Source organism: Lysobacter defluvii IMMIB APB-9 = DSM 18482 (assembly GCF_000423325.1).
In the GTDB taxonomy this organism is placed as follows: domain Bacteria; phylum Pseudomonadota; class Gammaproteobacteria; order Xanthomonadales; family Xanthomonadaceae; genus Novilysobacter; species Novilysobacter defluvii.
In genome coordinates this window covers 53,850-165,867 of sequence record NZ_AUHT01000012.1, presented here as the reverse complement: position 1 = coordinate 165,867, position 112,018 = coordinate 53,850, and the positions used below count along the sequence as shown (strand labels likewise).

The following is a 112,018-nucleotide window of genomic DNA, read 5'->3' as shown; positions in this document are numbered from 1 at the left end:
TCCACCACCCAGATCGTGCTCATGCGTCGTCCCCGTCGGTGATCGGCAACAGCAGGGTGAATACCGTGTGCCCCGCGCGCGAGCGCCACCCCAGCGAGCCGCGGTGCTCGCGTGCAACCTGTTGCGCCAGTGGCAGGCCCAGGCCGTTGCCCTCGGCCTGGCCGGTGACCAGCGGCAGGAACAGGGTGTCCGCCAGCTCGGCCGGCACGCCGCGGCCGTCGTCGACCACCTCCAGCCGCAGCACCAGCGGCCAGACCCGGTCGCCCAGGTGCAGCCCGTGCTCGGCGCGCGTGCGCAGGGTGACCGTGCCCGCGCCGGCCTGGATCGCGTTGCGCACCAGGTTCCAGAGCGCCTGCACCAGACGGTCGGCATCGCCCAGCAATTCCGGGAGGCTCGGGTCGTAGTCGCGGACCAGCCGCACGGCCCAGCCGGCGTCGCTCTCTGCCAGGCGCAGCACCCGCTCGAGCACCGCATGGATGTTGACCGGCTCCCTGGGACCCTGGGCTTGCGGCTGCATCAGCCCGTCCACCAGCGAGGCCAGGCGCGCGACCTCGTCCTGGATCAGGCCGGTCAACTCGCGGTCGCGCTCGTCCACCCGCCGTCCCAGCAACTGCGCGGCGCCCTTGAGCCCGGCCAGCGGGTTGCGCAACTCGTGCGCCAGACCCTTGAGCGTGGCCGAGAGCGCGGACGGCAGCATCAGGGCCGGGTCGTCGCCGGGAAACTCGTCGACCGGATGGGCCTCCACCAGGACGCCCCCCGCTTCCGCGGCGGACAGCCAAAGGTCGGCGAAGCGTTCGGCGCCCTCCGGATGGCGCAGGTGCATCCGCCGCAGGCGCAGCGGTGTGCCGTCATCCTCGAGCCGGGCAAGGGCAGATTCCAGTCGCCCCGGTTCCTCGACCTCGAGCGCGAGCAGGGGTCGCCCGAGCAGGCGCCGCGCCCCTACGCCCAGCCAGCTCGCGAACGCGGGATTGCACCAGGCCAGCGCCCCGTCGGCGCCGATCCACGCCAGTGGCGTCACCAGGGCTTCGGCATCGGGAGCGTGGGGGGCGGAGGACATCGGCACGATGGTAGTGGCTAACGCGACGCCGCCGGACTGCGCGGTGCGTCAACCGCGCGGCAGCCGGCCCGTGCCATTGACCGCCAGCACCCGCACGGCGCCGTCGCCGATCTCGACGGTGCTCACCGAGCCCATCTCCACCTCGAGCCGCAGCATCAGGTCCAGCGGCATGCCAAGGCAGTGGGCGAGCGCGGCGCGGATCATGTCGCCGTGGCTGACGACGACCACGGACTGGCCGGGGTGGCTGCAGCGCACGGCCTCCAGGCCCGCGACCATGCGCGCCTGGGCCTGCAGCATCAGCTCCCCGCCTGGCGCACCCGAGCAGCTGCGCAGCGAGTTGAATCGGTGGAAGGCTGCGTCGTCTTCAAGCGAGTCGAAGCGCCGGCCGGTCCAGTCGCCGGTGTCCAGCTCGAGGAATTCTTCACGGCTGGTGACCGGGAGCCCCAGTAGGGTCGCGATGGGTTCCGCGGTCTGCATCGCCCGCTCGAGCGGGCTGCTGTAGACCGCCGCCACCGGCACGCCGCCGAACCGCGATGCCAACCCGCGCGCCTGCTCCCAACCGGCGGCATTGAGGTCGATGCCCGGCGTGCGCCCGGCGAAGCCATGGCCGGAGTGGTCGTTGGCGGCGTGGCGGATCAGGAAAAAACGGGTCATCGGCATCGTCCCTGGCGGCGCCGGTCATTGTCGTCCGGCAACGGGTGACCGCGAAGGCTACATCCCGGCAAGGAGCATCCACCACGTGCGGATCGGCGTACTGACGTTCCATCGCTGCATCAACTACGGCAGCTACTGGCAGGCCCGTTGCCTGGTCGAGGGCCTGCGGGCCCGCGGACACGACCCGGTGGTGATCGACCATGTGTCGCGCCGGGTGGACATCGCCGAGTGGAGGTGCGCCTTCCGACCCACCCTGCCCGAGGTGCCGCCCCCGTCCGACCGCCCCCGCTACCGCGCCAAGATCCACCGCTTCCACGAGGCCGTCCAGGGCCTGCCGCTGTCGCCGCCGATCCCGCTGGAAGGCGGAGCCGCGCTCGAGTGCGACCTGGTGTTGGTGGGCAGCGACGAGGTCTGGAACCTCGCCCACCCGTGGTACGGCGACTGCCCGCTGTTCTACGGCCAGGGGCTGGCGGCCCCGCGGCTGGTCTCCTACGCGGCGAGCTTCGGCAACCACGACGCCGACTGGCGGCTGGACCGGGAGCATGCCGACTGGCTCGCGGCCTTCGACCACCTCTCGGTCCGCGACGGCAACTCGGCGCGGATCGTGGAAGACGCACTGGGCGAGGCGCCGCCGCTGGTACTGGACCCGTGCCTGCAGTTCCCACCGGACGCGGCCGCAGCCGGACCCGTGGAGCCTGGAGAGCCGGCCGGAGAGCCGTACCTTGCCGTGTACGGGCACGGCTTCTCGGAGACGTTCGCCAACCAGGTGCGGGAGTGGGCAGCGGCCCGAGGGCTCGGGATCGTCAGCATCGGCTACCGCAACGACTGGGCCGACCGACAATGGCTGGACGCCGGCCCGCATGCCTTCGCCCGCTTCATGGCCGGTGCCGCGGCGGTGGTCACCAACTTCTTCCATGGCTGCGTGTTCGCGCTGCTCAACGCGCGGCCATTCGCCTGCGAGCCGTCCTGGTACCGCAGCAACAAGGTGAGGGGGTTGATGGACACCGTGGGCGGCAACCGGCACATGGTGGAACCGGGCGCACCCGCCGACCTCGACGCCCTGCTCGGCGGCCCGCTGGAGCCCGCCATCGCGGCGTCGATCGACGCGGCGCGGCAACGCTCCGGCCACTACCTCGACCGGGCGCTGGCGGCATGAGGAACGACCTGCAACGCGCGCCCGGACCGGGGGACATCGTCCGCGCCGGCCTCTGCATCGGCTGCGGCGCCTGCGCCGGACTGGCAGCGCCGGGGCAGGCGGAAATGGGGTTCGACGAAGACGGCCTGCTGCGGCCACGCGCCGACCCGGACTGGATGGCGTCGGGCCCGCCCGGCTTTACTTCCATCTGCCCCTTCTCGCCACGTGCGGCCGACGAGGACCGGATCGCCGCACGCGAGTTCCCGAGGGCGCCCCGGCATGCGGCGAGCGTGGGCCGCTACGAATCGGCGTGGGTCGGCCATGCCGCCGAGGGCGACTTCCGCCTGCGCGGCAGTTCCGGGGGCCTGGTGAGCTGGGTCGCCTGCGAACTGCTCGACAAGGGCCTGGTCGACGCCGTGGTGCACGTCGTGCCTTGCGAGCAGCCACGGCAGGAGGGGCGCTTCTTCGCCTACCGGATCTCGCGCAGCGTCGGCGAGGTCCGCGAAGGCGCGCAGTCGCGCTACCACCCGATCGAGCTGTCGGAGGTGCTGCGCGTGATCGCACGCGAGCCGGGCGGCTACGCCGTGGTCGGCATCCCGTGCTTCATCAAGGCGGTGCAGCTGCTGCGGCGGAACGATCCCGTCTACCGCGAGCGCATCGTGCACACGCTCGGCCTGTTCTGCGGGCACATGAAGAGCGCGGCGTTCACCGAGAGCCTGGCGGTGCAGATCGGCGTCCCGATCGACCAGGTCCAGGCCGTGGAGTACCGGCACAAGGCGGAGGGTCGCCCCGCCAACTGGTACAGCACCCGCATGAGGCTCCAGGACGGCTCGCCGCGGACCGGCGACTGGTGGCACATGGCCGACGGCGACTGGGGCGCGGGCTTCTTCATGGCTCCGGCATGCAACTTCTGCGACGACGTGGTGGCCGAGACCGCGGACGTCTCCTTCGGCGATGCCTGGGTGGAGCCGCACTCGTCGGACTGGCGCGGCACCAACGTCATGCTGGTGCGCTCACCGGTGATCGGCGGCCTGGTCGAGCGCGCGCTGGCCGAGGGCCGTCTCGCCCTGGAGGAAGTGGACGACCGCTACGTCGCCGACACCCAGGCGGCGGGCCTGCGGCAGCGGCGCGAGGGACTCGCGTGGCGGCTCGCCCGGCGCCGCGGGCTGGTGCCGCGCAAGCGGGTGCCGCCCGATGCCGCCGCCCCGGATCCGGCGCGGCGGCGGATCTACGCCATGCGCCAGGCGATCTCGCGCTGGAGCCACCGCATGTTCCGGATTGCGCGCGCCAGTGGCCGTCCCTGGATCTACCTGCGCTGGGCCCGCGCATCGGCCGCGCTGTACCACGCGCTCGCCTACCACCGCGGCCGGCTGGGGCGGCTGGTCGCCTGGATCGAATCGCGCTGAGCCTCCAGGGCGCCGGCCACCCGCGCGACCACGCTGTCCCAGTCACCCGGTTCCTGCTGCCGGAACAGCCGCATGTCCGGGTACCACGGGCTGTCCTCCCGGCCTTCCATCCACCGCCAGTCCGGGTCGTGGTGCAGCAGCAGCCAGGTGGGGATGCCCATCGCACCGGCCAGGTGGGCCGGCATGGAGTCGATCGTCACCAGCAGGTCGAGCGACGCCAGCAGGCGGGCGAAGGCCGGGATGTCGAACTCGCCAGGGTACTCACCGGTGCGGCCATCCCAGCCCGCTTCTGCTGCGAGCGGCTGCACGATCAGCGGGCGGATGCCGGGGATCGCGGCAAGCGGCGCGATCGCCCCGAAGGCCATCGACCGCTCGGGGTTCCAGTCCCCACCCTGCCAGACCAGGCCGATGCGCGGCCGCGGGTCGGAACCACTCCCTGTCAGGGCGAGTGGCTCCGCCCGGAGGTACGGCACCGCGGTCGGCAGCTCGGTGGGGCGGAGGCGGAGCACGCGGGGCAGCTCCATCAACTCGACGTCGACCTCGTACTCCGCGTCCGGCGTGCCGTCGTGCAGCGGCAGCAGCACGTCGATGCCAGGCACTTGCCCCAGCATCGGCAGCAGGGCCGCCTGTGCCCAGACCACTACGCCACGTGCCACCCGTGCCAACGCGGGGATGTAACGGATGAACTGCAGCGTGTCGCCCAGGCCGTGGTAACAGCGCACCAGCACCCGCCTGCCTTCGACCGGGGCCCCGGTCCACACGTACTGCAGGTGCCGCGGCACGTGGCGGAAGTCGCACCCGGCGAGCTCGCGCATCGCGGTATCCCCTAGCGCCCACGCACGCTCCCACTCGCCCCGGCGCATGTACCGCACCCAGGGATCAGCGGCCAAGGCCTCTCCTTTGCCGCTCAGGCGTAGCGCCGCATCATCTCCACGCAGAAGTCGGCGAAACGCTGCGGCTCGCGTGGGGCGCTGGTGTGGTGGGGCTGGATCCCCTCGCACTCGGGGGTGAAGCAGAACGTCGCGGTCACCTCGAACTCGTCCAGCGCGGAGACCATGCGGTCGAACCAGCGCTCCGAATCCGGGCGCAGCCAGTCGGCCCAGCTCAGTCCCGTGCGCACCTTGCGCACGCCCAGCCGGCGCAGCCAGCCGACCGCGTCGTCGAGCCGGTGGTCCTCGAAGTGGAACCACTGGCAGATGCCCATTTCCGGCGTGTACTCATGGAACTGGCGCGCCGCCATCTTCGGCGTGCCGTCCTCGCGCAGCAGGCCCATGTGGAAATGGCGGTAGTAGGACGAGCCCTCGGCTTCCTTGTGCCGGGTCGTCGCCTCCCACGCCTGCGGAAGGTCGTACAGGCTGTACCAGTGGATGCGTGGCACCCGGCCCAGCAGCAGCGAGGCGGTGCGGCGCAGGCCGAAGTCCTGGACCTCCTCGGCGCCGAAGCTTGAGACACCGACCTCCGGAACCCACACCGGCAACGGGGTCACTGCTTCGATCTCGGCGATCCTCTCGGGCCAGGAGTCCAGCGGCCACAGGTTCCAGTCCAGCGGGAAGCCGTGCACGCCCACCGCGTCGAGGTCGTCGAGCGCGCCGAACTCGTGCATGCGGCGGATGAAGGCGGGATCGATGGGCGAGATGCCGCCGAGCACCCGGGTGACATGCGGTGCCTGCGCCCTGACCGCCTGCGCCGCCACTTTCACCATGTCCGCATAGAGCCGCCACTCCGGGTCGACCTCCATGTCCCAATGCGATTTGTTGTTGGCTTCGTTCCAGAAGGTGACGGCTTCGATCATGTTGTTCCGGGGTACTCCGAGGGAAGGGCTGGACCAGCGGATCAGTGGGTCGCGGCGGCGGCAAGCGCGGCCGCCGGCGCCTCGTTCCCGGCCTCGTCGGCGGGTTCAAGCGCGCCGATCCGGCGAAGGGTTTCGTGCAGCTTCGCCAGCTGGCGGAACACGTCGTGCTCGGGGCGCGCGCCGCCTTCCACCTGCGGCGACTTGAAGTAGAACGACAGCCATTCCTGCACGCCCGACATGCCGGCGCGCGAGGCCAGGTCCGACAGCAACGCGAGGTCCAGCGCGATGGGCGCGGCCAGGATCGAGTCGCGGCAGAGGAAGTTGATCTTGATCTGCATGCGGTAGCCGAGCCAGCCGAAGATGTCGATGTTGTCCCAGCTTTCCTTGTTGTCCCCGTGCGGCGGGTAGTAGTTGATCCGCACCTGGTGGTGCATGTCGCCGTACAGGTCCGGGTTGAGGTCCGGGCGCAGGATGTCCTCGAGCACCCCGAGCTTGGAGACCTCCTTGGTGCGGAAGTTGTCCGGGTTGTCGAGCACGTAGCCGTCGCGGTTGCCGAGGATGTTCGACGAGAACCAGCCGTTGATGCCCAGCGCGCGCGCCTGCAGCCCCGGCGCGAGGATCGTCTTCATCAGCGTCTGGCCGGTCTTGAAGTCCTTGCCGGCGATCGGCACGCCGCAGCGCTTCGCCAGCTGCACCAGCGCGGGCACGTCGCAGGCCAGGTTGGGCGCGCCGTTGGCAAACGGCACCCCGCAGCGGATCGCTGCGTAGGCGTAGATCATCGAAGGCGCGATCGCCGGGTCGTCGTTCTCCAGCCCCTCCTCGAAGGCGTCGAGGTCCTGATGGACCATTGAGGGCTGCGTGTACACCTCGGTCGAGGCACACCAGACCATGACCGCCCGCTCGCAGCCATTGGCCTGCATGAACCCGCGGATGTCGTCCATCAGCGCGCGCGCCTGCGCGGCCTTGCCGCGCACGTCCTTGACGTGGCTGCCGTGCAGGTTGGGGACGTAGGCCGGATCGAACACCGCCTCCATCGGGCGGATGCGCTCCAGTTCCGGGCGCAGCGCCTGCAGCTGCGCCGGCTCCAGCACCGCGGCCTTGCGCGCGGCCTCGTACACGTTGTCGGGATAAACGTCCCAGCCGCCGAACACCAGCTCGTCCAGGGTCGCCAGCGGCACCACGTCCGCGATCCGCACCGGCGACCCGTCCTCACCGGGCATGCGCCCCATCTGGGTCAGCGAGCCGACCGGCTCGGCCAGTTGCCGGCGCACCGCGGCGACACCTGCGATGAGGGTGGTGGCGACGGCGCCCAGGCCGGGCATCAGGACCGCGAGGCGGCCCCGCGGCGGTCGGATCGTCTGCTCCATATGGGTTCGCCTCCTGCGCGGGAAGGAACAAAGCATGAATGCGCGGGGGCGTGGAGGAGGTGAAGGCGCGGTGGGGAGGGTGTCCGGGCTTCGGGGGGAGCGTCGCCGTGGTGGGGTGCTTGCCGGCCGGTTCGGTCGGCCCATCCATGGGCCGACTCACCGGGCGTGGGCCATCCATGGCCCACTCCGGCAACACCCCACCCCGACGCCGCACCGGCGTTTCAATGACGCGGCACTCTCAACAAGGGGCACCTTCCCCTGCAACTTGGGTGAGATGAGTGGGCGAATACTCAGCACATCAAACACGCTCCCACTTCAGGCGAGACTCCATCGACTGATGTGCCGCTTCGCCTAGGCGCACGGCGGAGCACCGGGCACCCGCTGTTTGCTTCTTCTTGTGCCAACACAAACCAACCGCGGGGGCGGGATGAGGGGCGGGTGTTGCCGAAGCAGGCCATGGGTGAGGCCGGGCTGCTTGCGCGGCACTGCCGCGCGCCCGGCCGAACGCCCGGCGCGCTGCGCCGGGCCGGACCCGCGTAGCGGGGCCTGCGGCCGGTGAGTCGCGCCATGGATGGCGCGACCGAACCGGGCGGCAAGCACCCGCCCCTCAGCCCGCTCCCCCCGGAGCCGACGCCCTAGATCGCGTAGTACATCTGGTACTCGAGCGGATGCGTCGCCGCACGGAAGGCGGTGACCTCCTTCATCTTCAGCCCGATGTAGGCATCGATGAAGTCGTCGGTGAACACCCCGCCGGCCTTGAGGAACTCGCGGTCGCCGTCGAGGGCCTCCAGCGCCTGGTCGAGGGAGGCGCAGACGGTGGGAATGCCCTTCTCTTCCTCCGGCGGCAGGTCGTAGAGGTCCTTGTCGCTCGGGGCGCCGGGGTCGATCTGGTTGCGGATGCCGTCCAGGCCGGCCATCAGCAGCGCGGCGAAGGTCAGGTAGCCGGACTGGATCGGGTCCGGGAAGCGCATCTCGACGCGGCGTGCCTTGGGGTTGGTGACGTACGGGATGCGGCAGGAGGCGGAGCGGTTGGACGCCGAGTAGGCCAGCATCACCGGCGCCTCGAAGCCGGGGACCAGGCGCTTGTAGCTGTTGGTGCCGGCGTTGGCGAAGGCGTTGATGGCGCGGGCGTGCTTGAAGATGCCGCCGATGTACCACAGCGCGGTCTGGCTCAGCCCGCCGTAACCGTCGCCGGTGAACAGGTTCTGCCCGCCCTTGGCCAGGCTCTGGTGCACGTGCATGCCGCTGCCGTTGTCGCCGACGATCGGCTTGGGCATGAAGGTCGCGGTCTTGCCGTTGCGGTGGGCGACGTTCTTGACCACGTACTTGAGCATCTGCAGCTCGTCGGCCTTGCGCACCAGCGTGTTGAAGCGGGCGCCGATCTCGCACTGGCCGGCGTTGGCAACCTCGTGGTGGTGGACCTCGACCTCGATGCCGAGCGAGGTCAGCACCTTGCACATCTCGGCGCGGATGTCGTGGAGCTGGTCGAACGGCGCGACCGGGAAGTAACCGCCCTTCACCCCGGGCCGGTAGCCGGTGTTGCCGCCCTCGTACTCGCGGCCGGAGTTCCAGGCCGCCTCCTCGGAGTCCACGTGGAAGAAGGTGTGCCCCATGTCGTTGGCGTAGCGCACCGAATCGAAGATGAAGAACTCCGGCTCCGGGCCGAAGAAGGCCTGGTCGGCGATGCCGCTGGACTTGAGGAAGGCCTCGGCGCGCCGGGCGATGCCGCGCGGGTCGCGGGTGTAGGCCTGCATGGTCTGCGGATCCAGGATGTCGCAGGACACCACCAGCGTCGGGTCGGCGGTGAACGGGTCGACGAAGGCGCTCTCCGGGTCGGGCAGCAGGACCATGTCGGAGTTCTGGATGCCCTTCCACCCGGCGATCGACGAGCCGTCGAACATGCGCCCGTCCTCCAGCAGCGCGTCGTCGGCGATCGAGGCCGGGAAGGTGACGTGGTGCCATACCCCGCGCATGTCGGTGAAGCGCAGGTCGATGAACTCGATGCGGTGGTCGTTGATCAGGCGGGTGATGTTTTCGATGGACATGTGCGTTGGGCCGTGGCTTGGGCGGGGTTCCCGTAAGGGCATTGCATGCAGTGTGCCAGCGGGGGTGCAGGCGGGACGTGTCCGCGGCCTAGGGCGCGAAGTGGCCGTGGGGCAACGCCTGCGCCCGCACCGGCCCGCCGCTGGCGCCCTCCGCGCCTGGGCTGCCCCGGCTCCTGCTTGCGCCATGTCGGTGCAGCCGCAGCCACCCTGCACCGGTATGGCGCACGGGCGCGCTGCTATCCTGCGCAGCGATCCGGCGGCCGGCCGCGGCCCGGCGCCACCCCTTCTTCCTGGTTCCCTGACCCATGCCCGATTTCCTGGCCGCGCTGCTGCTCGGCATCCTCGAGGGCCTGACCGAATTCCTCCCGGTCTCCAGCACCGGCCACCTGCTGATCGCGCAGCACTGGCTGGGCGCGCGCTCGGACCTGTTCAACATCGTCATCCAGGCCGGGGCGATCCTGGCGATCACGCTGGTGTTCCGGCAGCGGCTGTGGTCGCTGGCGACCGGGCTGGACCAGCGCGACAACCGCGACTACCTGGCCAAGCTGGCGGTGGCGTTCCTGGTCACTGCGGCGGTGGGGCTGCCGGTCCGACTGGCGGGATGGGAGCTGCCGGAGACCGTGTCGCCGATCGCCTGGGCGCTGATCCTGGGCGGGGTGTGGATGATCCTCGCCGAGCGCATCGCGCGCCGGCGGCCCGGCTCGGCGCACATCACCTGGACGATCGCGGTGCTGGTCGGCCTGGCGCAGGTGGTCGCCGGCGTGTTCCCCGGCACCTCGCGCTCGGCCTCGGCGATCTTCCTGGCGATGATCCTCGGCAGCAACCGCTCTGCATCGACCGAGTTCGTGTTCCTGGTCGGCATCCCGACCATGTTCGCCGCCAGCGGCTTCGCGCTGGTCGAGCACCTGCTGGCCTCCGGCACCGGCGGCGAGGCCTGGGGCGAGCTGGCGCTGGCCTTCGCCGCCGCCAGCGCCACCGGCTTCATCGCCGTGCGCTGGCTGCTGGGCTACATCAAGAAGCACGACTACACGCCGTTCGCGATCTACCGCATCGTGCTCGGCGTGGTCCTGCTGGCTTGGCTGCCGATCGGCGAGTGAGCCCCCTCTCCCGCGCGCGGGAGGGGGTGGGGGTGGGGGGCGCTTCCGCCGCGCCCGGTCAGGGCAGCGGCGCGGCCTCAGGATTGAGCGTGTAGGTGCCGTGCACCATGGCCTCGGCGAGGACATGGCCGTGCATCGCGCGCAGCAGGTCGGCGCCGGTGAAGCGATCGGGCAGCTCCAGCGCGTCGGTGTCCAGCGCGAACACCCGGAAGAAGTAGCGGTGCACCAGCAGGTCGTTGGGCGGCGGGAACGGGCCGTCGTATCCCCACCAGTCGCCGGCCAGATCCGGGTCGCCTGCGAACCAGCCAGTGAAGTCGTTGAGGCCCTGGCGGCTCCCGCCCGGACCCTCCGCGCGCGGCTTGCCGCCGGGAGTGACCCCGTCGCTGAAGGCGCCCTCGGCGATCTCCTGCACGCCGACCGGAATACCGGCCACGGCCCAGTGGCAGAAGTGGGTACGCGGCAGGTCGGTCGGGATCTGCACGCCTTCCTTGCCGGCCAGCTCGGGCCGGGTCGGCGCATCCGGGTCCAGGCACAGCAGGGCGAAGGAACGCGTGCCCTGCGGTGCGCCGCTCCAGGCGAGGTGCGGGTTGCGGTTGGGCCCGAAGCCGACCTGCCCGTCGCTGCGCTGCCCTGCGCAGAAATGGGCCGGGATCGGGCTGCCGTTGCTGAAACTGTCGCTGCGGATCTGCATGGCTGCTCCCAGGATTGGTACCGGCCCGAGTCTGCCAGAGCCGGCACCCGGAGGTGCCGGTCAGGCTTCCGGGTACCCGAGGCGCTGCGCGACCGGGCCGAGGACGGCGAAGGCAGGCGCCAGTGCCCGGGAATAGTTGCGCCAATGCCCGGAGGCGAGGCGGCGCCCGCCCAGGCGCTCCGGCGGCACCGCGCCGACGCGGACATCCAGCGCCTGGGAGAGCAGCGAGGCGATCGCCTCCGGGTCATCCTCGATCCCGTCCAGGCGCAGCAGGCGGTGCGGGTACAGATCGCCTTCGTGCAACTCGGCCACCTGTTCGAGCAGCCCCGAGAGCCACTGCGCGGCCTGCTCCGCGTCCGGCAGCGCGTAGGGAGCCGCCGTCCCCCAGGCGAGCCAGTCGAGGAGCATGTCGCGCGGGTCGCGCAGTGCGACCAGCAACACGCCCTCCGGCACGTGCGGGCGCAGCACGTGCAACATCGAGTTGTCCCACCACAGCAACAGGTCGATCAGGGGTCCGCCCGGACGGACACCCCGCGCCGGCAGCGCCTCGCGCCACTCCTGCGCCGCGGCGGCGGGCGCCACCTGCCCCGACTCCAGGTCCTCCGGGGTCCGGAAGCGCTGGAACAGGTCGGCCGGCGGCGTCGCACCGAAGCGATCCGCCTTCAGCGGCGCGCCCACCAGGGCGAGCGTGGTGGCGAAACGCTCATACAGACTGCCCGGCGCTCCCCACAGGAACGCCGTGAGCGGGGCGCCCGCGGGGCGGGGTGCCAGGGCCGGCAGCTCGGCCCCGCCCTTGCCCCGCGGCGGAAGCGGGAACCTCGTGCCCGCGACGTCCGCGTGCAGGCCCGCCCACGTCGTGGCGGCGGCGCCGTAGTCGCCCACCAGGTCGAACGTGCGACCGAGCATGCGGCGGCGATCGCGTTTGTCCTGGTCGTTGGCCGCAGCCTCGACCAGGGATTCCGCGTGGGCCACGGCGGCGGCCGGGTCGGTATCGAGCAGGGCTTCCAGCGTCCGCGTCTGCGCGGGCATGAAATTGGGGTCGAGCTCGTTCACCTGGCGCGCCAGGGCCGCAGCGTCCTCGCGCTCGCCATGCGCGTCGTGGATCGTGATCGCGGCCATGAGTGCCGGCACGGACTCCGGATCGGCCTCGCGCCAGCGCTGGACGATTTCGCGCGCTTCCGGCCCGGCGAAGGCTTCGATCGCCAGTCGCGCCTGCCACAGGTCAAGCTGCCGGGGGTGCCCGGCGAGCAGGTCGTCGAGGGTCTTCCGGGCCTCGTCGGAGGCGTCCAGGCGCCGCCACGCCTCCAGCATCGCCGACAACGTGCGCCGGTCGCCGGGCTCCGCGTGAAGCGCGCGGAGGAGGAGCTCGCGCGCTTCCGCGTTGCGCCCCGCGCCCAGGGCCAGCTCCCCGGCCAGCCGCTGCAGGGCCGGGCCGGAACCCGGTCGCTCGAGCATCGGCCCAAGCTCGTCGAGCGCATCGCCCGGGCGCCCCTGCCGGGCCATGAGCTGGGCCAGCAGGATGCGGATCGACAGCGAGTCGGCCTGCGTTTCGCGCAGTTGCCGGAACGCCTGCTCCGCGAAGGCGAAGTGGCCCGCGGTGAAGTAGGCGAAGCCGAGCGCGTGCTGCAACACCGGCTCACCCGGGTAGCGGCGGTTCGCCTCGCTGAGGATCCCCATCGCGCGCTCGGCATCGCCCCGGCGCAGCGCCAGCGTCCCTTCCAGCGCCGCCACGTGCGGGTGGTCGGGATGGATGCGCCCGGCGGTACGCGTCAGCCGCTGTGCTTCCTCGAAGTCGCCACGACCGAGGGCCAGCTGCGCCTGCAGGGTGTAGGCAGGAAAGAGGTTCGGATCCAGGCCGGAGCTCTGGGCCAGGGCCTGCTCGGCCTGGTCGAGCCTGCGGGTGCGCAGCAGCGCCCCGGCGCGCTCCAGGTGCAGGTCGGCGTTCTCCGGGTCCAGCTCGATCGCCCTGTCGATCGTCTCCAGCGATGCGTCCACCTCGCCGGCGAGGCGTTGCGCGGCGGCCAGCATGCGGTATGCCTGGGCATCCTCCGGCTGTTGCGCGACCGCTTCCCGGGCGAGCGCCATTGCCTCGTCTGCGGCGCCACGGCGCAGGGCATCGGTGATGTTGTCGTACATGGGTTCCCCTGGATCACGGCTGGCCGGCGATTGTAGCCGTCAGCCCCGGCCCGGCGCTGGCCGGGAAAGCCTCTCCGCCAGCCAGCGCTCCCCGAAGCCGTTGAGCGCCGCGTCCTCCACGAAGCCGCAGTGCCCGCCCCACCGGGAGATCTCCAGGCAGGCCGACGCCGGCAGGCGCGCCTCGAGGAAATCCTCGACCGGGATCACCGGGTCGTCGGCGGCGGTCAGGATGCTGGCCGGCACCTGCAGCGCCGCCAGCCGGTCGCCGGCCACCGAGTAGCCGTCGAAGTAGCGCTCGAGGGTGCCGAAGTCCGTGTTGCGCTCGACCATCCACTGCGTGAGCGGGCGCATCCGAAGGGCGAGCACGTCGTCGCCGAAGTCGTACAGCTCCGGATACAGCTCGCGCTTGCGCCGCAGCGAAGCCCGCCAGCGGGCCTCGAAGTGCCGCAGGTAGGCGGGGAAGCCCTGCTCCATGGCCAGCATGGTCCGCGCCGGATCCAGCAGCGGGCACACGACCGCGACCTGCGATAGCGCCAGCCCTACCGCCGGTGCGCGCAGTGCCAGCCGGAGGGCGAAGTTGCCGCCCAGCGAATAGCCACCCACCGCCAGCGGACCGGTGCCGAGCCTCGCGGCCAGGTCCACGGCGGCGTGCACGACCTCGTCGATCAGGTTGGAATGGAACAGGCCCTCGTTGAGGTGGTGGGTCTGCCCGTGGTCGCGGAAGTTCAGGCGCACCACCTCGAAACCATCGTCCAGCAGCCGGGCCGCGGCCAGGCGCATGTAGGTGGAGTCCGCGCTGCCCTCCCAGCCGTGTAGCAGGAGGACCACGCCGCGCGCGCCGCGGCCCGCCGGGACGCTGTGCAGGCCCAGCAGCCGGACCCCGTCGCCACCGTCCAGGAGCAGTTCCCGGGTGTGCGCCGCGGCGGCGGCCAGCAGCCTGGCGCCACGGCGGCCGCGGACGGCGGCACTGCCGAGCACGGTCTGCAGGTGCCGGTTCCGCAGCCAGCGCGGCGGATGGAAGTCGGAGGCCCTCAGCACCCGGCGCCCTCAGTTCTCCATCACCTCGACGATGCGGCTGCGCGCCAGTTCGGCGATGCGCCGCCGCCCTTCCGCCGCACCCGGTGCGATCGGCTCGAGGAAGTGCACCTCGACCTCGCGCCCCGGCTCACCGAGCAGCCGCAGGAAGTTGGACAGGAAGTTCTCGCGCCTGCCGAAGGCGACGCGCTGCTGGTCGCGGCCCCCGGCGCCATAGCGCAGCGCCACCGGCTGGACCGCGGCACCCGCCTCGACGGCTGCCAGGAAGATGCGCGCGTGGAACGGGCCGACCCGGTCGCCGGCGCGGGTGCCGCCCTCCGGGAACACGCCCACGGCACGGCCGCTGCGCAGCCGCGCCAGCATCTCGCGCAGCACGCCCCCCAGCGACTCGGTGTCGCCGCGGGCATGGAAAATGGTCTGGCCGCGCTCGGCCATCCAGCCCACGAGTGGCCAGCCGCGGATCTCGCGCTTGGCGACGAAACCCATCATGCGCTGGCTGTGCAGGGCGATGATGTCCAGCCAGCTCACGTGGTTGGCCACGAACATCACCCCGCCGGGAAGCGGCTCGCCCACCCGCAGTCCGCGCATGCCGAACACCCGCAGCAGGCCCGCGGCCCAGGCGCGCACCATGCGGTCGTGGAAGGGTTCCCCGTTCCAGCGCAGGTGGCGCGTGGGCGGGGTGATCAGCAGCAGCACGACCGGCAGGTCGACCAGCAGGTGCCACAGCAGCATCGGCACCCGGTAGAGGTAGCGGACGGTACGCGCCAGCGGCGACGGGCGCGCCGTGGCGCCAGCGTGGGTCGGCGCGTTCATGTACTGCGAAGAGTACCAGCGCGGCCGGTCGCCGGAACGCTCAGCCGGCGTCGGCGGCGACGACCGCGAGGGTCAGGCGCGACACGCAGCACAGCCGACCGCGCTCGTCCTCTATGTGGATCTCCCACACCTGGGTGCGGCCACCGACGTGGAGCGGCCGGGTCGTCCCGGTCACCCGTCCGCTGCGCACGGCGCGCAGGTGGTTGGCGTTGATCTCCACGCCTACGCAGACCTGCCCTTCGGCCACGCACAGGTTGCCTGCGCTGCTGCCCAGGGTCTCAGCGAGCAGCACCGAGGCGCCGCCATGCAGGAGGCCGTAGGGCTGCCGGGTGCGTGCATCGACCGGCATGGTCGCCTGCAGCCAGTCGTCGCCGGCGGCGGTGAAGACGATGCCGAGGGCCTCGATCGCGGTGCCCCGCGAGAGGAGGTTGAGCTGTTCAAGGTCGGGCGGCGTGGGGAACCCGCGCGACGTAGCGGTTGCGATGGCCATGCCGGCCACCTTAGCGCGGGTCAACGGACCCGGAAACGCGGCGCCCGGTGCGCGCCCGGCATGCCCGCGCCTGCTGCGTAGCCACGCAGGTAGCCCTGTCCCAGGGTGCGGCGGCGGGTCCCCTGCACCGTCGCGCCATGGTCGCGGACGGCAAGCCCCTGGTGCGGAGCGGAGGGGTGGGACGGGGTGGACGGGACGCGCTGGAAAACCTGGCTTTCGATTTTGACTTCTCCTTTCATGCAAGTTGTTGAAAACACGAGCATTATTGTACCTGAATAGGGGGCGGGAGGCTCACCGGACCCTGAACAGGGACCCGCTGCCGGACTGGCTCGCGTACGGGCGCGGGGCGGCGTAGCCAACGCTGCGGCCGTAGCCACGGCCCTGCTCGCGCTCGCCGGCGCGGTAGGTGCCGGTATCAACGTTCATGTGGCGGGCGGCGGCCGCGCTCTGGAAGTTGCGGGTGGCGGCGGTGGTGTACTGGACGTTCATCGTAGTGCTCCTGGTTCCGACCGTGTCGGTGCTGTGGTGTGTTGGTAGACTACAACACCTAATCGCAGGCACCATAGGCCGGAAGTCACGCGTTCAGCGCGACCTCAGGAATGTGATTTACGTCACAGGATCGGAGCCAGCCCTGCCCCGAAGGCGGTGAACAGCCGCGTCGGCAGCCCCTTGAGGGCCGGATTGACCTCCGGGAAGTCCCCGACCGAGCGGTAGCACTCGCGGAAGCGCGGGTGGTCCGGGGGCAGCGGCCCGGTGCACTCCGGGCCCGGCACGAACTCGTAGCTGGTGGCGTAGCGCGTGGGCCACAGGTCGAACACCGGCAGGTGCTCGGACACCTTGGACAGCGAGTACTCCAGCCCCGAGAGGATGGGCGGGTTGCGCGGGGCGATCACCCAGGAGTTCTCCGGGGCGATGTCGCGGCCGATGCTGGCGGCCAGGGCGGCGGCGAAGTCGTCATCGACGATGACCACCATGCTCTCGGTGTTGTAGTTGTCGCCGCGCGGGTCGAAGTTGTGGGTTCCGATCACCCCGATCCGGTCGTCGATCACCAGCGACTTGGCATGCAGTCCGACCCGCACGCCCGCGCGCCGCAGGGGTACCGGCTCGTTGGCGGCCCGCGTGGCGAAGCGGGTCGCACCGTACTCGGCGGCCAGCGGCCGGCGGTAGAAGGGCCTGCGCACCACGCTCCCGTGCTGCTCGCGCCGGGCCTTGCGCCGCTGCGCCCGCAGTTCCTCCACCGACGGCGCGGAAACCGGGACCTCGTTGGCGGGCGGCTCGTCGCCCCCCGGCGGCAGCCTGGCCCCGGTGGCGGCCAGGTCCACCGGAGCGTCTGCCGGAAACGGCTTGTACTCGTAGATGTGGAACCCGAATTCGCGCAGGAAACGCCGCTTGTACTTGAACGACAGCGCGTAGGCGATGAACGCGTCGGTCGCGGCCAGGGAGTTCGTGGAAATGATGATCCGCGGCCCGTCGCCGGAGTGGTGCAGCCGCCGGAACAGTTCCTGTGCCGGGTCGGACAGCACCAGGTATGGCGTCTGGATCATCACCCGGTGGTCGGCCGACTGGATCAGCCGCCCGAGCGAGCGCGACGCCACCGCGCCGGCAGGCTCCTCGGCGCGGTGCTTGTCCGGGCCGTCGGAGACGTAGTGGACCTCGTCGACCTCCATCGACGGCTCGACCAGGCGCACGCGGACCTGTTCCGGGTCGCCGGCGAGCTCGCGCATCGCCTGTGCGCGCTCCGGCCACTGTAAATCGTGCGGCACCAGCTCCGGGACGCCACGGTCGAGCAGCACCCGGCCGACATCGGTCAGCCGCTCCGGCGCGACCGCCCGCGGGTTGTCCCAGAACGCCTGGAAGTCGGCCGACATCTCCCGCACCACCGGGCCGGCCAGCAGCACGTCGCGGTCGCGGAAGTTGTACTCCGGATCCCAGTCGTAATACGCGTCCTGGTAGTTGCGGCCGCCGGTGATCGCGATCGCGCCGTCGACCAGGAACAGCTTGTTGTGCATGCGCTGGTTGAGCCTGCGCCAGCAGCAGGCGGCGGCAAGCACGTACTGCGGGTAACTGATGCGCGCGCGATCGAGCATCGGGTTGTAGATGCGCAGCTGCAGGTTGGCATGCAGCCCGGCGAGCGCGGCCAGCGTTTCGGCGCGGCGCAGCGCGGACAGCTGGTCCATGAGCAGCCGTACGCGTACCCCGCGCCGCGCCGCGGCGATCAGCTCGTCGAGCACCAGCCGGCCGGCGTCGTCCTCGTCGAAGATGTAGGTCTGCACGTCCAAGCTGGTGGTCGCGCTGCGGATCAGGTTGATCCGGGCCATCAGCGCGTCCGTGCCCTCGTCGAGGATCAGCGCGCGGTGGCGCGGCGCGGCGGGGGTCGAAGCGGCCAGCACCTCCGCGGCCATCCGGCGCAACGGCGAGGGCGCCGCGCAGGCATCCTGGCGGTCGCAGTCCACGTCGGTGTCGCGCGCGGCCGCGGCAATCGAGGCGCTGCGCTCCAGCTGCTGCGGCGCCAGTGTCGCGCATCCGGCGAGGCCCAGCAGCAACAGCGGCACCAGGCGCAACAGCCACGCCCGCATCACGGCATTGGCTCCAGCCACAGGCGCAGGTCGAAGTGGACGCTGCCGGTGAGCGCCACGCGCATCGCGTCCATTCCGTAGTCACCGCGGTCGACGCTGCCGTGCGCGATGACCGGGCATGCGGTCCCCGGCTCGGGACAGGACGCGGGCTCCAGCGTGAAGCTTTCCGGGCGGCGTACGCCGCGCATCTCCAGCCAGCCATGGACCTGGCCTCCGTGCTCGACCACGGAGGCGGGATAGGGATCGGACAGGAACACGATCTGCGGGTGCGCATCGGCGTCGAAGAAGCGGTCGCTGCGCGCGATCTCCTCCAGCCGTCCCGCGCCCCCGAGTTCGACCCCCGCCGCGTCCAGCGCGATCCGGACCTGGTGCCGGCCGTCGGCCAGGATCCGGCGTTCACCGCCAAGCGCCGGCAGGCGCCCGGCGATCCGCTGCCCCCAGCGGGTGCGCACGTGGAACACGGCGCGGCTGGCTTCTGCGTCCAGGGCGACCACCTCCGGTTCCAGCGGCCCGCCGCCGGCGGTGGCGGGCGCGCTCCCGCCCGCGAGGTGCAGGACGAGCACCGCCAGCACCGTCGCCGGACCGGTGCGTTGCCTGCGCCGGGCGGCGCGCGAGGGGGACGACGGGGAGTCCGGGCCCGCGGCCGTCACGGCCACCAGAAGGCGCTCAGGCGCGCGATGCCCGGTTCCAGCGCGCGCCCGGACGGCAGCGCCAGCACCGCCACTCCGCCGGGCGGCATGCCGCGGTACTCGCCGGTCTGCCCGCTGTGCAGCAGCGCCGCCAGCTGCTCCAACCCCGGGTTGTGCCCCACCAGCATCAGGCGCTCGCTTTCGGGCATGGCGTCGGCGAGCGCGATCAGCGCACCCGGCGTGGCTTCGTAGATGGCGTCCTCCACGCGCTGCTCCACGTAGCCCACGACGCCAAGCACCGCTTCCAGCGTCTCGCGGGTCCTGCGTGCCGGCGAACACAGCACGCAGTCGGGGACGAGGTTCTGCGACTTCAGCCAGCTCCCGGCGGCCTCCGCCTCGGCCAGGCCCTGGGCCGACAGCGGACGGTCGAGATCGGCCTGCCCCATGGAGGCGATCTCGGCATGGGCATGTCGCAGCAGGATCAGTTCACGCATGGCGGGGTACCTGGCTCGGCGCGGTGCGGGTCAGCGGCCCAGCCACCTGAGCAGTGGCATCCAGTCCGCCTGGTGTTCGCGCACGTTGCTGGAATGGTAGTCGAACAGAGTCCGGCCGAGGCCACACAGCAGCACGTACGCCTGGCTGTCGCGGATCTGGCCGGCGAGCGGGTAGGGCCACTGCTCCAGCAACTCGACGGTGGATTGCGAGTTCACCGTCCAGGGCCGCAGGCGGTTGGCGACCAGCCCGACCCGCAGCTCGCCGCGGCGCACCCGGGGATGCTCCGCGACCGAATCCAGGAACGGGACGGTCGCCTCCACGTCCAGCGCGGACGGCGTGACCGGCACCACCATTGCGTCGGCACGCTCCAGGAACGGCTCCAGGTGGCGTGCCATCGCTCCGGCGGGCGCGTCGATGAAGAGCGCACCGGTGTCCGCGGGGATCCGCTGCTGCCAACGTCCGCGGCTGCCGTCCACCGGCAGCACCGCGCTGTCCATGTCGGCCCGCTTGCGCGCCCACTGGGTGGACGAGCCCTGCGGGTCGGCGTCGAGCAGGACCGTATCGTGCCCCTGCAGCGCCGAATGCGCCGCGAGATGGGTGGCGATCGTGGTCTTGCCCACGCCTCCCTTGGAACTGGCCACCAGCACCGTCTTCATCGCACCTCCGAGGCTGGCCCGGCGCCGCCCGGGCATCCACTCCGGAGGGTACACTCGCCGGGTCCCTCAGGCCGTGGTCAGGGCCACTCCGGCGGATCCTGCTGCCAGGCCTGCTGGACCTCGCCGAGGATCGCGATCTCGCCCGGGCGCCACTCCGGCAGCAGTTCGGCATGGCGCTCCGTGGTGGTCCACAGGGCCGGCTCGCTGCGCACGGCGGCTGCATACCACTGGACCGCCTCCTCGCGGCGGTCCAGCGTCCACATCACCAGGGCGAACGTGGGCGGCATCCAGACTGCAGTGACGCCCCGGTCGGCCACGAGTGCCTGCCACTGCTCCAGCGCGCCGCCTGCATCCCCGGTCCGGTACAGGTCCCAGCCGTAGTTCCAGCGCAGCGGGCGGTACAGCGCGTGGCTCGAGCCCACCAGTCCCAGGGCGCGCCCATACAGCTCGCGCCCCAGCTCCGGGCGGCCGGCCTCCATCGCGATGTGGGCCAGGTGCGCGACCGCCTCGGCATTGCGGGGACTGCGTGCGATCGTCTTGCCCAGCCGTTCGATCACGGCATCACCGCTGCCCCGCTCGGCGGTGATCGGCCGCGTGGTGCCCGCATCGGCCTCGAAGAAGAACTCGGAGCGCGGCACCAGGCGCTCCTGGCCAGCGGCGGGCAACGCCGCCACCAGACCGGCCGCCAGGACGGCGGCGTGGACGAAACTGCGCATATCGGACCCCCTGTCACAACGCCCCAATGGTACCGCCGGGACGCGCTAAAGCCCTGACCGGTGTTGCCGTTAACGACAGCGGAACAGTTCTTGCGTCCCCGGAGCACATGGCCGATCCAGCCCACCCGCACTGCCAAGCCCGCCTGTCGGCCATCCCGCCGCGGCGCGGGAGCGTGCGCCGGTGAACGGCTTCACGCACGAGTGCCGAAGCGTCGCGCCCGGCATGCACTGGCGCCAGAGGCTGCTGGAAGCCGCGGACGCGCCCGCCCTGCTGACGGCACTGGGCGAGATCACCGCCGAGTGCCCCGGGGTTTCCCGCGCCTGGGTTGTGTGGGAGTTCGGCCACGCCGTCCTCGGCCAGGCGGGCAACACCATGCCCTCGCCGGAGGCGATCGCCGTCGCCGATCGCGCGGCGCTGGCGCGTGGCCCGGTGAGCGACGCCGATACGGGACTGGTCTCGGTGCCGATGCCCGCCAGCACGGCCACCGTGGTGCTGGAGCCGGAGTCGGCAGAAGCGACCCCCGCCATCCTCGGACAACTGCGTGAACCCTGGGCCGCGGCCGACCGCCTGCTGGCGCGCGAGCTGCAGCTGGCCGAACTGCACCAGGAGGTGTCGCGCCTGCAGTACTCCGAGCAGCTCCAGCGCGCGCTGTTCGACATCTCCGAACTGTCGTTCTCCGACCTGGACATGGCCGACGTGCTGCGCGGGGTGCACTCGATCGTCGGCAGCCTGATGTACGCCGAGAACCTGTTCATCGTCATGCGGGACCTCGCCGCCGACACCTTCGAGATGCTGTACTTCGCCGACGCGGTCGACGATCCGCCGTTCACCGGGGCGCTGCCCCTGGAGGACATCCAGTACTCGGCCACCTGGCACGTGATGCGCGGTGGCCGGGCGCTGCGGGGCACCCCGGAGCAGCTGGAGGCGCAGGTCAACGGACCGATGCGCACCTACGGCACCGACTGCCACCAGTGGATGGGCGTGCCGATCATGCGCGACGGCCAGTCCCTGGGCGCGATCGTGGTGCAGAGCTACACCGAGGAGGCCGGCTTCAGCAGCGAGGACCAGGGCCTGCTGGAGTTCGTCGCCAGCCACATCCTGACCGCGCTGGACCGCAAGCGCAGCACCGAGCTGCTCGAGCGCAGCGTGGAGATGCGCACCCAGCAGCTGGCCGCGGTGAACCGCGCGCTGCAGCAGCAGGTGGTCGAGCGCGAGCGCGCCGAGCGCCTGCAGGCGGCACTGTTCGAGATCGCGCGGCTGGCCACCGAGGACATCGACTCCGGCGAGTTCCACGCCCGGGTCCACCGCGTCGTCGGCCGGCTGCTCAATGCCGACAACTTCTACATCGGCCTGCTCTCCGATGACGGGGACCGGCTGGAATTCCCCTATTACGTCGATACCTGCCACCCGCGGCTCACCGCCAGCCGGCCGCTGGCCCGCGGGCTCAGCGAGCTGGTGCTGCGCTCGCGCGAGCCGTTGCTGGGCACCCCGGCGCGCATCGCGGAACTGGAGGCGGCGGGCGAGATCGAGTACCGGCAGGAGCAGGGCGCGCCGAGTGCCTGCTGGCTCGGGGCACCGCTGCTGTCCGGCGAGCAGGTCATCGGCCTGGTGGCGGTGCAGAGCTATACCAACGAGGACGAGTTCGGCGCGATCGACATGGAGCTGCTGACCTTCGTCGCCTCCCAGATCGCCTATGCGGTCCAGCGCCGCCGCGCGACCGAGTTCCAGCAGCAGGCCTACACCCGGCTGGAGGAGCGGGTTGCCGAGCGGACCGCCGAGTTGCGCCGGGAGATCCGCGAGCGCGAGCGGATCCAGGACCGGCTGCGCCACCAGGTCATGCACGACGCGCTCACCGGCCTTCCCAACCGCGACCAGCTGCGGCTGCGCCTGGGCCAGGCCATGGAGCGCACCCGGGAGACGCCGGCGCGGCACAGCGCGCTGCTGTACCTGGACGTGGACCGGTTCAAGGTGATCAACGACAGCCTCGGCCACCTCGCCGGCGACGACTTCCTGTGCGAGGTGGCGCGCCGGCTGCAGTCGTGCGTGCGCCAGCCGGACCTGGTCGCGCGCCTGGCCGGGGACGAGTTCGCGATCCTGATCGAGGACGTCGCGCTGGACGCCGAGGGCCGCCCGGCCGCGGCCATCGCCGTGGCGGAGCGGGCGCTGGAGGCGCTGACCGAGCCGATGGAGATGGCCGGCTGCACGCTGGAGCCCTCGGCGAGCATCGGCATCGCGGTCACCCGGCCGCACCAGCAGCACATCGACGACCTGGTGCGCGATGCGGACACCGCGCTGTACCGGGCGAAGGCACTGGGGCGCAAGCGCTGGCAGCTCTATGACGATTCGCTGCAGCACACCGCGGTGGACCAGCTGACCGTGGAGGGCGAGCTGAGGCTGGCCCTCAAGCGCGACGAGATCGAGCCCTGGTTCCAGCCGATCGTGCGGCTGGGCGACGGCGCCATCGTCGGCCACGAAGCGCTGATGCGCTGGCGCCACCCCGAGCGCGGCGTGCTCGCCCCGGCCGACTTCCTGCGCGTGGCCGAGGACAGCGGCCTGGTCGAATCGATGGACTGGCGGCTGTTCAAGCGCGCGTTCCTGGCGGCCGCCGCCCGCGAGGACGGCACCTACCTGTCGATCAACGTCGCACCCCGGCACCTGCAGCGCAGCGACTTCACCAGCCGCCTGCTGGGCCTGCTCGAGCGCACCGGCCTGGCACCGGACCGGCTGCGCATCGAGGTCACCGAAGGCAGCCTGCTGGAGAACCCGGAACGGGTGCGCGGCGTGCTGCAGCGGCTGCTCGATGCCGGCGTGGGCGTCGCGCTCGACGACTTCGGCACCGGCTACTCGTCGCTGAGTTACCTGCACAGCTTCCCGCTGCGGATCCTCAAGATGGACCGCACCTTCCTGGCCGACCTGCACCGCCAGGGCAACAGCGGTCCGGTGATCCAGGCCGTGGTCGGGCTGGCGCACGCGCTCGGCATGGACGTGGTCGCCGAGGGCGTCGAGATCGAGGAGCAGCGCGCCGCGCTGCTCGAGCTTGGCTGCGGGTTCGGGCAGGGATTCCTGTTCGGCCGCCCGGCGGAGTTCGCGGAACAGGCCGAGCCCGCCCTCCCGGCCTGAGCCCCCGCCCTAAAGGGTCCTGAGCACCTCGCCCGAAGCCGACTCCAGCAGCTCCGCCACGCGGGCGGCATCGGCGTGGCGGACGGGGTGGGCGACCACCACGTGCCGCCCCTCGCCGATCGCCTCCATGACCCGGATGTTGAGCGGGTCGTGGTCCGGCCGCAGCGTCACCAGCCCGCCCGCGAACAGCCCGAAGGTGGTCGCGAAGCCGGCGATGACCACCGCCGCAACCACCGGGTTGGAGCGGATCGCCGCGATGCCGGCGGCATGCAGGATCCAGAACAGCACCAGGCCGGCGACCAGGCCCGCCAGGCCGAGGGTGATGTGCGCCTTGATGGCGGTGAACATCACGCCCTTCTCCTCCGGCTCCAGCTTGCGGGCGGCCTGGCGGTCGCCGGGGGCGATCATCCGCACGGTAACCGCCTCCTGGCCCAGGTCTCCCCGCACCCGGTCGGCAGCCGCGCGCGCCGCGGCTTCGTCGGCGAACACCGCCGCCACCTTGCTGAGGGACTCCTCGCCGAAGATCGGGTCACCGCGTTTCATTGGGCCTCCGCCACGGGATTTCACCAGTCCACCCGAGGGTGCGTGGCGTGCGGTGCAAGGCCGGTGAACCACGCACCGCCGGGGCGGCTTCGCGCCACGGGCACCCGGCGACGGGGACCATCACCCGCATGCAACGCCGCGACCTGACCGAAGGGCCGATCACCCGCACCCTGCTCGTGTTCGCCCTGCCGATCCTCGGTGGCAACGTGCTGCAGTCGCTCAACGGCTCGGTCAACGCGATCTGGGTCGGGCGCTTCCTGGGCGAGGAGGCGCTCACCGCGATCGCCAACGCCAACAACGTGATGTTCTTCCTGCTCGGGGCGATCTTCGGCTTCGGCATGGCCTCGACCATCCTGGTCGGCCAGGCGATGGGCCGGAAGGACCTGCCCGGTGCGCGCGAGGTGATCGGCTCGGCGGCCACCTTCTTCCTGAGCCTGTCGGTGGTGCTGTCTGCGGCCGGCCTGCTGCTGGCGCGGCCGGTGCTGGCCTGGATGGGCACGCCGGCGGACGCGATGCCGCTGGCGGTGCCGTACCTGCGGATCATCTTCCTGGCGCTGCCGCTGCTGTACGCGTTCTCGTTCCTGTCGGCGATCCTGCGCGGCGCCGGCGACACGCGCACGCCGTTCGTGTTCCTGCTGCTGGCGGTGCTGCTGGACATCGTGCTGGTGCCGCTGCTGATGTTCGGCGTCGGCCCGCTGCCGGAAATGGGCATGGCCGGCAGCGCGATGGCGACCCTGCTGGCCAACGCGATAGCCCTGCCGGCGATGCTGACGTGGCTGCGCCACCGCCGCAATCCGCTGTGGATCGGGCGCCACGAACGCCACCTCTACCGCCTGGACCTGGTGATCGTGCGGACCCTGGTCGCCAAGGGCGTGCCGATGGGCGCGCAGATGGTGCTGGTGTCGGCGGCGATGATCGCGATGATCACCATGGTCAACCGCTATGGCACGGAGACCACCGCGGCCTACGGCGCGGCCCTGCAGCTGTGGACCTACGTGCAGATGCCGGCGATGGCGATTGGCGCGGCCTGCTCGTCGATGGCGGCGCAGAACGTCGGCGCCGGCAACTGGGACCGGGTGGCGGGCACCACCCGGGCGGGCGTGGGCTTCAACTTCCTGATGACCGGCCTGTTGATCGCCCCGCTGATCCTGCTGGACCGCTACACGCTGGCCATGTTCATGCCCGAGGGCAGCGCGTCGCTCGAGATCGCGCGCCACCTCAACCACATCGCGGTGTGGTCGTTCCTGTTCTTCGGGGTGACCTTCGTGATCGCGGGCGTGGTGCGCTCCACCGGTGCGGTGATCCCGCCGCTCGTGATCCTGGTCGCCGCGCTGTGGGGCGTGCGGGTGCCGTTCGCCAACCTGCTGCAACCGCAGCTCGGCGTGGATGCGATCTGGTGGAGCTTCCCGGTCAGCGCCTTCGTGTCGATGGTGCTGTCGGTCGGCTACTACCACTGGGGACGGTGGAGGGAGGCCACCATGCTGCCGGTCGATCCCGACACGGTGGCCATCCCTTCGGAGATCCCGGCGCAGCCACCGGCGCCCGTTGCGGACCAGGGCGTCCGGGTCGAAGAAGACCCCGCTGGCGAACCCGCCGTCACGCTGCCGCGCTGAGGCGTGCCGGCACGGTGGCCGGTGCCATCGCCGCCCGGATCGACCGCGCCGTCAGCGCACCGGCCGCTGCCACGCCACGCAGCGGTTGTTCGCCGGCATGGCCACGTCCTCGCGCAGCTGCAGGCCGGCCGCGCGGGCCAGTGCGTCGACGGCCTCGAAGTCGCGGATCGCGGACGCCGGATCACGGGCCCGCAGCCAGGCGTCGAACTCGCGGTTGCTGTCGCTGGTGTAGTCGCCGCCGTAGTTGAACGGCCCGTACACCACCAGCGTTCCGCCGGCGGGCAGCACCGCGCCAACGCCATCGAAGAACGCCTCGACCTGCGGCCAGCCCATGATGTGCAGGGTATTGGCGCTAAACACCGCGTCGAAGCCCGCTCCCTCCAGCGCCGGCCAGTGCCCCACGTCCAGTTCCATCGGCGGCGGGGTGTTCGGCAGCGCGGCTTCATCGAGCCAGGCGCGGATGCCCGGAAGGTTCCCGGCGCGGTCGCTTGCCTGCCAGGTGAGCCAGGGCATCGCCGCGGCGAAGTGGACCGCGTGCTGGCCGGTGCCGCTGCCGACTTCCAGCACTCCCCGCGCATCGCGTAGATGGCGGTGCAGCACCTCGAGAATCGGGCCCGCATTGCGCTCGCAGGCAGGCGAGAACGGCTTTTCCATTGGGACGGGCATGCGTGGAAAAGGGAGGACGAGCCGCGATCATGGCCCATCCACGGCACGGGCACGGAGGCGGGCACATCATCAGGCGCATGTCGCACAGCCATGTCCTTCCCATCCCGCCAGGGCGCTGGGCTCCGCCCACGGCCCCGCTCGAGCTCGGCGACCTGGTGCTCCAGCCCAAGCCCGAGCTGCACATCACCCTGGTCGGCAACGCGCTGGGGCGGGAACTGCACGAGGTATTCGGCGACCGCGCCGGCGCCCTGGTGGAGGACGCCGTCGCCGCGCTGGACTGGGACTGGGAACGCACCGGTGAGCGGCTGCTCCTGCGCCGCACCACCGGCAGGCCCGGCGGGCAGGTGACGGCCCATTCGCTCATCGAGTGCATCCGGCTGCCGGCGATGCGGCGGCTTCACCGGGAGCTGGGGCGCCTGCTTGGACGCCGGCTCCCGGTCCCGCCACCGCATGTGACCCTCTACGTGGCGGGTCGCGAAGAAGGCATCGGCGTCGCGAGCCCGGCGCGGCTGCGTGCTTTCACCGTCCGCCGGGTACCCGAGCCGGTCCCCGGGGATCGCCCCTAAGCTGTCCCTGTCCAAACTGCCGCCCACGGAGGCACGTGCATGGTCTTCCGCATCTCGCTGCTGCTGGTCGTCGCCCTCGCCGTGATCGCCGGACTGGCGCCCGGTCCGTTCGAGCAGGCCACCAGCGCCGCGCTGGCCACGGTGATCAACCACGCCGGCTGGCTGTACCTGCTGATCGTGTTCCTGACCCTGCTGTTCCTCGGTTACCTCGCCTTCGGGCCGTTGGCGCAGCTGCGCATCGGCGGACGCGACGCCGAGCCCGAATTCTCCAGCGTTGCGTGGCTATCGATGCTGTTCGCCGCCGGAATGGGAATCGGTCTGGTGTTCTGGGGCGCGGCCGAACCGGTCTCGCACCTGCTCAACCCCCCCGAGGGACTGGAGCCCGGAACGCCGCTCGCGGCGGGCGCGGCGATGCGCTACACCTTCTTCCACTGGGGACTGCATCCCTGGGCGATCTACGCGCTGATGGGGCTGGCGATCGCCTGGTTCCAGTACAACCGCAACGGACGGGGGCTGATCAGCGACCTGCTCCAGCCGCTGATCGGCGACCGGCACCTGGGCTGGATGGGCAAGGTGGTCAACATCGTGGCCGTGGTCGCCACTGCGATCGGCGTCGCGACCACGCTGGGGTTCGGCACCGTCCAGATCACCGCCGGCATGGCGCGGGTGTTCGGCCTGCCGGGCGGGCTGGGCATGGAACTGCTGGTGATCGGCGGCGCCTTCGTGCTGTACATGGCATCCACCGCCACCGGCGTGGAGCGGGGCATCAAGTGGCTGTCCAGTTTCAACCTCGGCCTGGCCGCGCTGTTGCTGCTGGCGGTGGTGCTGCTGGGCCCCACCGACTTCATCTTCGAGACGTTCACCACCTCTCTGGGCGGCTACATCAACTCGGTGGTGCAAATGAGCCTGCGCATGGCGCCGTTCTCGGAAAGCACCTGGGTCGGCGACTGGACGATCTTCTACTGGGCGTGGTGGATCTCCTGGTCGCCGTTCGTCGGGGCATTCATCGCCCGGGTCTCCTACGGCCGCAGCGTGCGCGAGTTCGTCTTCGGCGTGGTCGCGCTACCGACGCTGCTGGGCTTCGCCTGGTTCTCGGCCTTCGGCGGGGCGGCGCTGTGGGGGCAGATGTTCGGCGGCGCCGACATGGCCGCGGCGCTCGCACAGGGGTACGAGACGGTGTTGTTCCGCATGTACGACACGCTGCCGCTGACCGGCTTGCTGTCCTCGCTGAGCATCCTGCTGCTCCTGATCTTCTTCGTGACCTCGGCGGACTCGGCGGTGCTGGTGCTGGGCTCGATGTCCAGCGAGACCCCAGGCGATCCGAGCCTGTCGCGCAAGTTCGCCTGGGGCATCGCGGTCGCGCTGATCGCCGGCGCCATGCTGGTCGCGGGCGGGCTGGACGCGCTGCAGACCCTCATCACCGTGGTCGCGCTGCCGTTCGCGCTGCTGCTGGTAGGGGTCATGGTGAGCCTGTACCGCGTGCTGGGCACCGAGGCGCTGCGCGAGAAGGCCGAGGAGCGGCGGGCACGGCGGGCGATCGAGGACTGGATCGAGCGCGAGCGGCGGGCGCAGGCGGAAGCCGAGGCAGCGGCGGAGGCGGCAGGAGGCACCACCCCCGGCACGGCCTCCTAACCGGCACCCAGTGTCCCGGGCGGTGTCTCACCGCCTGAGACACCAGGGTGGTCCGATGCGGTGCCCGCCCGGAGCATCGCCATGACCCCAGCACTGGCCCCGCGGATCGAGCCGGAAGCCACGAGCCCGCTTGCCGCCGTAACCGACCGTGCCACGGCCGATGGCGCATTGCTGTCCCGGCGGCTGGAGCGGCGCTACGCCGACCGGATCACCGGCCGGTTCATCATTCCCGGGTCCGACGGCGACTACGCGGAACTGCCCGCGGACATTCCGCCGGCGCTCGCCACTGCCTTGCGCGCGCGGGGAGTCGAGCGCCTCTACCGCCACCAGGCGGACGCCTGGGAGGCAACCCGTCGCGGTGAGAACCTGGTCGTCGCCACCCCCACCGCCTCGGGCAAGTCGCTGTGCTACACGCTGCCGGTGCTGGCCGCGGCGATGGGCGGCACCGACGGCAAGCCGACCGGCTGCAAGGCCCTGTTCCTGTTCCCGACCAAGGCGCTGGCGCAGGACCAGGTCGCCGAGTTGCTGGAGCTCAACAAGGCCGGCGGCCTGGGGGTGAAGGCCTTTACCTTCGACGGCGACACGCCTGGCGACGCCCGGCTGGCGGTGCGCCTGCACGGCGACATCGTGGTGTCCAACCCGGACATGCTCCACCAGGGGATCCTGCCCCACCACACCAAATGGGCGCAGTTCTTCGAGAACCTGCGCTACGTGGTCATCGACGAGGTGCACACCTACCGGGGGGTGTTCGGCAGCCACGTCACCAACGTGCTGCGCCGGCTCAAGCGCATCTGCGCGTTCTACGGCGCGCGCCCGCAGTTCATCCTGTGCTCGGCGACCATCGGCAACCCGCAGGCGCACGCCCGCGCGTTGCTCGAGGACGAGGTGACCGCCATCACCCGCTCCGGCGCGCCCACCGGCGAGCGCCACGTGCTGCTGTGGAACCCGCCGGTGGTGAACCCGGACCTGGGCCTGCGGGCCTCGGCGCGCTCGCAGTCCAACCGCATCGCCCGGATCGCGATCAAGTCCGGGCTCAAGACGCTGGTGTTCGCGCAGACCCGGCTGATGGTCGAGGTGCTGACCAAGTACCTCAAGGACGTATTCGACCACGACCCGCGCAAGCCGCCGCGCATCCGCGCCTACCGGGGCGGGTACCTGCCGACCGAGCGCCGCGAGGTGGAGCGGTCGATGCGCGCCGGCCGTGTCGACGGCATCGTCAGCACCTCCGCGCTGGAGCTGGGCGTGGACATCGGCGCCCTGGACGTGGTGGTGCTCAATGGCTACCCGGGCACCGTCGCCGCGACGTGGCAGCGTTTCGGCCGCGCAGGGCGGCGGCAGAAGCCCTCGCTGGGCGTGCTGGTCGCCAGCAGCCAGCCGCTGGACCAGTACGTGGTGCGGCACCCGGACTTCTTCGCCGATGCCACGCCCGAGCACGCGCGCATCGCCCCGGACCAGCCGCTGATCCTGTTCGACCACATCCGCTGCGCCGCCTTCGAGCTCCCGTTCCAGGACGGCGAACGCTTCGGCCCGGTCGAGTCGGCGCCGTACCTGGAGGTGCTGGCGGAGACCGGGGTGGTGCACCACGAGGGCAACCGCTGGGAGTGGATCGCGGACAGCTACCCGGCCAACGCGGTCAGCCTGCGCTCGGTGGCAGACGGCAACTTCGTGGTGGTCGACCGCAGCGATGGCCGCCAGCAGATCATCGCCGAGGTCGACTACTCGGCCGCCGCGCTGACCCTGTACGAGGGCGCGATCCACATGGTCCAGTCCACGCCCTACCAGGTCGAACGGCTGGACTGGGAGGGCCGCAAGGCGTTCGTGACCCGCACCCGCGTCGACTACTACACCGACAGCATCGACTACACGAAGCTCAAGGTGCTCGAGCGCTTCGACGGCGGACCCGCCGGACAGGGCGACTGCAGCCATGGCGAGGTGCACGTGGTCCGCCGGGTGTCCGGGTACAAGAAGATCCGCTACTACACCCACGAGAACATCGGCTACGGGCCGGTGAACCTGCCCGACCAGGAACTGCACACCACCGCGGCCTGGTGGCAGTTGCCGCAGGCCACGCTGCTGGCCTGGTTCGCCTCCCGGCAGGATGCGTTGGACGGCTTCCTGGGCGCCGCCTACGCCCTGCACGTGGTCGCGACCGTGGCGGTGATGGCTGATGCCCGCGACCTGCAGAAAGCCGTCGGCAATGGCGATGGCGCCTGGTTCGCCACCGCGGACGCCGGTGGACGCGGGCAGCTGCGCGGCGTGGAGGGCAGCGAGGGCGCGCTCTCGCCCGATGCCGTCGAGATGCAGCAGTTCGTGCCAACCGTCTACCTGTACGACAACTTCCCCGGCGGGGTGGGGCTGAGCGAACCGCTGTGGGAGCGGCAGGCCGAACTGGTACAGCGCGCGCGGGAGCTGGTGGAGGCCTGCGACTGCAACGCCGGGTGCCCGGCCTGCGTGGGCCCGGTGCTGGCGGCCGAAGAAGGACGGGAGGCCCAGGCCACGCCGAAGGCGCTGGCGCGACGCGTGCTGGAACTGCTGGGCGAGCCCCGATGAGCGTCTCGCTGGACCGCCTGTGCGCGCTGAAGCAGCAGGCCGGTGGCCGGCTGCCAGGCGCCGCGCCGCCGCAGGCTTCGACCGCGCCGCACGCGCGCCCGGCGCAGCCAACGCCGCCGGGCCCCGGCTCCCCCGCCCCGCCCCCGGTGGACCGCCTGCGGCGGCTGCTTGGCGTGCGCGACCGCGCCCCCGTGTATGCCGCGGCCACGCACCCGGTCGACCGCAGCCTGCCCGGCCGGGAGATCGCACCGGGACTGCGACTGGTCGAGGCGCACCTGCCCCAGCCGATCCCGCGCGGGCCGTTGCCGCTGGGCTTCGCCCGTCGTGGCGACCAGGTCGACCCCGGCCGGCTGCTGTTCTTCGACACCGAGACCACTGGGCTGGCCGGCGGCACCGGCACCCGCGCGTTCCAGATCGGCGCCGCGGACTGGCACCGGCACCCCGAGCTCGGCGACGGGTTGCGGGTACGCCAGTTGCTGATCACCACCCTGGGCGCCGAACGCGCGATGCTGGAGGAGTTCTCCCGCTGGCTGCGGCCGGGTACCGTGCTGTCGAGCTACAACGGCCGCTGCTACGACGCGCCGCTGCTCAAGACGCGCTACCGGCTGGCGCGCATGGGGGACCCGATCAGTCCGCTCGACCACGTCGACCTGCTGTTCCCGACCCGCCGCCGCTATCGCGGCCGCTGGGAGAACTGCCGCCTGGCCACGATCGAGCGCAAGCTGCTGGGGATCGTCCGCGAGGACGACCTGCCCGGCTCGGAGGCGCCGGCCGCCTGGCTGTCCTACCTGCGTGGCGGCAGCTCGGCGCTGCTCCGGCGCGTCTGTGCGCACAACCACCAGGACGTGGTCACGCTGGCGCGGCTGCTGTTGCGGCTGGTCGAGGCACACGAACAGTCGCCGGAACTTTCCGGCGCGGTGCGCCGGGAGGCGGCCCGTGCCGGGTGAGGGGCTTTACGCGCCCAACACGTGGCCGCCAGCAGGCTGCAGCCGGACTTCACAGGAGCCCCCCGCCATGACCCGACCGATCCTGCCGCTGGCCGTACTGCTGACGTCGATCGCCGCGTGCTCCACCGTGCCGCCGCCCGGTGCCGTGGAACAGGTGACCGGCACCTGCAACGCCGAGGCGGCGCGTTGGACGATCGGCCGGGCCGCGTCGCCCGAGACCGTCGAGGACGCGCGGCTCGCCAGCCAGAGCCGCGACGTGCGGGTGATCGAGCCGGGACAGGCGGTGACGATGGACTACCGCCACGACCGGTTGAACATCGACGTCAACGAGCGCGGGGCGATCACCGGGGTGCGTTGCGGGTGAGCGGCTGATCCGCGACCGGACCCACCCGCCCCGCCGGGTCAGGCGCGGTCGTCCACGCCCTGCACCCCTGCCTTGCGGGCGCAGTGCGCACAGCAGTAGAACGTCCCTTCCGCTTCCACGCCATGGCCGATGATCCTGCAGTTGCAGTGGCTGCAGGTCGGGGCCAGCGCATGGATCGCGCATTCGAAGGAGTCGAAGGTGCCGCTGCCCCGCGGCCCCTGGACGGTGAAGGCCTTGTCGTAGTTGTTGCCGCAGACGTCGCAGGTCGCCATGGCGCGCTCCCGTTTGGTGGATGGGGGAGCGCCACCGTAGCGGCCAGCGGGTAAGCGGCGGTCAAGGCGGCGCACGCCCGCATGGACACGGATTGAACGAAACGGCCGGCCCGGCACATTGAACCGGCGGCTGCATCGTGCAAGGTTCCGGTGGAAGCAATGCCACTCCCGTCCGCCACCGGAGCCACCATGCACCCGTCCCGCCGCTTCGCCGTCCTCGCCGCCGTCCTGCTCCCCTGCGCGGCACAGGTACACGCGCAGGCCGCACCGGCCGCCGGCACCGCGACCCCGGCGCCGCCCGCCGCCGACGTCCGCCTCGACGCCATCGCCCGCGCCCCTTCGGCCGATCGTATCGAAGCCGACATCCGGACCCTCGCCGGCTTCGGCACCCGCCACACGCTGTCCGACACAAGCTCGGACACCCGCGGCATCGGGGCCGCCACGCGCTGGATCCAGTCCGAGTTCGAGCGGATTTCCGCTGCGTGCGGCGGCTGCCTGGAGGTCATGACGGTCAGCGACACCATCTCCGGTGAAACCCGCATCCCCGAGCCGACGGTCGTCACCAGCGTGATCGCCATCCAGCGCGGGCACGCCGACCCCGGCCGCTACGTGATCATGAGCGGCGACATCGACTCGCGCGCCTCCGATGTCATGGACGCCACCTCCGATGCGCCCGGGGCGAACGACAATGCCTCCGGCGTCGCGGGCACGTTGGAGGCCGCCCGCATCCTGAGCCGGCACCGCTTCGACGGCAGCATCGTCTATGCCGCGCTGGCCGGCGAGGAGCAGGGGCTGTTCGGCGGCAGGATCCTGGCGAAGCACGCCCGGGACAACGGCTGGCGCGTCGAGGCGGTGCTCAACAACGACATGATCGGCAACACCCGCGGCATCACCGGGGTGGTCGACAACACCAGCGCGCGCGTGTTCGCCGAGGGCACCCGGGTAACCGAGACCGCCGAGGAGGCCCGGGCCCGTCGCTTCACCGGCGGCGAGGTCGACTCGCCCTCGCGCAACCTGGCCCGCTACATCGACCGCATCGCCGACCGCCACGTGCCGAACCTGGACGTGATGATGATCTATCGGCTGGACCGCTTCGGGCGCGGTGGCCACCACCGGCCGTTCAACGACCTGGGCTACCCGGCGGTGCGGATCATGGAGACCCACGAGGACTACACCCGCCAGCACCAGGATCTGCGGGTGGAGGACGGCATCGCCTACGGCGATACGGTCGATGCGGTCGACTTCGACTACGCCGCCAAGCTGACCGGCCTCAATGCCGCGGTGCTGGCGGGCCTGGCCTGGGCACCGCCGCCGCCGGCGAACGTGGAGATCGAGGGTGCGGTGACTGCGCACACCACGTTGCGCTGGGAACGCCCGGACCCCGCGCAGGCACCCGGGCTGGCCGGGTACCGCGTGTACTGGCGGCTGACCACCGAGCCGCAGTGGAGCCACAGCCAGTGGGTCGGCGATGTCGGCGAGTACACGCTGGAGAACGTGGTGATCGACAACTACTTCTTCGGCGTGGCCGCGGTGGACGAGGACGGGAACGAGAGCCCGGTGGTGTTCCCCGGGGCGGGGGGAAGCTTCGGCGACTACGCCCCCTGAGCCGCGCGGCTGGCGACCCCGGCCGCGGCGTCACCTGCGGCGCGTCCGGCTGGCCTTGCGGTGTTCCCTGCGCAGGAAGCGCAGGGCGGCCTGTTCCCACTGCCGCGGCCCGCGCGCTCCGTTGGCGTACCGGGCCAGGCGTCCCTCGCGCCAGGCTTCGAACACCACCGGGTCGATGTAGGCCTTCCGGCAGACCGCCGGGGTGTTGCCCAGCTGCGCGGCGACGTCGCGCACCACCTCGTTGAGCACGCCGGCAAGCACGCGCTCGGCCGGTTCGCCCCCGTCCCGGCCTCCCGGCACCGGCGTGCAGGCCAGGGCGCGGAACGCCGCGAGCGTCCCGCCCCAGGTGCGGAAGTCCTTGGCGCTGAACGGGCCGCCCATCGCCTCGTGCAGGTAGTCGTTGACCTCCCCGGAGTCCACCGGCCGCAGCTCGCCGTCGTCGTCGCGGTACTGGAACAGCGCCTGCCCGGGCAGCTGCTGCATCCGCCGCACCATCTGCACCATCCGGCGGTCGTCGAGCTCGACCTCGTGCTCGGCGCCGCCCTTGCCGCGGAACTTCAGCCGTGCCCGGCCGCCGCGCAGGAAGGCGATGTGTCGCTTGCGCAGCGTGGTCATGCCGTAGGAGCGGTTCTCGCGCGCGTAGGCGTCGTTGCCCACCCGGACCAGCGTCTCGGCCAGCAGCGCGACCACCATCGCGATCACCTTGCCGCGGGGGAAGCCGCGCTGGCGCAGGTCGCTCCGCAACCGGCGGCGCAAGCGCGGCAGGGCCTCGCCGAAGGCGACGATGCGGTCGAACTTGCCGGCGCCGCGCACCTCCTGCCACTCGGCGTGGTAGCGGTACTGCTTGCGCCCGCGGGCATCGCGGCCGGTGGCCTGCAGGTGGCCGTTGCGCTGGCGGCAGATCCACACGTCCGTCCACGCCGGTGGAATGGCGAGTTTCCGGACCCGGTCCAGCAGCTCGCGGTCGGTTACGCGGCTGCCGTCGGGTTCCAGGTACTCGAACCCGTCGCCGGAACGGCGGCGGGTGATCCCCGGCTGGTCGTCGCAGACGTAGCGGAGCCCGGCCTGTTCCGCGATGGCGGCAGGTTCGGGGACATGGGCATTGGACGGCATGGGCCGAGCATCCCGGCCGCGGCGTCGTTGTGGTGCGAAGCGGAACTACGCAGCACGCAACAGCCGCAGGCCGAACCAGTCATCCGCGTCGTTCCACGCTTGCGCCACCCGCAGCCCGGCCTCGGCGCACATCGCCGCGAAGTCCGCGTCGGTGTACTTGTGGCTGTACTCGACCCGGATCGCCTCGCCCTGCGCGAAGTCGAAACGCTGGCCGGCGATGCTGGCGTGCTGCTCGCGCAGGCTGACCAGGTCGGTCTCGATGCGCCGCCGGCGCGTGCAGTACCGGGCGCGGTGCTGGAACCCGCCGACATCGAAGTCCGCACCCAGCTCGCGATTGAGCCGATGCAGCAGGTTGAGGGTGAAGGCGGCGGTCACCCCGGCGGCATCGTTGTAGGCTGCCTCGATTACGGCCGGGTCCTTGTCCAGGTCGATACCGACCAGGGCCGCGCCGCCCGCGCCCATGGTCGCGCGCATCGACTGCAGCAGCCCCACGGCTTCCGCGCGCTCGAAGTTGCCCAGCGTCGAGCCGGGGAAGAACAGCAGGCGCGAGCGCGCCGGCCGCGCCGGCTCCGGCAATGGCACGGCCGTGGTGAAGTCCGCGCAGACCGGCAGCATCTCCACCGCCGGGAAGCGCCGCGCCAACCGCTCCACGCTGGCCAGCAGGGCCTCGCGGGAAATCTCCACCGGGGTGTAGGCGACCACCCCGTCCAGGCCTTCCAGCAGCAGCTCGGTCTTGCGCCCGCTGCCGCTGCCGTACTCGACCAGGTGCACGTCCGGACCGATCGCCCGGGCGATCGCGGGCGCGTGTTGCTGCAGCATCGCGGTCTCGATGCGCGTCGGGTAGTACTCGGGCTGCCGGGTGATCTGCTCGAACAGCCGCGAGCCGGTGGCGTCGTAGAAGTACTTGGACGGGAGGGTGCGCGGCCGCGCCGACAGGCCCTCCAGCGCATCCGCACGCAGGTCGCCCTTGCGCGGCTGCAGGTCCGTCAGGCGCCAGCGAATCGGAGCCGGGTTCATGCGGGATCCGCCGCCAGCCGCAGTCCCCCGAACTGCCAGCGGGTCCACGGCGGGAAGAAGTTCCGGTAGCTCGCGCGCACATGCCTGCGCGGAGTGGCGCAGCTCCCGCCGCGCAGCACCAGCTGTCCGCTCATGAACTTGCCGTTGTACTCGCCCGCCGCGCCCGGCAGCGTCCGGAAGCCCGGGTACGCGGCATAGCTGCTGGAGGTCCATTCCCACGCGTCGCCGAACATCCGCTCCAGCCCGCCCTCCCGTGGCACGGGCCCGCCGGGGTGCAGCCGGCCCTGGTCGGCGAAGTTCCCGTCCAGCGGCAGCTCCCGTGCGGCGTGCTCCCATTCGAACTCGGTGGGCAGCCGGGCGCCCGCCCAGCGGGCGAACGCATCGGCCTCGTAGGCGGACAGGTGCACAACGGGTGCGTGCGGGTCGAGCGCGCGGGTCCCGGCCAGGGTGAACTCCGCCTCCAGGCCCGGGGCCCAGTACAGCGGCCGGGACCATTCTTCGGCCTGGACCCGGTCCCAGCCGTCGCTGAGCCACAGCTGCGGGCAACGGTACCCCCCGTCGCGGATGAAGTCGCGGTACTCGGCGTTGCTCACCGGCCGCCGCGCGAGCCGGTACGGGGCCAGGAAGACCCGGTGCGGGGGCGACTCGTTGTCGTACGCGAACGCCTCGTCCTCGCCGGGCCAAGGGGCCGCGCCGACCGTGGCCAGCGCCTCCCCGAACGCGTGCCAGCCTTGCCCGGCCGCGGGGGTCGGCCCGCATGCCAGGCCGGGGTCATAGGCCGGCTGCAGCGGGTTCGACCACAGTGCGTGCTTGGCGTCGGTGAGCAGGAGCTCCTGGTGCTGCTGCTCGTGGTGCAGGCCCAGGACCAGGCGCTGGCACGCCTCCGCTTCCAGCGCACCCCGGTCCAGCGCCTCCCCGATGCGTTCGTCGACCGCGGCGCGGTAGTCGAGCACCTGCTGCAGTGACGGGCGCGACAGCAAGCCGCGCTGCTGGCGCGGGTGGAAGCCGCCCAGGCCGTGGTAGTAGCTGTTGAACAGCCGGTCCCAGTCCGGGTGCATCGCAGCCTCGCCCGCCTCGCGCAGCACGAAACGTTCGAAGAACCAGGTCGTATGCGCCAGGTGCCACTTGGCCGGGCTGGCCGCGGGCATCGACTGCACCATCGCGTCCTCCGCCGACAGCGGTGCCGCGAGGTCCAGGGTCCGCTGGCGGATCCGGCGGTAGTCGGACGCGAGTCCGGCGTTGCCTGGCGTGGCGGGAACGGTCGTTGCTGCAGCGCTCATGGCGCGAGCGTCGCACGCCAGGGGTGTGGCCGCGATGACGCGGGCTCAGGCACCGCCGCGGATGAACTCCAGGAACTCCGCCCGGGTGCGGGCGTCGTCGCGGAACGCGCCCAGCATCTTCGAGGTGGTCATCGCCACGCCGCGCTTGTGCACGCCACGCGTGGTCATGCACTCGTGCGCGGCCTCGATCACCACCCCCACGCCGCGGGGCGCCAGCGCGCGCTGGATGCAGTCGGCGATCTGCGCGGTCATCTTCTCCTGCACCTGGAAGCGGCGCGCGTACGCGTCGACCACGCGTGCCAGCTTGCTGATGCCTACCACGCGGCCGTGCGGCAGGTAGCCCACGTGGGCACGGCCGATGATCGGCGCCATGTGGTGCTCGCAGTGGCTTTCGAACTGGATGTCGCGGAGCACCACCATCTCGTCGTAGCCGCCGACCTCCTCGAAGGTGCGGCCCATGTACTCGTCCGGGTCGATTTCATACCCGCTGAACCAGTCGCCATAGGCTTCCACGACGCGGCGCGGGGTATCGACCAGGCCCTCTCGGGCGGGGTCCTCGCCCGCCCAGGCCAGCAGGGTGCGCACGGCGTCTTCGGCCTGCTCGCGGGAGGGACGGTGCTTGTCGGACATGGCGCTCTGGCGTGTTACCGGGAGGCCGGACATGCTACCGCCTGCGGCCGACCGCTGCCGGCAAACGAACAGGCGGGGCCGCCGTGGCAGCCCCGCCCCTTGCTTCGTGCGGCGGTACGGCCGCAGGCCGGTCAGCGGCCGTCGCGGTCGGCGTCGCCCGGGATCGCACGCTCGATGTGGTGCCAGCCATCGCGCACCGCATGGCGGGCATCGTTCCAGGCCAGGCGCGAATTGCTCTCGGCGCGGGTGCGCTCCCAGTCCCGCTCCAGGTCGGCTTCGGCGTCCTCGAAGCGGCGGCCCTGGTAACGGCCATAGGTGTCGTAGCCGTACTGGTAGGCCGGACCGTAGTCGTTCCAGTCGCGGTCGGCGTTGTAGTAGGAGGTGTTGCGGTACTCCTTCTTGAAGTGGTCGTGGTAGTCGGTGGGGTTCACCGCCTCGGCGATCGAATCACCGGCCTTGGCGCCGACCACGCCGCCGGCGACCGCACCGATGGCGCTGCCGACCGGGCCACCGGCCGAGCCGATGGCGGCACCGGCGACGGCACCGGCGACGGCACCGCTGCCGGCACCGATGCTGTGGTCCTTCTTGACGTCGTTCATCTGCAAGCTCCTGTAGTGGGGAAGACCGGACCGGAGTCCGGGAATCCATCCTCGGGAGCGACAGGTACAACCGGGGTGAAAGCGGCGGGTGCCCCGCTTTCAGTCGTTCAGGCGGGCCGCAAGCCCGGTCACCCGCACCACGTGCCGCTGCAGTGCGGTCGATAGCACCTGCGCACTGCCGGCCACGTGCAGCCGCCGCCTGGCGCGGGTCGCCGCGGTGTAGAGCAGCTCCCGCGACAGCACCCGGTTGTCGACGGCCGGGAGCTGCAACCAGACCTCGTCGAACTCCGAGCCCTGGGCCTTGTGCACGGTCATGGCGAAGGCGCTCTCGTGGTCGGGCAGCGCGCCGGGCTGGAACGGCCTTGGCGCATCGGCCCGGCTCCCCGGGAACCAGGCCACCAGGCGGCCGTTGCCGTCGTCCAGGCAGACCCCCACGTCCCCGTTGAACAGGCCATGGCGGTAGCTGTTGCGGGTGACCAGCAGCGGCTGGCCGTGGAAGTGCGCCGGGGGACGCGGGCCGGCGAGGCGTTCGGCGACGCGGGTGTTCAGCGCCTGCGCGCCCTGCGGGCCCTGCCGCAGTGCCACCAGCAAGCGGACGCGGTCGACCATCCCGAGCGCCCGGGCCGGATCGGTCTCCCGCGCCAGCGTGCGCCAGTGTTCCAGCAGCCCGTCGCCGCCCCGGGCGAGCGGATCGGTGGTGTCCTCGTGGAAGCGGATTCCATCCAGCTCGCCGCCGCGCAGGAGGGCGAGCGCCGCATCGGCCTCGCCTGCGCGGATCGCGTTGGCCAGCGGGGCGAGTTCGAGCGATCCGGCCTGGCGGTATCCACGCTGCAGGTGCACGCGGTGCCCCCGCAATGGACCCGCGGGAGCCCCCGCTTCCCCGGTGGCGAGGTCACCGGTGGTGCTGCAGATCGCCGCCAGCACGTCCCCCGCCTCCACCGACGGCAGCTGGTCCGGGTCGCCCAGCAGCACCAGGCGGGCGTCGTCCCGGACCGCCTCGGCCAGCTTGCACATCAGCGGCAGGTCGACCATCGACGCCTCGTCGACCACGACCACGTCGTGGCGAAGCGGATTGTCCGCGTCATGGTGGAAGCGGGTGGAGTCCCGCCGCGTCCCGAGCAGGCGGTGGACCGTGCTGGCGCCCGCAGGCAGTGCGTCCAGCCAGGCCGGGTCGATGCCGGGGGCGCCGCGCAGCCGCTCCAGCGCGGCACGCAGGCTCCCGGCCATCCGTTCCGCGGCGCGCCCGGTCGGGGCCGCCAGGGCAATGCGCGGGGGTTCGCGGCCGGCAAGGGCCGCGGCGGCGACCAGCAGCACGAGCAGGCGGGCGATCGTGGTGGTCTTGCCGGTACCGGGGCCGCCGGTGACCAGGAGCAGGGCGCGCTCCAGGGCGCTTCGCGCGGCCAGCGCCTGCAGCGGGTCCGAGCCGCCGGGCGGGAAGAGTGCCTCCAGCACCGGGGCCAGGGCGCCCGGATCGGGCGCCGGCGACGCGGCGGCGGCGAGCCCGCGCAGCCGCGCCGCGAGCCTGCGCTCGTACTCGCGATAGCGCCGCAGGTACAGCAGCCCGCCCTCCAGCACCAGCGGCCGGTCCTCGGGGGAGGGCTCGTCCAGTGCACCCGGCCGGGACACCCAGCGCGAGGACGCGAGCGCCTGCTGCCAATCCCGTGCCGCCGGCCACGCCACCCGGCCGGGAACCAGCAGCGCCGGGTCGGCGGTATCCAACGCGGCATGGCCCGCGTGCACCGCCAGCGAGGCGAGCGCGGCCGCCGCAGCGACCTCGTCGCTGGTGCCGGGGTCGAGCCTGCGCAGGGTCGCGCCCAGCGCGTCGTCGAGCGTGCGCGGGCCCTGTTCGCACGTGCGCAGCGCCTCCAGCAGGCTCACGGCGCGCCCTCCACGGTGGCGGCCCCGGCGAACAGCGCATCGACCGCATGCACCAGCTCCGGTTCGAAGCGCCACGCCTGCACACCCGGCGAGTCGACGCGGGTCGCATCCAGGCCACGGCAGAACAGGTAGCGCACGCCGCCGAAGTCACGTGCGTAGTCGTAGTCGGCACCGAGGCGGAAGCGCAGCCAGCGGTGAAGGGCCACGGTATAGATCAGCGCCTGCAGCCCGTATTCGTGGTGCGCCATGGCGCCCGCCAAGGCCTGCGCGTCGTAGGCGGGCAGCTGGTTGGACTTGTAGTCGAGCACGTACCAGCGCCCTTCGTGGTGGTAGGTGAGGTCGATCAAGCCGGTCATCAGTCCCTCGAGCCGCCGACGCGCGCCGAAGCCGTGGCGGTCGGGGAGCAGTCCGTGGGCGTGCAGCAGCCCGATCAGGTCCCCGACCGGGGTCGGTGCGAGCGCGAACTGGAACTCGATCTCGGGCCGCCGCTGCTCCTGCGGCAGCGCCGCCAGGCAGGTGCCTTCCGGCAGCGCCACCGTCAGCGTATGCCCGGCCAGCCTGGCGAGCAGTTCGACCCCGTCCTCGAGGTCGGCCGAGCCGTAGCCCCCGCGACCCAGCGCGGCGGCGATCTTCTCCCGCTCGCCCCCGGGCACCGGTGCCCCGGGGTGCCAGCCACGCCAGCGCGCGAAGTCGGCATGCTCGAGCACGTCGTGCAGGACCACGCCGAAGCGGGAACCGGAGAAGCGTGCATCGAAGACCCCGTCCTCCTGCCGTGCGTCGGCTGGGGCCGCTTCCGGCTCGTCGCCCCCGCCCTGTACGGGCTGGGTGGCGGCGCTGGAGCGATCCTGGCCGGCGTCGGCGTTGGACAACTGGGTGAAGCTGTGGACCCACCAGTCGCTGTGCAGCCCACGACCGGGCGCGCGCGCCTCCGGTACCGCCCGCCCCATGGAAGCGGGCAGCCAGGGCAGCGTCGAGGGCGGCGGCGTGTCATCGACCACGATCGCGCCCGATGCGGCGTCCTGCAGCGCCGCCGCGTCCTGGATCATCGGCCACAGCGGCGAGGACTGGTGGGCGTGGAACCGGCCACCCGCCAGCCACAGGGCATCGCGGGCACGGGTCAGGCCGACGTACAGCAGGCGGGCGTCCTCGGCCTGCTGCGCGCGCTTCCAGGCCGCCGCCGCCTCGTCCCAGCCACTCCCGGGCACGCCGAGCTTCCAGTGCAGCTGCCGGCGCGTTGATCCCTCGCCATCGGGCGCTTCGCCACCCGCGGCGTTCACCACCACCCGTTGCCCGGGGGCCGGCGCCTTCCCGCCGATGCCGGCGTAGGGCAGGAACACCAGCGGGTACTCCAGGCCCTTGCTCTTGTGCAGTGTCACCACCTGCACCCGCCGCGCGTCGGATTCCAGCCGCAGCAGCTGCGCCTCGTCGTCGTTGCTGGCGGCGGCGATCTGCCGCGCGAGCCAGTCGGCCAGTCCCTGGAGGCCCGGCACCTGGCGGTGCGCCTCCTGCAGCAGCTCGGCAAGCTGCAGGTAGTTGGTCAGCCGGCGCTCGCCATCCAGCAGCCCGACGAGGCGCTTCGCATGTCCGGCGCACAGGTCGCCCAGCAGCGCGAGCGGTCCGCCGCGCTGCAGGCGGTCGCGCCAGCCGAAGGCCTCCAGCTGCCAGCGCTCGAGCGCGTCCTCGTCGGCCAGAGCATCGATCGCCGCGGCGTCCTCCCCGACCAGCACGGTCGAAAGCGCGGTGCGCAGGCGGGCGGCATCGGCCCCATGCAACAGGGCCATCAGCAGCGCATGCACCTCGCGCGCCTCGGCGGTGGCGAACAGGCTGAGCTTGCCGGCGGCGACCGCCGGGATGCCGACCCGTGAGAGGGCCTGGCGGATCATCGTGGCCTGGTCGTGGGTGCGTACCAGCACCGCGATGTCGCCCGGTTGCACCGGCCGGCCGTCGATCCGCGCACGGCCCGCAGCGGCATCGGCGAGCACGCCGTGGATCGCGGCCACGCAGGCACGGGTGGCCAGCTCGCGCGACTCCGGCGCGCTCCACGACTTCTCCTTTCCCTTTTCGTCCCGGCCGGGGTGGGGCGCCCGCCACAGTGTCAGTGCCGGCGCCGGTCCCCCGCCGCGCTGGTAGTCGGCATCGTCCCGGCTCCCGCCGGGCCGGACCGGACGGAAGCGGATGCGCGGGTCGACGAACGCGCCCCCGTCGGTATCGGGCGAGGCGTCGGCGCGTGCATACAGGGCATCGATCGCCGCCAGCACCGAAGGGCGCGAGCGGAAGTTGAAGGACAGCGGCGGCGCCGCGGCGGCACTGCTGCAGGCCATCAGGTAGGTTTCCACATCGCCGCCGCGGAAGCCGTAGATCGCCTGCTTGGGGTCGCCGATCAGGAACAGCGCCGGCTCCCCGGCACCAGCCTCCGCTCCCGCGCGGCCGAACACCCGGTCGAAGATCCTCCACTGCCGCGGATCGGTGTCCTGGAATTCGTCGACCAGGGCGACCCGGTACTGCGCCCGCAGCCGCGCCGCCAGTGCGTCGGCATAGGGACCGTCGACCGCATCGGCGACCCGGTCGACCAGGTCGTCGTAGGTCTGGATCCGCAGCGCCTGCTTGCGCGAGGCCAGGCGGCGGCGCGCTTCGGCGCGCACCTGGTGCAGCAGCCGTGCCTTCTGTGCCTCGCGGATCTCCCCGACCCGGGCCAGCGCCTGCGCATAGGCCTCCACCGCGTCGCACAAGGGCGAGTCCGGCGTGCGCCCGGCCCCCGCCTTGCTGGTGCGCGCCAGCAGGGTGTCGCGGTGCAGTTGCGGCAGCTTGCCGTGGGCGAAGGGACCGCGGTCCTCCGAGTCGCACCAGGTCCGCAGTGAATCGAACAGTTCCTCGATCCAGGCCAGCTTGTAGCTGTTGGCGTGGAGCACCTTGTTGGCGACCGCTTCGGCGAGCGCCGCGCGGAACTCGTCGCCGTGCCGGCGGGCGGCGTCGGCGAACGCCTCGCCGGCCGCGTGCAGCATCGGCATTGGATCCGGAAGCTCACCCGGCTCGGGTGGCAGCAGCACCGGCTCGCGCACCAGCAGCGGCAGGTCCGCGGCCAGCGCCTGCGGGCCGCCGCTCCAGAGGGCGGACAGCGCCTCGACGCTCTCCGCATCGGTTGCGTGGGACCGCCACAGGTCGGCGGCCACGTCCTCGCGCAGGGCCTTGTCGTTGGCCAGCAGCTCCGGCGCATCGAAGCCCTGCCCGCACTCCAGCGCATGCTCGCGCAGCACCCGCGCGCAGAAGCCGTGGATGGTGAAGATCGCGGCCAGGTCGATGCGGTCGGCCGCCTCGCGCAGGCGCCGCGCCATCGCGCGCGGCGATTCCCCGCTGGATTCCAGGTGCGCCTCGATCACCGCGCGGGTGATCGCCGCCTCGGGCGAGTCGCCGTCCTCCGGATCCCCGGCGGCCACGCGCCCGGCCACCAGCAGGCGCTTGCGGATCCTCGCGCGCAGCTCCTGCGTCGCCGCCTCGGTGAAGGTCACCGCCAGCACCTCGCCGACGTCCAGGCGTTGCTCCACCACCAGCCGCAGCACCAGCGTCGCCAGGGTGAAGGTCTTGCCTGTCCCGGCCGAGGCCTCGATCGCGTGGGCCCCGTCGAGCGGGAGGGAGAGGTAGGGATCGCTCATTCGCCGCCCTCCCCGTCCTCGAGCACGGCCGCCAGGCCACGCAGCGCCCCCGCGTCCACCCCGGAATACACCTCGCCCGCTTCCAGCGCGGAAAAAACCGCCATCGCCACGTCCGCGAACCGCACGAGTTCCTCGTCGCCTGCAAAGGGGTCCCGGCCCCGCAGCGCCAGCTGGAACGCGGCACCCTCCCCCTCGGCAAAGCCGCGGCCGGCGCCGCGCCACCGCTTCGCCGCGGCCGCCGCGCCCTTCTCCAGGCTGCCACGTTCCCCGGTCGCGGCCTGGTAGTAGTCCCAGCTGCTGTAGGGCGCGAACGGGAGCGGCTCGCGCAGTCCCTGTCCGCGCAGCTGCAGCAGCCGCCGCAGGGCGTCGCGCGCCTTGCATGGGTCGAGCGCGGGCCGGACGTGCGGCCCCACCCCGGCGCCCTTCACCAGGTGGAACTGGACCAGGTCGAGCCCGGCCCCGCCCGCGCTCGCCAGCAACCAGTCCAGTCCCGCCCGGATCGCACCAGGGCCGCTCTGCTCATCGAAGCGCACGCGGGCGATGCCATGCGGGTAGACATCGGTGAGCTGGCCATGCACCCGGAACCCGTCGACCGTGGCCTCCACCTGGAGCGAGCGCGGCTCCGCGCCGGCGCGCCAGCGCTCGAACGCCTCGACGTACTCCGCCACCTGTTCGCGCACCTCCGCGAACATGCGCCGCCCGGAGGCACCCGCGGCGAGCATCGCCCGTGCCCGCAGGCCGGCGCAGATCCGATCCTCGTCCCCACCCTGCAGCAGCGCGTCGAACACGGCGCGTTGCAGCAGGCTGCGCTCCAGTCCGCGGCCCGGGGCGACCAGCGGCTCCACGTCCTCGCCGCGCCCTTCGATCGGGTCCAGCCGCAACCCGAGCCGCTGCTGGAGCAACGCGTCGGCGGGCTGCAACAGGAAACGCCGCAGCGCCGCGATCGGCAGGCCGTCCTCGTCAGCTTCCTCTTCCGTGTCGCCACGTGGCTCCAGGGGGGCGGTGATCCAGGGCGCCAGCGCTTCCCGTCCGGGGGCCAGCCCGGCCACCGCTGCCTCGCGCCAATGCGCGCGGTAGGAGAAGCGCCGGGGCTCGAGCGTGGCCATGCCGCCGCCGTCGTCGTCCCCCGCACCGAATGCCTCCGGGGAAAACGGCTGCAGCGGGTGCTGCACGACCAGCTGCACCGCAGCGGTGGACTGCGAGGCATGCTGCGCGGCGGCCACGGCGATCAGTTCCGAGACCAGCACCGAGGGCTCGCGTGCGCTGCCATCGCGCGGATCGGCGCCCTGCCAGCTGACGTAGAAGACGTCCTGCGCGGCGGCGAACAGCTGCAGGAACAGGAAGCGGTCGTCCTCGCGGGTGGAGCGGTCGCCCGGCCGCCGGCGCTCGCTCCCCAGCTCCGCGGTGAGGCGGTTGAGGCCAGCCGCCGGCTCACGGCGCGGGAAGTCGCCGTCGTTCATGCCAAGCACGCAGATGACCCGGAACGGCAGCAGCCGCATCGGCACCATGCGGCCGATGCTGACGCCGCCGGTGAGCAGCGGCGCCCGGGTGTCGGCCTCGCGCAGCACGCGGCCGAAATGCGCCCGCACCGCCTCCGCCGGCACCGTGTCCTCGAAGCCGGCGCGGGCGGCGGTGGCGGCGAAGTCGTCCACCAGCGCGCGCAGCCGGTCCAGCGCGCGCCGCGTCGACGGATTCGACGGCGGGCGCGGCAGCAGCGCATCCAGCATCCCCAGCAGCCGGTCGCGCCAGGCCGCGGGCGGCAGGGCGCCGTCCAGCAGGCGGGCATGGCGCGCCAGCACCCGCAGCAGGCCGACGAGGACGTCGAGCGCATCCAGGGCGCTGCCTTCCAGGTCCGGCAGCGGCGCGACGCCGGCGATTTCCCCGTCGCTGCCACTGGCATGGCCGAGCAGCAGCCGGTCGAGCGCGAAGGCCCAGGTGAAGGCGTCGTCCTCCGGCGCCTGCAGCCGTGCGCGGTGGGCCGCATCCAGCCCCCAGCGCGCGCCGGCGGCGGAGAGCCAGCCGTGCAGCCGTTCCAGCGCCGCAGGGTCCAGGCCACTGGCCTCGGCCAGTGGCGGGCTGGCGAGCAGGTCCAGCACCTCGGACAGGCCGAACCGCGAGACCGGCAGCGCCAGCAGCTTCAGGAACACCTCCACCAGCGGCTCGGCCGCCAGCGGGCTGGCGTCGGCCAGCGCATACGGGATCGCGCCGGGTTGGCCGCGGTCGCCGAAGACTGCGTCCAGGTAGGGCAGGTACTCGTCGATGTCCGGTGCCAGCACCGCGACCTCGCGCGGCTCCAGCGGCGGATCGAAGCGCGGGTCGTCGAACAGGCCGCGCAGCTGGTCGTGCAGCACCTGCAGTTCGCGCAGGCGCGTATGGCAGGCGTGCAACTGCAGGCTGGGGTCGCCGCGGTCGACCTGGTCGCGCAGGGGGAAGCCCGGGGTGGCCCGGCGGTGGAAGAGGTCGGACTGGAGGCGGCGCAGCAGGCTGCCGTGGAGCGCGCCGCCGCCCTCGCCCGGGTCCACGTGCGCCTGCAGGTCGGCCGAGGCGTGTACCAGTTCGTACTCGCCGATCACCCGCATGAAGTCGGCGCCGGCCGCGCCCCAGCCCTGCAGCAGCCGGTTTTCCGGGTGCTCGTCGGCATCGTCCTGCGGCACTCCGTGGCGCAGCGGGCGGGCCCGGACGCGCTGCAGGTCACCCCAGTAGTCGCGCGCCGGCGACGGCACGAAGAAATGCAGGGTGCCGACCCGCGCCTGGGTGGCGATGACCCGCAGCACGTCGGGGGACACGTTGAGCGTGGCGAAGGCGCACAGCCGGGCCGGCAGGCCCTCCGGAAGCGGCGCGCCCGGCGCCTCGTGGCGGGCCAGGTACTGCTGGATCCGCCGCGCCCGGTGCTGGCGGCCACGCGCGACCTCCCGCCACAGGATCGCCTGCGGGTCCTCCGGGTCGGCCCCGTCCTCCCAGCGGAGCAGCCAGTCGCGGCGCCAGGCCTGGTACTTCTCGAACACCGTCGCCAGCTCGCCGGCCAGTGACCAGGCCCGCAGCGGGTCGTCGCCTTCCAGGTGGCCCGCGATCGTCGCCAGCGCCGGCCGCGATAGCAGCGCCGGGTCGGTCAGCGCGGCATACAGGTGCCACTGCAGGGCCGCCGCGTCGAGTTCATCGCGGTCCAGCCCCGGCTCCACGGCACCGCCCGGCCCCGGGTTGGCCTGCAGCGCCCGGCCGACGAACTCGCCCGGGGTCAGGAACTCCAGGTTGGCCGCGACGCCGTGGCGGGTCGCCAGGGTCGCCTGCAGCCAGCGCCGCATCGCGACCTGGGGGATCAGCACCACGTCCGGGGCGAGCAGCGGCTGCCCGGGCGCCGGCGACTGCAGGATCCCCGCCAGGATGCCGGCGAGCACTTCCAGCGCATTGGAATGGTAGAGGCGGAAGTCGGGCGCGCCGACGTCTGGAGGGGCAGGCATGGGGCCATCTTGCCGCAGCATCGTCGCACCCGGCGAGACATGCGGCGCCGGGGCCACTGGTGCGCGAAGCCGCGTGCCCCGACAATGGTGAACACCCATTCAGCGCCTGTCCGCCATCCTGCGCGGCCGTCGTTCCCCCGCCGTACGCGTCCTCCAGGTCCCTGCATGACCCACCCCGGCCCCATCGTCGAGCTGTCCGGCGTCCGCCTCGCGCGCGGTGGCCGCACCGTGCTCGACGGGATCGACCTGTCGGTGCCCCGCGGGCAGGTGGTGGCGGTGCTGGGGCCCTCGGGCAGCGGCAAGTCCACGCTGCTGGCGGCGTTGACCGGAGAGCTGGAGCCCGCTGCCGGCAGCGTGCGCCTGTTCGGCCAGCCCATGCCGACCCGTGCCCGCGAATTGCTGGAGCTGCGCAAGCGCATCGGCGTGATGCTGCAGGGCAATGGCCTGCTGACCGACCTTACCGCGGCCGAGAACGTCGCCCTGCCGCTGCGCGCGCACACCAGGCTGCCGGTGGAGCTGATCGAGCGGCTGGTGCGGCTCAAGCTCCACGCGGTCGGCCTGCGCGCGGCCGCCGACGCGTTCCCGCGCGAACTGTCCGGCGGCATGGCGCGCCGGGTCGCGCTGGCGCGCGCGCTGGCGCTGGACCCGCCGCTGATGATCTACGACGAGCCGCTGACCGGCCTCGACCCGATCGCGTCCGGCGTGGTCATGGAACTGGTGCGCCGGCTCAACGACACCCTCGGGCTGACCAGCATCGTGGTCACCCACCACGTGCACGAGACCCTGCCGGTGGCCGACCACGCCATCGTGATCGCCAACGGCTCGATCGTGTTCTCCGGGACGCCGGCCGAGCTGCAGGCGACCGCCGATCCGCTGGTACGCCAGTTCCTGGATGGCGAGCCGGACGGGCCGATCCCCTTCGACGCCGTGGCGCGCAACGCGGAGGCCGCCTGATGGCCTTCGCCTCCGCCGTGCGCTCGGTGGGCCGGGCCGGCCTGTTCACCCTGTCGGTACTGCGCGCCTCGCGCCCGACCCCCGATCTGTTCCGCGAATTCGTGCGCGAGATCTACAAGATCGGCGCACGCTCGCTGCCGATCATCGCCGTGGGCGGCGCCTTCGTGGGGCTGTCGCTTACGCTGCTGGCCTACCGCGCGCTGGACACCTACGGCGCGACCAGCCAGGTCAGCCTGATCCTGGGCTTGGGCCTGTACCGCGAACTCGGTCCGGTACTGACCGCGCTGCTGTTCACCGGCCGCGCCGGCTCGTCGATCGCCGCCGAGCTGGGACTGATGCGCGCCACCGACCAGATCACCGCGCTGGGGCTGATGGGCATCGACCCGGTCGGCCGCGCGGTCGCGCCGCGGTTCTGGGCGGCGGTGCTGTGCGTGCCGCTGCTGACCGGCTTCTTCATCAGCTTCGCGATCAGCGCCAGCTACCTGCAGGCGGTGCACGTGATCGGCATCGACGGCGGGGTGTTCTGGCAGGTGCTGCGCGACGCGGTCGACCTGGTCGAGGACTTCGGCATGTCGATGATCAAGTCCGCGGTGTTCGGTGCGGTCGCGGCGCTGGTCGCGGCCTACGTCGGCTACCACGCCGAGCCGACCATCGAGGGCACCTCGGTGGCGACCACCCGCGCGGTGGTCAACGCCTCGCTGCTGGTGCTGATGCTGAACTTCGTGATGTCCGCCCTCCTGTTCGTGTGAGATAGACCATGGCCTCCCGCGCTCCGCGTATCGAATTCGCCGTCGGCGCCTTCCTGCTGCTGGCCCTGGCCTCGCTGCTGGTGCTGGCACTGGGCTCCACCAACGGCCGGCTGGGCTGGTTCGGCAGCGACAGCTACGAGGTGACCGCCCGCTTCACCAACCTGGGCCCGCTGCGCACCAACGCGCCGGTCAAGGTCGGCGGGGTCACCATCGGCCGCGTCTCCGGCATCGGCCTGGACCCGGTGAAGCTGGACTCGGTGGTCACCCTCGCCATCGACAGCCGGTACTCCGACCTGCCCGCCGACACCAGCGCCGCGATCCTGACCTCCGGCCTGCTCGGCGAGAGCTACGTCGGCCTGCAGCCGGGCGGCGACCCCGAGCCGCTGCGCGAGGGCGACGAGATCTTCCTGACCCAGTCCTCGGTCGACCTGATCCAGATGGTGGGCAAGTACATGTTCAGCGGCGGCGGCGACAATGACGGGTCCACGGTCGAAGAGCCGGCCGACGACCTGCCCGCGTACCTGCAGGACTGACACCTCCACACCCGCCCCCCAGGGAGTGAAACCATGAATACCCCGTTCCGCACGCTGCTCGCCGCCGCCGTGGCCACCGCGCTGCTGGCCGCCGCTCCTGCCTTGGCGACGGCCGCCCCGGCCCCGCAGGCCGCCACCGCACAGGCCGGCAACCCCAGCCAGCTGGTGAAGGACAACTTCAGCCGCATCCTGACCACGCTGCAGCAGCGCCGCGCCGAGTTCACCGCTGACCGCGGCAAGCTGCGTGCGTTCATCAGCGCCGAGTTCAACCAGATGTTCGACCGCGACTACTCGGCGCGGCTGGTCCTCGGGCGGCACGGCCGCGGCGCGTCGGATGCGGATGTCGCCGCCTTCGCCGATGCGCTGGCCGACAGCCTGATGTCGCGCTACGGCGATTCCCTGCTGGGCTTCAACAGCGACTTCACCGTGCGCATCAAGGGCGAGAGCCCGCTGCGCGACGGCCGCATGGTGCGCGTGGCGACCGAGCTGGAGCGCACCGGTGGCGAGCCGATCCCGGTGGACTACCTGATGCGCCAGGACGGCGGCCAGTGGAAGGTCTTCGACGTGATGGTCGAGGGCGTCAGCTTCGTGCAGACCTACCGCAACCAGTTCGACGGCCCGCTCAACCGCGGCTCCATCGCCCAGGTCACCGCCGACCTCCGCGCCGGCCGCCTCCAGGCCGGCAACTGAGGCCGCCGCCGCATGGACGCGAACGTGCAGCGTGAGGGCGATGCCCTGGTCTTCCACGGCCGGATCGACCGCGAGGCGGTTCCCTCGCTGTGGCGTGCGATCCAGTCGGACGAGCACGGCATCGGGCGGGTGCGCTTGCAACAGGTCGAGTCCATCGACAGCGCCGGCATCGCGCTGCTGGCCGAGCTGGCCGCGCGCAACGGCGAGGGCCTGGTCGTCGAGGGCGCGCCCGCCGGCCTGGCCGAACTGCGCGACGCCTACCGGCTCGACGACCGGCTGCGGTTCGCCTGAGCCATGACGATCTCCATCCGTTTCCCGACCTCCCGCCGCCCCGCCCGCGCCGCACTCCTGGTGGCCGTGCTGCTCGCGCTCGCCTCCGCGGGTTGCTCGAGCCGCGGCGAGGTGCGCGACGAACCGGCGGCCGGGGCGCCAGACGCGACGGTGCCGGCTCCACCCGCGACGGACGAGCCTGGCCCCACCGCCGCGGAGCGGGACTTTGAGGCCCTCTACGGGCCCGTCGCGGCGGACGCGGCCGGCCCCGCCGGCAGCAACCCGCGCGACCCGTGGGAAGGCTTCAACCGGCGCGTGCACCGGTTCAACAACGCCCTGGACCAGAACGTCGCCCGCCCCGCAGCGGAAGCCTACGTGGCGGTGGTGCCGTCGCCGGTACGCACCGGGGTACGCAACTTCTTCAGCAACCTGGGCCAGCCGGTGTCGGCGCTCAACGCGCTGCTGCAGGGCAAGCCGGTCCAGGCCGGCCAGGCGCTCGGGCGTTTCGTGCTCAATGCCACGCTGGGGGTGGGCGGCATCTTCGACCCGGCCACCGACGCCGGCCTGCCGCACCGCAGCGAGGACTTCGGCCAGACCCTGGGCGTGTGGGGCTGGCGCGAGTCGCGCTACCTGGAGCTGCCGCTGTTCGGGCCGCGCACCGTGCGCGACACCTTCGGCCTGGCCGGTGATGCCCCGCTGTCGCCGGTCCGCCAGATCGACGACGACGTGGCGCGGGTGGGCACCCAGGGCCTGCAGCTGGTCGACCTGCGCACCCGGCTGATGGCCATCGACAGCCTGCGCGAAGGGGCGGCGGACGACTATGCGCTGATCCGCGACGCGTGGCTGCAGCGGCGCGACTACCAGATCTTCGGCGACCGCGGCAGGGACGACGAGAGCGGCCTGCCCGATTACCTGCTCGAGGAGGAGCCGCCGACCATCCCGGCGGATTCGATCCCGCCGGGTCTCTGAGCCGCCTCGCCCGGCGGCTCAGTCGCCCTTCGCGTCGCCATCCACGGCCGCGCCGAGCAGCTCGCGCACCGGACCGGCCTCGTCCAGGATCCCGTCCAGCCCGGATTCGGGCTTGAGCTCGTCGGGCAGCGCGCGCCGCCCGCTGGCACCCAGCTCGACCAGCCGCCGCGCCCGCGGGATCACCGCCTGGCTGGATTCGCTCAGGCGCCTGCGGGCATTGGCGTAGGCCTTCCCCGCGTCGTCCAGGCGCTTGCCGACCTGCTCGAAATCGGCGAGGAAGCCGACCAGCGCGTCCAGCACCTTGCCGCCGCTGTCGCTGATCTCCAGCGCCTTGCGCTGCACCTTGTCGCGCGTCCACAGCCGCTCGATCACGCGCAACAGCGCCATCAGCGTGTTGGGCGAAGCGAAGACGATGCGGCGGTCGAACGCCTCCCCCTGCAGGTTCGGGTCGAAGCCCAGCGCGGCAGAAAGCGCACCCTCGATCGGCACGAAGGCGATGGTCACCTCCAGCGCGTGCGAACCGATCGCGCGCGGGTAGTTCTTCTCGCCCAGGTCGCGCATGTGCTGGCGCAGCCCCGCGGCATGGCGGCGCATCGCCTCCTCGTGGGCCTCCGGGGTGTCGGCATTCATCGCCTCCTGCCAGGCGACCAGGTTGACCTTGCTGTCGACCACCACGCAGCGCTCGTCCGGCAGGTTGACCACGATGTCCGGCTGCAACCGCGCGCCGTCCTCGTCGCGGGTGGACTTCTGCCGCTCGTAGTGGACGCCCTCCTCGAGCCCGGAGCCGCGCAGCACGCTCTCCAGCATCAGCTCGCCCCAGTCGCCGCGGATCTTCGCGTTGCCCTTCAGCGCGCGGGTCAGTGCCAGCGCCTGCTCGGCCATCTCCTGGTTGAGGCCCTTGAGCTCGGTGACCGCGCCCTGCAGCGAAGCGCGCTCGCGGGCTTCGTTGCCGTACAGCGTCTCGACCCGCTCGCGGAAGTCCTTGATGCGCTCGGCGAAGGGCTTGAGCAGCTGCTCGATCTCGACGCGCGACTGGCCGGTGGCGTTGCGCACGTTCTTCTCGAACTGCTGCCCCTTCTCCTCGAAGACCTTGCCTGCCAGCTCGGTGAAGGCGCCCGACAGCTTGACCTGGGCCTCGTCCAGGAAGGCCTGCATCTGCCGGTTGGCGCGCTCGGCGTGCTCCAGGTTGGCGCGGGCCTCGGCTGCGGCCAGCCGCTCCGCCGCGGCCGCCTCGCGCAGGCTGCGCTCGGATTGCCGCAGCGCCTCCAGGGCTTCCTCGCGCTCGGCGAGCATCCTTTCGAGCGACTCCAGGCGCCCGCCCATCGTGCCCAGCTCGACGGAGCGCGCCTGCGCGGCGTCCCGCGCCGCGGCGAGCTCCTCTTCCAGGCGCGCCTTCTCCGCCCGCAGCGCCTCGGCCTCCTGGCTGCCACCACGGACCGCCTGCGCGCGCACCATCCACGCCAGCCCCGCGACCGAGATGGTCACGCAGACCAGCAACATCATCATGAGAACCTGGGAATCCATGCGGCCAGTCTACCGGGCACGGTCGCAGCCACTGCGACCGCGCGGCGGGGCGGCGCCTAGTCCAGCACCCGGCAGAACACCGCCTTGAGGTAGCGCGACTCCTGCACCTGGGCCAGGAACGGATGGTCCGGCCCGGCGCCGGCCACCTTCAACACCTGCACGGTCCGGTTCGAGTAGAAAGCCGCGCGCCGCAGCATGTCGAGGAACTGCTCCTCGCTGACCAGGCCGGTGCACGAGAACGTGGCAAACAGCCCTCCCGGCTTCACCACCGACATCGCCAGCTTGTTCATGTCGAGGTACTTCTTCAGCGCCGGGATCACCTGCTCGCGGTCGCGGGTCATCTTGGCCGGATCCAGCACCACCACGTCGAACAGCTCGCCGGCGTTGGACGCATCGCGCAGCCACGGGAAGATGTCGGCCTGGACGAAGCGCGGGCGCACGTTGTTGAGGCGCGCGTTCCCCTTGGCGATCTCGATCACGTCGGCATCGATGTCCACGCCCACCACCTCGGCCGCGCCGCGCACCGCCGAGTACACCGCGAAACCGCCGGTGTTGCAGCACAGGTCGAGCACCCGCTTGCCGGAGACATGCCGGCTCAGCCACTCGCGGTTTTCGCGCTGGTCGGCGAAGAAGCCGGTCTTGTGCGCACCCGCCGGGTCGGCGCGGAACTTCACGCCGTGCTCGGTGATCACCGCCGGCGCCGTCGGCCCGTTGCCGCTGCTGAAGCCGTGGAAGTCGAAGCTCTCCTGCTTCTGCACGTGCTCGTCGGCGAAGGCGTGGAAGCGGCAGCCAGGGAACTGCGCGGCCAGCGCCTGCATGATCCATTCACGATGGCGGAACGCGCCGGCGCTGAAGAACTCCAGCACCAGCAGGTCGTCGTAGCGGTCCACCACCAGTCCGCTGATGCCGTCCCCCTCGCTGTGGAACACGCGCCAGGCGTTGGACACCTCGTCCAGGCCCAGAACGTCCCGCCGCAGCGACACCGCCCGCGCGATGGTGCGCGCGAACCAGTCCGCGTCAACCGCCACGGACCGGTCCGTCTCCAGGATCCGCAGGGCGATGCGCGAGTGCCCGTTGTAGAACCCGCGGCCGATCCATTCGCCGTCGACGCCGACCACGTCGACGAGGGCGCCGGGCTTGGGGCGCTGGGCGGGCTTCTCGACCAGGCGCTGGAAGATCCACGGGTGGGAGGACTTCCAGGCGTTCTTCAGGCGTACGGTGGGGTTGGATTCGCTCATGCGGGCATTCTACGGGGCCGGACCCTGCCGGCACCGGCACCGGCGGTGGACTTGCATCCGCACGCGACGGGCGCCATTGATCGGTTCATGTACATCCCCGACACCGCCCCTCCCGAGGATCCCAAGGCCCAGCGCGCGGCCGACCGCCGACGGTGGCTGCGGGCCTTCAACCTGAGCCTGCTCTCGGTGCTCGTGCTGCTGGTGGTGTTCTGGCTGCAGGCGCGGACGGACCTGCGCAGCTGGTCGGTGCAGCCGTGGTCGCCGGAGGGCCTGCGCGGATTGCTGGGGGCGCCGCTGCTGCATGGCTCCTTCGAGCACCTGGCCGCGAACGCGACCGCCCTGCTGATGCTGGGGACCCTGGCCGCCGGGCTGTATCCGCGCGCCACCGCCCGCACGCTGCCGCTCGCGTGGCTGGGCTCCGGACTGGGGGCCTGGTTCCTGGGCGAGGCGGGCAGCTTCCACCTGGGAGCCAGCGGCGTGACCCACGGGCTGATGTTCCTGGTGTTCTTCCTCGGCCTGCTGCGGCGCGACCGGGCCGCGGTGGCGGCGGCGATGATCGCCTTCTTCCTGTTCGGCGGGATGCTGATGACGGTGCTGCCGCGCGAGGCCGGCGTGTCCTGGCAGGCGCACCTGGGTGGCGCAGTGGGTGGACTGCTGGGTGCGATGCTGTGGCGCCGCGCGGACCCGGAGGCGGCCCGTCGCCGCTACAGCTGGGAGATCGAGGAGGAAGAGCTCGCCGCGGCGGAAGCCCGCGCGCGGGAGGACGGGCTGGAGCCTTCCCCGCCGGAGGACGTGCCGGTGATCTGGGAGCGCCCGCCGGAGGAGCGCGGCACCGTGCTCCCGTTCCGGCGGCGTGACGAATAACCCATCACCGCGGCCATCCGGCGGCCCTAGACTCGTTCCTCCCGAATGGCCAAGGAGGTACGCGACATGGAACGCGACGACGAAATCGACTACCGCATCGTCGGCACCGACATGCAGTTCGTCGAGATCGAGCTGGACCCGGGCGAGAGCGCGATCTCCGAGGCCGGCGCACTGATGTACAAGGACGCCGCGGTGCGCATGGACACGGCGTTCGGCGACGGCCGCCCCGGCGGCAGCTTCGTCGACAAGCTGTTCTCCGCCGGCAAGCGGGTGATCACCGGCGAGAGCCTGTTCACCACCGTGTTCACCCATACCGGCCAGGGCAAGGCCCGGGTGGCCTTCGCCGCGCCCTACCCGGGCACCGTGCTGCCCATGAAGCTGTCCGACCACGGCGGCCGGCTGATCTGCCAGAAGGACGCCTTCCTCGCCGGCGCCCGCGGGGTGCAGGTCGGGATCCACTTCCAGCGCAAGATCCTCACCGGCCTGTTCGGCGGCGAGGGCTTCATCATGCAGAAGCTCGAGGGCGACGGCTGGGTCTTCGTGCACGCCGGCGGCACCGTGGTCGAGTACGACCTGGCACCGGGCGAGCGGCTGGATGTCGACACCGGCTGCGTCATGGCCTTCCACCACGGCGTGGACATGGACGTGCGGCCGGTGGGCGGCATCCGCAGCATGATGTTCGGCGGCGAGGGCGTGTTCCTGGCCACGCTGACCGGACCGGGCAAGGTCTGGCTGCAGTCGCTGCCGTTCTCGCGCATGGCCGGGCGGATGCTGGCGGCGGCACCGGGCGGCGGCGGGCAGGACCGCGGCGAAGGCTCGGTGCTCGGGGGGCTGGGGCGGTTCCTCGACGGGGACAACCGGTTCTGAGGCGGCTGGGCGGCGTTCAAGGGACCCGGGCTACGCTCGGCGGCCCGATGAGCCTGGCCTGGTTCCCATGATCAACCTGCGTTGCGTGCGGCCTGCGTTGCTGGCCGCACTGGCCCTGCTGCTGACCGCCTGCCTGGGTACTCCGGAGCGGGCGGAGGCCCCGCCCCCCGCAGCGGCCGGGATCCCCGCACCCGAGCCGGTACGCATCGGCCTCGCGCTCGGGGGCGGCGCGGCGAAGGGCTTCGCCCACATCGGCGTGATCAAGGTGCTGGAAGCGCACGGCTTCAAGCCCGACGTCGTCGCCGGCACCAGCGCCGGCAGCGTGGTCGGGGCGCTGTATGCCAGCGGCATGGATCCGTTCGAACTGCAGCAACAGGCCTTTGCGCTGGACGAGGACCGGATCCGCGACGTGCGGTTCTTCTCCGGCGGGCTGATCGAGGGCCGCAAGCTGCAGGACTACGTGAACCAGCTCGTCGATCGCCGGCTGATGCAGGACATGCGCATCCCCTTCGCCGCGGTGGCGACCCGGCTGGAAACCGGTGAGCGCGTGGTGTTCACGCGTGGCGACACCGGCCGGGCGGTGCGGGCCTCCAGCAGCATCCCCGGCGTCTTCGAGCCGGTCGCGCTGGCCGGCAAGCACTACGTGGACGGCGGCGTGACCAGCCCGGTGCCGGTCGACACCGCCCGTGAGCTCGGCGCCGACATCGTGGTCGCCGTGGACATCTCCGCCCGCGCCAGCGGCAAGACCCCGTCGCACCTGCTGGGGATCGTCAACCAGTCGCTGGCGATCATGGGCAGCCGCCTGGGCGAGCAGGAGCTGGCGCGCGCCGACGTGGTGATCCGCCCCGCGGTGACCGACATCGGCCCGACCGACTTCGCCAGCCGCGACCGGGCCATCCTGGAGGGCGAGCGGGCGGCGCTCGCGGCGCTGCCGCAGCTGCGTGCCGAAGTCGCGGCGATCCGTGCCCGGCGCGCGGCGGCCGCCGCCGACCGCGCACGCGAGGCGGCACGCGCCGAGGCCATCGCGCGGTGCGAGCGCGAGCGATCCCGGATCAGCGAATGGCTGCGGATCGGCGAGTGCGCCGAATCGCTGCCGGCCGGGAACTAGCGCGGCCTGTCGCCCCCTGGCGGCTGCGTCCCGGCTTCTCCCGGGTCCACCACGACCCGGTTGCGGCCGTCGCGCTTGGCCCGGTACATGGCCCGGTCCGCCCGCCGCAGCCAACGGATGGCGTCATCGCCCCGCAGCAGCGGCGTGATGCCCACCGACACCGTCACCGGATCATCCCCGCACCGCACCTCCGCGGCGACCGTGCGCACCAGGATCGAACCCACGTGGGCGAGGATGTCGGCCTCCGCGCCTGGCAACAGCAGCACGAATTCCTCGCCGCCGGTGCGGAACAGGCGGTCGCTGCGCCTGGTGGCCGCCTCCACCACCTCGGCGAAGCGCACCAGCACCGCATCCCCCGCCTGGTGCCCGTGGCGGTCGTTGACCTGCTTGAAGTGGTCCAGGTCCAGCACCGCGAGCGCGCAGGGCACGTCGCGACGCCCGGCCTCGATCGCCGCTTCCAGCTCGCGCTGCATGCCGCGGCGGTTCAGGGCGCCGGTCAGTGGATCGTGCCCGGCAAGCCGCTCGAGCCGGCGCCGCTGCTCGTCGGAGTGGCTGCTGAACAGGTAGGCGAAACCGCACAGCAGCATCGCCGAGACCGCGAAGGAGCCGAAGGTCGGCCACCCGCCCAGACCCTCGCTGAAGGCCAGCGTGCCGACCGCGGCGGCCGAGATCACGATGGCCGGGCCGCGGCTGGTGAGCAGGAAGTTCGCCACCAGCACCGGGTACAGCCACAGGGCGCCGGCCAGGCCGGCCACCAGCCCGACCGCCACGCAGGCACCGGACATGCACATCGCCGCCAGCAGCCCGGCGCGGTCCATGTTCCCGCTGCGCCAGGCGTAGGCCACGATCGAGACGATCGCCACCTGTATCCCGATGTCGATCACGGCCGCCAGGTGGTTCCCGGTCGCGAACCGGTAGACGACGAACGGAGTGATGGCGACGACGGCGAGGCCGCCGAACACGACCATCAAGCCGAACCGGAAGTCGGCGCTTAGGCGGGGCTTGAGCATTTCACCAACCAGAGGAATCCAGTACCGGTAACGGCCGTCCGCCCGCCGGCTGTCGCCCCGCAGTGCGGAACCGTGACCGGCCTCTCAGGCCCGGGGCAACGGCAGTCCCCGATCCGCCTTCACGGTGCGCAGCACGAAGCTGGAGTTCACGTCGTCCACGCCCGCCTGCGCCAGCAGCCGGTCGAGCAGGAAACGCGAGAAATGCTCCAGGTCGTCCACCACGACGTGCAGCAGGTAGTCCATGTCGCCGGTGAGCGCGTGGCAGGCGACCACCTCCTCCCACCGATTGACGCACTCGCCGAAGCTGGCGATGGCGGCGCTGTCGTGGTGGTCCAGCTGCACGCGGACGAAGGCCTGCAGGCCCAGTCCGAGCCGCTCCGGGTCCAGCAGCGCGCGGTAGCCGGCGATGACGCCCTCCCGTTCGAGCCGCTGCACCCGTCGCAGGCACGCGGAGGGCGAGAGCTTCACCCGCTCCGCCAGCTCGGCGTTCGTCTGGCGGCCCGCGCGCTGCAGTTCGGCGAGCACGAGCAGGTCGGTGCGGTCGAGGGAAGTGGCAGCCAAGGGGCCTCCATTGGTGGGATCACGCAACAACCTTGCGCCAAACGCCCTCCACGGCGCAACGACGCAACCCGATTGCGCGGCTTCCGCGCTAGCGTAGGAGGTCGCCAGGGACCATCGCAGGGAGCAGCGCCATGAACATGCCGAAGCGCGTCGAGCACCAGATGACCGACAAGGGCTACGTGCCCGTCTACACCACCGCCGTGGTGGAGCAGCCGTGGTCGAGCTACAGCGAGACCGACCACTCGGTCTGGGCCCGGCTGTTCGAGCGCCAGCGCGCGCTGCTGGCGGGCCGCGCCAGCAGCGAGTTCCTGGACGCGATGGCGGCGATGGAGATGAGCCCGGACCGGATCCCGAAATTCGACGAGCTCAATCCGATCCTGCGCAGGGCCACCGGCTGGGAGCTGATCGGCGTGGAGGGCCTGCTACCCGAGCTGGCGTTCTTCGACCACCTCGCCAACCGCCGCTTCCCGGTCACCTGGTGGATCCGCAAGCCCGGGCAGATGGACTACCTGTCCGAGCCGGACCTGTTCCACGACCTGTTCGGCCATGTGCCGCTGCTGATGAACCCGGTCTTCGCCGACTACATGGAGGCCTATGGCCGCGGCGGGGTGAAGGCCCACGGCGTCGGCGAAGAGGCGCTGGTCCACCTGACCCGCCTGTACTGGTACACGGTCGAGTTCGGGCTGATCCGCCAGGACGACGGCCTGCGCATCTACGGCAGCGGCATCGTCAGCTCCAAGGGCGAGTCGATCTACAGCTTGGAGTCGGATGCGCCCAACCGGATCGGCTTCGACCTGGAGCGGATCATGCGGACCCGCTACCGCATCGACACCTACCAGAAGACCTATTTCGTCATCGACAGCTTCGAGCAGCTGATGGAGTCCACGCGCCCGGACTTCCTGCCGATCTACGATCGGCTGTCGAAGCTGGACTCCATCCCCGCCGGCGACGTGCTCGACGGCGACAGGGTCTACAACCGGGGCACCGGCGAGGGCTGGCTGGAAGACGGCGACGTCTGACCGACCGGGGCGCGGCCGCGCGCGTGGCGCCGGTCCAGCCAGATGTTGGCGGCCACGGCGACCAGCACTGGAACGAACCACCCGGCCAGGTACGCCGCGCTGCCCGCCACCTCCGGAACCAGCCGCGGCAGTCCCAGCACGAGGAACGCCACGTGGGTGGCCGCGCCGTTGCCGACCATCGCCGCGTAGTGCTCCTGCATCCACCATCCGGGGCGCGACGGCATGGTCCGCCTCCGGCGCCACATGTCGATCCCGGTGAAGAGGCCCACCAGCGAGAAGCCCGTCAGCAGGGCGCTGCCCGTGGCCAGGCCCAGCGCCAGCACGCCGGCGCCTGCCACGGGATTGGCGATGGCCAGCGCCGCATGGACGCGTCCGAAGTAGCGCCGCGGCGAGCCGCGGTCCCGCACCGCCCGCCATGACAGCCAGACCGTGGTCGACACGAGCAGCAGCAGGTAACCCAGGAAGGCGGCTGCGACCGGGTGCCCGTCCGCCCACTGGCCCAGCGTGAGCGGGATGCCGGTGGCGATCACCGTCGCCATGGAGAGCAGGTAGGCCCGGCCCGCGAGCCGGTGTGGGCCGCTGCCCTTGCGCAAGCCGGCGGCGAGCCAGAAGCCCGCGAGCGCCAGCGTTCCGGCACCGGCATGCAGCAGCGCGAAAGTGGGGATGGCGTCCATCGTGGGCACTCCTGTTGGGGGACGCCTCCAGCCTGCGCCGCGGCCTTGGCCGCTTGCAGGGCCTCCGGTCACCGGATCGACCTGCCGGAAGTCACGACTTGCTCCCCGGCCATTGCATGCCACCCCGCGCAGGGCCAGCATCGCGGCATGCTCCGCCTGCGCGCTCCGCAAGAACCGATGCTCCTCGCCGGGCTGGTCACCTGGGCCGCGGCGGCACTCGGCCTGCGCGTGGAGGAATCCACGCAGCCGGCGTTGATGTGGACGCTTGCAGCGATCTACCTCGTGGCCTTCCTGTCGGCCGACCTGCTGCCCAGGCGCTGGGAACGATGGGTGCTGCCCGTCGCCCTGCTGGTGGAGGCGGTTTGCGCCCTCGCCCTGGTATGGCTGGCTCCGCGGGGCGGCACTGCGCCGGTACTGCTGGTGGTGCTGGTGGCACAACTTGCACTGGTGATGCCGGCGCGGGTCACGGTGGCCGCGGTCGCCGTGCTCAACATCGCGCTGTACCTGCTGCTGCGCGGCGCGGGGTACAGCGAGCCCCTGCTCGTCACCACCCTGTACATCGGCTTCCAGGCCTTCGCCGCGCTGGTCGCCCACTACGCGCGCACCGCCGAGGCCTCGCGCGACGCGCTGGCCCGGGTCAACGCCGACCTGCTCGCCACCCGCGCCCTGCTCGCCGACACCGCCCGCGGCAACGAGCGCCTGCGGGTCGCGCGCGAGCTCCATGATGTCGCCGGCCACAAGCTCACCGCATTGACGCTGAACCTGCGGCTGCTGGCCCGCGATCCGGCGCTCGCCGCGCGCACCGAGCTGGCCACCAGCCGCCGGCTGGCCACCGAGCTGCTGTCCGACCTGCGCGGACTGGTGGCGGCGATGCGCCACGAGGCCGGCCTGGACCTGGTCACGGCGCTGCGCGCACTGGCGGCTCCGTTGCCGCGCCCCCGGCTCCGGCTGGACATCGGCGATGACGTGCAGGTGCACGACGCCGCCGTGGCGGACGCCATCCTGCGCACGGTGCAGGAGGCGCTGACCAATGCCGCCCGCCACGCCGATGCGGACCAGCTGACGGTATCGCTGCAGCGCGAGGGCTCCCGCCTGCGGCTGCGCATCGACGATGACGGCCGCGTACGCGGACCAATCCGGGAGGGCAACGGCCTGGCGGGCATGCGCGAGCGGCTGGCCGGATTGGGGGGCACGGTATCGGTGACCACCGGGACTGCCGGCGCGCTGCGCATCGAAGCCGAGCTCCCGGCATGAGCGTGTCCGGCGCCCGGGGCGAAGGCACGCTGCAGGTCGCGCTGGCCGACGACCAGGCGCTGGTGCGGGCCGGGCTTCGCGCCCTGCTCGGCCAGCAGGGGGTCCGCGTGGTGCTGGAGGCCGAAGACGGCGAGTCGCTGCTCGCACGGCTGGAGCGCACCGCCGTCGATGTCGTCCTCAGCGATGTCCGGATGCCGGGCGTGGATGGCATCAAGGCGGTGCGCCGGTTGAGGGAGCGCGGCGACGCCACGCCGGTCCTGCTGCTGACCACCTTCGACGAGCCCGACCTGCTGCTGGAGGCAGCGCGGGCCGGCGCGCAGGGCTTCCTGCTCAAGGATGCCGCCCCGGAGGACCTGCACGAGGCGATCCGGAAGGTCGCCGGGGGTTCGACGCTCCTGCAGCCGGTCAGCACCGACCCGATCCGCTCGCGCTACCGCTACCACGCCGACGACGCCCCGATCGCACCGTTCACCGCGCGCGAGGTCGCGATCCTCCGGCTGCTCGCGGGCGGCTACTCCAACCGCGAGATCGCCCGGGCGATGTTCCTGGCCGAGGGCACCGTGAAGAACTACGTCTCGGCGATCCTGGAAAAGCTCGACACCCGCGACCGCACCCGCGCGGTGCTCAAGGCGATCACGCTGCGGGTCATCTGAGGCGCGCCGTCACCGCACTGTCGCGGGACCTCTACCGTCCGGTAACGCGCCGCGGGCGACCATGCCGCTCCCCCGCAGTACCTGACGACATGCACCCCCACTTCCACGACGCCCGCCGGGCGCTCGCGCACGAACTCGAACGACTTGACGCCACCCTCGACGAAGCCGTCGGCCGCGCCGGCGAGGGCGAGGACCTGGCCTTCGCCCGCCGCGCCGGCGCCCACCTGCGGCGCCTGGCCGACCTGCTGGACCCCGACGCCTACTCCGCCGCCGAGCAGGTGCTCGACGATGCCCGCCGCGTCCTGGGCGCCGCAGAGCCGGCCGCCCCGCTGCTGATGCTGGAATACTCCCGCGCCCGGCTTTCCGACGCCGTGCGGCGCATGCGGCGCCTGCAGCCGGCGGCCTGACCCGGGGCAGGGCCGGCGGCCGCGGCCTACAATGCGCGCTGTCCCCACTGCCCGTGCGCGCCATGTCCCTCTCCTGCAATGACGCCCAGCCCTGCTCGCTGACCCGGTTCCTGATCGAGGAGCAGCGCGCCGGCCACATCGAGCCCGACCTGCGCCTGTTGATCGAAGTGGTCGCCCGCGCCTGCAAGCGGATCTCGATCGCCGTGGGCAAGGGTGCGCTCGGCGGCGTCCTGGGCGAGGCAGGGCTTCCCGGCGCGGCCAGCATGAACGTGCAGGGCGAGGCGCAGAAGAAGCTCGACGTCATCGCCAACGACGTGCTGATGGAAGCCAACGCCTGGGGCGGCCACCTGGCCGGCCTGGCCTCGGAGGAGATGGACCACAGCCAGCCGATCCCCGACGAGTTCCCGCGCGGGCGCTACCTGCTGCTGTTCGACCCGCTGGACGGCAGCTCCAACATCGACGTGAACGTGTCGGTCGGCACCATCTTCTCGGTGCTGCCGTACGCCAAACAGGGGCAGGACCCCGTCGACGCGGACTACCTGCAGCCGGGCACCGCGCAGCTGGCGGCCGGCTACTGCGTGTACGGCCCGCAGACCACCCTGGTACTGACCGTCGGGCACGGCACGCACGCCTTCACCCTGGACCGCGAGGTCGGCAGCTTCGTGCTGACCACCCGCAACATCCGGATCCCCGAGCAGACCGCCGAGTTCGCGGTGAACATGTCCAACCAGCGCCACTGGCAGCCGCCGATGCAGGCCTACGTCGGCGACCTGCTCGCCGGGAAGACCGGGCCGCGCGGCAAGGACTTCAACATGCGCTGGGTCGCCAGCATGGTCGCCGACGTACACCGGATCATGACCCGCGGCGGCATCTTCAGCTATCCGCTCGATGCCAAGAACGAGGCGAAGGGCGGCAAGCTGCGGCTGATGTACGAGGCCAACCCGATGGCCTTCCTGGTCGAGCAGGCCGGCGGCGCGGCGACCACCGGACGGCAGCGCATGCTCGAGGTGCGGCCCGCGGACCTGCACCAGCGGGTGCCGGTGTTCCTGGGCTCGAAGGGCGAAGTCGAGGAAGCCGGGCGCTACCACCGGGAGCACGACGCAACCGCGGGCTGATCGCACCGCCGGCTGGCCGCTTCCGGCCAGCCGCCCCGTTGTTGGACAGGCACACACATCGACCCGCCGCGGCGGTCGTGGAGGCCTCCAGCTTGCCCCCCGCCGCGCCGGACACCCAGTCGGCTTCGGGGGAAGCATGGCCGCAAGCACCGGTGGCCCCGGACAATGCGTGGTCTGGTTCGGAGACCCGCTCCCACAAGAGCGCGACGCGCTGGCAGCCGCCGGCTGGCAGCTGCGCGCGATCGCGCCCGGCAACGGCACCGGCGGCATCGGACTGCGGGCAGGCGACACCGTGGTGGGAATGCTCGACCTGCGCGATGGCGACGAGGCCACCGCGGAAGCGGCGGTGGAGCTCGCCAGCGAGTACCGGCACCTGCCGTTCCTGGCCATCGTCCCGCGGCAGCTGGCCGACGCCGCGGCCGTGGAACGCCTGCTGGCCCACTGCCAGCGGCATTTCGTCCAGGCACCGCCCCCCGGCAGCCTGGTCGGCGCGGTCACCGGCCTGGCGCGCTCGCCGGCGTCGGACAGCCCGCACGGCCTGGACGCGCTGGTCGGGCAGAGCCCGGCGATGCTGCGCACGGTCGCGGCGATCCGGAAGTTCGCCCCCATCGACCTGCCGACCCTGGTCACCGGGGAGACCGGCACCGGCAAGGAAGTCGCCGCGCGGGCGCTCCACGACCTCTCCCGCCGCGCCGGGAAGGCCTTTGCGCCGCTCAATTGCGGCGCGATCCCCGACAACCTCGTGCAATCGGAGCTGTTCGGGCACGAGCGCGGGGCGTTCACCGGGGCGACGGCGCGCCGCATCGGCCTGTTCGAGACGGCGGATGGCGGCACCGTGTTCCTGGACGAGATCGGCGACCTGCCGCTGGACGCCCAGACCAGCCTGCTGCGGGTCCTGCAGGAAGGCACCATCGAACGCGTGGGCAGCCACCAGCCGATCAAGGTCGACGTACGCGTGATCGCCGCCACCCACGTGGACCTGGAGCAGGCGATCGAGGACGGCCGCTTCCGCGCCGACCTGTACTACCGCCTCAACGTCCTGCGCCTGCGCATGCCCCGCCTGGCCGACCGCGGCGAGGACATCGTGCTGCTGGCCCAGCACTTCCTCGACCGCTTCCGTGAACACCACCACGCCACGCGCGCCCGCGGGTTCAGCAGCAACGCCCGGCGCGCGATGCTCGCCTTCGACTGGCCGGGCAACGTGCGCGAACTGCTCAACCGGGTCCAGCGCGCGGCGGTGGTGGCCGAATCCGAACTCATCGGCGCCGCCGACCTGGAGCTGGCGGACACCGCCGCGGCCCCGAACGGACGCGGCCTGGACCGCGCCCGCGTCGACGCCGAGCGCGACACCCTGCTCGGCTGCCTGCGCGACAGCGGCTACAACGTCAGCCAGGCGGCGCGGCGGCTCGGGGTGTCCCGGGTGACCGTGTACCGGCTGTGCCGCAAGCACCAGCTGCGCATCGAGCAGCTACGCCGCACCGGTACCCACCGCTAGAGCATGTAGGGCACCTTGAAGATCAGGCTGAAGTCCGGCGCGTCCGGGGTCAGGCCGATCCCGAGCTGGGTGACGAAGGTGGAGTTCTGGTTGAGCGCGTAGGTCACGCCCAGGTTGAACATCGCCGCGTTGGCGTCACTGCCGATCACCTTCAGCCACTTGCCGTCGCCCTCGTCATAGCGCGTGCGCGCGCGGGCGCTGAGCTTGTCGCTGACCGAGAGGCTGAGGCTGGTGCGCTCGTTGAAGGCGAACGCCAGGCCGGCGCCGAAGTAGAACGACCGCCCCAGCCACACCTCGCCCGGATTGATGGTGTCGGGGTTGTTGTCCAGGTCGTCGAAGCTCTTCGCGAAGGGATGCATGTAGCCGAAGTTCGCGAACAGGATCGCCGGGTCCGCCGTCTTCACGAAGGACATGCCGACGTTGGCCTGCCACACCCCGCTGCCGGTCGGCTCCTCCTCGGGCACCGCGAAGCGGATGAAGCCTTCGTCGTCCCGCTCCAGCACCCGCCAGGACACGCCGTAGGGCTCCTGCCCGGTCGGCGCGGTGACGCCGAGGGTGAGCACGGTGTCCGGCCAGTTCGGGCGCTCGGTGAACAGCCGGTAGTTGGCGCTCACGGTGATGTCGCCCAGGCCCGTCCCCGTCGTGTGCTCCTGCGCGATGGCGCTCGCCGCGCCGCCGGCGCCCCCCTTCTGGTAGACGGTCTTGCGCGCCAGCCAGGGCACGTCGACGCTGAGCGTGGTGCGCGGGTTGAGGCCGAAGCGGATCGCCGAGTTCCAGGTCAGCGTGTCGGACTCCACGTTCTCGATCGCGATGTTGCCCAGGAAGATCGCGTCCAGTGCCAGGAAGCCGGTCAGCGTCAGCTGTTTGCGGTCATAGCGGTTGTAGGTGAGGCTGTTTTCGAAGGTCAGGCGGCGGTTGAACAGGGCCTGCTGTTGCTGCTTGACGTCCTGCACGCTGCGCATCGCCGCTTCCTGGGCGCGCTCGGCGTCCTCCGCGGTCCCGGCGTGGCCCGGCGGCGGCTCGGTGGGAGCGGACGCGACGGCGGTGGGTGCCGTAGTGGCGGGCTGCGGCGGGGGCTGCGCTGGCGCCTGGGGCTGGGCTTGCGGCACTGCCGTGCCCGGCGGCGCCGCCTGCGCCGTCGCCGGCGATCCCGCGGCCGTCCCACGCTCGATCCGCGACTGCAGTGCCTGCAGCTGCATGTCCAGTTCACGGAGGCGGCGGACTTCCTGCGCGTAGCTCCGCTTGAGCGCCTCGAGCTGCGCGGTCAGTGCCTGCAGTTCGCCGGCCTCGTCCCCGCCGGACGCAGCCACGGCGGGCTGTTCCTGCGGTGGCGGCTCCGCCGGCGGGGCCGCCTGCGTTTGCGCCTGGGCGGCACCGGCGAAACCGCCGGCGCCAAGGCCGGCGAGCGTTGCGGCCGCGAGGGCGCGTACCGCGGTGGATACGTTGTTTTCCATCGATTTCCCCCGTCCGGCGCCCCCTGAAGACGCCGGACCCGTCCCTAGAGTCCCGGTCCAATCCCGCGCGCGGTGACCATGGCCTGCGCCACGTTCTGCGCGAGCATGGCCTGTGCCGCGAGCGGCTGCTGCACCAGGTCGATCTGCAAGCGGTTGGCGGCGACCTGTTGGTCGGCCGCGAGCTGGATGCTCTGGCCCACGCTGCCGCTGCGGATCCACTGCTCCACGGCGCCCTGGCCGTCGATCTGCAGCTTCACCCGCGCGGTGCCGCCGTCGAAGCCGGCCAGCACGCTGGCGTTGCCGAGCCGGGTCACCGCGTCGTGCCCGTACATCGGCGCGGCCACGCCGTCCGGTGCCCCGGTTCCCTCGCGCACCCGCAGATGGGCCAGGTTGCTGGCGGTGTTGCCGTCGCCGGCCAGCTGCACGCTCTGCAACAGGCCGGACGCATTGGCCAGGCCCGAGCCGTCGATGCTCCGCGAGCCGGCGGTGGTCACCGGCAGCGGCGCGTCGGCATCGGTGATGCTGACGACCGGGGTGAAGCTGACCACCGGCACCTGGCCGCCCTTGGTGAAGTCCATGCCCAGGGTCATGCCGCCCTCGAGCGTGCGCCCGGCGGCATCGGTCCAGGTGGAGATCATAGTGACCCCGAACCAGGCCACGGAGTTGCCGCCCACCGTGTAGCGGCCACGCATGAGCTCGAGCTCGGGGTCGGGAATTTCAGTCAGGCCGCTGCCGGGCTGCGACGCGGCCGCCGGGGCCGGGCAGGCGAGCGCCAGCATGGTTGCCAGCGCGCCTCCGGCCAGGATGAGGAAAGATCGGGTGAGCATGGCCACCACTCCCTAGAAAAGATCCGCATGGGTAAAACCGAAGTCGAGCAGCTCGGCATCGGTGATCGGCACCTGCTGGGCCAGCAAACGGCGCGCACTGGGGCGCTCCATCGGCTCGAGCAGTACCGTGTTGCGGTCGAAGTCACTGCCTATCACGACGAACACGGCCCGGGACGGCCACGACGCGAGGAACTCCTCGATCGGCACGCTGCGGTTGCCCAGGATCGGGTCACCGACCTCCACCCGGTCGTCGATCACCTGCTTGAGCACCACGAAGTGCCGGAAGCCGTTGACGTCCATCAGCACGATGCCCGGCACCCGCAGGGAACGGAGCCGGTCCTCGTCCACCCGGTAGCCGCGTCCCCGCATGCCCAGCGACTCCACGTACCGCTTGATGTCCAGCAGCGAGAACCCGCGCTGGGCCACCAGCTCCTGGTCGGCGTTGCGCAGCATGCCCTCGATCACCGTGGCCTCGTCGGCCTCCAGGTGGTAGGCGTACTTCAGGATCGTCGCCAGCGAGGCCGCCCCGCAGCTGTAGTCGGTCTGCTGCCGCACCAGGTGGCGGAAGCGGCGCTCGGTCATGCTCTCGACCGGCGTGGTGTAGACCGCCCCGTTGGGCAGCACGCCACTGAAGGCCACGTCCGCTGCGCCGGCCGGATCGACCCCGGCGGCGACGAAGGCGCAGGCCGCGAGCACGCGTAGCCGGATCCTGGGCACCATCGGTTCACCTCTCGAAAGGGAAAGCCCCGCCCCCGGGGGAAGTGGAGCGGGGCTTTCGGGAAACCCGGCCCTCAGGGAAGGGCCGGGCTTGACGCACTTGCTCCTGCTAGTGGGGCACGCCTCAGCCGCCGCCGTTGCCTCCACCATTGCCGCCACCAGTAGACGGCTGGGCGACCGCCAGCGACAGGCTGTTGGACTGCAGGTTGCCGCTGCCCGAGGCGATGTTGACGCCGATGTTGCCCGACGCCCCGTTGAACGCCGACCCGTCGAGGCTGGCGTTGTTGGTCGCCATCACCGCCACCTGGTAGGCGTACTGCGCGGTGCCGCTCAGGCTGGCCTCCAGCTCGGCTTCGGACAGGTCGATCACGCCCTCGTTGACGTTATCGAAGGCGATTCCGCCGTGCGGCATGCCGAACTCGTCGAGTTCGCCTTCGCGCGTCGGGTTCAGGGTCGCACCTTGGATATCCCCGTCCCAATCAGCGTGGCCAAGACGCGGCGAGCTGTTGTGGTCACCACCATTGGTGTCCGCACCCCACAGCTCCGGGTAGAGGTTCGCGTGCTGGTACGACATGCCCGTCTCCTCGTACGTCGCCTGCGAGCCGTCCACGCCGCTGATACCTCCGGTCAGCGAGAACTGCAGCGTGCCCACCTGGGTCTCGAAGCGGCCGGCATTGTTGGTCACGTTGCCGCCCGAGGTCTGGTCGGACGCCACCGAGGCCTGCGCGTAAGCGCTGGTCGCCACCGAGGCCGCCAGCGAGTTGCGCTGGGCGTTGTTGTTGCCCGAGGCCACGTTGACGCTGATGTTGCCCGAGGCACCGTTGAACGCCGCACCGCCGACGTTGGCGTCATTGGTCACGCCGCTGTTGTTGGTGAGGTTGTTGGCACCGACCTGGCTGTTGAAGATCTCCGCATCGGCCATGCCGAAGGCGAAGCTGGCGTCGGCGGCCGACAGGGCAGCGGCGTTGTCCTGGGAGTTGTTGTCACCGGCCGCGACGTTGAAGCCCAGGTTGCCCGAGGCACCACCAGCGGCGTCGTCGGCGATCTGCGCATCGTTGTCGAGCAGGCTGTTGTTGCCGGTGTTGCCAGCGGTCGTCTGCCGGCCGTCGACCACCGCGATCGCAGCCGAGTCGACGTCGATGTCGCCGGTCAGCTCGATGTCGCCGTTGATGTCGATGTCGGAGTCGAGCGACAGGTCCTTGGACAGGTAGACCGAGCGGCCGTGCTCGTTCTGCTCGCGACGGATGTCGGAGTCGATGTCCACGTCCTCGTTCGCCGTCACGTCCCACGTGCTGCTGTAGGAGTGGCTCTCGGTGGTCGCGATGTCGCTGGTGTAGGAGTGGTCCTCGCTGGTGGTCCAGGAGTCCTCGCGATCGTTGACGGTCTCGTTGAACTGGCCGTTGTAGCGGATCACCGCCGCGGCATCGAGCACCAGGTCCACGTCCGCGTCGACGTCCGCGTCCACGGTCACGTTCTCGGCGTAGTTGCGGTTGATGACGTTGGTTTCGAAGTTCCGGGTGTCGTCGACCGTGATGTCGGCATCGACCACGTCGATGTCCCGGTTGATGACGTTGGTCTCGAAGTTCCGGGTGTCATCCACGGTGACGTCGTAGTCACGGTTGTCCACCACCGTGGTTTCATAGTTGCGGATGTCCTGGACGTTGATGTCCCAGTCCTCGTTCACCCGGTGCTGGTGATCGATGTCGGCATCGGCGTTCTGGTCATCCACGCTCTGCGCGAATGCCACCGGGCTTGCCGCCAGGGTGGCCACTGCGAGCGCCATCGCAGTCTTCTTCAGGGTCACTTTCATGGTTGCTCTCTCTCTCTGTGGTACCACGGGTGGAACGGGTGTCATCGACCGCGGAAATCCAGCGCGAGCTGGTTGCTCGTCGCGTTTCCGGAGCCGGCGACCTGGTTGAGTTGCAGAACTCCGTTGAACCCCTGCAGTGCCGTGGCTTCCACCGCGACGGAGCGCGAGGCGTTGGCCGACGCGCCTGGGTCCATGGAGGTCTGCTCCCCCGCTGACGCGGAGACGAACGACAGACCTTCGTCGCCCGTCTCGCGTATGCCCTTCGAGGCCAGCACGGCGGTGACGAGGTTCACCTCGGCGTTCCCGCTCCCGCTGGCCTGGTTGATCGAAACGAGTCCGCTGGCACCCGACAGCGCCTGCCCGCGGATGCCCACGCTCGCCTGCAGCGGCGTGTCGAAGCGGTCGTTGCTGCGCAGCTGGCGTGCCGTGGCGGCCGCGTCGGCGTGCTCGCCACTGGCGAGGGCGCGTACGTTGGCCTGCATGTTCAGGTCGCCGGCGGCCTGGTTCACCGCGATGGCGCCGCTCGCGCCCGCGAGGGCGTTGTCGGCAATGTCGGTGCTGGCCAGGTAGCCAAGCAACGCGTCGTAGCCGTCGTCGGCCGGGTCACCCGCCGCCGCCGGGAAGGCGCAGGCGAGGGTTGCCAGGAGCACCAGCCGGAGCCGTGCGGACATGCTCAGGGACCTCCCGGCGGGGTGGTCTGCTGGGTCGTCTGTCCCAGCATCGGGAACTGCGCCAGGGCGCCGTTTATCTGGTCGGCGATGCCGCTGGTGGCGCGGTTGACGGCGCCGATCGGCACCGAGACGCTTCCGGTCAGGCCCGCGCCGGACAACGGTCCCGAATTCCCGGTGAGGACGCCCAGCGAGCCGCCCACCGCGTGGTTGGTCATGCGCTCCACGGTGGTCGGGCCGGCCACAGGGGCGCCACCGGCGCTGGCGCCGATTGCGGCGAACTCGTCGTCGCTGAGTTCGCCGGTGCCGAGGATGTTGGCGAGTTCCCGCTGGGGAGAGGGATCCACGATGACCGCCATGCCGGGCGGCATGGAACGGTAGGCATGCCGTGAGTGGACATCACGCAGCACCACGATCTCGCCGTGGCGCGCCTTGTCGGAGTGGCGGGCGCCGGATGCCTCGGCCTGGACTGGCAGCAGTGCCAGCAGGCTTACGGAGACGATCAGGGCCCCGCTGCGAAGACGGGCTTGGCTGTACATCTGGTAAATCCCCCGATGGGTGCAAGGGGAGTAACGCAGGGGCCGTGCCAAGCCAGAAATCCTTGTGATTTCAAGAGGTTGCAAGGCCGTGGGGCTACGCGCCCGCTTCGACCGGTGTAACACCCGCGTGCCAGGCGACCGGTGGCCGAAGCTCCCGAACGCCGGCCGGGTGTGGCTTTGCGCATCCTGGAGGGGTGTAACGATCCTGTTACACCGTCCGCAGGGTCGTTACACACCCGTCACGCGATTGGCCCGGGACCGGCGTCGTGTGACCATGGAACCGGGCTACCCACCGGAGCACGCACATGGACGGCAGCAACGACGACTTCATCCAGGTCACCGATGGCGCCCTGGACTCCTCCGAGTGCCGCCAGCTGGTGGACGCATTCGAAGCCAGCGGCGCGGTCGCGCCCGGCCGGGTCGGGGGCGGCGTCCACGTGGAGCTCAAGGACAGCCACGACCTGACCATCAGCGGCCGTCCGGAATGGCAGCAGCTAGAGGGTATGCTCAATGCCGCGATGCTCCGCGGGCTGGTGGCGTATGCGCGGCGCTGGCCGCACGTGCTCATCGCGCCGGTGATGCTGCAGGCGCCCGCGGCGGACGGACAGCTCGAGCGCCTGACGCCGGAACGGATCGCGGGGATGGACGATGCGGCGCTGTCAGCACTGCTGCGGGTAGTGTTCCGCCCCGGTGCCATCAACCTGCAGCGCTACCGCGCCGGCCAGGGCGGGTACCCGTACTGGCATTGCGAGCTCTACCCGCGGGATGCGCAGGCCGAGACGCTGCACCGGCACCTGCTGTGGACGGTGTACCTCAACGAGGGCTTCCAGGCCGGCGAGACCGAGTTCCTGTACCAGCGGCGCAAGGTCGCGCCGCGCACCGGTTCGCTGTTGATCGCGCCCGCCGCCTTCACGCATACCCACCGCGGCAACCGGCCCGAGGGCGGGGACAAGTACATCGCGACCAGCTGGGTGATGTTCCAGCGCGCCGAGCGCCTGTACGCGAACGGGTAGCTGCGCGGCGCGGTTCAGCTGTTCTGCGGGTGGTTGAGCACCAGCCAGTAGAGGCCGACCTGCTTGACGGCCCAGACGAACTGCTCAAAGTCGACGGGCTTCTGGATGTAGCTGTTCACGCCCAGCGCGTAGCTGGCCTCCACGTCGAAGGGCTCCGTGCTGGTGGTCAGCACCACCACCGGCAGCGTGCGGGTGCGCTCCTCGCCGCGGATCGCCTGTAGCACCTCGCGGCCATCCACCTTGGGCAGGTTGAGGTCCAGCAGGACCAGCGAGGGCAGGTCGGCGGGGTCGCGCCCCTCGTGCCTGCCACGTCCGAACAGGTAGTCCAGCGCCTCGGCGCCATCGCCGACCACCACCAGGCGGTTCGCGATCTTCGCCTCGGCGAACGCGAGCCGGGTCAGCTCCACGTCGTCCGGATTGTCCTCGACCAGCAGGATGTCCTTTTGCATCATCACGGTATACCCGATCCTCCTCCGGCAGTGGGCAGCTCCAGCTCGATTGTGGTGCCGCCCGCATCCGTGGATTCCGCCCGCACCCGTCCACCGTGGCGCGCGACGACGCGCTGCGCGACCGCAAGGCCGAGGCCGTGTCCCGCACCGTCCTCCGGTCCATGCAGCCGCTGGAAGGGCTCGAAGATCTTGTGTGCGTAGCGCATGTCGAAGCCCACGCCCTGGTCGCGTATCGACAGGCGCACCCGGCCGTCGTCCCGCGAGCCCCGGATCTCCAGCCGCACCGGTTCACCAGCGGGCGTGAAGCGCCAGGCGTTGTCGAGGATGCGCGCCAGTGCGAGCCGGAGCAGCCGTTCGTCGCCTTCCACGCGCAGATCCTCCAGGCCTGAGGTGGTTGCTTCCACCCCACGGTCGGGGGTGGTGTCCTGCAACTCGGCCAGCACCCACTCGCACAGCAGGCCCAGGTCCACGGGTCCGGAGCGGAACTCCGCGTTGGTGGCCTGCGACAGCTCCGCCAGGCCCCGGAGCAGCCCGTCCATGCGCTCGGCCGCGTGCTGGATGCGCCGCAGGTGGTCCCGCGACTGCCCGTCGAGCTGGGCGGCCGCCCTGTCCTCCAGGAGGCGCGAGAAGCTCTGGATCGAGCGCAGCGGCGCACGCAGGTCGTGGGCGACCGCATCGACAAACATCTGCAGCTGCCTCCGTGAAGCTTCTTCCACGCCGCTATCGGGGTTCGACTCGCGGGCAGGCGTTGGGGTGGGGACGTGGGACATCGATCAGGAAAACGGATGCGTCGCGGGAAGCTACACAGGCCGGGGTGAGGGGCGGGTGCACCCCCGGCCGCGAAGATGAACCGTCGGACCTTGGCCCGGCCTGCGGGTGGAATGCAAGTCCGCGCCGGGCGCGGCCCTTCAGAACAGCTCGCCCTGGGGCGTAGCGGGCCGTGGCGGCACGAAGGCGCCGGTATCCAGCGCGGGGAGCCGTCCGAAGCCCAGCTGGCGGTGGGCGCGGGCGAAGCGCCTCGACAGCAGCTGCGCGAACGGTCCCTCGCCGCGCATGCGGGTTCCGAACCGGCTGTCGTAGTCGCGCCCGCCCCGCATCTGCCGGACCAGGCTCATCACGTGCGCCGCACGGTCGGGATAGTGCAGCTCCAGCCACTCGCGCCAGACCTCCTTCAGCTCGTGCGGCAGGCGCAACAGGACGTACCCGGCCGCGCGTGCGCCGTGTGCGTGCGCGGCTTCCAGGATCGCCTCCAGCTCATGGTCGGTCAGGGCGGGGATCACGGGGGCCACCATGACCCCGACCGGGACCCCGGCCTCGTGGAGTGCCTGCATCGCACGCAGGCGCGCGTGCGGCGCCGAGGCGCGCGGTTCCATCCGCGCCGACAATCGGTTGTCCAGCGTGGTGACCGAGAAGTACACCGTGACCAGGCGCTGCCGCGCCATGTCCGCGAGCAGGTCCAGGTCGCGCTCGATCATCGCGCCCTTGGTGACGAAGCTCACCGGATGGCGGCACTCGGCCAGCACCTCCAGCACCTCGCGGGTGATGCGGTAGCGGCGCTCGATCGGCTGGTAGGCATCGGTGTTGATGCCCAGCGCCAAGGGGCGCGGCACGTAGCCGGGACGTGCCAACTCGGCCCGCAGCCGCTCGGCCGCGTTGGTCTTGGCATACAGGCGGGTCTCGAAGTCCAGCCCGGGCGACAGGTCCAGGTAGGCGTGGGACGGCCGGGCAAAACAGTACACGCAGCCGTGCTCGCAGCCGCGGTACGGGTTCACCGAGCGGTCGAAGCCGATGTCCGGCGAGTTGTTGCGGCTGATCACCGTGCGCGCGCGCTCCTCGGTCACCGAGGTGGCGGGGCGCGGCGCTTCGGCGATGTCGGCGTACACCGAATCCCACCCGTCGTCGGTGCCGGTGGTGACCTCGGACTGGAACCTTCCCGCCACGCGCGAGGCGGCTCCGCGGCCCTTGATCGGAGCCTGGGGTTTGCGGGCATCGTCCATGCCGCTAGCCTAGGCCGGCGCGGTCGCATCGCAAGAGACCGCGTGCGCCGTGTCCGGGGCGCCGTTCAGGCCGGCGCCACCGCTGCCTCCGATGCCCGACGCGCTGACAACCGTGTGGAACGAGTTGCTCGACTTCGAGCACCTGAAGATCGTGCTGGTCGCCGGCTGGATCCTGTACCTGGCCGGCCTGGGCACCTGGATCGTGCTGCAGAAGCGCGAACCGGTGGCCACCCTGGCCTGGCTGATCGGGCTGGCGGCGCTGCCGTACCTGGGCTTCGTCGTCTACTACTTCCTGGGCCCGCAGAAGATCGACCGCCAGCGGCTCCGCCGGCGCCGTTCGCGCCGCGCCATGCCGTCTCTGCCACCGGGCATCCATGCCAGCGACGAGGCCATCGAGATGGCGCGCATGGTCAACTCGGCGACGGGCATGCCGCCGACCACGGCCGCCTCGATCGAGCTGCTGGTGGACGGCGCCGCCAAGTACCGGGCGCTGTTGCAGGCGGTGGAAGCCGCCCGCGAGCACATCCACCTGGAGTACTACATCTACGAGCCGGACCGTTCCGGGACCGCCCTGCGGGATGCGCTGGTTGCCAGGGCGCGCGAGGGCGTGCAGGTGCGCCTGCTGCTCGACGCCGTGGGCGCCGCTTCGGTGCGGCAGAAGTTCCTGAAGCCACTGCTCGATGCAGGCGGCGAGGTGGCCTGGTTCCACCCGATCCGGCTCAGGTTCTGGAAGCGGCCGTGGCTCAACCTGCGCAACCACCGCAAGCTGGTGGTGATCGACGACCGCATCGGCTTCACCGGCGGCATCAACATCACCGACGAACAGGACGAGACCCTGTGCGACACCGCGTACCGGGACCTGCACGTGCGGGTGGAGGGACGCGTCGTCCGCGAGCTCCAGCTGGTGTTCGTCGAGGACTGGGCCTATGCCACCGGGACCCCGCCGCTGCCGCTGTCCGCCCATGATCCCGGACCCGGCACGACCCCGACCCAGGTGCTTGCCTCGGGTCCCGACTCGTCCTGGGAGGTGATCCACCGGGCGCACGTGGGCGCGATCCATGCCGCGCGGCGCCGGGTGTGGCTGATGACGCCGTACTTCGTGCCCGGCGAGGCGGCAATGATGGCGCTGACCTCCGCGGCGCTGGGCGGGCTCGACGTGCGGCTCATGGTTCCCAGGATGAGCGACAGCCGGCTGGTCACCTATGCCGGACGGTCCTATTACGACCGGCTGCTCGCGGCCGGGGTGACGATCCACGAGTACTCGCCGCGGCTGCTGCACAGCAAGGTCCTGGTGTGCGACGACGACCTGGCGATCGTCGGCAGCGCCAACTTCGACCACCGCAGCTTCCGGCTCAACTTCGAACTGTCGCTGCTGGTCAGCGACCGCGACCGCGTCGCCGAACTGGCGCGGCTGGTCGAGGCGGACTGCGCCGAATGCGAGCCGGTGCCGCGCGAACGCCCGAGCCCGTTCTGGAGCGTGCGCCTTCCCGAGGGGCTGGCACGGCTGGTGTCGCCGCTGCTGTAGGGGGCGCGGGCGGGCGGACGCTACACTGGGCCCTCTCCCCAACGGCCCGAAGATGACTGCCCTCAGCGTCAACGTGAACAAGATCGCGGTGCTCCGGAACTCGCGCGGTGGCAGCGAACCGGACGTGCTGCGCGCCGCCGCCACCTGCCTGGATGCGGGCGCCCACGGGATCACCGTGCACCCGCGACCCGACGGCCGGCACATCCGCGCCGATGACGTGCTTGCCCTGGCACGTCTGACCCGCGAGCGCGGCGTGGAGTTCAACATCGAGGGCAATCCCTTCGCCCCCGCGCGCGAGGGGTATCCCGGTTTTGTAGAGTTGTGCCGCCAGGCGCGGCCCGCCCAGGCCACCCTGGTACCCGATGGCGACGGGCAGATCACCTCCGACCACGGGTTCGACTTCGCCCGCGACGCCGGGCGGTTGCGGCCCCTGGTCCGCGAACTCAAACAGATGGGATGCCGGGTGAGCCTGTTCGCCGACGCCTGGGAGCCGGTGCGGGCCGAGGGCATCGAGCACGCCGCCTCGACCGGCGCCGACCGGGTGGAGCTCTACACCGGCCCGTACGCGGACGCAGCCGCGGCGGGGGAGGAAGGCCCCATGCTGGAGCGCTTCGCCGGCATCGCACGCCGGGCGCGCGCGGCCGGGCTGGAGGTCAATGCCGGACACGACCTGAGCCAGTCCAACCTGGGGCGGTTCCTGGAGGCGGTGGAGGGGGTACGCGAGGTTTCCATCGGCCACGCGCTCATTTCCGAGGCGCTCTACGACGGCCTGCACCGGACGGTGCAGCGGTACCTGCAGGTGATCGCCTCCGTCCGCGCATAAAAAAACGCCGCCCCGTGGGGCGGCGTTTCCATTCGACAGTAAGCGTCAATCGTTCTGCACGAAGCCGATCTTCTTCATGTCGGCAGTCTTCGCGTGGGCCAGTACCTTGGCCAGGATGCCGTAGTCGGCATCCGGGTTCGTATCGATTTCCAGCTGCGGCTGGTTGGTCGGATCGTTCGCCACGGTCTGCCGCATCATGTCCGCGATGACGGGCAGGGGATGCGGCGAGTTGTTCCAGAACACCTCGCCGGAGGCGTCGATGCGCAGCCGGATCGGCGGCGGCGGTTCCGACGTCGGCGGCGGGGCATTGGTCCGCTGCGGCAGGTTCACCTCGATCGGGTACGAAGCGATCGGGGCGGTGACCATGAAGATGATCAGGAGCACCAGGAGCACGTCGACCAGGGGGGTGACGTTGATGTCCGACATCGACTCACTGCCGGAGTTTGCACTGAAAGCCATCTGTGTTGCCTCCGGTCAGTTGCGGTCCTTGATGGCGACGAAGCCGACCTTCCGCATGCCCTGTTGCTGGGCGGTCTGCACCACCTCGCGAACGATGCGGTACTTGGTCGTCCTGTCGCCGCGGACGTTGATTTGCGGCTGTGGGGTCTTCTGCGCCTCCACCGAGAGCCGGCTCTCCAGCAGCTCGGTGGTGATCGGCTCGTCGTTCCAGTAGAGGGCACCGGAAGGCTCGATCGCGATGGTGATCGGCGGCACTTCCGGAGCTTCCTGGTCAAGACTACTGACGTCGGCCTCGGGCAGGTCAACCTGGATCTTGTGGGTCATCAGCGGCGCCGTGATCATGAAGATGATCAGCAGCACGAGCATCACGTCGACGAGCGGGGTGACGTTGATCTCGGCCATCGGCGTACCGCCGCCGCTGCTACCTGAACTGAAGGCCATATCGGACTCCGACTGGAACTGTGGGGCTTCGCGGGATCAGCGGCGGGCAACGCCCACGCGGGAACCGGTGGCGAAGAAGTCGTGCAGGTCGTGCGCGAAGGTGTCGAAGCGGCTGATCAGCGCGCGGTTGCCCTTGTTGAAGAAGTTGTAGGCAAGCACGGCCGGGATCGCGACGAACAGGCCGAACGCGGTCATGATCAGCGCCTCGCCGACCGGGCCCGCCACGGCGTCGATGGACGCGTTGCCGGTGGCGCCGATGCGGATCAGGGCGTGGTAGATGCCCCACACGGTGCCGAGCAGGCCGATGAACGGCGAGGTCGCGCCGACGGTCGCCAGCAGGGTCTGGCCGGACTCGAGCTTCATGGACTCACGGGTGACGGCCTGGCGCAGGGCGCGGTCGACGAACTCCGAGCGGCTCAGCGACTCGGCAAGGCGCGAACCTTCCTGCTGCTGGTGGTGCGCGGCGGCCTCGGCGGCGTCCAGGGCGATCTTGGAGAACGGCTCGCTGCGCGGCTGCTCTTCCATGTAGCGGATGGCGTCCTGCGCGTTCCCGGTTTCCCAGAACGTGGCCACCACGCGGTCGCTGCTGCGGCGCAGGCGGGCATTGCGGATCATGTTGACCACGATCCAGTACACCGACAGCACCGAGAACAGCACCAGGGTGAGGAAGACCACCCAGGCGACGAGGTCGAACTGGGTAATCATGTGGGAGAAGCTCATCTGCTGGAACGCAGCGGCATCGTTTGCGCCGGTCGCGGCGGTGGTTTCCTGAAGCATGACGCTTACCTTTGGATGTCGTGGAAGAAGAAGGACTGCGGAAAAGGACTACTGGCGGAACAGAACTGGCGTGACAGCCGCGACCGCGCGTCAGTTCATGTTGAAGTCGACCGGGACACGGACGCGGCTGGCCACCGCGACACCGTTCTCCGTGGCCGGGTTGAAGCGCCACTTGCGCGCGGCCTGGACCGCGGCACGGTCGAGGTCACGGTTGCGGCTGGAGCGCTCGACCTCCACGTCGAGCACGTTGCCCTGGGCGTCGATGCTGATGACCAGGATCACGGTGCCTTCGATACCCGCACGCAGCGCGCTGGGCGGATAACGGGGCGGGTTCTGCGCACGCGAGGACGGATCCACCGAGCCCAGCGTCGTGGTCGGCGCGGGCGGCGACGGCGGGGCCGGCGGCGGGGCCGGGACGTCGACCGGGCTCGGGTCGTCGACCACGATCGGCGGCGCCTCGGGCGGCGGCGGCAGCGGGGTCGGCTTCGGCGTGGTCAGCTGGCGCGGCGGCGTGATCGGCTTGGGCGGTTCCGGCGGCGGCGGCGGCGGCGGCGGGGGCGGCGGCGGCGGACGAATGATGTTGACGATCGTCGCCTGCTCCTCCTCCACCTCCGGCGGCGGGGCCTTCGGCGGGGCCAGCATCATCAGCAACGCGGCAGCGTGCACCGCGATTGCCATGGTGATGCCGGCGACTCGGGCCCAGTTGAGCTCTTCGCGCTCGGGGCGGTTATCCACGGGGGTTTCCAGGTCTTGCGTCATGCGCCGTCAGCTCGGTTTGATGCCGGGCGCAAGACGCCACGGACTTCGAAGATGGCTCCCGCCTCTCGGACGGGAACCTCCAAGGATATAACAAAACGTTTGGGCGGTAGGTTGCCCGAGTGTGTCTTTCGGAATGCTGCGCGGGGCCCCGCCCGGGAGCGGGAATCAGCGGCTGGCGTTGATGATGTCGCGGGCCTGGTCCGGGCGTGCCACGCCCTTGTCCAGTGCCTTCTGGGCCGCCTCCGCAGCCTCGGCGGGCCGGTCTTCCTGGTACAGGACCTTGGCGAGGTTGAGGTAGGTCTCCCCATCCTCGTCCAGCGGGGCCGCCTTGCGATAGGCCTCGATTGCCGGTCCGGGCTGGTCCGAGAAGTAGTAGGCCTGCGCCAGCGCGATGTAGGTGTTGCGATCCGGCGTGAGCACGCCACGCTCCAGGCCCTCGCTGATCACCTCGGCCGCCTTGCGTTCCTGCCCCTCCATGCCGAGGTAGGTGGCGTAGAGCTGGTTGTACTCGTTGGCGGTTTCGAGCTGCCCGCCGGCGCGCAGGCGCTCCAGCACCTCGATCGCCTTCTCCGGCATGTCGGCCTGGTGGTAGACCACGGCGAGGTTCAGCTGGGCGCGGCGGTCGTCCGGCCGGGCGGCCGCCACCTGCTCGGCCATGCGCAGCGCGCCCGCGGTGTCCCCGCTCTCGACGTAGACCTGCATCAGGAGCGACTGCCACTGGGGGTTCGGCTCCGCGCTGGCATCGATCGCCCGCTGGATCGCCTGGGCGGCTTCGGCATGGCGCTCGAGCAGGTACAGGGTCTGGCCCATCATGACCAGGTCCTGCGGCTCGGTGCTCCCGCTCTCGGCGAAGTAGCGCTCGTAGGTCGCCAGCGCCGCTTCGTTCTGCTCGGCGGCCGACTGCATCTGCGCCAGGTTCAGCATCGCGTTGAAGTGGGAGTTGTTGTCCAGCGCGTCGAGCTCGACCGCCTGCCCCATGTAATCGATGGCGGCCTGGATCTCGTCCGCCTCGTACGCCGCCTGCGCGGCGAACTGCGCCGAGTAGGCCTTCTCGTAGTCGTTGGCGGCCGGGTCGGCGAGGATCTCGTCGGCCACCGCGCGGGCACCCGCCAGGTCGTCGTTGGAGTACAGCTCGTTCATCTGCTCGAGCTTGCGACCCATCTTCCTGCTGGCCTTGCCCGCGGGAGCCTCCCGGGTGGCATTCGGGTAGCGCTCTTCCGCCTTGGGCTGCTGGGACGCTCGGCGGCTGTCGCGATCACTGCCGCGCGCCTGCGGTTCGGCGGCGGCGGGAGCCGGCGCAGCGATGGTGCCGATCGCAAGGACCGCACCGATGGCGGCGGCGAGGAGGGTGCTGCTGCGGGACACGCGATGAGTCATGACAACCTCGGTTGGTTCCTGGCGGTCGGAGTGACCGCGGCGTGAAAACGCCAGGTCGACGAAGCTAGCAGAAAGTTGGCAGCCGAAGAAACCGTTTTACTTGCTCGAGTTTGCCGGCACTCAGCCACAGTTGGGCCGCTTCCCGGACGCCCTCGCCTGTTCATAAATGGGCACTAGGTCGGCCGCCCGCGCATTCAGCTCGGAGATCCGGGCCTGCGGATTGGGGTGGGTGGAGAGCCACTCCGGCCCCTGGCTGCCACCCGCGGAGATCATGTTCTGCCAGAGGGCGACGGCCTCGCGCGGGTCGAACCCCGCCGCGGCCATCAGCTGCTGGCCGACCACGTCGGCCTCGGTTTCCTGCACGCGGTTGTTGGGCAGCAGGAAGGCAGTCTGTACCGCGGCGCCGCCCAGCTGTTGCGTGGCCTGGGCCGCGTTGCTGCCGTATTGCGAACCCACCAGCGCGCCGAGTACGCCCAGTCCGGCCTGCGCGCCCTGCTGGCGGGTGATCCGCTCGTCATGGTGCCGCGCCACGACATGCCCCACCTCGTGGGCGACCACCGCGGCAAGCTGGTCCTGGTTTCGCGCCACCTTGAAGATGCCGGTATACAGGCCGACCTTGCCTCCCGGCAGCGCGAAGGCATTGGGTGAATCGTTGTTAAACAGGGCGACGTCCCAGCCGCCCTGCGCGGAAGCGGGAAGCTCGCGCACCACCGCGCCGACGACGCAGCGGACATACGCGTTCTGCTGTGCGTTCGTGCTCAGGGGCTGCTGTGCCTTGTACTGCTCGAAGGCCTCGGCGCCCAGCTGGTTGAGCTGCTGCTGCGGCACCGCGCCGACGGTCTGGGTCCGGCCCGTCGGCGAGGTGGTGGTGGCACAAGCGGCGACCGCGATGCTGATCGCACCGGCAAGGAGTAGGCGCTTCATCGGCAATTCCTCTGCGTGAGAGGGTCGGTGTAGCCGCCCGACCATGAATGGGCCGTCAAGCCTCCCGGCTCAGTAGTCCAGGTTGGCCGCCTTGAGCGCGTTGTCCTCGATGAATTCCCGGCGCGGCTCCACCACGTCGCCCATCAGGGTGCTGAAGATCTGGTCGGCCGCGACCGCGTCCTCGATCCGCACCTGCAGCAGGCGGCGGGTCTCCGGATTGACGGTGGTCTCCCACAGCTGCTCGGGGTTCATCTCGCCCAGGCCCTTGAAGCGCTGGATCTGGCGGCCCTTCTTGGCCTCCTCGAGCAGCCAGGCATAGGCTTCGGCGAAGCTGCCGATCTCCTGGGTGCGGTTGCCGCGCGAGATCGTGGCGCCCTCGCGTACCAGCCCGTGCAGCTGCGCTGCCGCCTCGCGCAGCGGGCGCAGCTCGCCGGACTCGAAGGCGGCCAGCGGGATCACCTGCAGCAGCTCCTCGCCCATGTGGCGCCGGCGCACCACCAGGGCCGGCGGGTGCGATTCGTTCGCCGGCTGCAGGTCGAGCGCGTAGCGCGGCCGCCCCAGGCCGGACCGGTTGACGCGCTTTTCCAGGGCATCGAGCTCGTGCCGCTCGTCGATGTTCCCGGCCAGGTGCTCGGCATCCAGCGGCGTGAAGTCGATCAGCGCCTCCAGCACCGCCGGGTCATAGCGGTGGGTGTTGCGGGCGATCGTCTCGCGTGCGCCGGCGAAGGCCAGCAGCAGGCGCTCCAGTGCCGCGCCGGATACCGGCGGCTCGCCTTCGGCTGGTACCAGCGCCGCACCCTCGATGGCGTTGTTGGCCAGGTAGGCGTTCAGCGCCGCGTCGTCCTTCAGGTACAGCTCGGTCTTGCCCTGCTTGACCTTGTACAGCGGCGGCAGGCCGATGAAGACGTGGCCGCGCTCGATCAGCTCCGGCATCTGCCGGTAGAAGAACGTCAGCAGCAGGGTACGGATGTGGCTTCCGTCCACGTCCGCGTCGGTCATGATGATGATGCTGTGGTAGCGCAGCTTGTCGGGGTTGTACTCGTCGCGCCCGATGCCGGTGCCCAGCGCAGTGATCAGCGTGCCGACCTCGGCCGAGGACAGCATCCGGTCGAAGCGTGCGCGCTCGACGTTGAGGATCTTGCCGCGCAGCGGCAGCACCGCCTGGTTCTTGCGGTTGCGGCCCTGCTTGGCCGAACCGCCTGCCGAGTCACCCTCGACGATGAACAGCTCCGACAGCGCCGGATCCTTCTCCTGGCAGTCCGCCAACTTGCCTGGCAGGCCCGCCACGTCCAGGGCACCCTTGCGCCGGGTCAGGTCGCGTGCCTTGCGGGCCGCCTCGCGGGCGCGGGCGGCGTCGACCACCTTCTCTGCGATCGCACGCGCTTCGTTCGGGTGTTCTTCCAGGAACTCCTGTAAACGTGCGCCGAACTGGCTCTCAACTACCGGCTTCACGTCCGAGCTGACCAGCTTCTCCTTGGTCTGGCTCGAGAAGCTCGGGTCCGGCACCTTCACCGACAGGACGGCGATCATCCCCTCGCGCATGTCATCGCCGGAGAGGTTGATCTTGGCCTGCTTGGCGAGGCCGTTCGCATCGATGTAGTTGGACAGGGTGCGCGTCAGGGCTGCGCGGAAGCCCGCCAGATGGGTACCGCCGTCCTTCTGCGGGATGTTGTTGGTGTAGCAGAACATGGTCTCCTGATAGGAGTCCGTCCACTGCAGCGCCACCTCCACCGTGATCCCGTTCTGCTCGCCGGTCAGGGCAATGACCGTGGGGTGCAGCGGGGTCTTCAGGTGCGCCAGGTGCTCGACGAAGGAGCGGATGCCACCCTCGTACTGGAATACGTCGCGGCGGCCCTCGCCGCGCTCGTCCACCAGGGCGATCCGGACGCCCGAGTTGAGGAAGGAGAGCTCGCGCAGGCGGCGGGCCAGGATCTCGTACTGGAACTCGGTATCGCTGAAGACGCTGGCCGCCGGGCGGAAGCGCAGGACGGTGCCCCGGCGCTCGGCCGCCTCCCGCTTTTCCAGCGGGTACAGCGGCTCGCCCATCGAGTATTCCTGCTGGTAGTGGAAGCCGTCGCGCCAGATGTCCAGCCACAGGTGCTCCGACAGCGCATTCACCACCGAGACGCCGACGCCGTGCAGGCCGCCCGACACCTTGTAGCTGTTGTCGTCGAACTTGCCGCCGGCATGCAGCACGGTGAGGATCACCTCCGCGGCCGACACCCCCTCCTCCTTGTGGATGTCGACGGGGATGCCGCGGCCGTTGTCGGCGACGCTGACCGAGCCGTCTTCCAGGAGGGTCACGATGATCTCGTCGGCATGGCCGGCCAGCGCCTCGTCGACCGAGTTGTCGACGACCTCGAAGACCATGTGGTGCAGGCCGGTGCCGTCGTGGACGTCGCCGATGTACATGCCCGGTCGCTTGCGCACCGCCTCCAGGCCACGCAGCACGGTGATCCGGCTGGAATCGTAGGCCTGGTTGCCCGCGTCCTGCGGGGTGTCCGCGGCAGCGTCCTGTGCCGGCTGGGAGGGGTCGACGTGCTCGGTGCTCTCGGTCATGCGTCATCCGGTCCCCGGCAGCGCGCGCACCCGGGATCGGGTGGGCAGCCGGAATCAGTGGGATCAAGCGGCCAAGTATACCAGCCGCCCCCCTCCCGCTTGGCCGAATGAGCTTCCAGGACGCCCCGTATACGGGCCCGCGGTCAGCTTCCGGCCAAGCCCACGCGGCCCTGTTCCACGTGGAACAGGACGTAGCCGGCTCCCTGCGGGGTGCCGGCGGGAGGCTCGGTTCCGGTGACGAATACCTGCGCTCCGCTTCCGACGAGAAACTCGAGCACGCGCGCCTGGTGCCGGCGATCCAGCTCCGAAGGCAGGTCGTCCAGCGCCACCACCGGCCACTGCCCAAGAACGGAAGCATGGTGTCCTGCCTGCGCGAGCAGCGCGGACAGGGCCACCAGCTTGGTCTGCCCGCGCGAAAGCGCATCCCGCCCGGGCAGCGCGCCGTAGCCGATCCGCCAATCCGCCCGGTGCGGGCCGACGGAAGTGAAGCCCGCCTGCAGGTCGCGGTCGCGTGCCAGCAACAGCGCGTCCGCCAGGCTGCACTCGCTTTCGCGCCAGCCCGCCAGGTACTCGACCGAGAGCTGCCCTACAGCAGGCACCAGATCCGAAGCGAGCTCCGCGAGCCGCGGCGCCAGGGATGCCAGGTGTTCACGGCGGAAATCGGAGAGCCGTTCTCCGAACCGGGCGAGCTCAAGCTCCCAGGGAGCAAGTTCGTCGGCACCCACGCGGCGCTTCAACAAGGCGTTGCGTTGCTTGAGCGCCCGGGTGTACCGGCGCCATACCGGCATGAACTCCTGTTCCACGTGGAACAGACCCCAATCCAGATAGCGCCGCCGATGTTCCGCTGCCCCGCTGATCAGAGCGTGGCTTCCGGGATCGAAGGAAACAACCGCGAACGCACTGCAGATGTCGCCGATGCGGTCGACCACCTGCCCATCCAGCTTTCCCGTCCACGCAGTTCCGGAATGACGTAGTCCGGCCTGTCGGACGGCGGCACCGTGCGGCAGTTCCCCGATTTCAGTCCACTGGGCAAACACCTCCAGCGCCTCAGCACCCTCGCGAACCAGTCCCTCGCGCACCCGGCCGCGGAAGCTCCTTCCGTGTCCAAGCAGATGCAGGGCCTCCAGGACGCTGGTCTTCCCGGCACCGTTGTCGCCGACCAGCACATTCAGGCCCGGACCAGGCGCGAGGCTCACTTCCTCAAAGCGCCGCAGGTTGCGGATATCCAGTCGTGTCACGTGCATCGCAGGCTCCCCGGCTGTGCCCACAAAGCATCACGCCCGGACAAGCCGGGCGTGAGGACAACTCCTTGTTCCACGTGGAACACGATCACAGGCGCAGCGGCATCACCACGTGGCGGCAGCGCTCATTGCTCGCTTCGCGCACGAGCGCGGAGGAATTCGCATCACGCATCGCCAGGATCACCTGCTCCTCCTTCAGGGCGGTCAGCGCATCCAGCAGGTAGTTGACGTTGAACCCGACGGACAACCCGTCGACCCGGGTCTCGGCCTCGATCTCCTCCTGGGCCTCTTCCTGCTCCGGGTTATGCGCGCTGATCTTCAGCTGCCCCGGGGACACCTCGATGCGCACGCCGCGGTACTTCTCGTTGGAAAGGATTGCCGCACGCTGCAGCGACGCACGCAGCACCTCGCGGTCAACCGTGACCTGCTGGTCGGCGCCGATCGGCACCACGGCCTCGTAATCCGGGAAGCGCCCGTCAATGAGCTTGCTGGTGAACGTGACGTCGTTGCGCTTCACCCGCAGGTGGCCGCGGCCCATCTCCAGCCCGACCTCGCGGTCCCCGCCTTCGAGCAGGCGCTGCAGCTCGGTCACGCCCTTGCGCGGGACGATGATCTGGCGCTTGGCCTGGACCCCGCCTTCGTATTCGGCCTCGCACAGCGCCAGCCGGTGCCCGTCCGTCGCCACGCAGCGAAGGTTGCCCTCGCGCAGGTCAAACAGCAGGCCGTTGAGGTAGTACCGGACATCCTGCTGGGCCATCGCGAAGGACGTGCGCTCGATCAGCTCCTTCAACGTGGACTCGGGAACGGTCACCCGCTCGGTGGCCTCCACTTCGTCGATCGAAGGGAAGTCATTGGCCGGCAGCGTCGCCAGGGTGAAGCGCGAGCGCCCGGCCTGGACCGTGACCTTTTCCGCGCTCTGGCTGACCGTCACCCGGCTGCCATCCGGGAGGGCCCGGATGATGTCGAAGAGCTTCCGCGCGGGGATGGTGGTCTCTCCGTCCCCGGCGTCCTCCACCGCGACCCGGGCGACCATCTCGACTTCCAGGTCGGTACCCGTCAGCGCCAGTTGCCCGTCGCCGACCTGTACCAGGAGGTTGGCCAGCACCGGGAGGGTCTGGCGACGTTCGACCACGTTGACGACCTGCGCCAACGGCTTGAGAAACACTTCGCGTTGCAGGCTGAAACGCATTCGGTCCTTCCCCTATGCCCAGTACTAAGAGAGTGTATAAATCAAAAGCTTGGAGGCGGTGGAGCGGTCGAAACCGCGGGAAAACTCAGCTAACTGTATGTTGTTGCAGGGTTTTTCAGGCCCTAAAACCCCGGTAGAACCGGGGGCGTTGCCGGGGTACAAGCTGTGGACAACTTTCGGGGTCCGTCCCCCGGTCAGACTTGTCCACAGCTTGTGAGCATGGCTCCGGCAACTTATTCACTGAGCTTCCGGATCAGCTTGTCCCAGTCCTCGCGCAGCTTGCCGTCGGTCTCGCTGAGCTTGCGGATCTGCCTGCAGGCGTGCAGTACCGTGGTGTGGTCGCGCCCCGCGAAGGCATCCCCGATCTCGGGCAGGCTGTGCTCGGTCAATTCCTTCGTCAGCGCCATCGCCACCTGCCGCGGGCGGGCCAGCGAACGGGTGCGGCGCTTGGACAGCAAGTCCTTGACCTGCAAGCCGTAGTAGTCTGCCACGGTCTTCTGGATGTTGGTGATGCTGACCGCGTGCTGCTGGGCCCGCAGCAGGTCGCGCAGCGTCTCCTGGGCGAAGTCGGTGGTGATGGTCTTGCCCGTGAAGTTTGCGCGCGCGGTCAGGGTGTTCAGCGCCCCCTCCAGGTCGCGCACGTTGCTGCGCATCTTCTTGGCCAGCAGGAAGGCGACCTCCTCGGGGATCCTGGCGCCACGCTCGGCCGCCTTGGACAGGACGATCTGGGCGCGGGTCTCGAAGTCCGGCGGCTCGATCGCCACACTCAGGCCCCAGGCGAGCCGGGACTTCAGCCGCGGCTCCAGGCCTTCCACCTCGCGCGGGTAGCGGTCGCAGGTCAGGATGATCTGCTGGCGGCTGTCGAACAGCGCATTGAAGGTGTGGAAGAACTCTTCCTGGGTGCGGTCCTTGCCGGCGAAGAACTGGATGTCGTCGATCAGCAGTGCGTCCACCCGCTGGAACTGGCGCTTGAACGCATCCATGTTCTTCTCCTGCAGCGCCCGCATCATCGCGCTGAAGAACTGGTCGCTGCGCAGGTACATGACCCGGGTGCCGGGCACGTTGCTGCGCATCAGGTTGCCGGCCGCGAACATCAGGTGGGTCTTGCCCAGACCGGTGCCTCCGTACAGCAGCAGCGGGTTGTGGCCGCGGTCGCCGGGCTTGAGCGCGGCCTGCATCGCCGCCGCGCGCCCGAGCTGGTTGCTGCGGCCCTCGACGAAGTTGTCGAAGGTGTAGTGCGAGTCCAGGTTGCCATCGAATGGCTCGGAGGCCGCACCCTGGCGCTGCGGGGCACCGGCGGAAGGCGCGCTGGCCGCCGGCGCCGCCGGCGCCGCCGGGCGCCGCGGCAGCGATCCCACCTCGAGGCTGACCGTGCAGGGTCCGGCGAAGTGGGCCACCAGTTCGCCGATCCGGTCGAAGTAGCGTTCGCGCACGTGTTCGACGACGAAGGCGTTGGGTGCGTACAGCACCAGTGCACCATCGCGGGGACTGGCCTGCAGCGGCCGCAGCCAGGTGTGGACGTCCTCTACCGGGAGCTCGGCTTCGAGGCGTTCCAGGCAGCGGGACCAGGCGTCCAGGGTCGGGTTCGTGTCCACTAGGCGGATCGTTCGGGCGCGGGTCTTCGCCCACGCTGCAGGCAGCGCGGGCCGGTCAAGTGCGGGGACCCGGCAGACTACCACGCGGCCGGCCCAGCCGCGGCGGCTGAAGAGGCCGCCAGCCCAGGATTGACCTTGCGCCGCGCCGGGGCCTACACTTGCCGGTCTTTCTCCGCCGAAACCACGCGAGCCGCATCATGGCCACCAAGCGCACCTACCAGCCCAGCAATCTCAAGCGCAAGCGCGACCACGGTTTCCGTGCCCGCATGGCGACCGCCGACGGCCGCAAGATCCTCGCCCGCCGTCGCGCCAAGGGTCGCAAGCGCCTCAGCGCCTGACCGGGGTCGTGGACCAACGGCCGCCAGGGGCCGCCGTTGCCACGCCCATGACGACGGCCCGCTTCCCGCGCGAGGCGCGGGTCCGCACGCGCGCCGAGTACGACACGGTATTCAAGCACGGGCGACGCACCGCGTCGCCCGTGTTCGTGTTGCACCTGTACCGCCCCGCCGATGCCGCGCCGCCGCGACTCGGCCTGGCGGTGTCCCGCAAGGTCGATCCCCGGGCCGTCGGGCGCAACCGCATCAAGCGCGTGCTGCGCGAGACCTTCCGCGTCCAGCGACGCCATCTGGCGGCCGGTGACTACGTCGTGGTCGCCCGCCCGGCCGCCCGCGGGCTCGACAACGCCGCGCTCGTGCGCGCCCTGCTTGCGCTGCTGCAGCGCGCCGGCGCGTTGCCGGCCAACGGCCACGGCGGCACAATGCCGTCGCCGTCCGGCCCCGAGCCCATCCTTCCCACTGCATCCGCCCCGTCCCGCGACGGCGGCCGTGCCCGTTCGCCTGCCTGCCCATGAACCAGACCCGAGTTTTCCTGATCATCGCCTGGCTGATGGTGGCGACGCTGTTGTGGATGGAGTGGAACCGCGAGCAGATCGCACCGCCCACGCAGCCGCCGGTGGCCACCGGGAGCGAGGTGCCGCAGGGCGTCCCCGCTGCCCCGGCGGCGGACGGGAGCATTCCTTCCGCCCCGCAATCCTCGGCGGCGGCGATTCCGTCGGGGCAGCCGGCACGGGAACAGGCGGCCGCTGGCGTCACCGTGGTGACCGACGTGCTCGAGGTCGAGCTCGATGGCGGCGCCATGACCCGCGCCGACCTGCTGGCCTACCCCGCAAGCAACGAACCCGACAGCGATCCGGTACGCCTGTTCTCCAGCGCGCCGGGCGACTACTTCGTCGCCCAGAGCGGCTGGGTGAGCAACGACGGTGCCGCCCCGACCCACGAGGCGGCCTGGCAGCTGGACCGCGCGGCCTTGCCCGCCGGCGCGGATTTCCGCCTCGACGAGGGCGAGCAGCAACTGGTGGTTCCCTTCGTGTGGACCGGTCCGGACGGGCTGGTGATCCGCCGCAGCTTCACCTTCGAGCGCGGCCAGTACGTGGTGCAGGTGCGCGACGAGGTGGTCAATGGCGGCACGCAGCCGTGGCAGGGCTTCGTCTACCGCCAGCTGGCGCGGGTGCCGCGCGCGCTCGAGTCGAAGGGACCGATGAGCCCGGAGGGCTACAGCTTCCAGGGCGCGGCGTGGTACAGCCCCACCGACAAGTACGAGCGCCGTCCGTACGATGACTTCATCGACGATGGCCCGCTCAACAAGCCGGTCACCGGTGGCTGGATCGCCTTCCTGCAGCACCACTTCTTCGGCGCGTGGATTCCGGAGGCGGGGGATGCGACCACGTTCTCGCTGGCGACGCCGACGACCGACGGCGGCACCCGCTACCTGATCCGCGAGGTCGGGCCGGGCGTCAGCGTCGCCCCGGGTGGCACCGCACAGACCAGCGCCAGGCTGTGGGTGGGTCCGAAGCTTTCCGAGCAGATCCATGCCCAGGACGTGCCGGGGCTGGAGCGCGCGGTCGACTTCAGCCGCTTCAGCATCATGGCCACCCTGGCCGGCTGGCTGTTCTGGGTGCTGGAGAAGCTGTACGGCCTGCTCGGCAACTGGGGCTGGGCGATCGTCGGGCTGGTGGTGCTGCTGAAGATCGCCATGTACCCGCTGTCGGCCGCGCAGTACAAGTCGATGGCCAAGATGCGCCGCTTCCAGCCGCGCATCGCCCAGCTCAAGGAGCGCTACGGGGACGACAAGCAGAAGTTCCAGATGGCGATGATGGAGCTGTACAAGAAGGAGAAGATCAACCCGGTCGGCGGCTGCCTGCCGCTGCTGCTGCAGATGCCGGTGTTCCTCGCCCTGTTCTGGATGCTCTCCGAGTCGGCCGAGCTGCGCCACGCCCCGTGGATCCTGTGGATCGACGACCTGACCGCGCGCGACCCGTACTTCGTGCTGCCGGTCATCAACATGGTGCTGATGTGGGCGACCACCCAGCTCAACCCCACCCCGGGCATGGACCCGATGCAGAAGCGGATGATGCAGATCATGCCGCTGGTGTTCGGCGTCATGTTCGCCTTCTTCCCGGCCGGCCTGGTGCTGTACTGGGTGGTCAACGCCGGGCTGGGGCTGGTCCAGCAGTGGTGGATGATCAAGAAGCACGGCGACAAGCCCGCGGCGCCACCCGCCAAGGCCTGACCTGAAGGATCCGGAGCCCGCCAACTGGCGGGCTCCGCGCTTCCGGGCGGGTGCCGCAGTCCGCGCCTGCTGCGATCATGTGCCCCATGGCAGACCGAGACACCATCGCCGCGATCGCGACCGCCCCCGGCAGTGGGGGAGTGGGGATCATCCGCCTTTCCGGACCGGACGCCCGCCGCGTCGGCGAATCCATCACCGGTCGCCCACTGCGGCCGCGGCACGCCCACCACGCCACGTTTCGCGGTGGGCAGGGCGAGGTGCTGGACGATGGCATCGCGCTGTACTTCGCTGCGCCCGCAAGCTACACGGGCGAGGACGTAGTGGAGCTGCAGGGCCATGGCGGTCGGGCGGTGCTGCAGTCGGTGCTGTCGCGCTGCCTTGAACTGGGCGCCCGCATGGCCCGCCCGGGTGAGTTCAGTGAACGGGCCTTCCTGGAAGGCCGGCTCGACCTGGCCCAGGCCGAGGCGGTGGCCGACCTGATCGCCGCCGGCGACGCCCGGGCGGCGCGCGCCGCGCGACGGGCGCTGGACGGCGAGTTCTCGACCCGCGTCGAATCCATCGCCCAGGGCCTGCTCGAGGTCCGCGTCCATGTCGAAGCGGCGATCGACTTCGCCGACGAACCCCTCGACACCCTCGGCGGCGGGCCCCTGCGTTCGCGCATGGAGGAACTGGACCGCGGACTGGCGGCCCTCCTCGCCGCCGCCGAGCGGGGCAGGCGCCTTCGCGACGGGCTGCACGCCGTGATCGTGGGGCCGCCGAACGCCGGCAAGAGCTCGCTGCTGAATGCCCTCGCAGGGCGCGAGCGCGCGATCGTGACCGACGTGGCGGGCACCACCCGGGACCTGCTCCAGGAGCAGGTCCACGTGGAGGGGGTGGAACTCACCCTGGTCGACACCGCCGGGCTGCGCGAAGGCGGCGACGAGATCGAACGCGAAGGCATGCGCCGCGCCCGTGGCGAACTGGCACGCGCCGACCTCGCCCTGGTGGTGCTCGATGCCCGTGATCCGGAGTCCGGCATTGCCGCGGTGGTGGACTCGATCGAAGGGGTGCCGGCCACCCTGGTGGTCCACAACAAGGCGGACCTGCTACCGCGGCGGCCGGTGGACGCGGCGGCGGACGGGCCGGTCCTCGTGTCCGCGCGGAGCGGCGAGGGCCTGGACACGCTGCGCGCGGCGCTCGCCCGTGCGGTGACCGGGACCGAGGGCGTCGCGGCGGAGGCGGCCGGCGGCGAGTTCACCGCGCGGGCGCGTCACGTGGAGGCGCTGCGCGAGGCCGCTTCCGAGCTCGGCCAGGCGCGCCAGTGGCTCGCTTCCGAGCAGCTGGAGCTGGCCGCCGAGGCCCTGCGGCTCGCCCATGATGCGCTGGGGGCGATCACCGGCCGCGTCGACGCCGATACCCTGCTGGGGCACATCTTTTCCACCTTCTGCGTGGGGAAATGAGCGCCCGGTCGCGACTGGCGCCGCGCGAGACACTATGATCGGCGCATGCAGCCCTCCGGGAGGGGAGGGCGCGTGGGCCTGGTTCCAGGCCGAACAAGGGGGAAACACCATGAGCAACACCGATGCAAGGGTGCGCCGCGGCGCGCCGGGTACTCCGACGGGCACGTTCGCGCGGTTGGCACTGGCCGCGGCGCTGGGCCTCGCGCTGGGGGCGTGCGGCGGTTCCGACGGGCCGCAGGAACAAGCGACCGACGGGGAAACCGGCGACCCGGTGGCGACGGCCGATGGAGTGGGCGCGGTAGGCACCGGCGGGGCCGCGCCGCCCGCGGCAGGCACGGCCGCACCGGACGATGCCGCGGCGGCGATGGACATCGAGGAACTCCGCAAGGCGGCGCGGGAGGCCTATGCGGGCAACCGCCTGTATGCCCCGGCCGGCGACAACGCCGTCGAGTACTACCTCGCCCTGCGCGAGCGCCGGCCGGAGGACCCCTCCGCAGGAAGTGCGCTCACCGACCTGCTGCCGATGACGGTCATCGCAACCGAGCAGAGCCTGGTGCGGGAGGACTTCGAGGAAGGCAAGCGCCTGATCGCACTGCTCGAGCGCACCGATGCGTCCCATCCGGCACTCGACCGGCTGCGCCGCAGCGCGGAACGCGGCGAGCGTGAGCTGGCCGCGCGGCTCGCGCGCGAGCAGGTCACCGCCGAAGAGCAGGCACAGCGCCGTGCCGAGCTGGAGCGCCAGCGCCAGGCGGACCAGCAACGCGAGCAGGAAGAGGCCGCGCGCAGGCTGGCCGAGCAGCAGGCCGCCGAAGAGGAGGCGGCGCGGCAGGCGGCGGCGGAACAGGCCGGGCGCGAGGAAGCCGAGCGGCTCGCCGCCGAGCGCCGGCGGGAAGCGGCCCGCCAGCAGAGCCAGGCCGCGGTTGCCACGGCCGCGGACCTCAGGCCGCTGTCGATCCCGGCGCCGCAGTATCCCCGCGAGGCATTGCGTGCGGGGCGTGCCGGCGAGGTGGAGGTCGAGCTGACGGTGGGGATCGACGGCTCCGTGACCGCCGCCCGGGTGATCCGCGCCGACCCGGCGCGGGTGTTCGACAGGGCGGCGCTGGCGGCGGTGGAGCAGTGGCGCTTCCAGCCGATCGCCTCGCCGGTTACCGCCCGCCGCACGATCGCCTTCAACCCCGACCCGTAGGCCGGACGAACGGAGCGCCCGGGGAGGGCGCCGGATCACGCTCCCGCACGGAAGGGCCCGGCCGGAATCCAGCCGGGCCCTTGATGCATCAGGCCGAGATGGCCAGCTTCTCCCGGTGGTACAGCCGCGCTGCCAGCAGCCACAGCACCAGCCCGGTGGCGAGGCCGGCACCCAGGTAGATGCCCCACTGCGACAGGCTGATCGGGTCGTTGCGGACCAGGGCCGTGATCATCTGGTTCTGGGCCAGGAACGGCACCGCGTATTGCCAGGCCTCGTCCTTCAACGGGTTCACCATCAGGATCAGGGTCGGCACGATCGGGAGCAGTATCAGCACGCTCATGTAGCTCTGCGCCTCCTTCACCGACTTCACGCTGGCGGAGATCAGCGTCAGCAGCGTGGTGCCGATCAGGACCATCACCAGCAGGACCAGCAGCAGCTGCGCCATCACCGGCCAGCTCACGTCGACCTGGGCCATGACCCCGCCGGCGAACTGGAAGCTGATCTTGAAGGCCAGCAGGATCAGCAGCAGGCTGAGCATGCCGAAGGCACAGGCGGCGACGATCTTCCCGCTCATGATCGCGCTTCGCGAGGCCGGGGTGGCCAGCAGCGGCTCCAGCGACTGGCGCTCGCGCTCGCCGGCGGTGACGTCGACCACCAGGTAGGCGCCGCCCAGGAACGCCGACAGGATCAGCAGGTAGGGCAGAAACGCGGCCAGCAGCATGCCGCGACGGGCTTCCGGCGTGGCGATGTCACGCTGGGCGACCGTAACCGGGGTACCGATCACCGGACTGGTCCCGCGGGTCATGATCCGCAGCACGCCGACGGTGGCCCCGTATTCCTCGACGGCACTTCGGACGCGGCCCACCGGGATGTCGGAGTCGCGCCGGGAGCTGTCGTGGACCAGCTCCACCCGCGCGTTGCGGCTGCCGCGCCAGTCCTCGCCGAACTCCTCGCTGATCACCAGGACCACGTCGTGCTCCTGGTCGCGGACCACCGCCTCGGCATCGTCCGGGGGCGGCAGGACTTCGATGTTGCGGCTGCGCAGGTGGTTGACCAGGTTCGGCGCGCGGTCGGCGCCCACCACCGGCAGCTCCAGCGTGGACTCCAGCTGGGTGCGCATGCGGCTGTCGGCCATGCTGCCCATGCCGAGGATCAGCGCGGGCATCAGGATCGGGCCCATCAGCAGGCCCAGCATCACGGTGCGGCGGTCGCGGAACAGGTCGAGCAGTTCCTTGCGGGCCACGGCGAGCACCGTCGCCAGGCTCGTGGGTGTGCGCTTGGCGTTCATGCGTGGAGACCCTCCTCGGAACCGATCAGGCGGACGAAGGCGTCCTCCAGGTTCTGCGTCCCGGTGCGGGCGCGCAGTTCGTCCGGCGAGCCCTCGGCGCGGACCTCGCCGTTGGCGATCACCACGATGCGGTCACACAGCGCGGCGACCTCCTGCATGATGTGGCTGGAGAAGATGACGCAGCGGTTCTCGCGCCGCAGCTGCAGCAGGAACTCGCGCAGCCCGCGGGTGGTCATCACGTCCAGGCCGTTGGTCGGCTCGTCCAGGATCACGTTCTTGGGGTCGTGCACCAGCGCCCGCGCGATCGCGGTCTTGGTGCGCTGGCCCTGCGAGAAGCCCTCGGTGCGGCGGTCCAGGAAGTCGTGCATCTGCAGCGCCGAGGCCAGGGTCTCGGTGCGGCTGGCGATCGTCGCGTCGTCCAGTCCGTGCAGGCGGCCGAAGTAGGCGATGTTCTCGCGCGCGGTGAGCCGCTTGTACACGCCGCGGGCATCGGGCAGCACGCCCAGCCGCGCGCGCACCTCGGCGGCGTGCTCGCGGAAATCCAGGCCGTCCACGCGCACGCTGCCGCGGTCCGGGTTCATCAGGGTGTAGAGCATGCGCAGGGTGGTGGTCTTGCCGGCGCCGTTGGGGCCGAGCAGGCCGGTGATCTCGCCGTCGCGGGCGCTGAAGCCGACCCCGCGGACGGCGTGGACCGGTCCGGTGCGCGCCTTGAAGGTCTTGTGCAGGTCGTGGACCTCGATCATGTCAGGGCTCCCAGCCATAGGTGCCGGCAAACGGCGGCACGGGTTGCAGGCGTTCCAGGCACGACGCGTCGAGCGTCGACGCATCGGCGGATTCGAAGAACTGCGCCGCCAGCGACGGCATGCAGCCGGCGGGCAGCACGTTGTGGCCCTGGCCCGGCAGCACCAGGTGCCGCGCGTTGGGCAGCCCGGCGGCCACCGCTTCGCCGTAGCGCGGCGGGGTGACCGGGTCGAACTCGCCACTGATGGCCAGCAGGGGCACGTCGGTGGCCAGCGGCTCGCGGAAGCCGGGCGCTCGCTTGCCGCGCGGCCACGCCTCGCACTGGGCGCGGGTGAAGTCCAGCAGCTCGGTGCCCAGGACGGTGCCGGCGTCACCGGGGCGGTCCTGCAGGTCGGGATAGTCCTCGGTGCAGGTGACCGACAGCTGCATGCCGTGGGCGATCGAGTCGCCCAGGTCGCCCATCAGCATCCGTGCCTGTGCGAGCAGCGACTGGTAGCGGCCCTCCCGGGCCTCGCTGAGCAGCAACGGCAGGGTCGCCGTCGCCGCGGGCTGGTAGGCGTACATGCGCAGCAGCGCCGCGAGGTGCCCGTATTCGGGTACCTCGCTGGTCCATTGGCCGCTGACCGGGTCGCGGTACTCGACCGGTTCCAGGCCGCCGGCTTCGAGCCGTTCGAGCACGATCGCGAGGTTGTCCGCCGGATCGCCCAGGTTCCCCGCGCAGGCGGAGTCGTCGCGGCAGCGCTGGAACAGCACCTCCAGCGCGTCCTCCAGGTTGACCGCGTGCTCGGAACCCAGCGGAAGGTCGTTGGGCACGACGCCGTCCAGCAGCACCGTGCGCGTGTGCGCCGGATACGCCGCGGCGTACTGCTGGGCCACGCGGGTGCCGTAGGAGATGCCGACCAGGTTCAACTGCGGCGCGCCCACCCGCTGGCGCACCAGCTCGAGGTCCCGGACGTGATCGGCGGTACCGTAGAACCGCAGGTCCGCCTGCTCCGACAACTGGTCGCGGCACGCTTCGGCGAACCGGCGGGCCCCCTCCGCGCTGTGGTCTTCCGGATCGGTGAAGGCGTTGTTGCCTTCCTCGTCCCGGCAGGCGAGCAGGTTCGAGCCACCGGTCCCGCGCGCATCCACCAGCAGCACGTCGCGGTTGCGAAGCGTGTCGCGGAAGGCGCGATGCAGCAGCGGGTAGGACTCCAGCGCCGATTGCCCTGGCCCGCCGGCGATCATCACCACCGGGTCCGGCTGGGCATTGCCGCGGGATTCCACCCAGGCGACCGCCAGTTCGATGCGGCGGCCGTCGGGCTGCCCGTGGTCCTCGGGCACTTCGATGGTGGCGCAGCGCGCTTCGACGGCGTTGCCCATGGGGGCGCTGAGCGAGCAGGGCTCGAAGGCGACGTCGCCCAGGCGCACGGTCGTGGTGTCCTGCACCGGTGCCGGGTCGGGCGCCGCCGGGTCGCAGCCGGCGAGCGCCAGCGCCAGCAGGCCTGCCGTGCAGGGCAAGCGAAGGTCAGCTCTCATGAGGAGTCCTCTGGAGTGGGAAGATCCGGCGGCGCCACGCGGCACCGCCACAAGCAACGTGTATTAATAAACCAATACACCGTGGCCGTGTCAACGGGCAGCTGCCGGCCGGGCCGTCCGGCCTACTTGGAGCTGACGTACTTCTCGCGCCGGATCTGCCGCGGCTCCAGGCCCGCGTCGCGGAGTTCCTGGAAGGCGGCGTCCACCATGTTGGGGTTTCCGCACAGGTAGGCGATGTCGCCGCCCGGATCCGGCGCCAGGCTGTCCAGGCACTGCTGCACGTAGCCGCGACGTACGTCCGGATGTGCGTGCGCGGAGCCCTCGCGCGGCATTTCCCGCGAGAAGCACGGCAGGTAGCGCACGTGGTCGGGATGCCGGTCGGCGAAGGCGCGGAACTCGTCGCCGTACAGCAGCTCCTCCGGCCGCCGCGCACCCTGCAGCAGCACGACCTGGACGCCGCGGGTGGCGATCGCCTGCTCCAGCAGCGGCAGCATCGACCGGTACGGGGTGACGCCGGTCCCGGTGGCGATCAGCAGGTAGCGCCGGTTGTCGTCCTGCGGCATGAGGCAGAAGCGCCCGAACGGCCCGCTGGCCTGGACGCTGTCCCCCACCTCGAGCCCCTCGAACAGCGCGGTGGCCGCACCGCCGGGAACGAAGCTGACCGCGATCTCGACCAACGTGGCCGCTTCACTGCCCTGCTCGAGCACGGTCGCGAGCGAATAGCTGCGCTTGGTCTCGGTGCCATCGGCGTACTGGAAGTGCACCTGGATGAACTGCCCGGGCAGGAACGGCAGCGGCTGGCCGTCGTCGCGGCGGAACACGTAATGGCAGATGCCGGGCGCCAGGGGGCGCCAGGACTCGAGCTTGAGGGGAAAACGCGGGATCGCCAAGGAGGGGGCCTGCAGGCGTGGAAGGGGGAGGCGTGCGGCGGCGCGGAATACTGCGTGCCGTGGGCCGCTGCAGCCAGCCCCCTATACTACCGCGGTCCCTGCGGGGCCCGCGTTGCCCCGCCTCCCAAGCACAGGCAGCAACCGCATGATCCAGACCCCGACGGCGGATGCCGCCGGGCACGCGGCGGACCCGTCCGCCGCCGTGCCGGCCTTGTCCATCCGCGACCTGCGCAAGACCTACGACAACGGTGTCCAGGCCCTGAAGGGCGTGTCCCTGGAAGTGGCCGAGGGCGACTTCTTCGCCCTGCTCGGCCCCAACGGCGCGGGCAAGAGCACGATGATCGGCATCGTCAGCTCGCTGGTGAACCCGACCTCCGGCACCGTCGAGGTGTTCGGTACCGACATCACCGCAAGGCGCGGCGCGGCGATGCGGCAGATCGGCCTGGTTCCGCAGGAGATCAACTTCAACACCTTCGAAAAGCCGCTCGACATCCTCGTCAACTACGCGGGCTTCTACGGCGTTTCGCGCCGGGAGGCGGCGAGCCGCGCCGAGGCCGAGCTGCGCCGCGCCCACCTGTGGGAGAAGGCCGGCGTGTCCAGCCGCACCCTGTCGGGCGGCATGAAGCGGCGGCTGATGATCGCCCGGGCGATGATGACCCGGCCGCGGCTGCTGATCCTGGACGAGCCCACCGCCGGCGTGGACATCGAGATCCGCCGCGACATGTGGCGCACCCTGCGCCAGATCAACGCCGACGGCACCACCATCATCCTGACCACCCACTACCTCGAGGAAGCCGAGTACCTGTGCCGCAACCTGGCGATCATCAACCACGGCGAGATCGTCGCCAGCGGTCCGATGAAGTCGCTGCTGGCGCGGCTGGACGTGGAGGGCTTCGTGCTCGACATCGACGGCGAGCTGCCGGCGGTGCTGCCCCCGGTCGAGGGCGCCACCCTCGTCGCCCCGGACCGCCACACCCTCGAGCTGGACATGCCGCGATCGATGAACCTCAACCGCGTCTTCGCCGCGCTCGACGCCGCGGGCATCCGCGTGCGCTCCATGCGTACCCGCAGCAACCGCCTGGAGGAGCTGTTCGTGCGCACCGTCGCCGCCCCGGGCCAGGGGGGGGACCAGGCATGAGCACCCGCGCCAACCTGGTCGCCATCCACACCATCGCGCGCCGCGAGATCAGCCGGATCATGCGCATCTGGGCGCAGACCCTGGTGCCGCCGGCGATCACCATGACGCTGTACTTCCTGATCTTCGGCGGGCTGATCGGCTCGCGCATCGGGACGATGGACGGCATCGGCTACATGGACTTCATCGTCCCCGGGCTGGTGATGATGAGCGTGATCCAGAACAGCTACGGCAACATCGCCTCCAGCTTCTTCGGCGCCAAGTTCGGCCACTACGTCGAGGAGTTGCTGGTCAGCCCGATGCCCAACTGGGTGATCCTCGGCGGCTATGTCGCCGGCGCGATGGCGCGCGGGCTGGCGGTCGGCGTGATCGTGATGCTGATCGCCTCGCTGTTCACCGACGTGCGCATCGCCAATCCGCTGGTGGCGGTGACCACGCTCGGGCTGGGCTCGCTGATCTTCGCCCTGGCCGGCTTCATCAACGCGGTGTTCGCGCGCAAGTTCGACGACGTGGCGATCGTGCCGACCTTCATCCTGACCCCGCTGACCTACCTGGGCGGCGTGTTCTATTCGATCACCCTGCTGCCCGGCTGGGCGCAGGCGATGACGAAGGCCAACCCGATCTTCTACATGGTCAACGCCATGCGCCACGGGCTGCTGGGCAGCAGCGACGTGCCGCTGTGGACCAGCTACGCGCTGATGCTCGGGTTCGTGGCCGTACTGGGGGGCCTGGGCCTGTGGCTGCTGAAGCGGGGGACCGGGTTGCGCAGCTGAGGGGGGCCCTCACCCCGGTGTTGGCAGCCTGAAGAAGGCGCGCGTCGTGGCGGTCGCATTGGCGGCGGTCACCGCGACATCCTCCCCGCGGTCGCGTGCCAGCTCCTCCACGATGTGCGGCAGGAACATCGGCTCGTTGCGCCGGTCCTTCGGCATCGGCCGCAGCGTGCGCGGCAGCAGGTAGGGTGAGTCGGTCTCGACCATCAGCCGGTTCGCGGGAATGTCCCTGACCATCTCGCGCAGGTGCTGCCCGCGGCGCTCGTCGCACAGCCAGCCGGTGATGCCGACGTGCCAGTCATTGTCGAGGTAGTCGTACAGCTCCTCGCGGGTGCCGGTGAAGCAGTGCACCACCGCGGGCCCGATGCGGTCTCGGAACCCGCGCATGATCGCCATGAAGTCGGCGTGCGCGTCGCGCTGGTGCAGGAACAGCGGCTTGCCGGTGTCGACCGCGATCTGCAGCTGCATTTCGAACGCACGCCGCTGTGCGGGCCGCGGTGAGAAGTCCCGGAAGTAGTCCAGCCCGCACTCGCCCACCGCGACCACCTCCGCATTCGTGTGCAGCTGGCGCATCTCGGCATCGCACTCGCTGGTGTACTCGCTCGCGTGGTGCGGGTGCACGCCGGCGGTGGCGAACAGTTCGCCCGGGTGCGCGCGGGCCAGCTCGAGCGCCAGCGGAGAGTGTTCGCGGCTGGCACCGGTCACGACCATCTGCACCACGCCGGCCTGGCGGGCGCGGGCCATCATCGCGTCGCGGTCGTGGTCGAAGGATTCGTGGGTGAGGTTGGCGCCGATGTCGATCAATTCCATGGCGCCATTGTAGTGGGGGGTCGCGGCTGGGAGCCGGCTGCCGCGAGGCGGGTGGCGCGGGCTTCTATCATTCGGAAATGGATTGGCTGCCCATCGATGACCTGCTCCCGCGTCTGAAGGAGTCGCTGCGCAAGCACCCGAGGCTGGTGCTGGAGGCGCCGCCCGGGGCCGGCAAGACCACCCGCGTGCCGCTGGCGCTGCTCGACGCGCCGTGGCTGGAAGGACGGCGGATCCTCATGCTGGAGCCGCGGCGGGTGGCGGCACGGGCGGCCGCGCGGTTCATGGCACAGGCGCTGGGGGAGGAGGTCGGGGCGACGGTGGGCTACCGCATCCGGTTCGAGAACCGGACTTCGGCGGATACACGCATCGAGGTGGTCACCGAAGGGATCCTGACCCGGATGATCCAGGACGATCCGGCGCTCCAAGGCGTCGGCGCGGTGCTGTTCGACGAGTTCCACGAGCGCCATCTCGCAGGCGACCTGGGACTGGCGCTGGCGCTCGACGTGCAGTCGGGGCTGCGCGAGGAACTGCGCATCGTGGTGATGTCGGCGACGCTGGACGGGGAGCGCCTGTCAGCGTTGATCGACTCCCCGCGGCTGTCGAGCGCTGGCCGCAGCTACCCCGTCGAGGTGTCGCACTTCCCGGCCCGGCGCGAGGAAAAGACGGAGCACCAGGTGGTGCGTGCCATCGAGCACGCGCTGGCCGCCCATCCGGGTGATGTGCTGGTGTTCCTGCCGGGGCAGCGAGAGATCGGCCGCGTGCAGGCGCTGCTCGCGGGCCGGGTGCCCTCGGACGTGGAAGCGGTCGCCCTGCACGGCGAGCTTCCCGTGGAACTGCAGTCGCGGGTACTGCAGCCGGCCGGCGCAGGCACGCGGCGGGTGGTGCTTTCGACCAACGTCGCCGAATCCAGCGTCACCCTCCCCGGCGTCCGGGTGGTGGTCGACAGCGGCCTGGCGCGCGAGCCGCGCTTCGACCCCAACAGCGGGTTTTCGCGACTGGACGTGGTGGCGATCAGCCAGGCCTCGGCCGACCAGCGGGCCGGCCGTGCCGGACGCGTCGCGGAAGGCTGGGCCTATCGGCTGTGGCCCCAGTCGCAACGCCTCGAGCCGCAGCGCCGACCGGAGATCGCGCAGGTGGACCTGGCGGGGCTGGCCCTCGAGCTGGCCGCGTGGGGGTCGGACCGGCTGCGCTTCGTCGACCCGCCGCCACCGGGCGCGCTCTCCGCGGCGCGAGGACTGCTGGCGCAGTTGGGCGCGCTGCAGGGCTCCGCGCTGACGGAACTGGGACGGCGCATGCTCGGCCTGGGTACGCATCCGCGTCTGGCGGCGATGCTGCTGGCCCCTTCCGACCCGCGGGAGCAGGCGCTGGCCTGCGACCTGGCGGCGCTTCTGGAATCACGCGACCCGCTGCGCGGCGGCGGTGATGCGCTCCCGGCCCGGTGGCGCGCCCTCGCCGGGTTCCGCGCCGGGGGGCGTGCCGTTTCCGCAGCCGGGAATGCCGGTGCACTCGCCGCGATCGACGTCCTCGCCCGCCAGTGGCGGCGCCGGCTGCGGCTTGAGGCGAGTGGGCCCACGGAAGCCCCCGTCCACTTGCTGGGTGGCCTGCTCGCGCACGCGTTTCCCGAGCGCATCGCCCGCCAGCATCCAAGCGACCCGGAGCGCTACCAGCTCGCCAGCGGGCGCAGTGCCGTGCTGCTCCCCGACAGCAACCTTCGCGGGGAGCCGTGGCTGGTGGTCGCCGACCTGCGCCTGCCCTCGGCCAGCGACCGTGGCCAGGCCCGCATCCTCCAGGCGGCACCGCTGGATCCGGAACGGCTCCAGCGCGAATGGCCCGGGCGCTTCACCGAGGCCGACGAGGTCCGCTGGGACGGGGACGCGCGCCGCATCGTCGCGGTCCGCGAGCGGCGCTTCGACGGCATCGTGCTGGAGCGCCATCCGTTGCCGACACCGGACCGCAGCCGCTACGCCGAGGCTCTGGTCGACGCGGTCCGCCAGCTGGGCATCGGCGCCCTGCCCTGGACGCCGGCGCTGGAGCAGTGGCGCGCCCGCGTGCGCAGTCTGCGCGCGTGGATGCCGGAACTCGGACTGCCCGACCTCTCCGACTCGGCGTTGCTGGACTCCGCACCGGAGTGGCTGCAACCGGCGATGGAGGGGATGAGCCGGCTGGATGCACTCGGCGCGGACGCCTTCGCTGGCGCGCTGCGCACCCGGCTGGACTGGAACCTGCAGCGTGAACTCGACCACCTCGCACCCGCGCGCGTGACGGTGCCATCGGGACTGGAGCGGCCGGTCGACTATGCGTTCGACGAGGCGACGGGCGAGCCGGTGGAGCCAGTGCTTGCCGTCAAGCTGCAGGAGCTTTTCGGCCTGGCCGAGACGCCATCCATCGCCGGCGGCCGGGTGCCGCTGATGCTTCACCTGCTCTCCCCAGGCGGCCGCCCGCTGCAGGTCACCCGCGACCTGCGCGGCTTCTGGGAGCGCACCTATCCGGAGGTGCGCAAGGAGATGAAGGGCCGCTACCCCAGGCATCCGTGGCCGGAGGACCCCTGGACGGCGACCGCCACCCACCGCGCGAAGCCGCGCCCGCGCTGACCTTCCGTTCAGCCTGCGCGCGCGCGGCTCACGCGGGAAGAACGCCGCTGGCGACAGAATGCGTGCATCTCCCCTTGCCAGGAACTCTGTGATGAGCCGATTCGACCGCATCTCCGACCGGGCCCTGGACTTCGCCGGCGACGTCGGCGACCGCATCCGGCACGCCATTCCGGACGACATGGGCAACCGCCTCCGCGGTGCGCTTCCCAGCCGCGCCGGCGGATTGCTGGAAACCGGCGTGGCCCTGGGCGCCATGCGAACCGGCGCCAAGGCGGCCGGGGGCTTCGCCCGCCGCCATCCGGCGGTGCTCGCGGCCACCGTCGCCGGTGCCGGACTGCTGTGGTACGCGGCGCAGCGCCGCAGGAAGCAGCAGGCCCGCAACGGGAACACCTACGAGGGCAGCGCCCGGCGCCTGGACGGCGAAGGCAACGCGAGCAGGGAGGGCGCGCCGCACGTCCGGCAGGCGCCGGTCGGCCGCTAGGGCCCGCTCAGGCCTCGGCCGCCACCTCGGGAAGCTCGATCACGAAGACCGCCCCGCCGCCGGGGCGGTCTTCATACCAGAGCTGGCCCCCGGCATTGGTCACGATACGCTTGGCCAGCGAAAGCCCCAGTCCACTCGAGATCCCGTCGTCGCCGTCCTGCAGCCGGGTGAACGGCTTGAACAACTCGCGCTGCTTCGCCGGCGGGATCCCCGGGCCGCGATCAGCGGCGACCAGCTGCAGGTAGCCCGGCGCCCCGGGACGCCCGGCCAGCAGCAGCTCGCCGCCGGGCGCGTACTTCATCGCGTTGGTGACCAGGTTTTCGCCCAGCTGGCGCAGGACCCGGCCGTCGATGGCTACGAACGCCGCGTCGGCGGTGGGCAATGACAGCTGCAGCTGGATGCCGCGTGCGTCCAGCTGGATCTCGTAACGCTGTTGCAGCCACTCCAGCGTCTCGCGCAGGCTGGCGCGAGCGTCGGCGGCAGCGCGAGGACCGCCATCGCCGCGGCTCTCCAGGTAATGGCGGATGTAGCCGAGTGCGTCGTCGGCGCTCTCGTGGATCATCTGCAGGTAGCGCGGGATGCGCTCGGGACGGCAGCCCTCCTGGCGCAGGATGTCGCTGGCGAACAGCACGCTCGACAGCGGGTTCTTGAGGTCGTGGGCAACGAGGTTGACCAGCTCCTCGCGCTCGCGGGCGACGCGCTCCAGGCGGTCACGGGTGAGCTTGAGGCCGATATGGGCATTGACCCGAGCCAGCAGTTCTTCGGGGAGGAAGGGCTTGGTCACGTAGTCCACCACGCCCGCGTCGAAGGCGCGCAGCAGCAGGTCCCGGTCATGCGCCGCGGTCACGAACACCACCGGCACCACCAGCCGCCGCTGGCGCAGCGCCTCAAGCACCTCGAAGCCGTCCATGCCGGGCATCATCATGTCCAGCAGGATCAGGTCCGGGGTGCACTGTGCATACAGCTCCAGCGCGCGCTCGCCGTTTTCGGCGGTATCGACCGCGTAGCCTTCGCGCCCGAGCAGCGTGCTGACGACCCGCAGGTTGGCGGGCTGGTCATCGACGACCAGGATGCGACCCGCGGAGGCAACGGCCCTGTCCATGTGTACCTGCGTATTCACCCAGCTGAACGGGAAACTACCAGAACCAGCGGCCTGCGGCGTGACACCGGTCCCCCTTCGCTGAACGCTTCAAGTTGCCGCGCCAGGCCTCACTCGAGCGGCTTGCGGAAACGCAGCGTCATCCGGTCGCTCTCCCCGATGTCGGCGTACCGCGCGGCGTCCGCCTCGTCATGATTGTTGGTCGGGGGCAGTGTCCAGACGCCATTGGGGTGGTCCGCGGTGTCGCGCGGATTCGCATTGATCTCGCTGGCCTCCTCCAACACGAAGCCAGCCTGTGTGGCCAATTCCACGATTCGGTCCTGCGCGACGTAGCCGCTGCCGTCCTTCGATGCCGCGGACGCGCGGTGCTCCACCACGCCCAGCACGCCGCCGGGGCGCAGGACCTCGTGGAAGCCCTCGAACATGCCTTCGGCCTGTCCGTTGGAAAGCCAGTTGTGCACGTTGCGGAAGGTCACTACCACGTCCGCGCTGCCCGGTTCGCCGAACACCGGCGCGGCCGGATCGTAGGCGACCATGCCCGCGCGGCTGAACTGCTCCGGAGCTTCGGAGAACCGCTGCTCCAGGTTGTGGCGCTGGCGCTGGTGGTAGTCGCGGCCGTCCTCGGGCAACGTCTCCGGGTCGACCACCGCGGCCACGTACCGCCCCCGCTCGTACAGGTACGGGGCAAGGATCTCCGCGTACCAGCCACCGCCGGGGGTGATCTCGACCACGCTGTGGGCCGGCTCCACGCCGAAGAACTCCAGCGTCTCCACCGGGTGGCGGTGCTCGTCGCGCGCGCGGTTCTCATCACTGCGCCAGTCACCGGCGACGACCTCGGCCAGGGTGGGGGCCTCGGTGCGCGCTTCGGTGGCGGTCCCCGGCGGCGTGGCCGCCTCCACTGTCTGCGCGGTCGAGGAATCCCCCTGCGGGGCCGTGGTGTCCTGGGCGCAGCCCAGCAGCATCGGGAGGAGCAGCGCCGGAAGCAGTGTCTTCATCTCGTCTCGCCGATTCACGGGAAGGCGTGAGCCTAACGCAAGCAAGCCGCTTGACAACGCTCGTGTGTATTGGCTTAGTAATACACATGGACGCAGAGATGCTTCACATCCAGCCCGGGGCGCCGGAGCCGATCTACCGCCAGATCATGGACCAGGTGCGCCGGCTCGTCGCGGGAGGGCAGCTGTCGGCCGGCGACGAGCTGCCCTCGGTGCGGGAGGTCGCCGCGGCGCACGCGATCAACCCGATGACCGTCTCCAAGGCCTACAGCCAGCTGGAAACCGAGGGCTTGCTGGTGCGCCGGCGCGGGAAGGGCATGGCGGTGGCGCAGCAGGCCACCAGCTCCGGGGCGGACGCCCGCTGGGAACTCATCGAGCCGTCGCTGGTCGCCGTGGCGCGCCAGGCGGGGGAACTGGAACTGGCCGCCGCGGAGGTCCTGGACCGGCTGCGGCGGATGATGGAACTGGAAGGGGAAAACCGATGAACGCAACGATCGCCGATTTCCACGAAGCCGCGGTCGCGGCACCCGCCGACCTTGCAGGCGAGGCCGGTATTCCGCTGTCGGCACGGGCACTGGAGAAACACTACGGCGGCCATGCGGCGCTGGACGGCGTGTCCCTCGAGCTCGAGCCCGGAGCGGTCCTCGGCCTGATCGGCCGCAATGGCGCAGGCAAGTCCACGCTCATCCGCACGCTGCTCGGGCTGATGGAACCGGACTCGGGCGAGGCACGGATCTGGGGCCGGCCCGCACTGGCCATGGGGGACGCGGTGAAGCAGCGGCTCGGCTACGTGCCGCAGCAGCCCGAGGCGCTGTCGTGGTTGAAGGTCGCTGACATGCTCGACTTCGTCGGCCGTTTCTATCCGAAGTGGGACGCGGGGTTCGTTCGCAGCACGCTGGACCGGTGGGAGCTTCCGCCCAACCAGCTGCTCGCCAGGCTCTCGCCCGGCGAGCGCCAGCGCGTGGCGATCATCCGCGCGCTGGCCAGCCAGCCGGAGCTGCTGGTGCTCGACGAGCCGGGCGCGGCGCTGGACCCCGTGGCTCGCCGCGAGCTGCTGCGCGAGATCGCCACCCGCGCCGGCGAGTTCGGGACCACCGTCCTGTTCTCGACCCACATCGTGTCCGACCTGGAGCGGGTCGCTTCGCACGTGGCCTTCATGCACAAGGGGCGGATGCTGCTGCAGAGCGAACTCGACAGCCTCAAGGAGCGCCACCTGCGCCTGCACGTGCCGGACGGCGCGGCCGACCAGCTCGTGGGCCGGGTACCAGGTGAAGTGGCGCGCCGCCCCAATCCCTATGGAGGGCTGAGCGTGGTGCTGGTGCGTGGAGAGGACGAGCCGTGGCCCGCGCTCGCCCACGCCCCGGGCGTCCGCCGCGAGGTGCTGTCGCTGGAGGACCTGTTCGTGGAGGTGGCAGGATGAGCGCGGACGCCCTCCCCGCACGACCGGCACGGAGTTCTCCCGGTGCCGCGGCGCTGCTGGCGCATGCGGCCCCGCCGCTCCTCCGTTACGTCGCCGCGGCACTGGGATTGGCACTGGGCTTCCTGTCGGCGCTGATGTTGTGGCTTGGCGACCCGTCCGAGCGGACATCGGCCGGCGTGTTCCTGGCTGCGGGCGGCGTGGCGGCGGTCTGGGGCGTGTGGTTTTCAAGGCTGCTCCTGCTCCACGTGGAAGCGAGGCAAGGCCTGGTGCCGGGTCTGCAGCGCGAGCTCGCCGGCGCGGGTGCGCTGGCGTTCCTGGTCAGCGTGGTCGGTCCCACCTTGTTGCTGGTGGCCGCTGGCGTCCCCCCGTGGATGGCACTGTGCGCCCTGGCGGCCGCGGCCTGCACAGGCGTGCTGCTGGCGATGCTGCCGCGCATCATGTACCTGGTGCTGTGCCTGGCGCCGGCGATGCTGGTCGTCCTCGGCAGCCTGCTCGACCTGGTGTTCCCGGCTGGCCTGGCCGTACTGAGGTGGCGCCCGTCCCTCGTGGACGTCGCCTGGGCGCTGCCACCGTTGCTGGTCGCGACTGCGTGGCGCTGGCGCGCGATCGTGGATCGCGGGGTCGAGCACCTCTCACCCTGGTGGCAGCCGACCCTGTTGTCCGGCGCGAAGCCGGGTGCCGACTGGGGCTGGTACTCCGGCGGCAAGCTCAACGCCCAGATGCCGGACTTGTTCTGGCCTGCCGGGCAGACCGCCGGCGCCGGCCCCGGCAATCCGGTCCGCAGCGTGCGCGCGCTGCTGGGCACACCGTTCGCGCCACTGTCCCGGGTGCAGATCGCGGTGCAGGTGGGAATGGTCGCCGCAGCGTTCGGTTACGTGGCCGCGGTGGGCTTCATGGACGGAACCGACCTGTCGCTGCTGGCCGGTGCGGGAATCGGCGCCGCCGCCGTGATGGTGCTGATGTTCGGCCAGCGGCTGGAGGCCCTGTACGTCCGCCGCTCGACCGAACTGGACGAACTGGCGCTGCTACCCGGCCTGGGAACTCCGGCGCTCCAGCGCGCGCACCTGCTCCGGGCAGTGCTCCTGCCGCCGTCGCTCCTTGCAGCCTCTCTCGCCATGCTGCTGGCGGCCGTGATCGTCCTGGTCGGCCTTTCGCCTGCCGCGGCGCTGATGCTGTTGCTGTCCGCCGCCGGCATCCTGCAGGTGACCCTGCTTGCCTGCCTCCGTCCGATCGCGGGCCTGAGGATGAACGGGTGGAGGATGCTGCTGCTGGCAGGTCCGGTCGCCCTGCTGGCGTTTGCAGGCACCATCTACGCCACCTCGCTGGAAGGCGAACCGGGGATAGGGTTGCTCCTGCTGGCGCTGCCCTGGATACCCGCGTTCCTCGTCCTGGGGACCATGACGGTGGCCACGCTCAGGCGCTTCCGTCGACGCCCGCATCCTTTCCTGTCCTACTGAGCGCCGCGAGGGACCGGGCGCGTACCATGCGCGCATGGGGATCCGTCCGCGAACCACGCGATTTGGACCGGCCGCCGGCTGGCGGGTGGCCGGTCTGTTCCTGCTGGCACCCCTCGTGGCGGCGGGAGCGCCCTCCATTGCGGCGGACAGCGGGCCGGGCGTTGGGGCGGGCGGCTTCCGCTACGCCTACCTCGAGCCGCGCTCCGACGCGCTGCTGGAGGTGCACGAACGGGTGGAGTCGCTCGACCTGCTGCGCCGGATCCCCGAGCTGCGCTGGCTCGATGGTGTCCTGGCACTGCCGCAGCCGCTGACCTTCCTCGCCGCCGAGTGCGGCCAGGCCGACGCGTTCTACGATCCCGGCCGCGCGCACGTGGTGCTGTGCTACGAGATGCTGCACGTGCTCTACGCACAGGGGGCGGAGCGCGCCCGCGTGCTCGGCATCAGCGGCGTGGACGCGGTGGAGGAGGCGGAGGACTACGTCTGGGCCAACCTGCGCTTCATCGCATCGCACGAGACCGGCCATGCGTTGATCGACCTGCTGGACCTTCCGGTGACCGGGCGCCAGGAAGACGCCGTCGACCAGTTCGCGACCACGCTGATGCAGTACATCGGCGAGGAGGGCGAGTCGCGCCGGCAGGCCGCGGAGAGCCTGCGGATGGCGGCGCACTGGTTCCTCACCCGGGCGGGCGAGGAGGTGCAGGGACTGTCCCTGGACACCTACGCTGACACCCATTCGCTGGGCCTGCAGCGCTACTTCAACCTGCAGTGCCTGCTGTACGGCTCGGACCCCGAGCGGTTCGCCTCCATCGTCGCCGATGGCGACCTGCCCGAGTCCAGGGCGGTGTACTGCCCCCGGGAAGCCCGGCGGGCCCAGGAAGCCTGGGTCCGCCTGCTGATGCCGCACTTCAGTCCGGCGCGGCCGGAACTGCGCGGGGAAGCCGAGCGGTGGCTGCAGCAACGCCGCCACCGCCCTGCCCCCTGAGCGGGATTACAGCGCGGCGAGCGCCTCGTTGAGCGTCCGCGAGGGGCGCATCGCCTCCGCAACCTTCTGCAGGTCGGGCTGGTAGTAGCCGCCGATGTCGGCGGGCTTGCCCTGCACGGCGATCAGCTCTTCCACGATCTTCTGCTCGTTCTCCGCCAGCGCGGCCGCGAGCGGGGCGAACCTGGCCTTCAGTTCCGCGTCGGTGTCCTGCGAGGCGAGTGCCTGGGCCCAGTACATGGCCAGGTAGAAGTGGCTGCCGCGGTTGTCGATGCCGCCAAGCCGGCGGGTCGGCGAGCGGTTCTCGTCGAGGAAGCGCGCGTTGGCCTGGTCCAGGGCGTCGGCCAGCACCTTGGCCTTTGCGTTGCCGGTCGCCTGCGCCAGGTGGTCGAGCGAGGCGCCCAGCGCCAGGAACTCGCCCAGCGAATCCCAGCGCAGGTAGTTCTCGGCCTGGAACTGCTGCACGTGCTTGGGCGCGCTGCCGCCGGCGCCGGTTTCGAACAGCCCGCCGCCGGCCATCAGCGGCACCACCGACAGCATCTTCGCCGAGGTGCCCAGCTCCAGGATCGGGAACAGGTCGGTCAGGTAGTCGCGCAGCACGTTGCCGGTGACGGAGATGGTGTCCTCGCCGCGGCGGATGCGCTCCAGCGAGAACGCCATGGCCTCGGCGGGCGACATGATCCGGATGTCCAGCCCGTCGGTGTCGTGGTCCTTGAGGTAGGCCTCGACCTTTTCGATCAGCTGGGCGTCGTGCGCGCGCTGCGGGTCCAGCCAGAACACCGCCGGGGTCCCGCTCAGGCGCGCGCGCTCGACCGCCAGCCGCACCCAGTCGCGCACCGGCGCGTCCTTGGTCTGGCACATGCGGAACAGGTCGCCGGCCTGCAACGGCTGCTGCAGCAGCACGCGGCCGGCTTCGTCCACCACCTGGATGGTGCCGTCGCGCGGGGCGCGGAAGGTCTTGTCGTGGCTGCCGTACTCCTCGGCCTTCTGCGCCATCAGGCCGACGTTGGGCACGCTGCCCATGGTGGCCGGGTCGAAGGCGCCGTTGGCCTTGCAGTCCTCGATCACCGCCTGGTAGATCCCGGCATAGCTGCGGTCGGGGATGATCGCCTTCGCGTCCTGCAGCTCACCCTTCGGGTTCCACATGCGGCCGCCGTCGCGGATCATCGCCGGCATCGAGGCGTCGACAATCACGTCGCTCGGCACGTGGAGGTTGGTGATGCCCTTGTCGGAGTTGACCATCGCCAGCGCGGGGCGCTCGGC

At 71.2% G+C, this 112,018-nt stretch carries 102 protein-coding genes and 2 pseudogenes (2 of these 104 only partly in view); 42 read left to right on the top strand and 62 right to left on the bottom strand.

All coding sequences use genetic code 11. The features are described from left to right. The 3 genes in view from ntrC to G545_RS0111310 are tightly spaced (at most 48 nt apart) and all read right to left on the bottom strand, a layout consistent with a single transcriptional unit that may run on beyond the window. Positions 1-23: the 5' portion of a nitrogen regulation protein NR(I) gene (gene ntrC / locus G545_RS0111320; protein WP_027070478.1), read on the bottom strand. 1,381 nt of this gene lie to the left of the window's left edge; the window shows 23 of its 1,404 coding nt (coding positions 1-23); it begins with the start codon at positions 21-23; its stop codon lies off the left edge, out of view. After that, on the bottom strand, positions 20-1,057 hold the full coding sequence (locus tag G545_RS0111315; RefSeq protein WP_027070477.1) for a two-component system sensor histidine kinase NtrB: 1,038 nt from the start codon (positions 1,055-1,057) through the stop codon (positions 20-22). The genes ntrC and G545_RS0111315 overlap by 4 nt, the downstream gene beginning before the upstream one ends. Positions 1,058-1,105: 48 nt before the next feature. Next, positions 1,106-1,711 (bottom strand): histidine phosphatase family protein, encoded by a 606-nt coding sequence (locus G545_RS0111310; RefSeq protein ID WP_027070476.1) that lies wholly within the window; start codon positions 1,709-1,711, stop codon positions 1,106-1,108. A gap of 85 nt (positions 1,712-1,796) precedes the next feature. Here G545_RS0111310 and G545_RS0111305 point away from each other — a divergent pair, with 85 nt between their 5' ends. Both G545_RS0111305 and G545_RS0111300 read left to right on the top strand, forming a co-directional pair. Further along, positions 1,797-2,867: a polysaccharide pyruvyl transferase family protein gene (locus tag G545_RS0111305; protein WP_197050200.1), complete on the top strand. Its 1,071-nt coding sequence runs from the start codon at positions 1,797-1,799 to the stop codon at positions 2,865-2,867. Beyond that, a complete protein-coding gene (locus tag G545_RS0111300; RefSeq protein ID WP_043711719.1) occupies positions 2,864-4,252 on the top strand; it encodes a Coenzyme F420 hydrogenase/dehydrogenase, beta subunit C-terminal domain in 1,389 nt (462 codons plus the stop codon). Before G545_RS0111305 ends, G545_RS0111300 begins: the two co-directional genes overlap by 4 nt. On the opposite strand, the gene G545_RS14570 is transcribed toward G545_RS0111300, so the two are convergent. The 4 genes from G545_RS14570 to glnA all read right to left on the bottom strand — a co-directional run bounded on the left by G545_RS14570 (position 4,201) and on the right by glnA (position 9,456). Beyond that, complete coding sequence (locus G545_RS14570; RefSeq protein ID WP_036138488.1) at positions 4,201-5,142, bottom strand: glycosyltransferase family 9 protein; 942 nt, start codon at positions 5,140-5,142, stop codon at positions 4,201-4,203. The two genes, G545_RS0111300 and G545_RS14570, sit on opposite strands and share 52 nt — an antisense overlap. A gap of 17 nt (positions 5,143-5,159) precedes the next feature. Further along, positions 5,160-6,044 carry a beta-xylosidase gene (locus G545_RS0111290; protein ID WP_027070473.1) on the bottom strand — a complete coding sequence of 295 codons (885 nt, stop codon included), beginning with the start codon at positions 6,042-6,044 and terminating at the stop codon, positions 5,160-5,162. 41 nt (positions 6,045-6,085) lie between these two features. Then, positions 6,086-7,411, bottom strand: a complete 1,326-nt coding sequence (locus G545_RS14565) for an inositol-3-phosphate synthase (RefSeq protein WP_081677863.1) — start codon at positions 7,409-7,411, stop codon at positions 6,086-6,088. A gap of 635 nt (positions 7,412-8,046) precedes the next feature. Continuing rightward, positions 8,047-9,456, bottom strand: coding sequence for a type I glutamate--ammonia ligase (gene glnA, locus G545_RS0111280; protein ID WP_027070472.1), 1,410 nt, complete (start codon positions 9,454-9,456; stop codon positions 8,047-8,049). A gap of 305 nt (positions 9,457-9,761) precedes the next feature. Between glnA and G545_RS0111275 the strand changes: the two genes are divergently transcribed. Continuing rightward, complete coding sequence (locus G545_RS0111275) at positions 9,762-10,553, top strand: undecaprenyl-diphosphate phosphatase (RefSeq protein WP_027070471.1); 792 nt, start codon at positions 9,762-9,764, stop codon at positions 10,551-10,553. A gap of 58 nt (positions 10,554-10,611) precedes the next feature. On the opposite strand, the gene G545_RS0111270 is transcribed toward G545_RS0111275, so the two are convergent. The 12 genes from G545_RS0111270 to G545_RS0111220 form a co-directional block, all read right to left on the bottom strand. Beyond that, complete coding sequence (locus tag G545_RS0111270; protein ID WP_027070470.1) at positions 10,612-11,244, bottom strand: YbhB/YbcL family Raf kinase inhibitor-like protein; 633 nt, start codon at positions 11,242-11,244, stop codon at positions 10,612-10,614. Positions 11,245-11,304: 60 nt separating this feature from the next. Next, positions 11,305-13,380 (bottom strand): tetratricopeptide repeat protein, encoded by a 2,076-nt coding sequence (locus G545_RS0111265; protein WP_027070469.1) that lies wholly within the window; start codon positions 13,378-13,380, stop codon positions 11,305-11,307. 39 nt (positions 13,381-13,419) lie between these two features. After that, complete coding sequence (locus tag G545_RS0111260; protein WP_027070468.1) at positions 13,420-14,415, bottom strand: YheT family hydrolase; 996 nt, start codon at positions 14,413-14,415, stop codon at positions 13,420-13,422. Positions 14,416-14,427: 12 nt separating this feature from the next. Further along, on the bottom strand, positions 14,428-15,228 hold the full coding sequence (locus G545_RS0111255; RefSeq protein ID WP_027070467.1) for a lysophospholipid acyltransferase family protein: 801 nt from the start codon (positions 15,226-15,228) through the stop codon (positions 14,428-14,430). Positions 15,229-15,268: 40 nt separating this feature from the next. Beyond that, positions 15,269-15,718, bottom strand: coding sequence for a hotdog fold thioesterase (locus G545_RS0111250; protein ID WP_052106874.1), 450 nt, complete (start codon positions 15,716-15,718; stop codon positions 15,269-15,271). 20 nt (positions 15,719-15,738) lie between these two features. Next, positions 15,739-15,957, bottom strand: a complete 219-nt coding sequence (locus tag G545_RS15680) for a hypothetical protein (RefSeq protein WP_154656584.1) — start codon at positions 15,955-15,957, stop codon at positions 15,739-15,741. 52 nt (positions 15,958-16,009) lie between these two features. Next, entirely contained in the window at positions 16,010-16,207 is a 198-nt protein-coding gene (locus G545_RS0111245; RefSeq protein ID WP_027070465.1) for a hypothetical protein, read from the bottom strand. A 122-nt stretch (positions 16,208-16,329) separates the two neighbouring features. Beyond that, positions 16,330-18,294, bottom strand: a complete 1,965-nt coding sequence (locus G545_RS0111240) for a phospholipase D-like domain-containing protein (RefSeq protein WP_036138263.1) — start codon at positions 18,292-18,294, stop codon at positions 16,330-16,332. Then, positions 18,294-18,950 carry a YceI family protein gene (locus tag G545_RS0111235; protein WP_052347323.1) on the bottom strand — a complete coding sequence of 219 codons (657 nt, stop codon included), beginning with the start codon at positions 18,948-18,950 and terminating at the stop codon, positions 18,294-18,296. The genes G545_RS0111240 and G545_RS0111235 overlap by 1 nt, the downstream gene beginning before the upstream one ends. Beyond that, positions 18,941-19,417, bottom strand: coding sequence for a SixA phosphatase family protein (locus G545_RS0111230; RefSeq protein WP_027070462.1), 477 nt, complete (start codon positions 19,415-19,417; stop codon positions 18,941-18,943). The genes G545_RS0111235 and G545_RS0111230 overlap by 10 nt, the downstream gene beginning before the upstream one ends. 30 nt (positions 19,418-19,447) lie before the next feature. Continuing rightward, positions 19,448-20,074 carry a ParA family protein gene (locus G545_RS0111225; RefSeq protein ID WP_027070461.1) on the bottom strand — a complete coding sequence of 209 codons (627 nt, stop codon included), beginning with the start codon at positions 20,072-20,074 and terminating at the stop codon, positions 19,448-19,450. A 77-nt stretch (positions 20,075-20,151) separates the two neighbouring features. Beyond that, positions 20,152-20,790, bottom strand: coding sequence for a tetratricopeptide repeat protein (locus G545_RS0111220; RefSeq protein ID WP_027070460.1), 639 nt, complete (start codon positions 20,788-20,790; stop codon positions 20,152-20,154). Between the two features lie 181 nt (positions 20,791-20,971). Here G545_RS0111220 and G545_RS14560 point away from each other — a divergent pair, with 181 nt between their 5' ends. After that, on the top strand, positions 20,972-23,911 hold the full coding sequence (locus tag G545_RS14560; RefSeq protein ID WP_052106736.1) for a bifunctional diguanylate cyclase/phosphodiesterase: 2,940 nt from the start codon (positions 20,972-20,974) through the stop codon (positions 23,909-23,911). Between the two features lie 9 nt (positions 23,912-23,920). Here G545_RS14560 and G545_RS0111210 read toward each other — a convergent pair whose 3' ends face one another. Beyond that, entirely contained in the window at positions 23,921-24,454 is a 534-nt protein-coding gene (locus G545_RS0111210) for a hypothetical protein (RefSeq protein WP_027070459.1), read from the bottom strand. A 128-nt stretch (positions 24,455-24,582) separates the two neighbouring features. Here G545_RS0111210 and G545_RS0111205 point away from each other — a divergent pair, with 128 nt between their 5' ends. Beyond that, entirely contained in the window at positions 24,583-26,067 is a 1,485-nt protein-coding gene (locus tag G545_RS0111205) for an MATE family efflux transporter (RefSeq protein WP_027070458.1), read from the top strand. 51 nt (positions 26,068-26,118) lie between these two features. On the opposite strand, the gene G545_RS0111200 is transcribed toward G545_RS0111205, so the two are convergent. Further along, a complete protein-coding gene (locus G545_RS0111200; RefSeq protein ID WP_027070457.1) occupies positions 26,119-26,721 on the bottom strand; it encodes a DUF938 domain-containing protein in 603 nt (200 codons plus the stop codon). An 89-nt stretch (positions 26,722-26,810) separates the two neighbouring features. Here G545_RS0111200 and G545_RS0111195 point away from each other — a divergent pair, with 89 nt between their 5' ends. From G545_RS0111195 to G545_RS14545, 5 genes and pseudogenes are all read left to right on the top strand, one after another. After that, complete coding sequence (locus G545_RS0111195) at positions 26,811-27,299, top strand: hypothetical protein (protein ID WP_027070456.1); 489 nt, start codon at positions 26,811-26,813, stop codon at positions 27,297-27,299. A gap of 39 nt (positions 27,300-27,338) precedes the next feature. Continuing rightward, a complete protein-coding gene (locus tag G545_RS14555; RefSeq protein ID WP_052106734.1) occupies positions 27,339-28,931 on the top strand; it encodes a BCCT family transporter in 1,593 nt (530 codons plus the stop codon). An 81-nt stretch (positions 28,932-29,012) separates the two neighbouring features. Then, positions 29,013-31,481 carry a DEAD/DEAH box helicase gene (locus G545_RS14550; protein WP_052106731.1) on the top strand — a complete coding sequence of 823 codons (2,469 nt, stop codon included), beginning with the start codon at positions 29,013-29,015 and terminating at the stop codon, positions 31,479-31,481. A 41-nt stretch (positions 31,482-31,522) separates the two neighbouring features. Beyond that, positions 31,523-32,428, top strand: a pseudogene (locus tag G545_RS0111180) (ribonuclease H-like domain-containing protein); the annotation flags it as partial. A gap of 67 nt (positions 32,429-32,495) precedes the next feature. Then, entirely contained in the window at positions 32,496-32,792 is a 297-nt protein-coding gene (locus tag G545_RS14545) for an I78 family peptidase inhibitor (protein ID WP_052106887.1), read from the top strand. Positions 32,793-32,830: 38 nt separating this feature from the next. Here G545_RS14545 and G545_RS0111170 read toward each other — a convergent pair whose 3' ends face one another. After that, the gene (locus G545_RS0111170) at positions 32,831-33,064 is read right to left on the bottom strand and encodes a hypothetical protein (RefSeq protein WP_027070454.1); all 234 of its coding nucleotides are present in this window, start codon (positions 33,062-33,064) and stop codon (positions 32,831-32,833) included. 189 nt (positions 33,065-33,253) lie between these two features. On the opposite strand from G545_RS0111170, the gene G545_RS0111165 reads away from it, so the two are divergent. Then, positions 33,254-34,669 (top strand): M28 family metallopeptidase, encoded by a 1,416-nt coding sequence (locus tag G545_RS0111165; protein WP_027070453.1) that lies wholly within the window; start codon positions 33,254-33,256, stop codon positions 34,667-34,669. 30 nt (positions 34,670-34,699) lie between these two features. Here the strand turns inward: G545_RS0111165 and G545_RS14540 are convergent, their stop codons facing one another. The 8 genes from G545_RS14540 to recC all read right to left on the bottom strand — a co-directional run bounded on the left by G545_RS14540 (position 34,700) and on the right by recC (position 48,294). Continuing rightward, positions 34,700-35,782 carry a DNA topoisomerase IB gene (locus tag G545_RS14540; RefSeq protein ID WP_043711737.1) on the bottom strand — a complete coding sequence of 361 codons (1,083 nt, stop codon included), beginning with the start codon at positions 35,780-35,782 and terminating at the stop codon, positions 34,700-34,702. 45 nt (positions 35,783-35,827) lie between these two features. Next, the gene (gene egtD, locus G545_RS0111155; RefSeq protein ID WP_027070452.1) at positions 35,828-36,799 is read right to left on the bottom strand and encodes an L-histidine N(alpha)-methyltransferase; all 972 of its coding nucleotides are present in this window, start codon (positions 36,797-36,799) and stop codon (positions 35,828-35,830) included. Continuing rightward, on the bottom strand, positions 36,796-38,079 hold the full coding sequence (egtB, locus tag G545_RS0111150; protein ID WP_027070451.1) for an ergothioneine biosynthesis protein EgtB: 1,284 nt from the start codon (positions 38,077-38,079) through the stop codon (positions 36,796-36,798). Before egtB ends, egtD begins: the two co-directional genes overlap by 4 nt. A 45-nt stretch (positions 38,080-38,124) precedes the next feature. Beyond that, positions 38,125-38,709: a GTP cyclohydrolase I FolE gene (gene folE, locus G545_RS0111145; RefSeq protein ID WP_027070450.1), complete on the bottom strand. Its 585-nt coding sequence runs from the start codon at positions 38,707-38,709 to the stop codon at positions 38,125-38,127. 131 nt (positions 38,710-38,840) lie between these two features. Continuing rightward, a complete protein-coding gene (locus tag G545_RS14535) occupies positions 38,841-39,308 on the bottom strand; it encodes a hypothetical protein (RefSeq protein ID WP_052106860.1) in 468 nt (155 codons plus the stop codon). Positions 39,309-39,407: 99 nt separating this feature from the next. After that, positions 39,408-41,186, bottom strand: coding sequence for an exodeoxyribonuclease V subunit alpha (gene recD, locus G545_RS14530; RefSeq protein ID WP_043711714.1), 1,779 nt, complete (start codon positions 41,184-41,186; stop codon positions 39,408-39,410). Further along, entirely contained in the window at positions 41,183-44,836 is a 3,654-nt protein-coding gene (locus G545_RS0111130; RefSeq protein WP_027070449.1) for a UvrD-helicase domain-containing protein, read from the bottom strand. The genes recD and G545_RS0111130 overlap by 4 nt, the downstream gene beginning before the upstream one ends. Beyond that, positions 44,833-48,294 carry an exodeoxyribonuclease V subunit gamma gene (recC, locus tag G545_RS0111125; RefSeq protein WP_027070448.1) on the bottom strand — a complete coding sequence of 1,154 codons (3,462 nt, stop codon included), beginning with the start codon at positions 48,292-48,294 and terminating at the stop codon, positions 44,833-44,835. Before recC ends, G545_RS0111130 begins: the two co-directional genes overlap by 4 nt. Before the next feature lie 165 nt (positions 48,295-48,459). Here recC and G545_RS0111120 point away from each other — a divergent pair, with 165 nt between their 5' ends. Genes G545_RS0111120 through G545_RS14520 form a run of 6 tightly spaced genes read left to right on the top strand, consistent with a single transcriptional unit; the run spans position 48,460 to position 52,459 of the window. Next, the gene (locus tag G545_RS0111120; RefSeq protein ID WP_027070447.1) at positions 48,460-49,248 is read left to right on the top strand and encodes an ABC transporter ATP-binding protein; all 789 of its coding nucleotides are present in this window, start codon (positions 48,460-48,462) and stop codon (positions 49,246-49,248) included. Further along, complete coding sequence (locus tag G545_RS0111115; RefSeq protein WP_027070446.1) at positions 49,248-49,997, top strand: MlaE family lipid ABC transporter permease subunit; 750 nt, start codon at positions 49,248-49,250, stop codon at positions 49,995-49,997. The genes G545_RS0111120 and G545_RS0111115 overlap by 1 nt, the downstream gene beginning before the upstream one ends. Positions 49,998-50,005: 8 nt before the next feature. Continuing rightward, complete coding sequence (gene mlaD / locus G545_RS14525; RefSeq protein WP_052106862.1) at positions 50,006-50,530, top strand: outer membrane lipid asymmetry maintenance protein MlaD; 525 nt, start codon at positions 50,006-50,008, stop codon at positions 50,528-50,530. A 33-nt stretch (positions 50,531-50,563) separates the two neighbouring features. Then, complete coding sequence (locus G545_RS0111105; protein ID WP_027070445.1) at positions 50,564-51,220, top strand: MlaC/ttg2D family ABC transporter substrate-binding protein; 657 nt, start codon at positions 50,564-50,566, stop codon at positions 51,218-51,220. Positions 51,221-51,232: 12 nt separating this feature from the next. Continuing rightward, positions 51,233-51,511 (top strand): STAS domain-containing protein, encoded by a 279-nt coding sequence (locus G545_RS0111100; protein WP_036138050.1) that lies wholly within the window; start codon positions 51,233-51,235, stop codon positions 51,509-51,511. A gap of 3 nt (positions 51,512-51,514) precedes the next feature. Continuing rightward, positions 51,515-52,459: an MlaA family lipoprotein gene (locus G545_RS14520; protein WP_081677862.1), complete on the top strand. Its 945-nt coding sequence runs from the start codon at positions 51,515-51,517 to the stop codon at positions 52,457-52,459. Positions 52,460-52,477: 18 nt separating this feature from the next. Here the strand turns inward: G545_RS14520 and rmuC are convergent, their stop codons facing one another. After that, positions 52,478-53,983 carry a DNA recombination protein RmuC gene (rmuC, locus tag G545_RS14515; RefSeq protein WP_052347322.1) on the bottom strand — a complete coding sequence of 502 codons (1,506 nt, stop codon included), beginning with the start codon at positions 53,981-53,983 and terminating at the stop codon, positions 52,478-52,480. 56 nt (positions 53,984-54,039) lie between these two features. After that, the gene (locus tag G545_RS0111085) at positions 54,040-55,221 is read right to left on the bottom strand and encodes a class I SAM-dependent rRNA methyltransferase (RefSeq protein WP_027070443.1); all 1,182 of its coding nucleotides are present in this window, start codon (positions 55,219-55,221) and stop codon (positions 54,040-54,042) included. A gap of 87 nt (positions 55,222-55,308) precedes the next feature. On the opposite strand from G545_RS0111085, the gene G545_RS0111080 reads away from it, so the two are divergent. From G545_RS0111080 to G545_RS14505, 3 genes and pseudogenes are all read left to right on the top strand, one after another. After that, positions 55,309-56,085 carry a rhomboid family intramembrane serine protease gene (locus G545_RS0111080; RefSeq protein ID WP_036138347.1) on the top strand — a complete coding sequence of 259 codons (777 nt, stop codon included), beginning with the start codon at positions 55,309-55,311 and terminating at the stop codon, positions 56,083-56,085. A 72-nt stretch (positions 56,086-56,157) separates the two neighbouring features. Next, a pseudogene (locus G545_RS14510) lies at positions 56,158-56,952 on the top strand (TIGR00266 family protein); the annotation flags it as partial. 67 nt (positions 56,953-57,019) lie between these two features. Further along, positions 57,020-58,060, top strand: a complete 1,041-nt coding sequence (locus tag G545_RS14505) for a patatin-like phospholipase family protein (protein WP_052347321.1) — start codon at positions 57,020-57,022, stop codon at positions 58,058-58,060. Here the strand turns inward: G545_RS14505 and G545_RS14500 are convergent. Continuing rightward, the gene (locus G545_RS14500) at positions 58,057-59,070 is read right to left on the bottom strand and encodes a GGDEF domain-containing protein (protein WP_043711712.1); all 1,014 of its coding nucleotides are present in this window, start codon (positions 59,068-59,070) and stop codon (positions 58,057-58,059) included. The genes G545_RS14505 and G545_RS14500 overlap by 4 nt on opposite strands. 84 nt (positions 59,071-59,154) lie before the next feature. After that, positions 59,155-59,631: an Lrp/AsnC family transcriptional regulator gene (locus tag G545_RS0111060; RefSeq protein WP_027070441.1), complete on the bottom strand. Its 477-nt coding sequence runs from the start codon at positions 59,629-59,631 to the stop codon at positions 59,155-59,157. Between the two features lie 131 nt (positions 59,632-59,762). Here G545_RS0111060 and phhA point away from each other — a divergent pair, with 131 nt between their 5' ends. After that, on the top strand, positions 59,763-60,650 hold the full coding sequence (gene phhA, locus G545_RS0111055) for a phenylalanine 4-monooxygenase (protein WP_027070440.1): 888 nt from the start codon (positions 59,763-59,765) through the stop codon (positions 60,648-60,650). Here phhA and G545_RS0111050 read toward each other — a convergent pair. Further along, positions 60,602-61,324 carry a hypothetical protein gene (locus tag G545_RS0111050; protein ID WP_027070439.1) on the bottom strand — a complete coding sequence of 241 codons (723 nt, stop codon included), beginning with the start codon at positions 61,322-61,324 and terminating at the stop codon, positions 60,602-60,604. The genes phhA and G545_RS0111050 overlap by 49 nt on opposite strands. A gap of 147 nt (positions 61,325-61,471) precedes the next feature. On the opposite strand from G545_RS0111050, the gene G545_RS0111045 reads away from it, so the two are divergent. The 5 genes from G545_RS0111045 to G545_RS0111025 all read left to right on the top strand — a co-directional run bounded on the left by G545_RS0111045 (position 61,472) and on the right by G545_RS0111025 (position 66,248). Further along, the gene (locus tag G545_RS0111045) at positions 61,472-62,578 is read left to right on the top strand and encodes a sensor histidine kinase (RefSeq protein WP_043711709.1); all 1,107 of its coding nucleotides are present in this window, start codon (positions 61,472-61,474) and stop codon (positions 62,576-62,578) included. Continuing rightward, positions 62,575-63,231: a response regulator transcription factor gene (locus G545_RS0111040; protein ID WP_027070437.1), complete on the top strand. Its 657-nt coding sequence runs from the start codon at positions 62,575-62,577 to the stop codon at positions 63,229-63,231. Before G545_RS0111045 ends, G545_RS0111040 begins: the two co-directional genes overlap by 4 nt. 89 nt (positions 63,232-63,320) lie before the next feature. Continuing rightward, a complete protein-coding gene (locus tag G545_RS0111035) occupies positions 63,321-63,638 on the top strand; it encodes a hypothetical protein (protein WP_027070436.1) in 318 nt (105 codons plus the stop codon). A gap of 62 nt (positions 63,639-63,700) precedes the next feature. Continuing rightward, on the top strand, positions 63,701-64,753 hold the full coding sequence (locus tag G545_RS0111030) for a class 1 fructose-bisphosphatase (protein WP_036139266.1): 1,053 nt from the start codon (positions 63,701-63,703) through the stop codon (positions 64,751-64,753). 136 nt (positions 64,754-64,889) lie between these two features. Further along, the gene (locus G545_RS0111025; protein ID WP_027070434.1) at positions 64,890-66,248 is read left to right on the top strand and encodes a sigma-54 interaction domain-containing protein; all 1,359 of its coding nucleotides are present in this window, start codon (positions 64,890-64,892) and stop codon (positions 66,246-66,248) included. Here the strand turns inward: G545_RS0111025 and G545_RS0111020 are convergent. The 6 genes from G545_RS0111020 to G545_RS14490 form a co-directional block, all read right to left on the bottom strand. Continuing rightward, positions 66,245-67,702 (bottom strand): transporter, encoded by a 1,458-nt coding sequence (locus G545_RS0111020; protein ID WP_154656582.1) that lies wholly within the window; start codon positions 67,700-67,702, stop codon positions 66,245-66,247. The genes G545_RS0111025 and G545_RS0111020 overlap by 4 nt on opposite strands. Before the next feature lie 44 nt (positions 67,703-67,746). After that, positions 67,747-68,529 (bottom strand): hypothetical protein, encoded by a 783-nt coding sequence (locus G545_RS0111015; RefSeq protein WP_231553194.1) that lies wholly within the window; start codon positions 68,527-68,529, stop codon positions 67,747-67,749. Positions 68,530-68,541: 12 nt separating this feature from the next. Next, positions 68,542-69,249, bottom strand: coding sequence for a C39 family peptidase (locus G545_RS0111010; RefSeq protein ID WP_036136985.1), 708 nt, complete (start codon positions 69,247-69,249; stop codon positions 68,542-68,544). A 121-nt stretch (positions 69,250-69,370) separates the two neighbouring features. After that, a complete protein-coding gene (locus tag G545_RS14495) occupies positions 69,371-71,056 on the bottom strand; it encodes an autotransporter outer membrane beta-barrel domain-containing protein (RefSeq protein ID WP_027070430.1) in 1,686 nt (561 codons plus the stop codon). A gap of 41 nt (positions 71,057-71,097) precedes the next feature. Then, positions 71,098-71,727 carry a hypothetical protein gene (locus G545_RS0111000; RefSeq protein ID WP_027070429.1) on the bottom strand — a complete coding sequence of 210 codons (630 nt, stop codon included), beginning with the start codon at positions 71,725-71,727 and terminating at the stop codon, positions 71,098-71,100. Positions 71,728-71,729: 2 nt separating this feature from the next. Further along, positions 71,730-72,263, bottom strand: a complete 534-nt coding sequence (locus tag G545_RS14490) for a hypothetical protein (RefSeq protein WP_052106742.1) — start codon at positions 72,261-72,263, stop codon at positions 71,730-71,732. A gap of 305 nt (positions 72,264-72,568) precedes the next feature. On the opposite strand from G545_RS14490, the gene G545_RS0110990 reads away from it, so the two are divergent. Next, entirely contained in the window at positions 72,569-73,276 is a 708-nt protein-coding gene (locus G545_RS0110990; protein ID WP_027070428.1) for a 2OG-Fe(II) oxygenase, read from the top strand. A gap of 14 nt (positions 73,277-73,290) precedes the next feature. On the opposite strand, the gene G545_RS0110985 is transcribed toward G545_RS0110990, so the two are convergent. From G545_RS0110985 to G545_RS0110975, 3 genes are all read right to left on the bottom strand, one after another. Next, positions 73,291-73,725, bottom strand: a complete 435-nt coding sequence (locus G545_RS0110985) for a response regulator (RefSeq protein WP_197050211.1) — start codon at positions 73,723-73,725, stop codon at positions 73,291-73,293. 2 nt (positions 73,726-73,727) lie between these two features. Continuing rightward, positions 73,728-74,411, bottom strand: coding sequence for a sensor histidine kinase (locus G545_RS14485; RefSeq protein WP_052106740.1), 684 nt, complete (start codon positions 74,409-74,411; stop codon positions 73,728-73,730). A gap of 222 nt (positions 74,412-74,633) precedes the next feature. Further along, on the bottom strand, positions 74,634-75,722 hold the full coding sequence (locus tag G545_RS0110975) for a PA0069 family radical SAM protein (RefSeq protein ID WP_027070426.1): 1,089 nt from the start codon (positions 75,720-75,722) through the stop codon (positions 74,634-74,636). 91 nt (positions 75,723-75,813) lie between these two features. Between G545_RS0110975 and cls the strand changes: the two genes are divergently transcribed. Beyond that, on the top strand, positions 75,814-77,247 hold the full coding sequence (gene cls / locus G545_RS0110970) for a cardiolipin synthase (RefSeq protein ID WP_036136982.1): 1,434 nt from the start codon (positions 75,814-75,816) through the stop codon (positions 77,245-77,247). A 52-nt stretch (positions 77,248-77,299) separates the two neighbouring features. Further along, a complete protein-coding gene (locus G545_RS0110965; protein WP_027070424.1) occupies positions 77,300-78,070 on the top strand; it encodes a pyridoxine 5'-phosphate synthase in 771 nt (256 codons plus the stop codon). Between the two features lie 45 nt (positions 78,071-78,115). On the opposite strand, the gene G545_RS0110960 is transcribed toward G545_RS0110965, so the two are convergent. From G545_RS0110960 to dnaA, 10 genes are all read right to left on the bottom strand, one after another. Then, complete coding sequence (locus G545_RS0110960; RefSeq protein WP_027070423.1) at positions 78,116-78,529, bottom strand: ExbD/TolR family protein; 414 nt, start codon at positions 78,527-78,529, stop codon at positions 78,116-78,118. A 15-nt stretch (positions 78,530-78,544) separates the two neighbouring features. Next, positions 78,545-78,970 carry an ExbD/TolR family protein gene (locus G545_RS0110955; RefSeq protein WP_027070422.1) on the bottom strand — a complete coding sequence of 142 codons (426 nt, stop codon included), beginning with the start codon at positions 78,968-78,970 and terminating at the stop codon, positions 78,545-78,547. A gap of 36 nt (positions 78,971-79,006) precedes the next feature. Continuing rightward, positions 79,007-79,747 carry a MotA/TolQ/ExbB proton channel family protein gene (locus tag G545_RS0110950; RefSeq protein ID WP_027070421.1) on the bottom strand — a complete coding sequence of 247 codons (741 nt, stop codon included), beginning with the start codon at positions 79,745-79,747 and terminating at the stop codon, positions 79,007-79,009. A 90-nt stretch (positions 79,748-79,837) separates the two neighbouring features. After that, complete coding sequence (locus G545_RS0110945; RefSeq protein WP_027070420.1) at positions 79,838-80,506, bottom strand: energy transducer TonB; 669 nt, start codon at positions 80,504-80,506, stop codon at positions 79,838-79,840. Between the two features lie 165 nt (positions 80,507-80,671). Further along, the gene (locus G545_RS0110940) at positions 80,672-81,871 is read right to left on the bottom strand and encodes a tetratricopeptide repeat protein (RefSeq protein WP_052106729.1); all 1,200 of its coding nucleotides are present in this window, start codon (positions 81,869-81,871) and stop codon (positions 80,672-80,674) included. Between the two features lie 132 nt (positions 81,872-82,003). Beyond that, positions 82,004-82,807 (bottom strand): M48 family metallopeptidase, encoded by an 804-nt coding sequence (locus G545_RS0110935; protein WP_027070418.1) that lies wholly within the window; start codon positions 82,805-82,807, stop codon positions 82,004-82,006. Between the two features lie 69 nt (positions 82,808-82,876). After that, positions 82,877-85,366 (bottom strand): DNA topoisomerase (ATP-hydrolyzing) subunit B, encoded by a 2,490-nt coding sequence (gene gyrB, locus G545_RS14480; RefSeq protein ID WP_052106728.1) that lies wholly within the window; start codon positions 85,364-85,366, stop codon positions 82,877-82,879. A 143-nt stretch (positions 85,367-85,509) separates the two neighbouring features. Further along, positions 85,510-86,610 (bottom strand): DNA replication/repair protein RecF, encoded by a 1,101-nt coding sequence (gene recF / locus G545_RS0110925; RefSeq protein ID WP_027070417.1) that lies wholly within the window; start codon positions 86,608-86,610, stop codon positions 85,510-85,512. An 85-nt stretch (positions 86,611-86,695) separates the two neighbouring features. Then, positions 86,696-87,796 (bottom strand): DNA polymerase III subunit beta, encoded by a 1,101-nt coding sequence (gene dnaN / locus G545_RS0110920; protein WP_027070416.1) that lies wholly within the window; start codon positions 87,794-87,796, stop codon positions 86,696-86,698. Positions 87,797-88,029: 233 nt separating this feature from the next. Beyond that, on the bottom strand, positions 88,030-89,373 hold the full coding sequence (gene dnaA, locus G545_RS0110915; RefSeq protein ID WP_027070415.1) for a chromosomal replication initiator protein DnaA: 1,344 nt from the start codon (positions 89,371-89,373) through the stop codon (positions 88,030-88,032). 215 nt (positions 89,374-89,588) lie between these two features. On the opposite strand from dnaA, the gene rpmH reads away from it, so the two are divergent. The 5 genes from rpmH (at position 89,589) to G545_RS0110890 (ending at position 94,584) form a co-directional block, all read left to right on the top strand. Continuing rightward, complete coding sequence (rpmH, locus tag G545_RS0110910; protein ID WP_027070414.1) at positions 89,589-89,729, top strand: 50S ribosomal protein L34; 141 nt, start codon at positions 89,589-89,591, stop codon at positions 89,727-89,729. A 47-nt stretch (positions 89,730-89,776) separates the two neighbouring features. Then, complete coding sequence (rnpA, locus tag G545_RS0110905) at positions 89,777-90,241, top strand: ribonuclease P protein component (RefSeq protein WP_027070413.1); 465 nt, start codon at positions 89,777-89,779, stop codon at positions 90,239-90,241. Further along, positions 90,238-91,959: a membrane protein insertase YidC gene (yidC, locus tag G545_RS0110900; protein WP_027070412.1), complete on the top strand. Its 1,722-nt coding sequence runs from the start codon at positions 90,238-90,240 to the stop codon at positions 91,957-91,959. Before rnpA ends, yidC begins: the two co-directional genes overlap by 4 nt. 86 nt (positions 91,960-92,045) lie before the next feature. Continuing rightward, positions 92,046-93,398, top strand: a complete 1,353-nt coding sequence (gene mnmE / locus G545_RS0110895) for a tRNA uridine-5-carboxymethylaminomethyl(34) synthesis GTPase MnmE (protein WP_027070411.1) — start codon at positions 92,046-92,048, stop codon at positions 93,396-93,398. 109 nt (positions 93,399-93,507) lie between these two features. After that, positions 93,508-94,584 carry a TonB family protein gene (locus G545_RS0110890; protein WP_052347320.1) on the top strand — a complete coding sequence of 359 codons (1,077 nt, stop codon included), beginning with the start codon at positions 93,508-93,510 and terminating at the stop codon, positions 94,582-94,584. A gap of 88 nt (positions 94,585-94,672) precedes the next feature. Here the strand turns inward: G545_RS0110890 and G545_RS0110885 are convergent, their stop codons facing one another. From G545_RS0110885 to G545_RS0110870, 4 genes are all read right to left on the bottom strand, one after another. After that, positions 94,673-95,872, bottom strand: coding sequence for an ABC transporter permease (locus G545_RS0110885; RefSeq protein WP_036137326.1), 1,200 nt, complete (start codon positions 95,870-95,872; stop codon positions 94,673-94,675). Next, complete coding sequence (locus G545_RS0110880) at positions 95,869-96,615, bottom strand: ABC transporter ATP-binding protein (protein WP_027070408.1); 747 nt, start codon at positions 96,613-96,615, stop codon at positions 95,869-95,871. The genes G545_RS0110885 and G545_RS0110880 overlap by 4 nt, the downstream gene beginning before the upstream one ends. A 1-nt stretch (position 96,616) precedes the next feature. Beyond that, a complete protein-coding gene (locus G545_RS0110875; protein ID WP_036137329.1) occupies positions 96,617-98,131 on the bottom strand; it encodes an alpha/beta hydrolase in 1,515 nt (504 codons plus the stop codon). Between the two features lie 122 nt (positions 98,132-98,253). After that, positions 98,254-99,021: a ferredoxin--NADP reductase gene (locus G545_RS0110870; protein ID WP_407059640.1), complete on the bottom strand. Its 768-nt coding sequence runs from the start codon at positions 99,019-99,021 to the stop codon at positions 98,254-98,256. Between the two features lie 145 nt (positions 99,022-99,166). Here G545_RS0110870 and G545_RS14475 point away from each other — a divergent pair, with 145 nt between their 5' ends. Beyond that, complete coding sequence (locus G545_RS14475; protein ID WP_052106780.1) at positions 99,167-100,159, top strand: ABC transporter ATP-binding protein; 993 nt, start codon at positions 99,167-99,169, stop codon at positions 100,157-100,159. Next, the gene (locus G545_RS0110860) at positions 100,156-100,929 is read left to right on the top strand and encodes an ABC transporter permease (protein ID WP_027070405.1); all 774 of its coding nucleotides are present in this window, start codon (positions 100,156-100,158) and stop codon (positions 100,927-100,929) included. Before G545_RS14475 ends, G545_RS0110860 begins: the two co-directional genes overlap by 4 nt. Positions 100,930-100,938: 9 nt before the next feature. Here the strand turns inward: G545_RS0110860 and G545_RS0110855 are convergent, their stop codons facing one another. Beyond that, a complete protein-coding gene (locus tag G545_RS0110855; protein WP_027070404.1) occupies positions 100,939-101,736 on the bottom strand; it encodes a TatD family hydrolase in 798 nt (265 codons plus the stop codon). Positions 101,737-101,813: 77 nt separating this feature from the next. On the opposite strand from G545_RS0110855, the gene hrpB reads away from it, so the two are divergent. Further along, positions 101,814-104,327 (top strand): ATP-dependent helicase HrpB, encoded by a 2,514-nt coding sequence (gene hrpB, locus G545_RS0110850; RefSeq protein WP_027070403.1) that lies wholly within the window; start codon positions 101,814-101,816, stop codon positions 104,325-104,327. 91 nt (positions 104,328-104,418) lie between these two features. After that, positions 104,419-104,808, top strand: a complete 390-nt coding sequence (locus G545_RS0110845; protein ID WP_027070402.1) for a hypothetical protein — start codon at positions 104,419-104,421, stop codon at positions 104,806-104,808. A gap of 7 nt (positions 104,809-104,815) precedes the next feature. Here the strand turns inward: G545_RS0110845 and G545_RS0110840 are convergent, their stop codons facing one another. Together G545_RS0110840 and G545_RS14470 are read right to left on the bottom strand one after the other, a co-directional pair. Beyond that, the gene (locus tag G545_RS0110840; RefSeq protein ID WP_027070401.1) at positions 104,816-105,910 is read right to left on the bottom strand and encodes a hybrid sensor histidine kinase/response regulator; all 1,095 of its coding nucleotides are present in this window, start codon (positions 105,908-105,910) and stop codon (positions 104,816-104,818) included. Positions 105,911-106,017: 107 nt separating this feature from the next. Next, positions 106,018-106,869, bottom strand: a complete 852-nt coding sequence (locus G545_RS14470) for a class I SAM-dependent methyltransferase (RefSeq protein ID WP_407059642.1) — start codon at positions 106,867-106,869, stop codon at positions 106,018-106,020. Between the two features lie 119 nt (positions 106,870-106,988). Here G545_RS14470 and G545_RS0110830 point away from each other — a divergent pair, with 119 nt between their 5' ends. From G545_RS0110830 to G545_RS0110815, 4 genes are read left to right on the top strand one after another with little or no spacing between them, the layout of a single operon-like run. Next, positions 106,989-107,384, top strand: a complete 396-nt coding sequence (locus G545_RS0110830) for a GntR family transcriptional regulator (RefSeq protein WP_027070400.1) — start codon at positions 106,989-106,991, stop codon at positions 107,382-107,384. After that, positions 107,381-108,319 carry an ABC transporter ATP-binding protein gene (locus G545_RS0110825; protein WP_027070399.1) on the top strand — a complete coding sequence of 313 codons (939 nt, stop codon included), beginning with the start codon at positions 107,381-107,383 and terminating at the stop codon, positions 108,317-108,319. Before G545_RS0110830 ends, G545_RS0110825 begins: the two co-directional genes overlap by 4 nt. Then, a complete protein-coding gene (locus tag G545_RS0110820) occupies positions 108,316-109,776 on the top strand; it encodes a hypothetical protein (protein WP_154656579.1) in 1,461 nt (486 codons plus the stop codon). The genes G545_RS0110825 and G545_RS0110820 overlap by 4 nt, the downstream gene beginning before the upstream one ends. A gap of 34 nt (positions 109,777-109,810) precedes the next feature. Further along, on the top strand, positions 109,811-110,758 hold the full coding sequence (locus tag G545_RS0110815) for a DUF4344 domain-containing metallopeptidase (protein ID WP_052106619.1): 948 nt from the start codon (positions 109,811-109,813) through the stop codon (positions 110,756-110,758). 6 nt (positions 110,759-110,764) lie between these two features. On the opposite strand, the gene G545_RS0110810 is transcribed toward G545_RS0110815, so the two are convergent. Next, positions 110,765-112,018, bottom strand: partial view of an NADP-dependent isocitrate dehydrogenase gene (locus G545_RS0110810; protein ID WP_027070396.1) — the 3' portion only. The gene runs 972 nt beyond the window's last position; only the last 1,254 of its 2,226 coding nucleotides appear in the window; the start codon falls outside the window, past its right edge; it ends in the stop codon at positions 110,765-110,767.

Excerpts from the sequence above, each read along its gene's own strand:
- G545_RS0111035 (WP_027070436.1), top strand. The coding sequence starts at position 63,321 with ATGCACCCCCACTTCCACGACGCCCGCCGGGCGCTCGCGCACGAACTC.
- G545_RS14490 (WP_052106742.1), bottom strand. The coding sequence starts at position 72,263 with ATGTACAGCCAAGCCCGTCTTCGCAGCGGGGCCCTGATCGTCTCCGTA.
- G545_RS0111225 (WP_027070461.1), bottom strand. The coding sequence starts at position 20,074 with ATGAAGACGGTGCTGGTGGCCAGTTCCAAGGGAGGCGTGGGCAAGACC.
- G545_RS0110855 (WP_027070404.1), bottom strand. The coding sequence starts at position 101,736 with ATGGAATTGATCGACATCGGCGCCAACCTCACCCACGAATCCTTCGAC.
- G545_RS0111250 (WP_052106874.1), bottom strand. The coding sequence starts at position 15,718 with ATGGCCATCGCAACCGCTACGTCGCGCGGGTTCCCCACGCCGCCCGAC.
- dnaN (WP_027070416.1), bottom strand. The coding sequence starts at position 87,796 with ATGCGTTTCAGCCTGCAACGCGAAGTGTTTCTCAAGCCGTTGGCGCAG.
- G545_RS0111290 (WP_027070473.1), bottom strand. The coding sequence starts at position 6,044 with ATGATCGAAGCCGTCACCTTCTGGAACGAAGCCAACAACAAATCGCAT.
- G545_RS0110890 (WP_052347320.1), top strand. The coding sequence starts at position 93,508 with ATGAGCAACACCGATGCAAGGGTGCGCCGCGGCGCGCCGGGTACTCCG.
- gyrB (WP_052106728.1), bottom strand. The coding sequence starts at position 85,366 with ATGACCGAGAGCACCGAGCACGTCGACCCCTCCCAGCCGGCACAGGAC.
- egtB (WP_027070451.1), bottom strand. The coding sequence starts at position 38,079 with ATGAGCGCTGCAGCAACGACCGTTCCCGCCACGCCAGGCAACGCCGGA.
- G545_RS0110885 (WP_036137326.1), bottom strand. The coding sequence starts at position 95,872 with ATGAACGCCAAGCGCACACCCACGAGCCTGGCGACGGTGCTCGCCGTG.
- G545_RS0110965 (WP_027070424.1), top strand. The coding sequence starts at position 77,300 with ATGACTGCCCTCAGCGTCAACGTGAACAAGATCGCGGTGCTCCGGAAC.
- G545_RS0111300 (WP_043711719.1), top strand. The coding sequence starts at position 2,864 with ATGAGGAACGACCTGCAACGCGCGCCCGGACCGGGGGACATCGTCCGC.
- G545_RS0111165 (WP_027070453.1), top strand. The coding sequence starts at position 33,254 with ATGCACCCGTCCCGCCGCTTCGCCGTCCTCGCCGCCGTCCTGCTCCCC.
- G545_RS14540 (WP_043711737.1), bottom strand. The coding sequence starts at position 35,782 with ATGCCGTCCAATGCCCATGTCCCCGAACCTGCCGCCATCGCGGAACAG.
- G545_RS0110985 (WP_197050211.1), bottom strand. The coding sequence starts at position 73,725 with ATGCAAAAGGACATCCTGCTGGTCGAGGACAATCCGGACGACGTGGAG.
- rpmH (WP_027070414.1), top strand. The coding sequence starts at position 89,589 with ATGGCCACCAAGCGCACCTACCAGCCCAGCAATCTCAAGCGCAAGCGC.
- G545_RS0111025 (WP_027070434.1), top strand. The coding sequence starts at position 64,890 with ATGGCCGCAAGCACCGGTGGCCCCGGACAATGCGTGGTCTGGTTCGGA.
- recC (WP_027070448.1), bottom strand. The coding sequence starts at position 48,294 with ATGCCTGCCCCTCCAGACGTCGGCGCGCCCGACTTCCGCCTCTACCAT.
- G545_RS0111105 (WP_027070445.1), top strand. The coding sequence starts at position 50,564 with ATGAATACCCCGTTCCGCACGCTGCTCGCCGCCGCCGTGGCCACCGCG.
- G545_RS0111265 (WP_027070469.1), bottom strand. The coding sequence starts at position 13,380 with ATGTACGACAACATCACCGATGCCCTGCGCCGTGGCGCCGCAGACGAG.
- G545_RS14550 (WP_052106731.1), top strand. The coding sequence starts at position 29,013 with ATGACCCCAGCACTGGCCCCGCGGATCGAGCCGGAAGCCACGAGCCCG.
- G545_RS0110845 (WP_027070402.1), top strand. The coding sequence starts at position 104,419 with ATGAGCCGATTCGACCGCATCTCCGACCGGGCCCTGGACTTCGCCGGC.
- G545_RS15680 (WP_154656584.1), bottom strand. The coding sequence starts at position 15,957 with ATGAAAGGAGAAGTCAAAATCGAAAGCCAGGTTTTCCAGCGCGTCCCG.
- G545_RS14470 (WP_407059642.1), bottom strand. The coding sequence starts at position 106,869 with ATGCTGCTGGGCTGCGCCCAGGACACCACGGCCCCGCAGGGGGATTCC.
- G545_RS14475 (WP_052106780.1), top strand. The coding sequence starts at position 99,167 with ATGATCCAGACCCCGACGGCGGATGCCGCCGGGCACGCGGCGGACCCG.
- G545_RS0111245 (WP_027070465.1), bottom strand. The coding sequence starts at position 16,207 with ATGAACGTCCAGTACACCACCGCCGCCACCCGCAACTTCCAGAGCGCG.
- G545_RS14565 (WP_081677863.1), bottom strand. The coding sequence starts at position 7,411 with ATGGAGCAGACGATCCGACCGCCGCGGGGCCGCCTCGCGGTCCTGATG.
- G545_RS0111310 (WP_027070476.1), bottom strand. The coding sequence starts at position 1,711 with ATGACCCGTTTTTTCCTGATCCGCCACGCCGCCAACGACCACTCCGGC.
- G545_RS0111030 (WP_036139266.1), top strand. The coding sequence starts at position 63,701 with ATGTCCCTCTCCTGCAATGACGCCCAGCCCTGCTCGCTGACCCGGTTC.
- cls (WP_036136982.1), top strand. The coding sequence starts at position 75,814 with ATGCCCGACGCGCTGACAACCGTGTGGAACGAGTTGCTCGACTTCGAG.
- G545_RS0110975 (WP_027070426.1), bottom strand. The coding sequence starts at position 75,722 with ATGGACGATGCCCGCAAACCCCAGGCTCCGATCAAGGGCCGCGGAGCC.
- G545_RS0111195 (WP_027070456.1), top strand. The coding sequence starts at position 26,811 with ATGTCGCACAGCCATGTCCTTCCCATCCCGCCAGGGCGCTGGGCTCCG.
- G545_RS0111015 (WP_231553194.1), bottom strand. The coding sequence starts at position 68,529 with ATGCTCACCCGATCTTTCCTCATCCTGGCCGGAGGCGCGCTGGCAACC.
- rnpA (WP_027070413.1), top strand. The coding sequence starts at position 89,777 with ATGACGACGGCCCGCTTCCCGCGCGAGGCGCGGGTCCGCACGCGCGCC.
- G545_RS0111100 (WP_036138050.1), top strand. The coding sequence starts at position 51,233 with ATGGACGCGAACGTGCAGCGTGAGGGCGATGCCCTGGTCTTCCACGGC.
- G545_RS0110955 (WP_027070422.1), bottom strand. The coding sequence starts at position 78,970 with ATGGCCTTCAGTTCAGGTAGCAGCGGCGGCGGTACGCCGATGGCCGAG.
- recF (WP_027070417.1), bottom strand. The coding sequence starts at position 86,610 with ATGCACGTGACACGACTGGATATCCGCAACCTGCGGCGCTTTGAGGAA.
- folE (WP_027070450.1), bottom strand. The coding sequence starts at position 38,709 with ATGTCCGACAAGCACCGTCCCTCCCGCGAGCAGGCCGAAGACGCCGTG.
- G545_RS0111050 (WP_027070439.1), bottom strand. The coding sequence starts at position 61,324 with ATGGACGCCATCCCCACTTTCGCGCTGCTGCATGCCGGTGCCGGAACG.
- hrpB (WP_027070403.1), top strand. The coding sequence starts at position 101,814 with ATGGATTGGCTGCCCATCGATGACCTGCTCCCGCGTCTGAAGGAGTCG.
- G545_RS0111080 (WP_036138347.1), top strand. The coding sequence starts at position 55,309 with ATGTACATCCCCGACACCGCCCCTCCCGAGGATCCCAAGGCCCAGCGC.
- G545_RS0111220 (WP_027070460.1), bottom strand. The coding sequence starts at position 20,790 with ATGCGCAGTTTCGTCCACGCCGCCGTCCTGGCGGCCGGTCTGGTGGCG.
- G545_RS0111000 (WP_027070429.1), bottom strand. The coding sequence starts at position 71,727 with ATGTCCGCACGGCTCCGGCTGGTGCTCCTGGCAACCCTCGCCTGCGCC.
- G545_RS0111205 (WP_027070458.1), top strand. The coding sequence starts at position 24,583 with ATGCAACGCCGCGACCTGACCGAAGGGCCGATCACCCGCACCCTGCTC.
- G545_RS14535 (WP_052106860.1), bottom strand. The coding sequence starts at position 39,308 with ATGAACGACGTCAAGAAGGACCACAGCATCGGTGCCGGCAGCGGTGCC.
- egtD (WP_027070452.1), bottom strand. The coding sequence starts at position 36,799 with ATGAACCCGGCTCCGATTCGCTGGCGCCTGACGGACCTGCAGCCGCGC.
- G545_RS0110875 (WP_036137329.1), bottom strand. The coding sequence starts at position 98,131 with ATGAGAGCTGACCTTCGCTTGCCCTGCACGGCAGGCCTGCTGGCGCTG.
- G545_RS0111020 (WP_154656582.1), bottom strand. The coding sequence starts at position 67,702 with ATGGAAAACAACGTATCCACCGCGGTACGCGCCCTCGCGGCCGCAACG.
- G545_RS0110860 (WP_027070405.1), top strand. The coding sequence starts at position 100,156 with ATGAGCACCCGCGCCAACCTGGTCGCCATCCACACCATCGCGCGCCGC.
- G545_RS0111040 (WP_027070437.1), top strand. The coding sequence starts at position 62,575 with ATGAGCGTGTCCGGCGCCCGGGGCGAAGGCACGCTGCAGGTCGCGCTG.
- G545_RS0110945 (WP_027070420.1), bottom strand. The coding sequence starts at position 80,506 with ATGACGCAAGACCTGGAAACCCCCGTGGATAACCGCCCCGAGCGCGAA.
- G545_RS0111170 (WP_027070454.1), bottom strand. The coding sequence starts at position 33,064 with ATGGCGACCTGCGACGTCTGCGGCAACAACTACGACAAGGCCTTCACC.
- G545_RS0110830 (WP_027070400.1), top strand. The coding sequence starts at position 106,989 with ATGGACGCAGAGATGCTTCACATCCAGCCCGGGGCGCCGGAGCCGATC.
- G545_RS14505 (WP_052347321.1), top strand. The coding sequence starts at position 57,020 with ATGATCAACCTGCGTTGCGTGCGGCCTGCGTTGCTGGCCGCACTGGCC.
- yidC (WP_027070412.1), top strand. The coding sequence starts at position 90,238 with ATGAACCAGACCCGAGTTTTCCTGATCATCGCCTGGCTGATGGTGGCG.
- G545_RS0110825 (WP_027070399.1), top strand. The coding sequence starts at position 107,381 with ATGAACGCAACGATCGCCGATTTCCACGAAGCCGCGGTCGCGGCACCC.
- G545_RS0110960 (WP_027070423.1), bottom strand. The coding sequence starts at position 78,529 with ATGGCTTTCAGTGCAAACTCCGGCAGTGAGTCGATGTCGGACATCAAC.
- G545_RS0110815 (WP_052106619.1), top strand. The coding sequence starts at position 109,811 with ATGGGGATCCGTCCGCGAACCACGCGATTTGGACCGGCCGCCGGCTGG.
- mnmE (WP_027070411.1), top strand. The coding sequence starts at position 92,046 with ATGGCAGACCGAGACACCATCGCCGCGATCGCGACCGCCCCCGGCAGT.
- G545_RS0110990 (WP_027070428.1), top strand. The coding sequence starts at position 72,569 with ATGGACGGCAGCAACGACGACTTCATCCAGGTCACCGATGGCGCCCTG.
- G545_RS0111315 (WP_027070477.1), bottom strand. The coding sequence starts at position 1,057 with ATGTCCTCCGCCCCCCACGCTCCCGATGCCGAAGCCCTGGTGACGCCA.
- G545_RS0111130 (WP_027070449.1), bottom strand. The coding sequence starts at position 44,836 with ATGAGCGATCCCTACCTCTCCCTCCCGCTCGACGGGGCCCACGCGATC.
- G545_RS0110840 (WP_027070401.1), bottom strand. The coding sequence starts at position 105,910 with ATGGACAGGGCCGTTGCCTCCGCGGGTCGCATCCTGGTCGTCGATGAC.
- phhA (WP_027070440.1), top strand. The coding sequence starts at position 59,763 with ATGAACATGCCGAAGCGCGTCGAGCACCAGATGACCGACAAGGGCTAC.
- G545_RS0111115 (WP_027070446.1), top strand. The coding sequence starts at position 49,248 with ATGGCCTTCGCCTCCGCCGTGCGCTCGGTGGGCCGGGCCGGCCTGTTC.
- G545_RS0111200 (WP_027070457.1), bottom strand. The coding sequence starts at position 26,721 with ATGGAAAAGCCGTTCTCGCCTGCCTGCGAGCGCAATGCGGGCCCGATT.
- G545_RS14500 (WP_043711712.1), bottom strand. The coding sequence starts at position 59,070 with ATGCTCAAGCCCCGCCTAAGCGCCGACTTCCGGTTCGGCTTGATGGTC.
- G545_RS14495 (WP_027070430.1), bottom strand. The coding sequence starts at position 71,056 with ATGAAAGTGACCCTGAAGAAGACTGCGATGGCGCTCGCAGTGGCCACC.
- G545_RS0111255 (WP_027070467.1), bottom strand. The coding sequence starts at position 15,228 with ATGAACGCGCCGACCCACGCTGGCGCCACGGCGCGCCCGTCGCCGCTG.
- G545_RS0111210 (WP_027070459.1), bottom strand. The coding sequence starts at position 24,454 with ATGAAACGCGGTGACCCGATCTTCGGCGAGGAGTCCCTCAGCAAGGTG.
- G545_RS0111085 (WP_027070443.1), bottom strand. The coding sequence starts at position 55,221 with ATGAGCGAATCCAACCCCACCGTACGCCTGAAGAACGCCTGGAAGTCC.
- G545_RS0111275 (WP_027070471.1), top strand. The coding sequence starts at position 9,762 with ATGCCCGATTTCCTGGCCGCGCTGCTGCTCGGCATCCTCGAGGGCCTG.
- G545_RS0110820 (WP_154656579.1), top strand. The coding sequence starts at position 108,316 with ATGAGCGCGGACGCCCTCCCCGCACGACCGGCACGGAGTTCTCCCGGT.
- glnA (WP_027070472.1), bottom strand. The coding sequence starts at position 9,456 with ATGTCCATCGAAAACATCACCCGCCTGATCAACGACCACCGCATCGAG.
- G545_RS0111010 (WP_036136985.1), bottom strand. The coding sequence starts at position 69,249 with ATGGTGCCCAGGATCCGGCTACGCGTGCTCGCGGCCTGCGCCTTCGTC.
- G545_RS0111230 (WP_027070462.1), bottom strand. The coding sequence starts at position 19,417 with ATGCGTGAACTGATCCTGCTGCGACATGCCCATGCCGAGATCGCCTCC.
- rmuC (WP_052347322.1), bottom strand. The coding sequence starts at position 53,983 with ATGGATTCCCAGGTTCTCATGATGATGTTGCTGGTCTGCGTGACCATC.
- G545_RS0110880 (WP_027070408.1), bottom strand. The coding sequence starts at position 96,615 with ATGATCGAGGTCCACGACCTGCACAAGACCTTCAAGGCGCGCACCGGA.
- G545_RS0110950 (WP_027070421.1), bottom strand. The coding sequence starts at position 79,747 with ATGCTTCAGGAAACCACCGCCGCGACCGGCGCAAACGATGCCGCTGCG.
- G545_RS0111120 (WP_027070447.1), top strand. The coding sequence starts at position 48,460 with ATGACCCACCCCGGCCCCATCGTCGAGCTGTCCGGCGTCCGCCTCGCG.
- G545_RS14485 (WP_052106740.1), bottom strand. The coding sequence starts at position 74,411 with ATGTTTGTCGATGCGGTCGCCCACGACCTGCGTGCGCCGCTGCGCTCG.
- G545_RS0111240 (WP_036138263.1), bottom strand. The coding sequence starts at position 18,294 with ATGCGGGCGTGGCTGTTGCGCCTGGTGCCGCTGTTGCTGCTGGGCCTC.
- G545_RS14545 (WP_052106887.1), top strand. The coding sequence starts at position 32,496 with ATGACCCGACCGATCCTGCCGCTGGCCGTACTGCTGACGTCGATCGCC.
- G545_RS0110935 (WP_027070418.1), bottom strand. The coding sequence starts at position 82,807 with ATGAAGCGCCTACTCCTTGCCGGTGCGATCAGCATCGCGGTCGCCGCT.
- mlaD (WP_052106862.1), top strand. The coding sequence starts at position 50,006 with ATGGCCTCCCGCGCTCCGCGTATCGAATTCGCCGTCGGCGCCTTCCTG.
- G545_RS14520 (WP_081677862.1), top strand. The coding sequence starts at position 51,515 with ATGACGATCTCCATCCGTTTCCCGACCTCCCGCCGCCCCGCCCGCGCC.
- G545_RS0111045 (WP_043711709.1), top strand. The coding sequence starts at position 61,472 with ATGCTCCGCCTGCGCGCTCCGCAAGAACCGATGCTCCTCGCCGGGCTG.
- G545_RS14555 (WP_052106734.1), top strand. The coding sequence starts at position 27,339 with ATGGTCTTCCGCATCTCGCTGCTGCTGGTCGTCGCCCTCGCCGTGATC.
- G545_RS0111270 (WP_027070470.1), bottom strand. The coding sequence starts at position 11,244 with ATGCAGATCCGCAGCGACAGTTTCAGCAACGGCAGCCCGATCCCGGCC.